Annotated in this window: 71 protein-coding genes (1 of these 71 cut by a window edge); 40 read left to right on the forward strand and 31 right to left on the reverse strand. The window is 72.4% G+C overall.

What is annotated here, in order from left to right; all coding sequences use genetic code 11:
* The 6 genes from AB0K18_RS00220 to AB0K18_RS00245 form a co-directional block, all read left to right on the forward strand.
* Positions 1 to 1171, forward strand: the 3' portion of a protein-coding gene (locus tag AB0K18_RS00220; protein ID WP_364907636.1) for a four-carbon acid sugar kinase family protein. Its footprint begins 191 nt before the window's first position; the window shows 1171 of its 1362 coding nt (coding positions 192-1362); the start codon falls outside the window, past its left edge; the stop codon is at positions 1169 to 1171.
* A gap of 8 nt (positions 1172 to 1179) precedes the next feature.
* Positions 1180 to 2160, forward strand: coding sequence for an aminoglycoside phosphotransferase family protein (locus AB0K18_RS00225; protein WP_364907639.1), 981 nt, complete (start codon positions 1180 to 1182; stop codon positions 2158 to 2160).
* Positions 2161 to 2514: 354 nt separating this feature from the next.
* Positions 2515 to 3492 carry an ABC transporter permease gene (locus AB0K18_RS00230; protein ID WP_355419047.1) on the forward strand — a complete coding sequence of 326 codons (978 nt, stop codon included), beginning with the start codon at positions 2515 to 2517 and terminating at the stop codon, positions 3490 to 3492.
* 3 nt (positions 3493 to 3495) lie between these two features.
* Complete coding sequence (locus AB0K18_RS00235) at positions 3496 to 4338, forward strand: ABC transporter permease (protein WP_364907643.1); 843 nt, start codon at positions 3496 to 3498, stop codon at positions 4336 to 4338.
* Positions 4335 to 6401: an ABC transporter ATP-binding protein gene (locus AB0K18_RS00240; RefSeq protein WP_364907646.1), complete on the forward strand. Its 2067-nt coding sequence runs from the start codon at positions 4335 to 4337 to the stop codon at positions 6399 to 6401. The genes AB0K18_RS00235 and AB0K18_RS00240 overlap by 4 nt, the downstream gene beginning before the upstream one ends.
* A complete protein-coding gene (locus AB0K18_RS00245) occupies positions 6398 to 8104 on the forward strand; it encodes an ABC transporter family substrate-binding protein (RefSeq protein WP_364907649.1) in 1707 nt (568 codons plus the stop codon). Before AB0K18_RS00240 ends, AB0K18_RS00245 begins: the two co-directional genes overlap by 4 nt.
* Before the next feature lie 68 nt (positions 8105 to 8172).
* Here the strand turns inward: AB0K18_RS00245 and AB0K18_RS00250 are convergent, their stop codons facing one another.
* From AB0K18_RS00250 to AB0K18_RS00260, 3 genes are all read right to left on the reverse strand, one after another.
* Entirely contained in the window at positions 8173 to 8568 is a 396-nt protein-coding gene (locus AB0K18_RS00250; protein ID WP_364907651.1) for a peptidase inhibitor family I36 protein, read from the reverse strand.
* Between the two features lie 73 nt (positions 8569 to 8641).
* Positions 8642 to 9976, reverse strand: coding sequence for a glycosyltransferase family 2 protein (locus tag AB0K18_RS00255; RefSeq protein ID WP_364907654.1), 1335 nt, complete (start codon positions 9974 to 9976; stop codon positions 8642 to 8644).
* Positions 9973 to 10134, reverse strand: coding sequence for a hypothetical protein (locus AB0K18_RS00260; protein ID WP_364907657.1), 162 nt, complete (start codon positions 10132 to 10134; stop codon positions 9973 to 9975). Before AB0K18_RS00260 ends, AB0K18_RS00255 begins: the two co-directional genes overlap by 4 nt.
* 235 nt (positions 10135 to 10369) lie before the next feature.
* Here AB0K18_RS00260 and AB0K18_RS00265 point away from each other — a divergent pair, with 235 nt between their 5' ends.
* Entirely contained in the window at positions 10370 to 12838 is a 2469-nt protein-coding gene (locus AB0K18_RS00265) for a glycoside hydrolase family 3 N-terminal domain-containing protein (RefSeq protein ID WP_364907660.1), read from the forward strand.
* A gap of 145 nt (positions 12839 to 12983) precedes the next feature.
* Here the strand turns inward: AB0K18_RS00265 and AB0K18_RS00270 are convergent, their stop codons facing one another.
* Both AB0K18_RS00270 and AB0K18_RS00275 read right to left on the reverse strand, forming a co-directional pair.
* The gene (locus tag AB0K18_RS00270; RefSeq protein WP_364907663.1) at positions 12984 to 13505 is read right to left on the reverse strand and encodes a snapalysin family zinc-dependent metalloprotease; all 522 of its coding nucleotides are present in this window, start codon (positions 13503 to 13505) and stop codon (positions 12984 to 12986) included.
* Between the two features lie 98 nt (positions 13506 to 13603).
* A complete protein-coding gene (locus tag AB0K18_RS00275; RefSeq protein ID WP_364907666.1) occupies positions 13604 to 14758 on the reverse strand; it encodes a hypothetical protein in 1155 nt (384 codons plus the stop codon).
* A gap of 233 nt (positions 14759 to 14991) precedes the next feature.
* Between AB0K18_RS00275 and AB0K18_RS00280 the strand changes: the two genes are divergently transcribed.
* On the forward strand, positions 14992 to 16854 hold the full coding sequence (locus AB0K18_RS00280; RefSeq protein ID WP_364907669.1) for an ABC transporter ATP-binding protein: 1863 nt from the start codon (positions 14992 to 14994) through the stop codon (positions 16852 to 16854).
* A 549-nt stretch (positions 16855 to 17403) separates the two neighbouring features.
* Here AB0K18_RS00280 and AB0K18_RS00285 read toward each other — a convergent pair.
* From AB0K18_RS00285 to AB0K18_RS00300, 4 genes are all read right to left on the reverse strand, one after another.
* On the reverse strand, positions 17404 to 17715 hold the full coding sequence (locus AB0K18_RS00285) for an EthD family reductase (protein WP_364907671.1): 312 nt from the start codon (positions 17713 to 17715) through the stop codon (positions 17404 to 17406).
* Positions 17716 to 17816: 101 nt separating this feature from the next.
* Positions 17817 to 19265: an SLC13 family permease gene (locus AB0K18_RS00290; protein WP_364907674.1), complete on the reverse strand. Its 1449-nt coding sequence runs from the start codon at positions 19263 to 19265 to the stop codon at positions 17817 to 17819.
* 25 nt (positions 19266 to 19290) lie between these two features.
* Positions 19291 to 22062 (reverse strand): FAD-linked oxidase C-terminal domain-containing protein, encoded by a 2772-nt coding sequence (locus AB0K18_RS00295; RefSeq protein WP_364907676.1) that lies wholly within the window; start codon positions 22060 to 22062, stop codon positions 19291 to 19293.
* Positions 22059 to 23216 carry an aminotransferase class V-fold PLP-dependent enzyme gene (locus AB0K18_RS00300; protein ID WP_364907679.1) on the reverse strand — a complete coding sequence of 386 codons (1158 nt, stop codon included), beginning with the start codon at positions 23214 to 23216 and terminating at the stop codon, positions 22059 to 22061. Before AB0K18_RS00300 ends, AB0K18_RS00295 begins: the two co-directional genes overlap by 4 nt.
* A gap of 88 nt (positions 23217 to 23304) precedes the next feature.
* Here AB0K18_RS00300 and AB0K18_RS00305 point away from each other — a divergent pair, with 88 nt between their 5' ends.
* Positions 23305 to 24021, forward strand: coding sequence for an IclR family transcriptional regulator (locus tag AB0K18_RS00305; protein ID WP_345400105.1), 717 nt, complete (start codon positions 23305 to 23307; stop codon positions 24019 to 24021).
* On the opposite strand, the gene AB0K18_RS00310 is transcribed toward AB0K18_RS00305, so the two are convergent.
* Positions 24007 to 24564 carry a hypothetical protein gene (locus tag AB0K18_RS00310; protein WP_364907682.1) on the reverse strand — a complete coding sequence of 186 codons (558 nt, stop codon included), beginning with the start codon at positions 24562 to 24564 and terminating at the stop codon, positions 24007 to 24009. The genes AB0K18_RS00305 and AB0K18_RS00310 overlap by 15 nt on opposite strands.
* A 177-nt stretch (positions 24565 to 24741) precedes the next feature.
* Here AB0K18_RS00310 and AB0K18_RS00315 point away from each other — a divergent pair, with 177 nt between their 5' ends.
* Positions 24742 to 26070, forward strand: a complete 1329-nt coding sequence (locus AB0K18_RS00315) for an MFS transporter (protein WP_364907684.1) — start codon at positions 24742 to 24744, stop codon at positions 26068 to 26070.
* On the opposite strand, the gene AB0K18_RS00320 is transcribed toward AB0K18_RS00315, so the two are convergent.
* Positions 26067 to 26984 (reverse strand): alpha/beta hydrolase, encoded by a 918-nt coding sequence (locus AB0K18_RS00320; protein ID WP_364907686.1) that lies wholly within the window; start codon positions 26982 to 26984, stop codon positions 26067 to 26069. The genes AB0K18_RS00315 and AB0K18_RS00320 overlap by 4 nt on opposite strands.
* Positions 26985 to 27481: 497 nt before the next feature.
* Between AB0K18_RS00320 and AB0K18_RS00325 the strand changes: the two genes are divergently transcribed.
* From AB0K18_RS00325 to AB0K18_RS00355, 7 genes are all read left to right on the forward strand, one after another.
* A complete protein-coding gene (locus AB0K18_RS00325) occupies positions 27482 to 29563 on the forward strand; it encodes a BTAD domain-containing putative transcriptional regulator (protein ID WP_364907689.1) in 2082 nt (693 codons plus the stop codon).
* A gap of 127 nt (positions 29564 to 29690) precedes the next feature.
* The gene (locus AB0K18_RS00330) at positions 29691 to 31163 is read left to right on the forward strand and encodes a hypothetical protein (protein WP_364907692.1); all 1473 of its coding nucleotides are present in this window, start codon (positions 29691 to 29693) and stop codon (positions 31161 to 31163) included.
* 484 nt (positions 31164 to 31647) lie between these two features.
* A complete protein-coding gene (locus AB0K18_RS00335) occupies positions 31648 to 34077 on the forward strand; it encodes a glycoside hydrolase family 3 N-terminal domain-containing protein (protein ID WP_364907694.1) in 2430 nt (809 codons plus the stop codon).
* Complete coding sequence (locus AB0K18_RS00340) at positions 34074 to 35060, forward strand: ABC transporter permease subunit (RefSeq protein ID WP_364907697.1); 987 nt, start codon at positions 34074 to 34076, stop codon at positions 35058 to 35060. Before AB0K18_RS00335 ends, AB0K18_RS00340 begins: the two co-directional genes overlap by 4 nt.
* The gene (locus AB0K18_RS00345; protein ID WP_364907700.1) at positions 35057 to 35935 is read left to right on the forward strand and encodes a carbohydrate ABC transporter permease; all 879 of its coding nucleotides are present in this window, start codon (positions 35057 to 35059) and stop codon (positions 35933 to 35935) included. Before AB0K18_RS00340 ends, AB0K18_RS00345 begins: the two co-directional genes overlap by 4 nt.
* Positions 35936 to 35984: 49 nt before the next feature.
* On the forward strand, positions 35985 to 37628 hold the full coding sequence (locus tag AB0K18_RS00350; protein ID WP_364907703.1) for an extracellular solute-binding protein: 1644 nt from the start codon (positions 35985 to 35987) through the stop codon (positions 37626 to 37628).
* Between the two features lie 262 nt (positions 37629 to 37890).
* Entirely contained in the window at positions 37891 to 38580 is a 690-nt protein-coding gene (locus tag AB0K18_RS00355) for a DUF624 domain-containing protein (RefSeq protein ID WP_364907706.1), read from the forward strand.
* Positions 38581 to 38646: 66 nt separating this feature from the next.
* On the opposite strand, the gene AB0K18_RS00360 is transcribed toward AB0K18_RS00355, so the two are convergent.
* Genes AB0K18_RS00360 through AB0K18_RS00370 form a run of 3 tightly spaced genes read right to left on the reverse strand, consistent with a single transcriptional unit; the run spans position 38647 to position 41802 of the window.
* Entirely contained in the window at positions 38647 to 40668 is a 2022-nt protein-coding gene (locus AB0K18_RS00360; protein ID WP_364907708.1) for an alpha-glucuronidase, read from the reverse strand.
* A gap of 59 nt (positions 40669 to 40727) precedes the next feature.
* Positions 40728 to 41162 (reverse strand): beta-1,3-glucanase family protein, encoded by a 435-nt coding sequence (locus tag AB0K18_RS00365; RefSeq protein ID WP_364909146.1) that lies wholly within the window; start codon positions 41160 to 41162, stop codon positions 40728 to 40730.
* A gap of 34 nt (positions 41163 to 41196) precedes the next feature.
* Positions 41197 to 41802: a hypothetical protein gene (locus AB0K18_RS00370; RefSeq protein ID WP_364907711.1), complete on the reverse strand. Its 606-nt coding sequence runs from the start codon at positions 41800 to 41802 to the stop codon at positions 41197 to 41199.
* Between the two features lie 236 nt (positions 41803 to 42038).
* Here AB0K18_RS00370 and AB0K18_RS00375 point away from each other — a divergent pair, with 236 nt between their 5' ends.
* Positions 42039 to 43049: a LacI family DNA-binding transcriptional regulator gene (locus AB0K18_RS00375; protein WP_364907714.1), complete on the forward strand. Its 1011-nt coding sequence runs from the start codon at positions 42039 to 42041 to the stop codon at positions 43047 to 43049.
* Here AB0K18_RS00375 and AB0K18_RS00380 read toward each other — a convergent pair.
* Genes AB0K18_RS00380 through AB0K18_RS00390 form a run of 3 tightly spaced genes read right to left on the reverse strand, consistent with a single transcriptional unit; the run spans position 43046 to position 45146 of the window.
* Complete coding sequence (locus tag AB0K18_RS00380; protein ID WP_364907716.1) at positions 43046 to 44320, reverse strand: cytochrome P450; 1275 nt, start codon at positions 44318 to 44320, stop codon at positions 43046 to 43048. The genes AB0K18_RS00375 and AB0K18_RS00380 overlap by 4 nt on opposite strands.
* Positions 44321 to 44322: 2 nt before the next feature.
* On the reverse strand, positions 44323 to 44523 hold the full coding sequence (locus AB0K18_RS00385; RefSeq protein WP_364558955.1) for a ferredoxin: 201 nt from the start codon (positions 44521 to 44523) through the stop codon (positions 44323 to 44325).
* Positions 44520 to 45146 carry a TetR/AcrR family transcriptional regulator gene (locus AB0K18_RS00390; protein ID WP_364558958.1) on the reverse strand — a complete coding sequence of 209 codons (627 nt, stop codon included), beginning with the start codon at positions 45144 to 45146 and terminating at the stop codon, positions 44520 to 44522. The genes AB0K18_RS00385 and AB0K18_RS00390 overlap by 4 nt, the downstream gene beginning before the upstream one ends.
* Before the next feature lie 211 nt (positions 45147 to 45357).
* On the opposite strand from AB0K18_RS00390, the gene AB0K18_RS00395 reads away from it, so the two are divergent.
* Positions 45358 to 46386, forward strand: coding sequence for a TerC/Alx family metal homeostasis membrane protein (locus tag AB0K18_RS00395; RefSeq protein WP_364907719.1), 1029 nt, complete (start codon positions 45358 to 45360; stop codon positions 46384 to 46386).
* A gap of 18 nt (positions 46387 to 46404) precedes the next feature.
* On the opposite strand, the gene AB0K18_RS00400 is transcribed toward AB0K18_RS00395, so the two are convergent.
* Entirely contained in the window at positions 46405 to 46950 is a 546-nt protein-coding gene (locus AB0K18_RS00400) for an NUDIX domain-containing protein (RefSeq protein ID WP_364907722.1), read from the reverse strand.
* A 183-nt stretch (positions 46951 to 47133) separates the two neighbouring features.
* Here AB0K18_RS00400 and AB0K18_RS00405 point away from each other — a divergent pair, with 183 nt between their 5' ends.
* Positions 47134 to 47772, forward strand: a complete 639-nt coding sequence (locus AB0K18_RS00405) for a sigma-70 family RNA polymerase sigma factor (protein WP_364907724.1) — start codon at positions 47134 to 47136, stop codon at positions 47770 to 47772.
* A gap of 80 nt (positions 47773 to 47852) precedes the next feature.
* On the forward strand, positions 47853 to 48092 hold the full coding sequence (locus AB0K18_RS00410) for a zf-HC2 domain-containing protein (RefSeq protein ID WP_345400157.1): 240 nt from the start codon (positions 47853 to 47855) through the stop codon (positions 48090 to 48092).
* On the opposite strand, the gene AB0K18_RS00415 is transcribed toward AB0K18_RS00410, so the two are convergent.
* Complete coding sequence (locus tag AB0K18_RS00415; RefSeq protein WP_364907727.1) at positions 48089 to 48355, reverse strand: zf-HC2 domain-containing protein; 267 nt, start codon at positions 48353 to 48355, stop codon at positions 48089 to 48091. The genes AB0K18_RS00410 and AB0K18_RS00415 overlap by 4 nt on opposite strands.
* 111 nt (positions 48356 to 48466) lie before the next feature.
* Here AB0K18_RS00415 and egtA point away from each other — a divergent pair, with 111 nt between their 5' ends.
* Genes egtA through egtE form a run of 5 tightly spaced genes read left to right on the forward strand, consistent with a single transcriptional unit; the run spans position 48467 to position 53845 of the window.
* Positions 48467 to 49654 (forward strand): ergothioneine biosynthesis glutamate--cysteine ligase EgtA, encoded by a 1188-nt coding sequence (gene egtA, locus AB0K18_RS00420; RefSeq protein ID WP_364907730.1) that lies wholly within the window; start codon positions 48467 to 48469, stop codon positions 49652 to 49654.
* On the forward strand, positions 49651 to 50940 hold the full coding sequence (egtB, locus tag AB0K18_RS00425) for an ergothioneine biosynthesis protein EgtB (RefSeq protein ID WP_364907733.1): 1290 nt from the start codon (positions 49651 to 49653) through the stop codon (positions 50938 to 50940). Before egtA ends, egtB begins: the two co-directional genes overlap by 4 nt.
* A 1-nt stretch (position 50941) precedes the next feature.
* On the forward strand, positions 50942 to 51649 hold the full coding sequence (gene egtC / locus AB0K18_RS00430; RefSeq protein WP_364907735.1) for an ergothioneine biosynthesis protein EgtC: 708 nt from the start codon (positions 50942 to 50944) through the stop codon (positions 51647 to 51649).
* A 19-nt stretch (positions 51650 to 51668) separates the two neighbouring features.
* A complete protein-coding gene (egtD, locus tag AB0K18_RS00435) occupies positions 51669 to 52649 on the forward strand; it encodes an L-histidine N(alpha)-methyltransferase (RefSeq protein WP_364907738.1) in 981 nt (326 codons plus the stop codon).
* Positions 52646 to 53845 carry an ergothioneine biosynthesis PLP-dependent enzyme EgtE gene (gene egtE, locus AB0K18_RS00440; protein ID WP_364907740.1) on the forward strand — a complete coding sequence of 400 codons (1200 nt, stop codon included), beginning with the start codon at positions 52646 to 52648 and terminating at the stop codon, positions 53843 to 53845. Before egtD ends, egtE begins: the two co-directional genes overlap by 4 nt.
* Here the strand turns inward: egtE and AB0K18_RS00445 are convergent.
* Positions 53826 to 55331, reverse strand: a complete 1506-nt coding sequence (locus tag AB0K18_RS00445) for a hypothetical protein (protein WP_364907743.1) — start codon at positions 55329 to 55331, stop codon at positions 53826 to 53828. The two genes, egtE and AB0K18_RS00445, sit on opposite strands and share 20 nt — an antisense overlap.
* A 121-nt stretch (positions 55332 to 55452) precedes the next feature.
* On the opposite strand from AB0K18_RS00445, the gene AB0K18_RS00450 reads away from it, so the two are divergent.
* Positions 55453 to 56865, forward strand: a complete 1413-nt coding sequence (locus tag AB0K18_RS00450) for a hypothetical protein (protein WP_364907746.1) — start codon at positions 55453 to 55455, stop codon at positions 56863 to 56865.
* On the opposite strand, the gene AB0K18_RS00455 is transcribed toward AB0K18_RS00450, so the two are convergent.
* The 3 genes from AB0K18_RS00455 to AB0K18_RS00465 all read right to left on the reverse strand — a co-directional run bounded on the left by AB0K18_RS00455 (position 56804) and on the right by AB0K18_RS00465 (position 61194).
* Positions 56804 to 57649, reverse strand: a complete 846-nt coding sequence (locus AB0K18_RS00455) for an LLM class flavin-dependent oxidoreductase (protein ID WP_364907749.1) — start codon at positions 57647 to 57649, stop codon at positions 56804 to 56806. The two genes, AB0K18_RS00450 and AB0K18_RS00455, sit on opposite strands and share 62 nt — an antisense overlap.
* 120 nt (positions 57650 to 57769) lie before the next feature.
* Positions 57770 to 59671, reverse strand: a complete 1902-nt coding sequence (locus AB0K18_RS00460; RefSeq protein WP_364907752.1) for a S41 family peptidase — start codon at positions 59669 to 59671, stop codon at positions 57770 to 57772.
* An 89-nt stretch (positions 59672 to 59760) separates the two neighbouring features.
* Positions 59761 to 61194 carry a carboxylesterase family protein gene (locus tag AB0K18_RS00465; protein ID WP_364907755.1) on the reverse strand — a complete coding sequence of 478 codons (1434 nt, stop codon included), beginning with the start codon at positions 61192 to 61194 and terminating at the stop codon, positions 59761 to 59763.
* A gap of 192 nt (positions 61195 to 61386) precedes the next feature.
* Here AB0K18_RS00465 and AB0K18_RS00470 point away from each other — a divergent pair, with 192 nt between their 5' ends.
* Complete coding sequence (locus tag AB0K18_RS00470) at positions 61387 to 62682, forward strand: OFA family MFS transporter (RefSeq protein WP_364907757.1); 1296 nt, start codon at positions 61387 to 61389, stop codon at positions 62680 to 62682.
* A 324-nt stretch (positions 62683 to 63006) separates the two neighbouring features.
* On the forward strand, positions 63007 to 63873 hold the full coding sequence (locus AB0K18_RS00475) for an FRG domain-containing protein (protein WP_364907760.1): 867 nt from the start codon (positions 63007 to 63009) through the stop codon (positions 63871 to 63873).
* An 11-nt stretch (positions 63874 to 63884) separates the two neighbouring features.
* On the opposite strand, the gene AB0K18_RS00480 is transcribed toward AB0K18_RS00475, so the two are convergent.
* Positions 63885 to 64232: an STAS domain-containing protein gene (locus tag AB0K18_RS00480; RefSeq protein WP_364907762.1), complete on the reverse strand. Its 348-nt coding sequence runs from the start codon at positions 64230 to 64232 to the stop codon at positions 63885 to 63887.
* 150 nt (positions 64233 to 64382) lie between these two features.
* On the opposite strand from AB0K18_RS00480, the gene AB0K18_RS00485 reads away from it, so the two are divergent.
* Positions 64383 to 65147: a phosphotransferase gene (locus AB0K18_RS00485; RefSeq protein ID WP_364907764.1), complete on the forward strand. Its 765-nt coding sequence runs from the start codon at positions 64383 to 64385 to the stop codon at positions 65145 to 65147.
* Positions 65148 to 65161: 14 nt separating this feature from the next.
* Here AB0K18_RS00485 and AB0K18_RS00490 read toward each other — a convergent pair whose 3' ends face one another.
* The 5 genes from AB0K18_RS00490 to AB0K18_RS00510 form a co-directional block, all read right to left on the reverse strand.
* The gene (locus AB0K18_RS00490) at positions 65162 to 67321 is read right to left on the reverse strand and encodes a xanthine dehydrogenase family protein molybdopterin-binding subunit (RefSeq protein ID WP_364907767.1); all 2160 of its coding nucleotides are present in this window, start codon (positions 67319 to 67321) and stop codon (positions 65162 to 65164) included.
* Positions 67322 to 67346: 25 nt separating this feature from the next.
* The gene (locus AB0K18_RS00495; protein ID WP_364907770.1) at positions 67347 to 68348 is read right to left on the reverse strand and encodes a xanthine dehydrogenase family protein subunit M; all 1002 of its coding nucleotides are present in this window, start codon (positions 68346 to 68348) and stop codon (positions 67347 to 67349) included.
* A gap of 3 nt (positions 68349 to 68351) precedes the next feature.
* Entirely contained in the window at positions 68352 to 68822 is a 471-nt protein-coding gene (locus AB0K18_RS00500; protein WP_364907773.1) for a (2Fe-2S)-binding protein, read from the reverse strand.
* Positions 68823 to 68952: 130 nt separating this feature from the next.
* Positions 68953 to 69933, reverse strand: a complete 981-nt coding sequence (locus tag AB0K18_RS00505; protein WP_364907776.1) for an NAD(P)-dependent alcohol dehydrogenase — start codon at positions 69931 to 69933, stop codon at positions 68953 to 68955.
* A gap of 19 nt (positions 69934 to 69952) precedes the next feature.
* Positions 69953 to 71476 (reverse strand): IclR family transcriptional regulator C-terminal domain-containing protein, encoded by a 1524-nt coding sequence (locus AB0K18_RS00510; RefSeq protein WP_364907778.1) that lies wholly within the window; start codon positions 71474 to 71476, stop codon positions 69953 to 69955.
* Positions 71477 to 71589: 113 nt separating this feature from the next.
* Here AB0K18_RS00510 and AB0K18_RS00515 point away from each other — a divergent pair, with 113 nt between their 5' ends.
* From AB0K18_RS00515 to pcaC, 7 genes are read left to right on the forward strand one after another with little or no spacing between them, the layout of a single operon-like run.
* Positions 71590 to 72342, forward strand: a complete 753-nt coding sequence (locus AB0K18_RS00515) for a CoA transferase subunit A (RefSeq protein WP_355431346.1) — start codon at positions 71590 to 71592, stop codon at positions 72340 to 72342.
* Positions 72339 to 72968 (forward strand): CoA transferase subunit B, encoded by a 630-nt coding sequence (locus AB0K18_RS00520; RefSeq protein WP_364907782.1) that lies wholly within the window; start codon positions 72339 to 72341, stop codon positions 72966 to 72968. The genes AB0K18_RS00515 and AB0K18_RS00520 overlap by 4 nt, the downstream gene beginning before the upstream one ends.
* Positions 72965 to 74113, forward strand: a complete 1149-nt coding sequence (locus tag AB0K18_RS00525) for a thiolase family protein (RefSeq protein WP_364907785.1) — start codon at positions 72965 to 72967, stop codon at positions 74111 to 74113. The genes AB0K18_RS00520 and AB0K18_RS00525 overlap by 4 nt, the downstream gene beginning before the upstream one ends.
* A gap of 16 nt (positions 74114 to 74129) precedes the next feature.
* Positions 74130 to 74879 (forward strand): protocatechuate 3,4-dioxygenase subunit beta, encoded by a 750-nt coding sequence (gene pcaH / locus AB0K18_RS00530; protein ID WP_364907788.1) that lies wholly within the window; start codon positions 74130 to 74132, stop codon positions 74877 to 74879.
* Positions 74876 to 75400: a protocatechuate 3,4-dioxygenase subunit alpha gene (pcaG, locus tag AB0K18_RS00535; RefSeq protein ID WP_364907791.1), complete on the forward strand. Its 525-nt coding sequence runs from the start codon at positions 74876 to 74878 to the stop codon at positions 75398 to 75400. Before pcaH ends, pcaG begins: the two co-directional genes overlap by 4 nt.
* Positions 75387 to 76658 (forward strand): lyase family protein, encoded by a 1272-nt coding sequence (locus AB0K18_RS00540; RefSeq protein WP_364907793.1) that lies wholly within the window; start codon positions 75387 to 75389, stop codon positions 76656 to 76658. Before pcaG ends, AB0K18_RS00540 begins: the two co-directional genes overlap by 14 nt.
* Positions 76658 to 77746 (forward strand): 4-carboxymuconolactone decarboxylase, encoded by a 1089-nt coding sequence (pcaC, locus tag AB0K18_RS00545; protein ID WP_364907795.1) that lies wholly within the window; start codon positions 76658 to 76660, stop codon positions 77744 to 77746. The genes AB0K18_RS00540 and pcaC overlap by 1 nt, the downstream gene beginning before the upstream one ends.
* Before the next feature lie 58 nt (positions 77747 to 77804).
* On the opposite strand, the gene AB0K18_RS00550 is transcribed toward pcaC, so the two are convergent.
* On the reverse strand, positions 77805 to 79187 hold the full coding sequence (locus AB0K18_RS00550) for an MFS transporter (protein ID WP_364907798.1): 1383 nt from the start codon (positions 79185 to 79187) through the stop codon (positions 77805 to 77807).
* A gap of 209 nt (positions 79188 to 79396) precedes the next feature.
* Here AB0K18_RS00550 and AB0K18_RS00555 point away from each other — a divergent pair, with 209 nt between their 5' ends.
* Genes AB0K18_RS00555 through AB0K18_RS00565 form a run of 3 tightly spaced genes read left to right on the forward strand, consistent with a single transcriptional unit; the run spans position 79397 to position 82829 of the window.
* Positions 79397 to 80284: a shikimate dehydrogenase gene (locus AB0K18_RS00555; RefSeq protein WP_364907801.1), complete on the forward strand. Its 888-nt coding sequence runs from the start codon at positions 79397 to 79399 to the stop codon at positions 80282 to 80284.
* Positions 80285 to 80307: 23 nt separating this feature from the next.
* A complete protein-coding gene (locus tag AB0K18_RS00560) occupies positions 80308 to 82176 on the forward strand; it encodes a TIM barrel protein (protein ID WP_364907803.1) in 1869 nt (622 codons plus the stop codon).
* The gene (locus AB0K18_RS00565; RefSeq protein WP_364907806.1) at positions 82173 to 82829 is read left to right on the forward strand and encodes a TetR/AcrR family transcriptional regulator; all 657 of its coding nucleotides are present in this window, start codon (positions 82173 to 82175) and stop codon (positions 82827 to 82829) included. The genes AB0K18_RS00560 and AB0K18_RS00565 overlap by 4 nt, the downstream gene beginning before the upstream one ends.
* On the opposite strand, the gene AB0K18_RS00570 is transcribed toward AB0K18_RS00565, so the two are convergent.
* Positions 82812 to 83837 carry a LacI family DNA-binding transcriptional regulator gene (locus AB0K18_RS00570; protein WP_364907809.1) on the reverse strand — a complete coding sequence of 342 codons (1026 nt, stop codon included), beginning with the start codon at positions 83835 to 83837 and terminating at the stop codon, positions 82812 to 82814. The two genes, AB0K18_RS00565 and AB0K18_RS00570, sit on opposite strands and share 18 nt — an antisense overlap.
* Positions 83838 to 83976 lie beyond the last annotated feature (139 nt).

An 83976-nucleotide genomic window follows, 5' to 3' on the forward strand; every position in this document is an offset into this window, starting at 1 on the left:
TGAGGCGGTGGCTGCTCTCGGGCCGGCGGTGGTGCAGTACAAGGTCTGCTCGACGTTCGACTCCGCGCCCGAGCGGGGCAGCATCGGGGCCGTCATCGCGGCCCTGCGCCGCACCGGGCTCGCTGAAGAGCCGGTGCCGGTGCTGGCCGCGCAGCCCGAGTTCGGGCGTTACACCTGGTACGCCAACCACTTCGTCCGCTATGGCGATGACGTGCTCAGACTCGACCGTTACCCTCCGGCCCGCGACCATCCGGTCACCCCTGCCACGGAGGCCGACCTGCGGGTCCGGCTCACCGAGCAGGGCGCTGGGCGGGTCGGCCGGCTGCCGGCGGACGCGACGCCCGAGCAGTACCTCGCCCGCCGGGACGACGACGCCTTCATCGCCGACGCCACCACCGACGCCCACCTCCACACCCTCGGCCACCTCCTCCTCTCCACCATGTGGCCCCCGCCTGCGGAGCCTCTCCCAGCCGGTCGGTCCTCCCCTTCGGGGCCTCTCCCCGCCGGTCGGTCTTCGGGCTCGGGGGCCGTCCCCGCCGGGCGGGTGCTGTGGTGTGTGGGGTCCGGTGGATTGAGCCAGGCGCTGGCGTGGGCGGCGGCAGAGCGGCGGGCGTCCATGGGACACGGGCCCGGACCGGTCGGACAGAGCCCGGGAGCGGCCGGGCGGTCGGTGCTGGGGGCGGTGGCGCCGGTGTTGGTGGTTTCCGGAAGCCGGTCTTCCGTTACCGCGCGGCAGATCGCGGCCGCCGCACGAGCCGGGTGGGAGGTGGTGGATGTGGCCAAGGGGCTCTCAGTGGCGGAGGAGAGTTTGCGGGCGGGGCGGCACACCATCGTGCAGTCCACCCTGGGGGCTCTTCGTGATCCGGAAGGCATCGGCGACATGCTGGGGCGGGTGGCTGTGGTCGCGGTGCGGGGTGGGTTGACGCGGCGGGTGGTGGTGGCCGGGGGCGACACCTCGGGGCAGGTGGTGGCGGCGTTGGGTGCCTACGCGCTGGACGTGGTCGGATCCCTGGCGGTGGGTGGGCCCGTTTGCGTGCTCTCCTCCGACGATCCGGCGGTTGATGGGCTGGAGGTGGCGCTCAAAGGCGGGCAAGTGGGGGCGGAGGACTTCTTTCTCCGGGCGGCCGAGGGGGTCGTTCCCACCCTGGACGGTGGCCGCTGGGCGGGATGATGGTCGGCATGCACTTCCAGCCGATCGAGCGCCCCACCCAGGCGTTCCAGCAGCCCGTGACCCCCGCCCACCTCCAGGAGATCAGCCGCCGGGTCTTCGGCCGCGACGCCGTGGAGGCGGTCGAGCTGGGACTCGGCATGTACAACACCACGTACAAGGTGACGATCGAGGGGCGGGACCGGCCGGTGGTGATGCGGTTCGCGCCGGAGCCCGCCCGTCAGGCCCGCTCCGAGCGGGAGCTGATGCGCAACGAGTACGCGACCGCCCCCTACCTCGCCCCGATCGCCCCGCTGATGCCCAGGATCATCGCCGCCGACTGGTCGCACGAGCTGATCGGCCGCGACTACCTCGTGCAGACGCTCCTGGACGGCGTGCCCGCCCCCGACGGCCTGCCCGGCTACCCTCGCCCCACCTGGACGAGCTTCTTCAGGACGATGGGGGAGATCACCAGGAAGATCCACGACGTGCGCGGCCCGGCGTTCGGCCCGGTGGCGGCGCCCGCGTACCGGACGTGGAGCGAGGCCGTGGCCGGCGCCCTGCGCCAGCTGGCCGCCGACGCCGAGGACGCCGGCCTGCACGCCGCCGACCTGCGCAAGGCCGCCGCGCTGGCGGAGGAGCGGCGTGACGTGCTCGACGAGGTCACCGAGCCGCGCCTGCTCACCGGTGACCTGTGGACGGTCAACACCATGATCGCGAAGGACGCGCCAGAGCCCACGCTGACCGGGGTGCTCGACTTCGACCGTACGTGGTGGGGCGACCCGGCCGCCGACTGGACGATCAGGATGGCGAACGCCAAGCAGGACGAGCGGCTGGCGTTCTGGGAGACGTACGGGAAGCAGGACCGCACCCCCGCCGCGGCCTGGCGCTCGCTGATCTACGAGATCCGCCATCTCGGCGCCGTCCGGCTGGAGCGCCACCGTCACGGGGAGTACGACGGCGTCGCGCGGTCCTACGACGACGTGGCCGCCGTGCTCGCGGAGATCGATTGAGGCTCACAGCGGCGCCTCTCCGAATATGATGTTGATCATCGATCCGGGCCGTCAATTGATGTCCGGATTCTGTGACACAAGCCCCTGCGAGAGGCGGCGGAACGGCCATCTGATCAGCCACATTTCCGCAGGTAGCCCCGTGTTTTCCGGGTCCCGGAGCGGGCTGTGACGATCTATTGCGAGTGACCTGACCGTTATATTTCACGATTCTGACTGTTATCGCTTTGCTTATATATTGCGCGGTGATCAGTCATCTTGACGTCACGTGAATTTCGCGATGTGAGATGGGATTTCCGTTGAGGAGGCGTCGCTCCGCGAGGGGTTCGCGCCCTCGGTCAACGCGAACGGAGAGTGATGGGCAAGTACCTGCTCCGCAGGTTGGCGATAAATGTGATCTTGGTCGCTATCGCGGCAAGCTTGGCGTACATGCTCGCGGCCACCACCATGAATCCGCGAGGGGCGTACGAGGGGCGGCAGCCCCCGGTTCCCGAGGCGACCATCGACGCCACACTTGACGCCTACAACCTGAACGACAAGACGCCCGTGCTCGAGCGCTACGCGACCTGGGCCTCGGGCGTCATCACCGGAGACTTCGGCAAGACCTGGAACGGCGGCTCGGTCAACGCCGAGATGGGCCGCCGGGTCATGGTCAGCCTCCGGCTCCTGCTCATCGGCACCCTGCTGGGGTTCGCGGTGGGCGTGGCGCTGGGTGCGATCTCCGCGGTCAAGCAGTACAAGCTCAGTGATCGGTTAATAGGGGTCAGTTCCTTCGTCATCATGGCGATTCCGGTGTTCGTGCTGGCCACGTTGCTGGCGATCGCGACGTACAACCTCAACAGAGGGCTCGGGTTCACGCTGATCGAGTACACCGGCGAGTACGACCCCCGGCTCTCCGGCTGGGACCAGTTCCTCAACCGGCTGAACCACCTCATCCTCCCGACGATCTCCCTCAGCCTCGGCTCCATCGCGTTCTACAGCCGGATCCAGCGCAACATGATGCTCGACGTGCTGAACCAGGACTTCGTCCGCACCGCGATGGCCAAGGGCCTGCGGCGCAGGACGGCGCTCATCAAGCACGCGCTGCGCACGGCGCTGATCCCGTCGGCGACGTACTTCGCGTTCGCGTTCGGGACGATGTTCACCGGCGCCACGTTCACGGAGAAGATCTTCGCCTGGCACGGCATGGGCGCCTGGCTGGTCGACTCGATCAACCAGAACGACGTGAACTCGGTGGCCGCGGTGACCTTCTTCGCCGCGGTGTGCGTGCTCGCGGCGTCGTTCCTGTCGGACCTGCTGGTGGCGGCCCTCGATCCACGGGTGCGGGTGAGCTAGAAGATGCGATCGAAAGTCGTCCTGAGGCGCCTGCTGCGCAACAAGCAGGCCCGCTACGGGGTCATCGCGCTGGTCCTGCTGGTGGCGCTGGCCTACGTCGGCCCCTTCATCGGCCCGTACGACTGGACCGACAAGGACTTCCTCGCCTTCCTGTCGCCGCCGGGCGCCGACCACTGGTGGGGCACCACCTCGATCGGCCAGGACATGTACGCGGTCACGCTGCGCGGCATGCAGAAGTCGATCGTCATCGGCCTGCTGGTGGCGCTGATCTCCACCGGCCTGGCCGCGCTGGTGGGCGCGTTCGCCGGCTACTTCGGCGGCTGGGTGGACAAGGCCCTCATGTGGGGCGTGGACCTGCTCCTCGTCCTGCCCAGCTTCCTCATCATCGCGATCGTCTCGCCGCAGCTGAAGGACGGCGCGTCCTGGCTGTGGTTCGTGGTGCTGCTGGCCGCGTTCTCCTGGATGATCACCTCACGGGTGGTGCGGAGCATGACGCTCTCGCTGCGCGAGCGCGAGTACGTCCTGGCCGCCGTCTACATGGGCATCCCGCGCTGGAAGATCATCATGCGGCACATCGTGCCCAACCTGTCGTCGCTGCTGATCATCGACGCGACGCTGAACGTCAGTGGCGCGATCATCGGCGAGGCGGCGCTGTCCTTCTTCGGCTTCGGCATCCAGCCGCCCGACGTCTCGCTCGGCACGCTGATCGCGCTCGGCGCCGGCAACGCCACCGGCTACCCGTGGCTGTTCGCCTTCCCCGCCGGCCTGCTGGTCGCGCTCGTGCTGAGCGTGAACCTGATCGGCGACGGGCTGCGTGACGCACTCGACCCGGGGAGCAACCTGTGAGCATCTTGGAGGTCAAGGACCTCACCGTCACCTTCCCCGGCGGCATCGAGGCCGTGCGCGGCGTCAGCTACGAGGTCGAGCGCGGCGAAGTGCTCGGCATCGTGGGCGAGTCCGGCTCGGGCAAGTCCGTGACGTCGCTGGCCGTGATGGGCCTGCTGCCCAAGAACGCGGTGGTGGACGGCTCGGTCAAGCTGCACGGCCAAGAGCTGCTCGGCATGCAGGAAGACGAGCTGATCAAGGTACGCGGCAAGGCGATCAGCATGATCTTCCAGGATCCGCTGTCGGCCTTCACGCCCGTCTACACCATCGGCGACCAGATCGCCGAGGCCGTCCGCGTGCACCAGAAGGTGGGCAAGGACAAGGCGGCCAAGCGCGCCGTGGACCTGCTCGACCTCGTGGGCATCCCCAACCCGCGGCTGCGGGCCAAGGCGTTCCCGCACGAGTTCTCCGGCGGCATGCGCCAGCGCGCGATGATCGCCATGGCCATCGCCAACGACCCCGACCTGCTGATCTGCGACGAGCCGACCACCGCGCTCGACGTCACCATCCAGGCGCAGGTCCTGGAGGTGCTCAAGACCGCGCAGCAGGAGACCGGCGCCGGCATCGTGATGATCACCCACGACCTCGGCGTCATCGCCGGCATGGCCGACCGGGTGCTCGTCATGTACGCGGGCCGCCCGGTCGAGCAGGGGCCGGTGGACGACATCTACTACCGGCCGCGGATGCCGTACACGATGGGCCTGCTCGCCTCGATCCCCAGGGTCGACGGCGAGGAGGGGCCGCTGGTGCCGATCGAGGGCAACCCGCCGTCGCCGGCCTCGCTGCCGCCCGGCTGCCCGTTCGCGCCGCGCTGCCCGATGAAGGTCGACATGTGCGACGAGGAAGAGCCGCCGCTGACCCCGTTCGGCGGGGGACGCCACGTGGCCTGCATCCGCGCGCACGAGATCGAGCACAAGGGCCTGACCGGGGCGGACGTGTTCCCCGTGCCGGTCATCCCGCCGAGCGACGTCGTCCGCGTGCCGCGCGCCGAGCGCGCGACCGTGCTGGAGCTCGACGGCATGAAGCGGCACTACCCGCTGATGAAGGGCGCGATCTTCAAGCGCCGCGTGGGCACCGTCTACGCGGTCGACGGCATCAGCTTCGACATCGCCGAGGGCGAGACGCTGGCCCTGGTCGGCGAGTCAGGCTGCGGCAAGACCACCACGCTGCAGCAGATCATGCAGCTGGAGCCGCCGCAGGACGGTCGCGTCGTCGTGCTCGGCAAGGACAGCGGCAAGCTGGACAAGGCGGCCCGCCGCGAGCTGCGGCGGGACCTGCAGATCGTCTTCCAGGACCCCATGGCGGCGCTCGACCCGCGCATGCCGATCGGCGACATCATCGCCGAGCCGCTGCGCGCGCACGGCAAGAAGGATGTCGCCGCCAAGGTCGCCGAGCTGCTGCAGCTCGTCGGTCTCGCGCCGGAGCACGCCGAGCGTTACCCGCAGCAGTTCTCCGGCGGCCAGCGGCAGCGCATCGGCATCGCCCGCGCGCTGGCCCTGGAGCCCAAGATGCTCGTCCTGGACGAGCCCGTCTCGGCCCTGGACGTGTCCATCCAGGCAGGCGTGATCAACCTGCTGGAGGAGCTGAAGAACAGGCTGGGCCTGTCCTACCTGTTCGTGGCGCACGACCTGGCCGTGGTACGGCACCTGGCGGATCGGGTGGCCGTCATGTACCTCGGCAGGATCGCCGAGATCGGCGCGGTGGAGAACGTCTACGACCGGCCCGCGCACCCGTACACGCAGGCCCTGCTGTCGGCGATCCCGCTGCCCGACCCCGAGATGGAACGCACCCGCAAGCGGATCCTGCTCGAAGGCGACCTGCCCAGCCCGGCCGACCCGCCGTCTGGATGCAGGTTCCGCACCCGTTGCCCCAAGTTCGCCCGGCTCAGTGAGGGTGAGCGGCAGCGGTGTGTGGACGAAGAGCCCTCGGTTGCCCGGCTGACGAGCGCCGATCACGGCGCCGCCTGCCACTACGCGGAGGAAGTCGAGGTCATCACGGCCTCGGACAATCAGGAGGAAGAGTGAAGGTTCATCACCGTGCGGCCGCTGGGCTGGCGGTCCTGGCCATGGCCGTGGCGGCCTGTGGTGGCGGCGGTTCCGAGACCAAGCAGCCGAGCGCCGAGCAGTCGCAGCAGGCTCAGCAGCAGATGTCGGAGACCCCGGCCATCAGCATCAACCCCGTTCCCTACGAGCAGGTGAAGGACGGCGGCACGCTCACCCTGACCGTCGGCCAGTGGCCGAGCCAGTGGAACCCGTACCACGTGGACGGCAACCAGGCCGACACGACGGAGATGCGTGACACCTTCCTGCCGAGCGTGATGCTGGCGGACGAGGAGGCCAACTTCACGCCGAACCCCGACTACCTCACCGACGTGAAGGTGGACACGGCGTCCGGCAAGCAGGTCATCACCTACACCATCAACGAGAAGGCCACCTGGTCGGACGGCGAGCCGATCACCTGGAAGGACTTCGAGGCGGCCTGGAAGGCCCAGAACGGCGAGAACAAGAAGTACAAGCCGGCCTCCACCGACGGCTGGGACCGGATCGAGTCGGTCGCCAAGGGCGACTCGGACCGGGTCGTGGTCGTCACCTTCTCCAAGACGTACCCGGAGTGGCAGGGCCTGTTCTCGCCCCTCATGCCGGCCAAGCACATCGACTCGCCCGACGTGTTCGACAAGGACTACCTGCAGAAGGTTCCGGTCACCGCGGGCCCCTTCAAGGTCGAGAGCATCGACGAGGGCACCAAGACGCTGACCGTCGTGCGTGACGACAAGTGGTGGGGCAAGAAGGCCAAGCTCGACAAGGTCATCTTCCGTACCATCGAGACGCCCGCCGCGCAGGTCAACGCCTTCGCCAACGGCGAGATCGACATGGTGGAGATCCCGCCGGGCAGCCCCGCCGACCTCAAGCGGGCCAAGGAAGTCCCGAACGTGGACATCCGCAAGGCGCTCAGCCCCAACTGGCGGCACATCACCGTCAACAACCAGAGCGAGTTCCTGAAGGACAAGTCGGTCCGCCAGGCCGTGGCCTACGCGATCAACCGGGACGTGATCACGCAGTCCGACCTGAAGGACATGGACTGGCCGCTGCAGACGCTCGGCAACCACGTCTTCATGAACAACCACAAGGGTTACGTCGACAACTCAGGCGACCTCGGCAAGTACAACGTCGAGAAGGCCAAGCAGCTGCTCGACGCGGCCGGCTGGAAGCAGGAGAGCGAGGGCGCGACCCGCAAGAAGGACGGCAAGGAGTTCGAGCTGTCCTTCGTGGTGCCCGCGGGCGTGCCGTACGCCAAGACCGAGGGTGAGCTGACCCAGGCGATGCTGGCCGAGGCCGGCATCAAGCTGTCGATCCGCGCCGTCCCCGATGACAAGTTCTTCACCGACTACATCATCAAGGGCGACTTCGACCTGGTGCCGTTCTCCTGGATCGGCACGCCGCTGCCGCTCGGCTCGCTGCCGCAGATCTACAAGACCGGCTCCGAGAGCAACTTCCCGAAGTCGGAGAACCCCGAGCTGGACGCCGCCATCGATGACGCCGTGGGCGAGATGGACCCGGCCAAGGCCATCGAGAAGGCCAACGCGGCCGACAAGATGATCTGGGACATGGTGCACACGATCCCGCTGTACCAGCGCCCCGACATCCAGGCCGCCAAGAAGACGCTCGCCAACCTGGGCGCCGAAGGCTACAAGACCTACGACTGGACGATGGTCGGCTTCACCGGCTGACCCTCTCTCACCGGGCGACCCCCGGCCGGAGCTGCTCCGGCCGGGGGTCTTCCCGTGTCGGGGGGCCGTCATCCGTGGGAGTCGGCCGCGCCGCTCTTGACCGTGATGCCGCAGGAGGGGCCGCCGGGCCCGTCGAAGCGCACGGAGTCGAAGAAGTCGCGGTAGGTGGAGAAGAAGTTGCCCTTGTCCCGGGCGAAGGTGACGGCGGCGCAGCCGTCGTAGTTCGCCTCGGAGAAGAGGTAGATGAGGCTGTCCGTACGGTTCCAGTCGGACTTGGCGCGGTCGGCCATGCCCAGCGCGGCCAGGTCGGGGGTGTCGGCGTTGATCTGGATGACGTCCCCGGTGCCGTCGAGGCCGGAGAACATGCAGTAGTGGCCCTCCTGGCACCGGTCGTAGCCCTCGGCGGCCTGAGCCGGCGTGCCGAGCGCCGCCACGACGGCGGCGGCGAGCGGTAATGCCAGCATCTGAAGCTTCTTGCCCATGATTCCTCCAAGGGTGAAACTTTCTTTCAGATCGAACATACACGCCGCGATCTTGTCAGGAAAGGGATTGTTCTCCCTCCGTCAGCCCGACCTCCACGCCGCCCCTGGTGCCCCAGCTGCCGACCCGGTGACACGTCAGCACCGCGTACGCCAGCAGCGGGCGCAGCACCACCAGCCGCCAGAGCGCGGCGAGCGGGGCGAGCGCGAACGCCAGCAGCCGCGCCCCCGTGCTCTCGTCGGCGCGCCGCACCGTGAACAGCCGCAGCGCCATCACGTAGTTCATGGCCAGCCCCGCCTGTGCTCCGGCCACCGCCACCGCGCCCCAATCGACTCCCTTGTCGGCCAGCAGCACGACCGGGAGCGCCGCCATGAGCAGCAGGTGCAGGTGCTGCGCCACCGTGGTCCAGAAGACGACGCTCGTCAGCGGCAGGTACCGCAGCCACCACAGGTGCCGTACGGCCGTGCCGCGCATCCACCGGACCTGCTGCCTGGCGTAATGACCGAGGCGGGCCGGGGCCAGCGTGAACACCATCGCCGACGGCTGATGCACGGTCCGCCCGGCCAGCAGAGCGTGGAAGGTGAGCAGCGAGTCGTCGTTCATCTGCATCGGCCGGCCGCGGAAGCGCTCGTTCTCGTACGCGCCCGCGCACCGGCGCACCACGCTCGCCCGGTAGAAGGCCAGCGCGCCCGAGTTGAGCGTCACCCTGCGCAGCACCGAGCCCGCGCTGCGCAGACCGAGCGTGAACGGCAGGTAGAGCAGGCCCGTCAGCCGGCCGATCGGGCCCGCCGTCCGGTTCAGCACCAGCACCTGACCGGCCACCGACTGCACGCGCGGGTCCGCGAACGGGGCCAGGCCCTCCCTGACGGCGTGCCGGTCGAGCACCGAGTCGCTGTCGAGGGTGACGAACACGTCGCCGTCGTCCTCGGCCAGGACGTGCATCTGGGCGTGGCGCTTGCCCCGGTTCGGGGTGCGATCCCAGGTCGTCTCGACGCCGCGGACCGCCGCCTCCGACTCGAACGCGTGGCGGACGTCGTCGTACGGGACGTGCGAGCCGTCGTCCACCACCCGCACCCGCGTGACCGGCCTGCTCTGCGCCAGGACCGAGCGCAGGCAGGCGCGCAGCGCCTCAGGGTCCTCGTTGTAGACCGGCACCTGGACGGTCACCCGCAGCGTGTCCAGACCGGCCCGCTCGCCCGGCGGCGCGACGATCCTGCGCTCGCACCACGACAGGGGCAGCCACCACAGGAGCACGGCGGCGAGCAGCCAGGTGGTGGGGCCGGCGTCGTCCCCGGGCAGGGCCTCCAGCAGCCTGGTCAGGCTCCAGGCGGTGACGCCGGCGACGAGGAGCGCGAGGAGCCTCGGGTGGCCGGCGTACCTGGCGTCCTTCATGGGCACAGGGGAGTGCGGTCGCGGCGGAAGCGGGCGCGTACCAGGAAGGCGGTGCCCAGCGCGATCGACGCGCAGAGCGCGACCAGCCAGGGGTGACCGCCGGCCAGCGCGGCCACCGCCACGCCGCCGCCGTAGCCGGCCAGGGATCCGTACGCCATCGAGGGCCTCCTGAGGTGGAAGTGACGGCGGACAGTGTCGCCTGAACCGGGGCCCGGCCGGCCTCGCCGCCGGTCAAGAGGAGCTGAAAGTTTCACCGGCGTACGGCCCGTTTCCGCTGGTGCCCGCCGTCGCCGGGGCGGCGCGTCGAACGCGGCGCGGAAACTCGGGCATCGTGACCTACAGTGCTGTTGGGAGCGCTCCCATATCCCTTCTAGCCAGCCGGAGCAGCGTGCGATGAGCAGCAACCCGAGCAGAAAGAGGCGGGCGGGTGTGGCCGTCGTGCTCGCCCTCCTCGCCACGACCCTGACGGCGCCCTCGCCGGCGACGGCCGCTGTGATGGGTGCGGCGGCTCTGCCTTATCAGGACCCGAGCCTGCCTGTCGCCACCCGGGTCGACGACCTCATGGGCAGGATGTCGCTGGATGAGAAGCTGGGCCAGATGACGCAGGCCGAGCGCGGCTCGGTCAGCACGTCCGACGTCACCACGTACCGGCTCGGCTCGGTGCTGTCGGGCGGCGGCTCGGCCCCGTCGCCGAACACGGCCACCGGCTGGGCCGACATGTACGACAGGTTCCAGAACGCGGCCCTGGCCACCCCGCTCGGCATCCCCCTCGTCTACGGCGTGGACGCCGTGCACGGCCACAACAACGTCGTCGGCGCCACGATCTTCCCCCACAACATCGGGCTCGGCGCCACCCGCGACCCCGGCCTCGTCCAGCGCATCGGCCGCGCCACCGCCGAGGAGGTGGCCGGCACCGGCATCGACTGGAACTTCGCCCCCTGCCTGTGCGTGGCCCGCGACGACCGGTGGGGCCGCACGTACGAGTCGTACGGTGAGACCCCCGACCTGCCCTCGGAGATGGCCTCGATCATCACCGGCCTCCAGGGCGACACGCTGAACGGCCCCGCGTCCGTGCTCGCCACCGCCAAGCACTACCTCGGCGACGGCGGCACGGCGGGCGGCACCGACCAGGGCGACGCGCGCGTGTCCGAGTCCGAGCTGCGCGCTGTGCACCTGCCGCCGTTCGAGGCCGCCGTCGAGCGCGGCGTCGGCTCCGTGATGATCTCCTTCAGCAGCTGGAACGGGACCAAGCTGCACGGCCACCGCTATCTCATCACCGACGTGCTCAAGGGCGAGCTGGGCTTCGACGGCTTCGTGGTCTCCGACTGGAACGGCATCGACCAGATCGACGGCGCCCCCGGCACCTCGGCGCAGGACGTGCGCACCGCCGTGAACGCCGGCGTGGACATGGCGATGGTGCCCACCGAGTGGCGCCGCTTCATCGAGCTGCTGCGCGCCGAGGTGCAGGCAGGACGCGTCACCACCGCCCGGGTGGACGACGCCGTACGCCGGATCCTGACCAAGAAGTTCGAGCTCGGGCTGTTCGAGGAGCCGCTCACCGACCGGTCGTACACCTCGACCGTGGGCAGCGCCGCGCACCGGGCGCTGGCCCGCGAGGCGGTCGCCAAGTCGCAGGTCGTGCTGAAGAACGCGAACGACCTGCTGCCCCTCGCCAGGACCGGCGGCAAGATCTTCGTGGCCGGCAAGAGCGCCGACGACATCGGCAACCAGAGCGGCGGCTGGACGATCTCCTGGCAGGGCTCGTCCGGCGACATCACCCCCGGCACCACGATTCTGGAGGGCATCAGGGACACCGTCGGCTCCGGCGCCACCGTCACCTACAGCAGGGACGGCGGCGGCATCGACGGCTCCTACCGGGTGGCCGTCGCGGTCGTGGGCGAGACCCCGTACGCCGAGGGGCAGGGCGACCGGCCCGGCGGCCTCGGCCTCGACTCCACCGACCTCAACACGCTCGCCACCCTGCGGGCCTCCGGCGTGCCGCTCGTCGTGGTGCTCGTCTCGGGCCGGCCGCTCGACATCGCCGCGCAGCTGCCCGGCTGGGACGCCCTGGTCGCCGCCTGGCTGCCGGGCACCGAGGGACAGGGAGTGGCGGACGTGCTGTTCGGCGCCGTCGAGCCTTCCGGGAAGCTGCCCATGACCTGGATGAGCAGCGCGTCCCAGCAGCCGATCAACGCCGGTGACGGCAAGACGCCGCTGTTCCCGCAGGGGTTCGGGCTGACGTACGAGCCGGGCGGCGAGGAGGACGACACCAGCCCGCCCACCGCGCCAGGCACGCCCGCCGCCTCCGGCGTCACCTCCACCTCGGCCACCCTCACCTGGGCCGCCGCCACCGACGACGTCGGCGTGACGGGGTACGACGTGGTCCGCTTACAGGGCTCCGCCGAGTCACCGGCGGCCTCCGTCAGCACCACCGCCACCACGATCACCGGCCTGTCGCCGGACACCTCCTACACCTTCGCCGTCTACGCCAGGGACGCCGCGGGCAACCGCTCACCCCGCTCGGGCACGGTGACGCTGACGACGTCCGGCGGCGGCACGGGCGGCGGTTGCTCGGTCACGCCTTCCACGCAGAGCCAGTGGGGCAACGGGTACGTCATCCAGGCCACCGTCACCAACGGCGGCGCCGCCAGGACGTCCTGGACCGCCACCTTCACCCTGCCCGCCGGGCACACGATCACCGGGTCGTGGAACGCCTCCGTGAGCGTGAGCGGCGGGACCGTCACGGCGCGCAACGCGCCGCACAACGGGACGCTGGGGGCGGGCGCGAGCACGTCCTTCGGCTTCCAGGCGAGCCGCCCCAACGGCGACACCGCCCTCCCCTCCGGCTACACCTGCGACTGAACGGAAAGCCGCTCCCGTCTGACGGCGGAAGCGGCGAGGGAGGGGCGGCCCCGGTGGGCGGGGCCGCCCCTCCTGTCACTGTCTCCGCCGCGGCACGGTCCCCGGCGCCGGGCCGGGGGACCCTGCCTGGGACGCGCCGCCCGGGTCAGCGGTCCACGTGCAGCGTGCCGAACTCGACCTGCGGGGTGGCGCCCGCGAAGTTGCGGTCCACCTCGGCCCGCTCGGCCGCGCTCGGGTTGGCGTTGCGGCAGCTCACCGGCGCGCTCGAGCCGGACATCAGGTCGGTGCAGCGGCCCGTGCGGCGGTCGGGCAGGCCGAGGATGTGGCCGATCTCGTGGGTGGCGATGCGCAGCGGGTAGTAGCCCTGGTTCACGGCCTGCCGTCCCATCCAGACCGTGCCGCGCCCGAGCCCGGTGGGCAGCGCGCGGGGCCAGCCGTTGTCGGCCAGGACGACGAAGTGCGCGGGGGTGCCGCGGACCAGCCGGACGTTCGACACGCTGGCGTTCCAGACCTGGGCCGCCTGGTCCACGGTGGCGCTGAACTCGGCGGCGCGGCTCGCGTCGTACCGGATGACCGTGACCAGGGCGGTGGCCTGCGCCGGCGCGGTGACGAGCAGGAACGCCAGGCTCAGGACGGCGGACAGGGCGATGCGAAGGCGTTTCGACACGGAGCCTCCTCCGGGGGAGTGGGGGTGTTTGCGACGGTATGCGCCCCACCAGCCCCGGAAGAGGTATCAGATTGCCCCTATCGCCGTGATATGGCCCTTCAGCAGATCGTCTGGCGGCTGTTGACCAGCGTGTTGTTCCTGAAGGTCGTGTTGACGCCGCACGGGTTCTCGTTGATCGCGGAGTTCGTCACGGTGAGGTTCTGGATGACGATGTCGGAGGTGTTGGGGAACTCCGAGCGGGCCGCGAGCCTGATGTCGCCCGGCCCCTGCACGCTGCCGCCCTGGGCGGCGATGTTCACGTTGTAGCAGTTCTCGATCAGGATGGCGTTGTTGCCGGTCTGGGCGATGTCGACCCGGTTGATCACCGCGCCGCCGCTCTCCGAGACGCAGAACACGCCCCGGCCGCCGCCCCGCGCGATGACCCGGTCGACGCGGATGTTGGTGGGATAGCCCGATCCGATCCTGCCGTTCCTGTTGGCCATGCGGAAGGCCGCGTAACCGGTGCCCGTGCCCGCGTTCTGCGCGTCCACGGTGCCGACCGTGGCGTTGACGGTGTCGTTCAGGAGCAGGCCTGAGTGGCCGGTGTTCCTGGCCGTGACGGTGCCGACGGTGAGGCCGTCCACGCCGTACGTCTCCACGCCGTGCGTGCTGGTGCCCGAGACGTACACGTTGTCGATGCGCACGTTCCTCGTCCGTACGCTGCGGTCGCCGTGGTTGTCGATGCGGATGCCGAGACCCCTGGACAGGCGCAGGTCGATCTGGCCGAGGGTGACGTTGACGCCGTTGCGGACGAAGATGCCGTACAGCGGGGCGCCGGTGACGTTGAGGTGCTGGACCTCGACGTCCGTGACGCCTCTGGCGTACACGACGGCCTGGTCCCCCGAGCCGGAGCCGGTCACGTTCACGGTGCCGCAGACGTCCAGCACCGTGTAGCTCGGGAGCGACAGGCGCGAGCCGGCGCTCATCGAGCCCGAGCCGCGCACGACGACGCGCTGCTTGGAGGTGCGGCCGGCGGTGAGGCTGTTCACGGCGGCCTGCATGGCCGACAGCATGCTGCCGCCGGTGTAGACGGTCCTGGAGCCGTTGCGCGCGGTCCAGGTGCCGCCGCTGAGCACGGCCTCGGCGTTGTACGAGCCGTCGCCGCAGGCCAGCGCCTTGCTGGAGCGCGTCGCGGCGGCGGCGGCCGGGCCGGACAGTGTGCCCGCCGCGAGCACGAGCGCGGCGAGACCGGTGAGGAGTTTTCGGCTGGACATACTCCGCTCCCATGAATCGATTCATTTGCGACAAAACTGCTGACCTGCGCATTTATGCGGTGGAAAGCAGATGGAACGGGGGATGAATCGCACGGAGTATTACAACGTTCAAATCGGCCGTCAACCGGCGGTGAAACTTACATGACAAGTCCCCTGACCACCGTCGAACTCCTCACAAAAGCCGACCCTCGCCGCCACCGGAAACCGTCGGTGCCCGCGTGCACACTCAAAGCATGCAGAACGAGCCGCTCGACATCGGCGAACTCACCGTTCCCAATTGGAGCGCCCACACCGACAAGATGGCGGAGGTCGGCTTCCTGACCATCGCCAGACGGCTGCCCTCGCTCGTCGGCCAGGCGTTGCGCATGGCCTGGCAGGCGAGCCCCCGCGACACCCTGGCCACGGTCTCGCTCAGCCTGCTCGGCGGGCTGTTCACCGCGTTCGGCCTGCTGGCCACCACCGGCGTGCTGACCGCGCTGTTCAGCGAAGGCCCGACCCCCGACCGGGTCATGGCGGCGCTGCCCAGCCTCGCCCTCGTCGGCGCCGCCGCCGTGCTGCGCACCACCGTCCAAGCCGGGGCGGGCTGGGCGCAGTCCCGGCTCACCCCGCAGATCTCCCGGCTCACGGAAGAGCGCCTCTACGGCCTGACCAGCCAGGTCGAGCTCGTCGCCTACGACGACCCCGACTTCCACGACTCGCTCGAACGCGCCACCACGCGCGGCGTGACCGTGCCCGACTCCGTGGTCAGCTCGGCCGTCGACGTCGTCACCGCCGCCGTCGGCATCGCCGCCGCCGCGGGCGTGCTCGGCGTGCTGCACCCCGTTCTGCTCCCGCTGCTGCTGCTCGCCGTCCTGCCCGACGCCTGGGCGGCGGTCCGCACCGCCCGCATGCGCTACGCCGCCATGTACGCCCTGATCCCCGTACGCCGCCGCAAGTGGATCATGGCCGACCTGCTGGCCGAGCGCTCGTCGGCCGCCGAGGTGCGCTCTTTCACCATGCGCGGCTTCCTGCTGCGCCTGTACGACATCGTGGCCCGCTCCGAACAGGACGTCATGCTCGGCCTCGCCCGCCGGCAGACCGTGGCCAGGCTGGTGGGCGAGGCGCTCGGCGGCATCGGCACCGCGCTCGTCTACGTCGCGCTCGGCGTCCTGCTGGCCATCGCCGCCATCCCGCTCGCCGTCGCCGGCACCGCCGTCCTCGCCATCCGCTCCGGCCAGAACTCCCTCGCCAACCTCATGTACGCCACCAACCGCCTCTACGAGCAGGGCCTCTACTTCACCGACTTCCTCGAGTTCTGCGCCGAGGCCGAGCGCCGCGTCACCCGCCCGCGCCCCCTTCCCGCACCCGGCCGCTTCTCCTGCATCACCGCCGAGCACGTCACCTTCACCTACCCCGGCGCCGACCGCCCGGCCCTGCGCGGGGTGTCGGTGGAGATCAAGCAGGGCGAGGTGATCGCCTTCGTCGGCGAGAACGGCTCGGGCAAGACCACCCTCGCCAAAATCCTGTCCGGCCTCTACGAGCCCGACACGGGCACCGTCCGCTGGGACGACGTCGACCTGCGCCAGGTCAGCCCCGACGACCTGCGGCTGCGCACCGCCGTCATCGCCCAGGACCACACCCGCTGGCCGCTCGCCGCCCACTACAACATCACGATGGGCACCGACAAGGGCGAGGCCGCCCTCCACGCCGCCGCCTCGGTCGCCGGCGCCGACGAGGTCATCGCCGAGCTGCCCCAGGGCTACCGCACCCTGCTCGACCGCCGCTTCAAGGACGGCCACGAGCTGTCCGGCGGCCAGTGGCAGCGCATCGCCGTCGCGCGGGGCTTCCACCGGGACGCCGTCCTGCTCATCTGCGACGAACCCACGGCCGCCCTCGACGCCCGTGCCGAGCACGCCTTGTTCGAACGCGTCCGCTCCCACTCCGACGGCCGCACGGTCCTGCTCATCACCCACCGGCTGGCCAGCGTGCGTTACGCCGACCGCATCTACGTCCTCGACCACGGCGAGATCACGGAGCAGGGCGACCACGAAACCCTGATGACCCTGGGCGGCCTGTACGCCGACCTCTACACCTTGCAGGCCGCCGCCTACCGCTGACCTCAGGCCACGGTGACGTCAGGCCACGGTGACGTCAGGCCACGGTGACGTCAGGCCACGGTGACGTCAAGGAAGATGGGGCGCTTGTCGGCCATGAGCGGGGTGCCGTCGGTCCCCGTGGTCGCGGTCGCGTCCTCGGTGGGGCCGGACCCTGTCATCGCGTTAGCGGGTGGGGCGGCGCGCGTTGTGGTGGACGGGGAGGGTGGGGTCGGTGGTCGGGCCGGGTCCGGGGGTGGTGGCTTGTTCCCAGAGGGTGCGCCATTTGTGGCGGGTTTCCTCCTGGTTGTGGCCGAGGCGAAAGCTCGCAAAAGCACAAGCCGGTCCGGAAGCGGCCCCCCGGACGCTTCCGGACCGGCGACGGGCGCTCGTCGGCCGCAGTGCCTCGTCACCCACAGTGCGCTCGTCACATGACGATGTCCCCGGTTGTCATGTTCCTTCCGCCATTCACCATGCCGGCTAATCGGAAATGCGCCATGAGATGACCATCCAGCAATTGTCCGGGCATTGTCCACATGGCCATCTGGACCATTGCTGAGGCAGGGAGGAAGGTCAGACCACCGCGTCCGCCGGTCCCGTCACCATCGTGACCCCGGCACCGGCGAAGCTGGCCAGATCCGCGACCGCCGCCTTGCCTTCCTCGCCGGCCATTCCCGCATTGAAGGCGTCCTCGTCGTCAAAAGTCAGGACGGCGATCAGGTGGTACGCCGGGCGTTCGCCGCGTACGGCGGCGGGCCGCATGACCGTGTACGAGCGCAGCCCCGGCAGGCGGGCGGCGATCGGGGCGTGGACCGAGTCGTAGTGCTCGTCGAACGCCGAGACGTCCTCGGGGTGGTGGTACATGACGATGAGCTGGAAAGCCATGGGTGGTCGTCCTCCCTGATCGCGGATGTTCTCCGATCAAACCGGGATCCGCCGCCGCGCGATAGGGGGCACGCGGCGGCGGCACCGGAAGATCGCGTGGGTCAGCCGAGCCAGCCGGGCGCCACCAGCACCGCCCACGCCGCGAGCGGCCCGGCCAGCACGATCGCGCCCCCGTACGCCAGCAGCCTGCGGTAGAAGTCGTCCCTCGGCATGCCCCGCACGTTGGCGACCAGCAGCGCGCCGGTCGTGGAGAACGGGCTGACGTCCACGATCGCCGACGACACCGACAGCGCGGCGATCATCGCGATGGGGCCGAGCGTGCCCTGCGACAGCAGCGGCACGGCCAGCGGCACCAGCGCGCCCAGGATGCCGACCGTCGAGGCGAACGCCGACACCACGCCGCCGACGTAGCAGATGAGCAGCGCCACCAGCAGCGGGACGCCGATCGCGGCCACCGTGGCCCCCACGTAGTCGACGGTGCCGATCTCCTGCAGCACGCCGACGTACGTGACGACGCCGCAGATCAGCAGCACGGTCGGCCAGGCCACCCGCTCCACCGCGCCCTTGTTGGACTTGGGCGAGGTGAGGGAGAGGACGACGGCCACGGTGACGGCGGTCAGGCCGACGTCCAGCTTGAAGGCGAGGACGGCCACGCAGAGCGCGACGATGCCGGTCAGCGTGAGCGCCTGGTGCGCGGTCAGCCGCAGCCCGCCCCCGGTGGCCGCGGGGGTGGCCACGTCAGTCGTCGTGGAGGCCGCTGTGGAGGCCGCTGTAGAGGCCGCCTTGGAGGTGGTCGCGATCGTGGTCGCGGTGCCGCCCCCGCCGTCGCCCGTCCCGCCGTCGCCCGTCCCGCCGTCGCCCGTCCCGCCGTCGCCCGTCCCTCCGGTGGCCCGCGCCGGCGGGCTCTCGTCGCCGGCGGGCGCCTCCGGCACGTACGTCCCGCGCCGGATCAGCTCCCGCCCGCCGAAGAGGAAGAACACGATCACGGCGGCGGCCGCGTTGAAGGCGAAGCTGGCGAGGAACAGCACCAGGTAGTCCATGGGCAACCCGGCATCCCGGGCGACCCCGTTCACGATCCCGCCGAGCACGCTGATCGGCGAGAACGCGCCCGCCTGCGTCCCGTGCGCCACCATCAGCCCGATCAGCAGCGCGTGGATGCGGTACTCCGCGGCGAAGCCGAACGCGATCGGCGCGAGGATGGCCGCCACGGCGGGCGCCGGCGCGCCGACCGCCGTCAGCAGCGCCGAGATGACGAAGACGACGGGCGGGATGGCGGCCAGCCGCCCCCGTACGAGGTGCACGGCGGCCCGCACCAGCCAGTCCACGGTCCCGTTGTTGGTGGCGATGGCGAACAGCAGCGTCACCCCGACGAGGATCACGAACAGGCTGCCGGGGAACGCGCCGAGGATGTCGTCGGTGCTCATGCCCGCGGCCAGTGTCCCGACCAGGAAGGCGCCGACGAGTGCCAGCGCCCCGAGGTTCACGGGGAAGATCGTGGCCACGACGAACATGAGGATGAGGGCGAGAATGGACAGGAGCTCTGCGGACACTGCTAACTCCGATCTCCCCCGAGCGTCAGGTCGGACCGGCCGCCTCGTGGACGAGCTCGACCGGGTGGCGCGCCGTGCGTCCCGCGCCGTGAGCGATCTGCTGGCGGCACGAGACCCCCGTGGCCGCGAGCAGGGTGTCGGGCGACGATGCGGCGATCGCCGGGAAGAGCCGGAGAGCGCCGATCTTCATGGACAGGTCGTAGTGCTCGGCCTCGAAGCCGAACGATCCGGCCATTCCGCAGCAGCCGGCGTCGATCTCGGTCACCTCCGCTCCTGGGATCCTGGACAGCAGCGCGCGGGTGGCGGCCGTGCCGGTGACGGCCTTCTCGTGGCAGTGGCCGTGCAGCAGGATCTCGCGCCCGCGCAGCGCGTCGCCGAGCACCAGCCGGCCGTCGTCGATGGCCTCCGTGAGCAGTTCGGGGACGAGCCGGGCGCGCGCCGCGACGTCCGCCACCCGGGGGTCGCCGGGGAGCAGGGCGGCGTACTCGTCCTTGAGCGTGAGCAGGCAGGATGGCTCGAGCCCGACGATCGGCGCGTCCGAGCCGGCCAGGCGGCCCACCATGTCGGCGGCCATCGTGCGGGCCCGGTCGAGCAGCCCCTTGGAGATGCTGGACCGGCCGCAGCACCCGGACGCTTCCAGCCGTACCCGGTGACCGGCCCGCTCCAGCAGCTCGACGGCGGCGCGGCCGATGCCGGGCTCGGTGAAGCTGGTGAACGAGTCGGCCAGCAGGATCACGTCCCTGCCGGCAGCGGGCTTGCGGCGGGCGAACCAGCGCGGCAGCGTGTCGCGGCGGAACCGGGGGAGCGGGCGGCGCCGGCTCAGGCCGAGCGGGCCGCGTACGGCGCCGGCCAGCCAGTTCGACAGCGGCGCTGTCGCGGAGCCGAGCCGGTTGAGCGTCCTGATCGCGCCGAACGCGCGGGCGCGCAACGGCACGCCGTGCTCGCGCTGGTACTGGTGCAGGAACTCGCTCTTCAGCGCCGCCATGTCCACGCCGAGCGGGCACTCCGACTGGCACGCCTTGCACTCCAGGCACAGGTCGAGGATGCCGTGCAGCCGCTCGTCGCCGAGCGCCCGCCGGGGGTCGGGCGACGACAGCGCCTTGACCAGCGCGTTGGCGCGGCCCCTGGTGGAGTGCTCCTCCTCCCGGGTCGCCATGTACGACGGGCACATGACCCCGGTGTCGTCCTTGCGGCACACGCCGACGTTCATGCACCGGTCGGCCGCGGCGTGCATGCCGCCATCGAACGCCAGCGTGGTGGCCAGCGGGCGCGGCTCCGGCAGGTTCGGGTCGCGCAGGTGCTCGGTCATCGGCGGCGCGTCCACGATCTTGCCGGGGTTCAGCCGCCCTTCTGGGTCGAAGATCCGCTTGACCTGCCGCATCGCCTCGTAGACGCGGTCGCCGAACAGGTGCCGGTTGAACTCGGAGCGGGCCAGGCCGTCGCCGTGCTCGCTGGAGTTGACGCCGCCGTAGCGGGCGGCGAGGTCGGCGACCTCCTCGGCGACCGCCCGCATCGTGGCGATCTCGCCGGGCACCCGCAGGTCGACGAACGGGCGGATGTGCAGGCAGCCGACCGAGCAGTGGCCGTAGAAGCCGGCCTTCAGCCCGTGCCGGTCGAGGAGGCGGGCGAACTCCTCGACGTACGGCAGCAGCCGCTCCGGCGGCACGGCGGTGTCCTCGACGAACGCCAGCGGCCTGCGGCTGCCCACGCTGGACGCCATGAGCAGGCCGAGCCCCGCCTTGCGGACCTTCAGCACGGCCTCCTGCCCGGCCTTGGTGACCGCCTTGAGCGTGTGGTAGCCGTGCCCGCCGGCCTGCCACGTCATGGCCAGCTCGTCCACCCGCCCGGCCACCTCGGCCGGGCTGTCGCCGAAGAACTCGACGAACAGCAGCGCCTCGGGGTCGCCCTCCAGGATGCCGGCCAGCGCCGCGTAGTCGACCCGCCGCCTGGACAGGTCGAGGATGGCCTTGTCCAGCAGCTCGACCGAGGCGGCACCGGACGACAGCGCGTCGGCGGTGGCCGCGACGGCCGCCGCGGTCGAGGCGAAGTGACCCACCGCGATGGCCTTGGCGCGCGGCAGCGGCACCAGCCCGACCGTGGCCTCGGTGACCACCGCCAGCGTGCCCTCCGAGCCGACGATCAGCTTCGCCAGGTCGAGCCCGCCGCCCGCCGTGGCCGCGTCCAGCCGGTAGCCGCCGGCGTGCCGCCAGAAGCGCGGGAAACCCGACAGATCGACGCCGTCCAGCACCTCGCCGACCGCCGTCCGCAGCCGGGCGTCGGTGGCGAGGTCGGGCGTGGTGGCGTCGGCGAGCACCACCTTCAGCGCCTGGACGTGGTCGATGGTGGAGCCGTACAGGACGGAGTGGCTGCCGGCCGAGTTGTTGCCGATCATGCCGCCGATCGTGGCCCTGTTGCTGGTGGAGGTGTCGGGGCCGAACATCAGGCCGTGCCTGCGCGCGGCCCTGTTGAGCTGGTCCTGCACCACGCCGGGCTGCACCCGGGCGGTGTCGCCGTCGATCTCCAGGATCCGGTTCATGTGCCGGGAGAAGTCCACGATCACCGCGGCGCCGACCGTCTGCCCGGCCAGGCTGGTGCCGGCGCCGCGCGGCAGCACCGGCACGCCCAGCTCGCCGCAGGCCGCCACCAGCGCCTGCACGTCGTCGGCGTGCCGGGGGAAGGCGACGGCCAGCGGCTCGATGGCGTACATGCTGGCGTCGGAGGAGTAGAGGTGCCGGGTGTACGGGTCGTCCCTGACGTCGCCGGCCAGCAGCGGGGCCAGCGTGCGTGCCAGGCTCACTCCCTGCCCTCCATGTCCTCTATGCCCTCCAGGTAGGTCAGCGCCGCCCGCGCCCCGCCCTCCTTGATCGGCACCCCGGCCGCCGCCAGGCCCATCTCGACGCCGCTCAGCGTGCCGGCGAGCATCAGGTCGTTGAAGTGGCCGAGATGGCCGATGCGGAACACGCGGCCCGCCAGCCGGCCTAGCCCGGTGCCGAGCGACATGTCGTACCGGTCGAGGATCAGTTCCCTGACCACGTCGGCGTTCTGGCCGCGCGGCATCACCACGGCGGTGAGCGAGCTGGAGTACGCGCGCTCGTCCGCGCACAGCACCTCCAGTCCCCACCCGCGCACGGCCCGCCTGGTCGCCTCCGCGTGCCGATCGTGGCGGGCGAACACCGCGTCCAGGCCCTCCTCCTCCAGCATGATCAGCGCTTCGCGCAGGCCGTACAGGAGGTTGGTGGGCGGCGTGTACGGGAAGAAGCCGCGCAGGTTGGCGGCGATGACCGGCTCCCAGTCCCAGTAGGAGCGCGGCAGCCGCCCCCGGTGCGCCAGCGCCTTCTCGCTGACCGCGTTGAACCCGAGGCCGGGCGGCAGCATCAGCCCCTTCTGGGAGCAGCCGACGGTGACGTCCACGCCCCAGTCGTCGTGGCGGTACTCCATCGAGCCGAGCGACGAGATCGTGTCCACCAGCAGCAGCGCGGGGTGCCCCGCCCGGTCGATGGCGTCGCGGATCTCCGGGACGGGGCTGCGCACGCCGGTCGAGGTCTCGTTGTGCACCACCATGACCGCGGCCACGTCGGGGGTGAGCCGGTCGGCCAGCGCGGCGGGGTCGGCGGCGTGCCGCCAGTCGCCGGGCACCACGTCCACGACGAGGCCCAGCTTCGTGGCCATCTCGCACCACAGCGAGGAGAAGTGCCCGGTCTCGAACGCCACCACCTTGTCACCCGGCGACAGCGTGTTGACCAGCGCCGCCTCCCACGCGCCCGTACCGGAGGAGGGGTAGCAGACCACCGGGCCCGACGTCCTGAACAGGCTCCGTAGCCGCTCCAGCACCTCGCCCGCGAGGTGGGCGAACGCGCGCCCCCGGTGGTCGATCGTGGGCTGCGCGATCGCGCGCAGCACCCGGTCGGGGACGTTGGTCGGCCCTGGGATCTGCAGGAAGTGCCGGCCCACTGATGGATCACCTCCGTGCCGCGAGACGGCACGGTGTGCCGTTTGACGGTTCATTAACATTAAGATCGGCCCGCAGAGGAGTCAATGCATGCAGAACGTGGTCAACGCCCTCCGAGCCCTCGAAGCGGTCGCCGCGCGCCAGCCCATCGGCGTCGGCGAGCTCTCCCGCGCGCTGGGGCTGCCCAAGAGCACCGTGCAGCGGTCGTTGCGGACACTGCACGACGCCGGGTGGATCAGGCGGGCGGGAGGCGAGGTCACGCGCTGGCAGGTGACGAGCAAGGTCTTACAGATCGCGCGTACGACCGAGCTGGGCCTGCGGGACGCGGCCATGCCCGTCATGGAGGAGCTGCGCCAGCGCACCGGCGAGACCATCCACCTGATGGTGCCCGAGGGCGACGCCGTCGTCCTGATCGAACGCCTGGAGACCGACAAGCCGCTGCGCATCGTGCTGCCGCTCGGCATCAGGCTCCCCCTCCACGCCTCCGCGAACGGCAAGGCCGTGCTCGCCCACCTCGACCGGCCGCTCGGCGAGCTGCCCGGCTACACCGCCACCACCATCACCGACCCGGCCGCGCTGCGGGCCGAGCTGGAGCAGGTCCGCGCCCGCGGCTACGCCGACAACCGGGGTGAGTGGCGCTCCGACATCGCCGCCGTCGCCGCGGCCGTGCTCGGCCCCGCCGGGCCCGTCGCCAGCCTCAGCATCTCCACGCCGGCCAGCCGCATGCCGGACGACCTGCGCGCCGAATACGGCGAGCTGGTCACGCGGGCGGCCGCCGCGCTCTCCGAACACTCAGCCCGTCGGTGACGGGCTGCCGCTGATCGTGTCAGGGCTCGTCGGAGCCGTGGGCGGCGCGGTGGCGGGCGGCGAGGCCGACGGCGGCGCCGTCGGGGTGGTCGGCAGGTTCGCGTACTGGCCGGTCCGCGCCATGACCGGCACCATCACCCGCACCTTCGAACGGTCCTGGAACGTGAACGTCATCGGCACCGACGTGCCGCGCGTGCCCGAGACCGTGCCGATCGGCTGGTTGCCGGTGCCGATCGCGTGGTCGGGCGGGATCTCGACGGGTCCGGCCAGCCGCACCTGGCCGCCGCCCTCGATCGTGACGTTCTCCAGCCGGTTCGCGCGGCTCGAGCTGTTGACCAGCACCACGAAGAGCGCCTGCTCGGGCGCCGGCGACGCCGGGTCGGCGCTGCCCAGCAGGAAGGCGTTGCGCAACTGCAGGCTCTGACCCACGTTGGCGTTGGCCCCGTCGTTCTGCGGGGCCTGGTTCGCCCAGTCCTTCTCCGTCTTCGTGCAGCCCGTGACCACCAGGCCCACGACCACGGCGGCGATGATCGAACGACGCATCGCGCCGCCCTCCTTCCGGCATGTCCCCCTCGTGGCCCTCCCGCTACCCCCAGTGACCAACCCCGAACCCGCCCGTCTCAGGTGAAAGCCGGGACCCCCGGCGAATTCGGCTGATGACCATCGATCATCGTTCATGTACCGTCGCGGGTGACGCCAGACCTCCCCCAGGAGCGGCAGATGGTTGAGCAGCGAGAACTCGACGCATCAGGTCAGCAGAGAAGACGGCAACTGGTCCGCGCGGTGGTCGCCTCCGCCGTCGGCACCTCGATCGAGTGGTACGACTTCTTCCTCTACGGCTTCGCCGCCAGCACACTGTTCGCGGAGCTCTTCTTCCCCACCAGCGACCCCACCACAGGACTCCTGCTCGCCCTCGGCACCTACTTCGGCGGGTTCGCCGCCCGGCCCATCGGCGCCGCCGTCTTCGGCCACTACGGCGACCGCATCGGCCGCAAGGCCGCCCTCATCACCACCCTCGTCACCATGGGCGTGGCCACCGCCCTCGTCGGGCTCGTGCCCACGTACGAGCAGATCGGCATCTGGGGCGGCATCCTGCTCACGCTGCTGCGCCTGCTTCAGGGCATCAGCGTCGGCGGCGAATGGGGCGGATCCGTGCTCCTCGCCACCGAATGGGGCAAGTCGCGTGGCGGCAAGCGCGGGTTCCTGGGCAGCTGGCCGCAGTTCGGTGTGCCGGTCGGGCTCGTGCTCGGCTACCTGGCGCTGCAGATCTTCGAGCCGCTCCACCCGTACTGGGGGTGGCGCATCCCGTTCCTGCTCAGCCTCGTGATGGCCGCCGTCGGCCTCTACATCAGGCTCGGCATCCTCGAGACGCCCGTCTTCGCCAAGGTCATGAAGGAGAACAAGGTCGAGCGGGTGCCCGTCAAGGAGGTGCTGGTCAAGAACTGGCGGGAGATCGTGCTCAGCGCGCTGCTGCGCACCGGGCAGCAGGCGCCGTTCTACATCTTCACCGTCTTCATCCTCACCTACGCCACCACGGCGCTGGGGTTCGAGGCGAGCGACGTCTACACGTACGTGATCGTCGCCGGCCTCGTCTCCCTGGTCACCGTGCCGTTCTGGGGGTACATCTCTGACCTGGTCGGGCGGCGGCGCCTCTACATCGTCGGCGCCGCGCTCATGGTCGTCTGGTCGTTCATCTACTGGCCGCTGCTCGACACCCGCGTGCCCGCCCTGGTCTTCCTCGCCATCGTGCTGGCCGCGCCCATCCACGACATCCAGTACGGGCCGCAGGCCACGTTCATCGCGGAGAGTTTCACCGGGCGGCTGCGCTACAGCGGCGCTTCCCTCGGCTACCAGCTCGCCTCTCTGACGGCCGGCGGGCCCGCGCCGCTGATCGCGGTGTGGCTGTACGCGACGTACAAGAGCTCGTTCGCCATCGCCGTCTACATGGCGATCTGCGCCGCGATCAGCGTGGTGGCGGCGTGGGCGTTGAAGGACCGCTCCCGACAGGACTACGCCGTCGAGTACGACGACCCGAAGGCGACGTCCTAGCCTTCCGTGGGGCTTTCCGCGCGGCTTTTCGCGGGGCGCCTGGCGAGGAGGTCGCGGATCGCCTCGACCACCTCCGCCGGCGCCTCCTCGGCCATGAAGTGGCCGCTTGAGACCGTACGGTGGTCCAGATCGTCCGCCCACGCCCGCCACCGCCCCGCCGCGTCGAACCCCAGCGCCGAGCCCCAGTCCTGCTGCAGGACCGTGACCGGCATCCGCAACCGGCGGCCCGCCCGCCGGTCGGCCTCGTCGTGCTCGACGTCGATCGTGGCGGTGGCGCGGTAGTCGGCCACGATCGACGGCACGGCCGCCCGCGACGCCTCCAGATAGGCGTCCCGGACGTCCTGCGGGATCGCGTCCGGGCTGGAGGCCCACAGGTCGAGGAAGTACCCGAAGAACGCGTCCGCCGTCGCCTCGATCATCGCCTCGGGCAGTCCCTTCGGCTGCGCCATCAGGAACAGGTGGAACCCCACGGCGGCGGAGCGCCCCTGCATGACCTCCCACGAGTCCAGCGTCGGCAGGACGTCGAGGGCCGCCAGATGCGTGATCCGGTCCGGGTGATCGAGCCCCGCCCTGACCGCGACCAGCGCCCCCCTGTCGTGCCCCACGAGCGCGAACCGCTCGAACCCGAGCGCCTCCGCCAGCGCGACGACATCGTTGCCCATGGTCCGCTTGGAGTAGGTCTCACCATCCACGTCCTCCGGCTTGTCACTGGCGCCGTAGCCGCGCAGGTCGGGGCAGATGACGGTGTGATCGGCCGCCAGGTCGGCGGCGACATGCCGCCACATGAGATGGGTCTGCGGGAACCCGTGCAGCAACACGACGGGATCCCCACTCCCACCGACGGCCACATTGAGCGCCACCCCATCGGCGACGGGGACGCGCCGCTCAGCGAATCCAGGAATCTCGAGAGCCATAAGGGCTCACCTCCTTGAAAGTCAGGTGTCATGAGGCTCCGGGCTTCGGGCTCCGGGCTCCGGGCTCCGGGCTTCGGGGTCCGGGGTTCGGGGTCCGGGGTTCGGGGTCCGGGGTTCGGGGTCCGGGGTTCGGGGTCCGGGGTTCGGGGTCCCGGCTCCGAGCTCCGGGGCTCCGAGCTCCGGGGTTCGGGGTTCGGGGCCCGGAGTCCGGGCCCCCGGAGCCGCCAACGCTTTTGCGGTCCGGGGTTCCGGAACGGCCCCACCATGCCGCCCGCCGATCAGCAGCCACTCAGCGCTCACTCAGCAGTCCGATCAGCAGTCCGATCAGCGGCCGGATCAGCGGTCTCCCTCAAGGGCCCCCACCCCGTCGTGCCCCGTCGCGCTTCATCGCGCCCCGTCGTACGTGGGGCGGGGTAGGCGGTTTTGCCTGGTCAGATGCCGGTCGAGGGGGAAGCGGTCCCGGTCGGGTTCTAAGGGCGCATAGGTTGGGTGGCGCCATGGTGAGTTTCGGTGTGCTCGGCCCATTGACGGCCGCCGGCGAGCGCGGCCCGATCCCGCTCAAGGGGCCGCGTCACCGGGCGGTCCTGGCCCGGCTGCTGGTCGCCAGGGGACGGATCGTACCGGTGTCGTGGCTGGTCGGCGACCTGTGGGAGGAGCCGGGGCAGGGCGCGGTGGGGGCCGTGCAGACGTTCGTCGGGGCACTCAGGAAGGCACTCGAACCGGATCGCCCGCCCCGCACGCCGTCCCGCCTCCTGGTCACCTCACCTCCGGGTTACGCCCTGCGCGCCGAGCCGGACGCGGTGGACGCCTGGCGCTTCGAGTCCGCGCTCACCGACGCCGCAAGCCGCCCGGCCGACGAGGCGTACCGGCTGCTCGACGCGGCCCTGAAGTTGTGGCGCGGGCCCGCGTACGCGGAGTTCGCCGACCAGGACTGGGCGCGGGGCGAGGCCGCCCGCCTGGACGAGCTCCGCCTGCTCGCCGTGGAACGCCGCGCCGAGGCCGGCCTGGCCGCCGGGCAGGCCGCCGAATGTGTCGCCGACCTGGAAGCCCACGTCGCCGCCCACCCCCTCCGCGAGGACGGCTGGCACCTGCTGGCCCGCAGCCTGTACGCGACAGGCCGCCAGGGCGACGCCCTGGGAACGCTGCGCCGCGCGAGAAACACTTTGCTGACGGACCTGGGCGTGGACCCGGGGGAGCCCCTCCGCACCCTCGAATCCGACATCCTCTCCCAAGCCCCCCACCTCACCCCGCCCCCGGCGAAGAGACCCACCGGCCCTCCTGAACGAGCGGAGCACACGTCCCGAAAGACACCGACGACGGAGACACCGGCGCCAGAGGCCGAAGTGACGGCTCTGCCACCGGCGCACCTCGCGGCGGGGAAGACGGCGGCACCGGAAGCTCAAGCGACGGGCCTGGCCGCGGCGCACTTCGCGGTGGCGCAGCACCCCTTCGTGGGCCGGCACGCGGAACTGGCCGAGCTGGAACGCGCGGCCGCATCCGTCACCGCATCCGGCCGCTCGCGACTCGTCCTGATCTCGGGTGCGGCAGGCGCGGGCAAGACCGCCCTGGTGGACACCTTGGCCCGCCGCCTCCAAGTAACCGGCTGGCACACGGCCCGGCCCACCAGCGAGACCCTCCAGACGGTGGTGGTCGCTGCGCATGAGGCGCCGGTGTTGCTGGTGTTCGACGATCTGCACGAGGCGGACGAGGAGACGCTGGCCGTGTTCGCCAGGCTGGCGACCGGACTCGGGCGCGCACCCGTTCTGATCGTCGGCACGTACCGCTCCACCGATCTCACCGTCCCCCTCACCGAGGCCCTGGGCAGGGCGGCGCGGGCCGAGCCGGTGCGACTGTACCTGGGCGGGCTGACCGAGTCCGAGGTACGCGAGCTGGTGAGCGCCCTGGCCACCCGCGACCCGGCCGACGCCCACGTCAGGACGATCCACGGGCGCAGCGCCGGAAACCCGTTCTTCGTCCGCGAGCTGACTCGCCTGTGGGAGAGCGACGGCGACGCCGCCCTGCACACCGTGCCCGCCGGGGTACGGGACGTCATCCGGCACCGGCTGGCCGGGCTGCCCGGTGCGGCGCGTACGCACCTGCGCCAGGCCGCCGTCATCGGCCAGGAGGTCGATCTGGACGTGCTGACGGAGCTGGCCGGGAACGAGGACGCCGTCCTGGACGCGGTCGAGTCGGCCCTGCTCGCGGGTTTCCTCGTCGAGCGCGACGCCGACCGGCTCAGGTTCGCGCACGCGCTCGTCCAGGAGACCCTGTACGACGACGTCGCCCGTGCCCGCCGCGCCCGCTGGCACGCCGCCGTGGCCGGCATCGTGGAGCGGACGCGTCCCGGCGACGTGGAGACCATCGCCCACCACTGCGTGCGCTCCGAGGGCCGGGCCGGCGACCTCCGTACCGCCCGCTACGCCCGCGCGGCGGCCGAACGCGCCGAACGCCGCTCCGCCCCCCACGAGGCCGCCCGCCTCTGGCACGCCACCCTCACCGCCCTCGACCGCGCCATCACGAAGACACCCACCCCTTCCCACCCCTTCCCACGCCACCCCAGCCGTCCCCGGCCGGCCTGATGCGGGCCACACGCCCTCGGCTCCAGCCGTCACCGACCGGGATGCTGCCGACCGCACGCGCCCGGATCGTGCGGCCCTCGACGTGGCCGGCGGTTCGGGGCTCGCTCGTCCGTCCGGGTGCGAGGAGGTGGCATCCTCTGGTGGCCCGGTCTCGGACGGCGGGACGGTGGTCGCGCCTCACCCTGATGGGGCGGAGGGGACGCTGCTTGAGGAGCGGCTGGCTGCCGTGATGGGGCTCGGGCGGGCGCTGGCGGTGACCGGGCGGTTGCAGGAGTCGCGCCGGTTGCGGGCCGAGGCGGTGGACGCGGCGGAAGCGCTCGGCGACCCGCTGCTGACGGCCACCGTCATCGGCTCGTTCGACGTGCCGGCCAACTGGACCACCAACGACGACCCGGCCCTGTCGGAACGCCTGGTCGCCGCCGCCGAACGCACCCTCGCCGCCCTCCCCGACGACACCACGCCCGCGTCCCTGGGGCGGTATGCGGCCGAGCGCGCCCGCCTGCTCATCACCATCGCCATGGAACGCCGCGCCGACCCCGCCCGCCGCGCCGACCAGGCAGCCCGGGAGGCGGAGAGCATCGCGCGGCGGCTCGGTGACCGCACACTGCTGGCCTACGCCCTCAACGGCCGCGCTCTCCAGACCTTCCACCGAGCCGGCCTGGCACCGGAACGAGCCGCGATCGGCGAGGAACTCCTGACCCTCGCCGCCGCAGCCCCAGCAAACGCCACAGCCCCAGCAAACGCCACGGCCCCGGCCACGCGCGGGGGCGCCGGTGTGGCGGAGTGCGCGGGTGCCGGGGTGGGGGAGGGCATGGTGACGTTTGCGGTGCTGGGGCATCTCATTTTGCTCCAGGCCAGGGCGGGGATGGCGGATCTTGCCGCCGCCGACCGGCACGCCGCTGCCGCTGATCGGCTGGCGGAACAGTACGACCTGCCGCTCGTCGGCGTTTTCACCACCTGGTACGCCGCGCTTCGCCTGGCCATCACGTCCGGCGACAGGGACGCGGCCCGCGCTGCCTACCGGGCGGCCGCCGGCCGTCTCGATGGCACGAGCATGCCCGGCGTCGAGCAAGGTCTGCTGCCTCTGGCCCTGTTGACGCTGGACGTCATCGATGCCGGGTCAGTCAAGCCCGGTCAAGCCCCGCCCATCCCCGCTCGACCGGGTCCCGCCCAGGGCGGTCTGGAGTGGGGGCCGTACGAGGAGTGGGTGCGGCCGTTGGTGCTGCTGGCGGAGGGTCGTTCCGAGCAGGCTCGCGAGGCCGTGCGGGCGGTGCCCGAGTCGCCGCGCGACCTGCTGTACGAGCTCAGGACCTGCCTGCACGCCACGGCGGCGCTCGCGACCGGCGTGACCGACCACCTCCAAGACCTGTACGACCGCCTGCTCCCAGCCCGGGATGAACTGGCCGGAGCAGGCAGCGGGCTGGTCACCCTGGGGCCGGTGGCGCTCTACCTCGGTCACCTGGCCGCCGCGCTGGACCGGCCGGATCTGGCCGAGGAGCACGTCCGCCAAGCTGCCGCCGTCGCGGCCCGCGCAAAATCCCCGCACTGGGCCGCCACTGCGAAGAGCGCCTCCATCGGGAAGGACGCTCCCACCGCTTAGGACGCCCCATCGCGTAGAACGCCACCACCGCGAAGGACGTCGCCGCCAAGAACACGGAGGGCGGGTTTTCCCGGAGCCTGAAAGGCCGGCGTCAGGGAGGGAGCGGCTGGGCGGTGAGGGGCGCTGACGGATAAGAGGGGTGGTTGTAACCTTTCTGTCAAAACGGGCGGTCAGGAGTGGGGCCGTGGTCGCGCGGGATCGCCCCTAGCGAGGTGCCCTTCGCTCCCTTTGCCTTTCCGAAAGTTTCGGGCAACTTGTTGCCGGATGAAGCCGTCGCGACGCCCGGAGCTCGTCAGGCGCGATAACCGGCTGGACCGGCAACGCAGCAGTTGGCGGCACTCTTGACACGATTCAACTAGCCCCCTTATGTTGCCGCAATATTAACCGGAACTGCTTGAAACTTTCGGCGTCACTCTCGCGTAACACCCCCCCCGCTAGCGCTCGCGGGACGGCGCCGGCACAAGGGCATGGGCGAAGGGACGGCATGAGGGGCCACGAACCAGATGACACGCGCTCGGCGGAGCCCGGCGAGCGCGAGCGGTGGCGGGACACGCGGTTGACCCCCGCCCAGCGGGCCGAGGCCCTCATCCCTCTGATGACGCTGGAAGAGAAGGTGGCCCAGCTCGTCGGGGTGTGGGTCGGCGCCGACGCCTCGGGGGGCGGCGTCGCCCCGCACCAGACCGACATGGGCGGCGGCCCCGAGTGGCCCGACGCCATCAGGCAGGGCCTGGGCCAGCTGACCAGGCCGTTCGGCACCGCGCCGGTGGACCCGGTGGCGGGCGCGCGCTCGCTGGCGGCCTCGCAGCAGGAGATCGTGCGGGCCAGCAGGTTCGGCATCCCGGCGCAGGTCCACGAGGAGTGCCTGACGGGCTTCGCGGCGTGGCGGGCGACGGTCTACCCGGCGCCGCTGAGCTGGGGCGCCTCGTTCGACCCCGAGCTGGTCGAGCAGGTGGCGGCCAGGATCGGCCGCTCGATGCGCGCGGCGGGCATCCACCAGGGCCTCGCGCCGGTGGTGGACGTGACCAGGGACTACCGCTGGGGACGCACCGAGGAGACGATCGGCGAGGACCCGTACCTGGTGGGTACGGTCGGCGCCGCCTACGTCCGCGGCCTGGAGGGCGCCGGCCTGGTGGCCACGCTCAAGCACTTCGCCGGCTACTCCGCCTCCAGGGGAGGCAGGAACCTCGCGCCGGTCCCGATGGGCGCCAGGGAGCTGGGGGACGTGGTGCTGCCGCCGTTCGAGATGGCGCTGCGGCTCGGCGGGGCGCGTTCGGTGATGAACTCGTACGCCGAGATCGACGGCGTCCCGGTCGCGGCCGACGAGAGCCTGCTCACCGGGCTGCTGCGGGACGAGTGGGGCTTCGACGGCACGGTGGTCGCCGACTACTTCGCCGTCCGGTTCCTTGAGCGGCTGCACGGCGTGGCCGCCGACGGCGGGCAGGCGGCGGGGCTCGCGCTGCGGGCGGGCATCGACGTGGAGCTGCCGACGGTGGACACGTTCGGCGCCCCGCTGGTGGACGCGGTCAAGGCGGGCGCCGTGGACGAGGCGCTGATCGACCGGGCGCTGCGCCGCGTGCTGACGCAGAAGGCGGAGCTCGGCCTGCTCGACCCTGACTGGCAGCCGCTGCCCGGCCCGGCCGACGAGGTGCGGCTGGACGACGAGGAGAGCCAGGAGCTGGCGCTGCGGCTGGCGCGCGAGGCGATCGTGCTGCTGCGCAATGACGACGCCGTCCTGCCCCTGCGAGCAGGGCAAACCGAGCAAGCGGCGGGCCAGGCCGGACAGGCGGCGGGGCAGGCCGGACAGGCCGCGGGGCAGCGGGTGGCGCTGGTCGGGCCGGTGGCCGACGATCCGATGGCGATGCTCGGCTGCTACGCCTTCCCCGCGCACGTCGGCCCGCACCCCGAGCACGGGCTGGGCCTGGAGATCCCGTCCCTGCGCGAGGCGCTCGCCGGGCTGGTGCCCGATCTCGCCTACGCCCCCGGCTGCGACATCAGCGGCGCCGACACCTCCGGCATCGCCGAGGCGGTGGCGCTGGCCGAGGACAGCGACGTGTGCGTGGTGGCGGTCGGCGACCGGGCCGGGCTGTTCGGGCGCGGCACGTCGGGCGAGGGCTGCGACGCCACCGACCTGCGGCTGCCCGGCGTGCAGGCGGAGCTGGTCCAGGCGGTGCTGGCCACCGGTACGCCGGTCGTGCTGGTGCTGCTCGCGGGCCGCCCGTACGCGCTGGGTGAGGAGACGGACGCGGCCAAGGCCGTGCTGTTCGGCTTCTTCCCCGGCCAGCGCGGCGGCCAGGCGCTGGCCGAGGTGCTGACCGGCGCGGTGAACCCGACCGGCCGCCTGCCGGTCAGTGTGCCGCGCGACGCGGGCGGGCTGCCCGCCACCTACCTCGCGCCGCCGCTCGGCCGCCGCACCCAGGTGTCGTCGGTGGACCCGACGCCCGCCTACCCGTTCGGCCACGGCCTGGGCTACACCACGTACGAGTGGAGCGAGGCCCGCGTCGCCGGCGGCGTCACGGACTGGCCGGTGGACGGCGAGGTGCAGGTCGAGGTCACCGTGCGCAACAGCGGCGACCGGGCCGGCGCCGAGGTCGTCCAGCTCTACCTGCACGACCCCGTGGCGCAGACCACCAGGCCCGTGGTCCGCCTGATCGGTTACGCGCGCGTCCCGCTGGAGGCGGGGGAGAGCGCGCGGGTGAGCTTCACCGTGCCGGCCGACGTGACGTCCTTCACCGGGACGCACGGCCGGCGCATCGTCGAGCCGGGCGACGTCGAGCTGCGGCTCGGCCGCTCGTGCGCCGAGACCGTGGCGACCCTGCCGCTGCGCCTCACCGGCGACGTACGCGACATCGGCCACGGCCGCCGGCTCCAGGCGCCGGCGCAGATCGATCGCAACCCCCCGGAGGGCCGAGGATGAGCACACCCGACACGCTGAGTCCGGCCAGGCCGCAGCCGGCCAAGGCGAAACCCGCATCGGGCCGCCGCCGCCGCGAGAAGAACGGCTCGTGGCGGCGGGCGCTGCGGCGCGACTGGCAGCTCTACACGCTGGCGATCCTGCCCCTGCTGTTCTTCCTGATCTTCCGGTACGCGCCGATGATCGGCAATGTCATCGCGTTCAGGAAGTTCGAGCCGGGCGGCAGCATCTTCGGCGAGGAGTGGGTGGGCCTGCGCTACGTGAAGCTGTTCCTGAACGACCCCACGTTCTGGAACGTCTTCACCAACACCCTCGTCCTCGGCGCGCTGACGCTGATCTTCTGCTTCCCGCTGCCGATCGTGCTGGCGCTGCTGCTCAACGAGGTCAGGCGGCGCACGCTGAAGCGGTTCCTGCAGTCGGTGACATACCTGCCGCACTTCCTGTCGATGGTGATCGTGGCCGGTCTGGTCATGCAGATCACCGCGCTGGACGGGCCGATCAACGCCTTCCTCGACTTCGTGGGCAGCGAGAAGGTCTCCTTCATGCAGGACCCCGACTGGTTCAGGACGATCTACGTCGGCTCGGAGGTCTGGCAGACGGTCGGGTGGGGCACGATCCTCTACCTCGCCGCGCTGACCACCATCGACGACCAGCTCTACGAGGCGGCCAGGATCGACGGCGCCGGCCGCATGCGGCAGATCTGGCACGTGACGCTGCCCGGCATCCGGCCCACGGCGGTCACGCTGCTGATCCTCAACATCGGCACGTTCATGGCGGTGGGCTTCGAGAAGGTCTTCCTGCTCTACAACCCGCTGACCTATCCGACGGCCGACGTCATCTCGACGTACCTGTACCGGATGGGCCTCGAGGCCAGCAACTTCAGTTACGCGGCGGCGATCGGCCTGTTCGAGGCGCTGGTCGGCCTGGTGCTGATCCTCTCGGCCAATGTGATCTCCCGTCGCACAGTTGGGACGAGCCTGTGGTGACTACGCACGACCTGACCCGGGGCTACCGCGTCTTCCAGTGGTTCAACGCTCTCATCCTGACCGTCGTCGTGATCGTGACGCTCTATCCGTTCGTCAACATCCTGGCGCGCTCGTTCAGCAGCCAGAGCGCGATCAGCGCGGGCGAGGTGAACCTGCTGCCCAAGGGGTTCAACCTGACGACGTACAAGATCGTCGCCTCTGACCCGATGTTCTGGACGAACTACCGCAACACGATCGTCTACACGGTCGTCGCGACGTTCATCGCGATCGTGATGACCACCTGTTACGCGTACGTGCTGTCCAAGAAACACCTCAAGGGCCGGACGTTCCTCATCGGCGTCGCGGTCTTCACCATGTTCTTCACCGGCGGCCTGATCCCCAACTACGTGCTGATCACCAGCCTCGGCATGAAGAACTCGATCTGGGCCATCGTGCTGCCCAACGCGATCAGCGTGTTCAACCTCCTGGTCATGAAGGCGTTCTTCGAGAACCTGCCCCAGGACCTGGAGGAGGCCGCCGCGATCGACGGCCTGAACACGTACGGCATCCTGTGGAAGATCGTGCTGCCGCTGTCGAAGGCGGTGCTCGCCACGATGATCCTGTTCTACGCGGTCTCGTTCTGGAACTCCTGGTTCCCCGCGTTCCTCTACATGAACGAGTCCGAGCTGTTCCCGGTCACCGTCTACCTGCGCAACCTCATCGCCGGCGCGACCGGCGCCGACTCCTACGGCGCCGCCGCGACCGAGGTGACCCAGGCGGCGGCCAACATCCAGGCGGTGACGATCGTGCTCACCGTCCTGCCCATCCTCCTGATCTACCCGTTCGTCCAGCGGTACTTCGTCTCCGGCGTCATGCTCGGCGCGGTCAAGGGCTGACGTGCCCGCCCCCTCTACCCAGCAGAATCACGGGAAAGGATTCCCCCCCATGCGCGACATCTCGCGGCGTCAGGCGATCATCGGTCTCGGTGCCTTCGCCTCCCTCGCCCTGACGGCCTGCGGCAGCGACAGCGAGACCCCGGCGAAGGGCGCGGAAACGGCGGCCAACAAGGCGGGCTCGATGGCGGGCTTCGCCGTCGGCCAGCAGTTCAAGGCCACCGAACCGGTGTCGTTCAGCATGCTCTACAACAACCATCCGTTCTACCCGCTCAAGAACGACTGGCTGTTCTGGCAGGAGCTCACCAAGCGCACGAACGTCACCGTCCAGCCGACGACCGTGCCGCTCAGCGACTACGAGAAGAAGCGCAGCCTGATCATCGGCGCCGGCGACGCCCCGCTGATCATCCCGAAGACGTACCACCCGCAGGAGGAGGCGTTCGTCTCCTCCGGCGCGATCCTGCCGGTCAGCGAGTACTTCGACCTCATGCCGAACTTCCAGGACAAGGTCGCCAAGTGGCAGCTCCAGCCGGAGCTCAACTCGATCATGCAGTCGGACGGCCGCATCTACCTGCTGCCCGGCCTGCACGAGGCGGCCTGGGCCGACTACTCCTTCGCGGTGCGCACCGACATCCTGGAGAAGCTCAAGCTCGAGGTCCCGAAGACGCTCGACGACTTCTACAACATGCTCAAAGCCATGAAGGCGGAGTACCCCGACCTCTACCCGATGACGGACCGGTGGGGCGTGCCGACGCCGGGCGGCAACCTGATCAAGCTGATCGCCCAGGCGTACGGCAGCAAGGGCGGCTGGGAGTACCAGCACGCCACGTTCGACCAGGCGCAGGGCAAGTTCGTCTACACCGGCGTCATGCCGGGCTACAAGCAGACGATCGAGTACCTGAACAAGCTGGTCAAGGAGAAGCTGCTCGACCCCGAGAGCTTCACCCAGCAGGACGACGCGGCCAAGCAGAAGTTCGTCTCCGGCAAGTCGTTCGTGATCAGCACCAACGCGCAGTCGCTCATCAACGACTACCGTGGCCCGCTGATCGAGAACATCCCCGACGCGAAGATCGTCAAGATCCCGGTCCCGGTCGGCCCCATCGGCGAGTACAAGATCGCCACCCGGCTGGAGAACGGCATCATGATCTCCAAGAAGGCCGTGGAGAACAAGAACTTCGTCGCCATGATGCAGTTCATCGACTGGCTCTGGTACTCCGACGCCGGCCAGGAGTTCGCCAAGTGGGGCGTCGAGGGCGTCACCTTCACCAAGGAGTCCGGCAAGTACAAGCTCGCCGAGGACGTCGACTATGTCGGGCTCAACGCCGGCGCGCCCAAGCACCTGCAGAAGGACTTCGGCTTCGGCAACGGCGTCTTCGCCTACGGCGGCGCCACCCAGCTCCTGCAGTCCACGTTCTCGGATGAGGAGATCGAGTTCCAGAACGTGATGAACGCCAGGAAGCCCTGGCCGGTCGAGCCCCCCGCGCCGCTCACCGAGGAGGAGCGCGAGCAGGCCTCCCTGTGGGAGACGCCGCTGAAGGACCACGTCACCCAGAACACGCTCAAGTTCATCCTCGGCCAGCGCGACCTCAGCGAGTGGGACGCCTACGTCAAGGAGGTCGAGGGCAAGGGCGCCACCCAGTACGTCACCCTGGTCAACGGCGCGTACGAGCGGTTCAAGAAGGAGCACGGCAGCTGACCTCCCCGCGTGGCCGGGCCGTCCCCACCGCACCAGGACGGCCCGGCCACCCCCGCGCCCGCCCCCGGACGGCCCGGCCACCCCCGCGCCCGCCCCCGGACGGGCCGGCCACCCCCGCGCCCGCCCCCGGACGGGCCGGCCACCCCCGCGCCCGCCCCCGGACGGGCCGGTGACCCGCGCGCTCATACCCGGCCGCCCACGCGCCCATAACCGGACGGATCGGTATCCTCCGGGAAAGTCACACCTCGGAGGAGCACACGCGATGAGCGACCTGACGACCTCGCGGAAGTTCGGCACCGGCCCGCTGTCGCGCGGCTCCGCGCTGATCTACACGCTGCTGATCGTCGAGCTGCTCGTCCTGCTCACCGCCGTCCCAGGACTGGTGGCGCTGGTGCTGCTCGACCGCGACGCCAGTAACGTCCCGCTGATGGCGGCCTGCCTGCTGCCCGCGGGCCCCGCGCTCTCGGCCGCCCTCTACGCCCTGCGCCACCGCAGCGGCGACCTCACCGAGCTGAGCCCGGCCACCGCGTTCTGGCGCGGCTACAGGCTCAACTTCGGCGCCGCGCTCAAGATCTGGGTGCCGTGGCTGCTCGTGCTGGCCCTGGCCGGCACCAACCTGGCCAACTTCGCCGCCGCGGGGGTGCCCGGCTGGTGGGGCGCCCTGCTGATCGTGCTCGCCGCCGGCGGCACGCTGTGGGTGGCCAACGCGCTGGTCATCACCTCGCTGTTCGCCTTCAGGGCGGTGGACGTCGCCAAGCTCGCGGCGTACGCGCTTGGCCGCTTCCCCGCCGCCACCCTCGCCAACGCCTGCCTGCTCATCGTGGCGGGCGGCGTCGTGCTGGTCGCGTCGGAGGCGGTGCTGGCGCTGCTGGCCTCGGTGCTCACCGCGACGCTCCTGTGGAACAGCCGCGCCATGATCACCGAGGTGCGGCAGCGCTTCACCCGGACCTAGTGGCCCGGACCTAGTGGCCCGGACCTAGTGGCCCGGACCTAGTGGCCCGGACCTAGTGGCCCGGACCTAGTGGATCGTCCTGCCGTGCGCGTCGGGCACGCCCGACTTGCGGAAGAAGTAGGTGTTGATCTGGTCGCGCCACTCCTCCGCCGAGCGCACCTGCTCGTCGAGCCGCTCGCGTACGCGGGCGTACAGCGCGGGATCCACCACGTCGTCGCCCTCCAGCTTCGCCCACAGCGCCCTGATCTCGGCGGCCTCCTCGGCGCCGGCGAAGTGGGTGTCGTAGATGTGCTGGATGACCGTGGTGCCGCTCTGCAGCACGTGCTCGTACGGCACGTGGTGGAAGAAGAGCAGCAGTTCGTCGGGGCACTCCGCGAGTGACTCGTACACCTGCGACCACGGCGCCGGGTACTGGCCGGTGTAGCCGGTGCCGGTCGCCTTGGTGCGGTCGACGCCGACGCCGTCGCGGTCGGCGAAGTGGTAGGTGCCCCACGGCGTGTACTCGTAGCCGTCCACGTCGGGGCCGTAGTGGTGGCCGGGCCTGACCATGAAGCCGACGCCCAGCGGCGCGGTGTAGCGCTCGTACGTCTGCCACGAGCCGTCCATCATGCCGTGCAGCGTCTCCCGCAGCCCCTCGCCGCCCTCGGGGAACGTGAGCCCGATCCACTCGTCCAGGATCGCCGCGGGGCCGAGGCCGGGACTCCAGGCCAGGCGGCCGAAGGCGTACAGGTTGGCCTGGGCCAGCGGGTGTCCCGTCCAGTAGGGGTCGTCGCCCACGTTCGACACCGCGACGAGCCCGCCGCTCGTCGCCACGTCCGCCACCGCCCGCTCGCCGGGACCCCAGAAGCGGAACCCGAGCACCTCGCTCCACATCGGCGCGAGATAGCAGACGTGCCGCTGCTGGCCGGTGTACTCCTGCGTCACCTGCAGCTCCACCGCGAGCTTCGTGGCCGGCATGGCGGCGATCACCGGGGAGATCGGCTCGCGCGTCTGGAAGTCGATCGGGCCGTACTTCACCTGGAGGATCGCGTTGTCCCTGAACCGGCCGTCGAGCGGCGAGAAGTGGTCGTGGGCGGCGCGGGCGCGGTCGGTCCTGCGGTCGCGCCAGTCCTGGCGGTGGTCGTAGACGAACGCCCGCCAGTGCACCACGCCGCCGTGCGGGGCGAGGGCGTCGGCCAGCACGTTCGCGCCGTCGGCGTGGTCACGCCCGTACGCGAACGGCCCCGGCTGGCCCTCCGAGTCGGCCTTGACCACGTAGCCGCCGAAGTCGGGGATCGTCTCGTAGACCCGCTCGGTCGTCCGCGCCCACCACGCGCGCACGTCCTCCTCCACCGGGTTGGCCGTCTCCAGGCCGCCGAGCACGATGGGGGAGGCGAAGCTGACCGACAGGTGCACGCGGATGCCGTACGCGCGGAACTCCGCCGCCAGCGCGGCCACCTCGCCGAGCCGGTCGGTCAGCAGGCGGGCCTCGGTGGCGTGCACGTTGACGTTGTTGACCGCGACCGCGTTGACGCCGGTGGCCGCCAGCAGCCGGGCGTAGGCGCGGACCCGGGTCAGGTCCTCGCGCAGGACGCCGTCCCGCCAGAAGATCGAGCCGCCGGAGTAGCCGCGCTCCACCTGGCCCATCACGGGGTGCACGTCGATGTTGTCCCAGTGGTCGAGCATGCGCCTGGCCAGGGCGGGCCGGTGCGTCTCGGCCGGGCGGTCGCCCTCGAACGCCGCCTCGCCCAGCCTGACCACCGCGAAGAACCCGTACAGCAGGCCCGCCGGCTGATCCGCCAGCACCACCGTCACGCCGCCGGAGCGGGCCAGCAGGAAGCCCTCAGAGCCCAGCTCGGGGCCCTTGACCGCCTGCGCGGCCGCGGGCAGCGAGCCGTCGGAGGTCAGCGCGAGCACGAGGTCGTACGGCTCGCCCGGCGTGGCCACGGCACCGCCGTGCCGCTCGCAGGCGTCCGCCACCTCGGCCCGGACGGTCCGCGCGACCTCCGAGGCGTCGGCGAGCACGAGCACGCGGCGCGCGCCGAGCGCACGGAACGCCTCGGGGGGCAGCCAGGCCGGATGGACGGCATCGACATGGGGAACGGTCACGGGGGGCTCCTTAGGTCAAACTCCAAGGAGCGAATCTATCGCCGCCCCGCGAACCGCCCTCAGGCAGCGTCGTTGAAGGGCGTCAGCCGGAGCCTGATCGCTGTGGGCGCGGTGTCCTCGATGTAGGTGGAGCCGTCGGCCACGTCGTCGTAGGGGTAGCCGTACGCCTTGCCGCTGCGGGTGTTGGCGTGCAGGACGCGGGCGTAGTGGTTGGTGAGCGAGTTGCGGTAGTACTGCGACCGGTCGGTGACCGGCTGGTCGGGGTTGCTGAGCAGGGTCGTGCGGTTGAACGCGGCCCCGGGGATCGCCGCGATCGGCCCCGAGTTCCCCTCGGAGTGCAGGGCGCCGTTGCAGTAGGACACGTCGCGGGTGCTCGGCCTGGCGAACGAGCGGATGCCCTTGTCGAAGACGAACTGCCCGGGCGAAGACCTGGGTGCCGATGGCCTGGTCGGTGCCGACGACGTACAGCCAGATCTGGTTGTCGGCGTAGTGATGGCGCACTGTCAAGGCCGCGTGCGGAGTCCCGGTCTACCTGCCGGCGGCCGGTGCCGGCTGGTGGCCCTGGACCAGGCCGGACGGGGCTTGGGTGCGCCACGGGCGCGGAGTCCTGGGCGGGCGGCGGCCGGCGACCAGGGGCGGCGTCTCTGGGGCCAGCACCGAGACCTCGCGGGGCGACGTACGGGCCGCACGCGGCGGCACCGCCTCGCCCTCGCGCGACCGCGGCCGGGCGGAGCCGCCGTCCCGCGTGGACGGCTTCGGTGCGGTGGTGGCGGGGGAGGAGGGCCCCGACGTGATCGCGCCGATACGCGGGCCGCTTGTCGGGCTGCCGGTCGGGCTGCCGGTCGGGGCGCTCGTCGGGGCGCCGCTCTGGCCGTCGCTCGGGGCGCCGCTGGGGGCGCCGCTGGGGGCGCTGGTCGGGGTGGCGATCGGGCGGGGGCTGAGGGCGGACAGCGGGCGCCCGCCGCGCGCGTCCTCCTCGTACGGGAACGTCAGCGGATCGAGCGTCGGCGAGCTGCCCGGGACGCCGATCAGCACCCCGGCCACCGCCAGCTGCAGCACGCCTGCCAGCAACGCCGAGACGCCCAGCACCCGCCGCCGCCGCGCACCGGCCGGACCGGGCCGCTCGCTCAGCACGGCGTACGCGTTCGTGCCATCAGTGTCCTCCGGGGGGTGGGGGGACGAACGGGTTTCTCGATCTAGGCACGAAAGATGATCGCGGTCAAGCGGGACGAACGACCCAGGGGGCGTTCCGAGGTGCTGCGCTATGATCGCACCGACGACGGGCTCGCGACCTGGAACGATCCGCACCGGCCCGGACACGTCGTTCAGGTCGCGGTTCAGGTCGCGCCGCTCACGGGACACGAGGAACGATGTCGAGCATCAAAGAGGTCGCCCGGCTCGCCGGGGTGTCCGTAGGCACCGTGAGCAACGTGCTCAACCGGCCCGACCTGGTCGCCCCCGACACCAGGCGCCGGGTGCAGGCGGCCATCGAGCGGCTCGGCTACGTCCGCAACGGCTCGGCCCGCCAGCTCCGCGCCGGCCGCAGCCGCACCATCGGGGTGGTCGCGCTCGACCTCGGCAACCCGTTCTTCATCGACGTCCTGCGCGGCGTCGAGACCGCGGCCCAGCAGTCCGACCTCACGGTCATGGTGTTCAACAGCAACAAGGACGCCTCCAGGGAGGCGGGGCTGCTCGACACGTTCGAGGAGCAGCGGCCGCTCGGCGTGCTGATCACGCCGGTCAACGACAGCCGCGAGGAGGAGCGGCTGGGCAGGCTCGTCGCGCGCGGCATCCCCGTGGTGCGCTTCGACAGCTCGGCCGGCCACGGCAACGGCTGCTCCGTCGCCGTGGATGACGTGCTCGGCGGGCGCCTGGCGGGCAACCACTTACGCGCGGCAGGCCATCGCCACATCGCCTTCGCCGGCGGCCCGTTCACCGTCCGCCAGGTGCGGGAGCGGCGCGACGGGCTGGCCGCCGCGCTCGGCCCCGGCGACACGCTCACCGAGATCCCGCTGCCCGACCTGACGGTCGCCACCGGCCGCACGGTCGGCCAGGAGATCGCCGCCCGGCCGCCCGCCGACCGGCCCACGGCGGTGTTCTGCGCCAACGACCTGGTCGCGATCGGCGTCCTGCAGGAGATGACGCTGCGCGGGCTGAAGGTCCCCGACGACCTGGCGATCATCGGCTACGACGACATCGACTTCGCCGCGGCGGCCGCAGTGCCGCTGTCGTCCGTCCGCCAGCCGCGCGAGCAGATCGGCCGCACGGCCGCCATGCTGCTGCTGGAGGAGGCCAACCGGCCGGGCGAGCACGAGCACCGCCAGGTCATCTTCCAGCCCGACCTGATGGCCCGCGCCTCCACGGCCGCGACCGCGCGCTAGCCACCGCCCAGGCGGAGTGGGAGTGTGCGGGGGCCGCGTACCTGGCCGGTGGACCACGTCACCGCTGCCGGGTCGGCCAGTTCGAACGACGGGATGCGGGCCAGCCACACCTCCAGCGCGACCCGCAGCTCCATGCGGGCCAGGTGGGAGCCGACGCAGCGGTGGATGCCGAGGCCGAAGGCGGCGTGCCGGTTCGCCTCGCGGTCGATGACCACCTCGCCGGCCCGCTCGAACTGGGCCGGGTCGCGGTTGCCCGAGGGGAACGACAGCAGCACCCAGTCGTCGGCCCGCATGCGCACGCCGTTCCAGGTCATGTCCTCCTTGACCAGCCTGGCCATGGTGACCGGCGCGTACGCCCGCAGGAGCTCCTCCATCGCGGTCGGCAGCAGCGCGGGCTCGGCGACCAGCCGCTCGCGGTCGGCCGGCGTCCTCGCGAGGTGCCACAGCGAGGCGCCGATCGCGCTCCACGTCGTGTCGATGCCCGCGATGAGCAGCAGCGCCATCGTGCCGGCGACGTGCGCGGCCTCCAGCTTCTGCCCGCCCAGCTCGGCGTTCACCAGGTAGGTGGTCAGGTCGTCGCGCGGGTGGTCGACGTGGTCGCGGATCTGGTCGAGCAGGTAGTCGTAGAGTTCGTCCAGGGCCGCCGTACGCTCCTCGGCCGGCTTGTTGACGCCTTCGAGCACGTTCTCGATGAAGCGCCGGAACCGGGGCCCGTCCTCGGGCGGGAAACCCAGCATGTCGGCGATCACCCGGACCGGGATGTGCTGGGCGTAGTCGCGGGCGGCGTCCACGACCGGCAGGCCCTCCAGGGTGTCCACGAGCGCGTGGCAGTAGGCGCGCGTCGCGGCCTCCCGCCGGGCCACCGCCGACTTGGTGAACGCCGGCAGCAGCAGCTTCCTCGCGTGGTGGTGGAACGGCGGGTCGGACGAGATCGGCGGCGAGTCGCCCATCGGGGCCAGCTCGCGCGGCGGCCGGATGTTGCCCATGATGATCGCGCGCGAGGAGAACCGCTCGGTGTCGTAGGCGACGGCGGCCACGTCCGCGTAACGGGTCGGCAGCCAGCCGCCGCCGAACCGCTCCGTGCGGGCGATCGGGCAGCGCTCGCGCAGGTCGTCCAGGATCGGGTACGGGTCGGCCGCCCACTCGGGCTCCAGGTGGGAGAAGTCGGTCGCCCAGTCGGCGACCGGGCCGGTGACGATCTCGCTCCGCGTGCCCTCCGGCACCTCGGACGCCTCCTGCGGGCCCGCCGTGAAGCGGTCGTCCACGGTCATCGTCAGGATCCCTCACCGGTGTCGATGGCGTGCTCGGGGCAGTTGGAGACGGCCAGGCGGGCCGCCCGCTCCTGCCCCGGCGCCACCAGGCCGTCGCCGAGCACCGTGCCGTAGCCCTCGCCGTCCTCGCCGAACAGCTCGGGCGCGAGGTCGTAGCAGCGGCCGTGGCCCTGGCAGCGCTCCGGGTCGATGTGCAGTTTCACGGGGTGGCCTCCGTCTGTGGTGTCGGGTCGGTGGAGCCGGTCGGTGCGAGGGCGGCGATGATGCGGACGAGCAGCGCCGTCCACTCCTCGTCGTCCACGGGATGCAGGTCGGAGGTGACGAGCGCGCTGCCCATCGCGAGCAGGGTGCAGAAGTGGGCGAACGCGTCGGCGGAGACGCCGGGGTCGATCTCGCCGTCGGCCTGCGCCACGCGTACGAGGTCGGCGATCCAGCCCGCCCGCTCGCCGAGGTAGTCGCGCATCGAGGCGGCCACGTCGTCGTCCCTGCGGGCGGCGACCAGCGCCTCCACGATGAGGTTGCCCTGCGCGTCGCGGCGGCGCGGCAGTCCGCGTCCCAGGGCGAGCAGCAGGTCGGTGGCCGACCTGTCGGGGTCGGCGGCGAACAGCCCGGCCAGCATGCGCCGCCCGTGCGCGCGCAGCGCGGCCACCATCAGGTCGGCCTTCGAGCCGAAGTGGGCGTACAGGGCGCCGTTGCTCACGCCGGCCGCGGCGGAGATGTCGGCCACGCGGGTGCCGTCGTAGCCGCGCTCGGCGAAGGCGTCGGCGGCGGCGCGCAGCAGGCGCTCACGGGTCTCGGCGGCGGTCACTCCGGGGATGCGTCCCATGAACGAATTTAAAAAGTCGTTCATTTGCCGCGTCAAGTGCACCGGGGCCGGGGGTGGCCCGGGGTCCTGATCTCATCTACGCTGAACGCGGCGAGGGGAGTACTTCGCAAGAGCCGGCCCGGTCAGTACGGACGTCCGCGCGTCCCCGGGCGGCCACCCCCAGGGTGAAGGAGACCTCGAACGGGAGAAGTACGTTCGAGGGAGGTTTCCCATGTCCGCGGGGTTGTTCTCGCATGCCGTCGAGCTGCGCACCATCGCCTCACCGGCCCTATGGTCGATCACGGTGGCGGCCCTGGTGCTGCTGCTGGCGCTCGATCTCCTGCTGACCCGAAGGCCGCGCGAGGAGAGCGTGCGCGCGGCGGCCGGCTGGTCGGTGTTCTACCTGCTGCTGCCCGTGCTCTTCGGCTTCTACCTGTGGGCCGATCACGGGGGCGGCGTGGCGGTGGAGTTCTTCACCGGGTTCGTGGTGGAGAAGTCGCTGTCGGTCGACAACCTGTTCGTGTTCATGCTGCTGCTGGCCGCCTTCGCGGTGCCGTCCGGGCTGGCCAGGCAGGTGCTGCTGTACGGCATCGTCGGCGCCCTCGTCCTGCGCGCGATCTTCATCGGGCTCGGCGCCGCCGCGCTGCAGAGCGGCACGTGGGCGTTCCTGCTGTTCGGCGGGATCCTCATCCTGACCGCCGGCAAGATCGTCAAGGACGTGATGGCGGGGGAGCAGCAGGAGGTGGACATCTCCTCCATGCGCACGGTCCGGCTGGTACGCCGGTTCGTCCCCGTCACCGCCGACTACCGGGGCTCGCGCCTGGTCGTCCGGGAGAAGGGGCGCATGGCGCTGACCCCGCTCGCGCTGGCCGCGGTCGCCATCCTGGCCACCGACATCGTCTTCGCCGTGGACTCGGTGCCCGCGGTGTACGGCGTCACCGAGGACCCTTTCCTGGTGTTCGCCACCAACGCGTTCGCCCTGCTCGGCCTGCGCGCGCTGTACTTCGTGCTGCAGGGCGTGCTGGCCAAGCTGCGCCACCTCAACCACGGGCTGGCCGTCATCCTGGCCTTCATCGGGGTCAAGCTGATCCTGCACTGGGCGCACGGCGTCTGGCCCGGCGTGCCGGACATCCCGACGCCGCTCTCGCTCGGCGTCATCGTCTGCGTCCTGGCCACGGTCACCGCGACCAGCCTGCTCGCCAACCGCCGAGAACGGCGGCGCGCGCCGGAACCGCTCGAAGAGGCCGAGCGGCACGCATAGTGGGCGGTTGATCGCCGCTCAGTGGGCGGCGCGGGCCTGGAGGAGGCCGGCGAGGAAGTGCAGCAGGGCCGCCGAGGTGGTGGCGGAGGTGATGGCCTGCTCCTCGATGAGCCCCTGCACGCGCAGCATCGGCACCCACTCGGCCCGCTCGCGCTCCTCGTCGTCGCCCTTCTCCGGGCCGCCGGGCAGCTCGGTGGCCTGGTGGGCGGCGAATACGACGTGCTCACAGTCGGCGACGTCGCCGGCCGGCCTGGTGCGGATCAGCGGCACCAGGGGGCCGGGCCGCCAGCCCGTCTGCTCCTCGACGTGGCGGGCCGCCGCCTCCTCCGGCTCCTCGCCCGGGCCGACGTCGCCGAGCGGGATCTCCCAGCCGCGGGTGTCGGTGATGGGGCTGCGCCGCCACAGCAGCAGCACCCGCCCGTCGTGGAAGACGACCGCGCCGGCCGCCTGCGGCGTCCTGATGAAGGGCCGCTCGACGCGCTCACCACCGCTCAGCTCGACGTCGGCGACCCCGAGGCCGACCCCGTTCGCCGCGTAGAGCAATCGCTCCGACCGCCGTCGCATGGGATTCTCCTCACCGCTCACCGCTCCTGTCCCCACTCTCCTCGACGATACGCACCGGCAGGGCTAGAGCCGGGCGCTCGGGGGAAACGTCAGTGGGGGAGGCTACCCTGGGCTGCGCCGTTTCGCGGAGGGGCGGCACGGGGGTCCGGGGCGTCCCGGCGTCCGACCGGAGGGGAAGCGATCGTGGGGTCATGCGCAGGCGGAGGGCTGCCACCTGACGAGGTCGTCGTCACGGCCCTGCGCGCCGGCGACGAGGCGATGTTCGCGGTGCTGCTCGACACCTGGTCACGGGGCATGCTCCGGGTCGCCAGGTCCTATGTGTCCACCGACCACTCGGCGGAGGAGGTCGTCCAGGACACGTGGCTGGCCGTCATCGACGGCATCGACAAGTTCGAGCAGCGGTCGTCGATCAAGACGTGGGTCTACCGCATCCTCGTCAACACCGCGAAGAAGCGCGGGGTGCGGGAGAGCCGCACGCTGCCGTGGAGCACGTTCGGGGCCGACGGCGAGCCCTACGAGCCTGGGGCGTTCGGGCCCGGGCCGCTGCCCGGCGGCTGGGGCGAGCCGGGCTGGTGGCCGACGCCCGAGGGCGAGGCGCTGGCCGCCGAGGTGCGCACGCTGATCGCGGAGGCCCTGGCGCGGCTGCCGCCGCGGCAGCGGGTGGTCATCACGTTGCGCGACGTCGAGGGGTGCACCTCCGACGAGGTCTGCGAGATTCTGGAGATCTCCGCGGCCAACCAGCGGGTGCTGCTGCATCGCGCCCGCACGGCCGTACGCGGCTGGCTGGCCGACTACTACGACTCGGTCAAGCAACCGGAATGACGTCGCCTGTCCCATCTGGCGCGAAGAGCGGCGACAATGAAGTGAAGCGGTTCATCTCAATGACAAGGGCGGTCCACGTCGTGAAGCGGTTCACCTGCGACGAGCTGGCGGAACTCCTCACCGCCTACCTTGACGGGGCCCTCGATCGGCTCGCCCGTGACGGCATCAAGGCCCATCTGGCCGGGTGCGAGTGGTGCGAGCGCTACTTCGAGCAGTTCCGCGCCACCATCAGAGCGCTCGGCGACCAGCCGCCGGAGAAGCTGTCGGCCGGGGTCCGCGACCGCCTCATGGTCGCCTTCCGCGAGCGCCGCGGCGTCTAGCGGGGGTTCGTTCGCGCTCGCGGAGCGAATCCGGCGTGCAGGGCGGCGAGCACGGCCGGGGTGAGCGCGCCGGCGCGCAGGCAGCCGAGCGCGGCGATCGTGGCGCGCAGCTGGTCGAGCCGGCGCGCGCAGCCGGGGCAGGCGTTCAGGTGCCGCATCACGGCGCGGTGCCGGGCCGGTGGGAGCGCCCCTTCCAAGTAGTCGGTCAGCGAGGCGAGCACGTGCTCGCACGTCCGCGTTCCTCCTCCTCGCCGTCGCTTCATGCCCATGTGACCTAGTTCTCGGCCCGCTTTATCCGTTACACCCCGATTTGTGCGTAACGTTCTCGCGCCTCGCGGATCTGTAGCTCCGTACTGACCGGCGAGGGGAGGACGATGATCGGTGTCACGGCCGAGAGCGCACCGTTGCGGGACGCCTCAGAGGTGGCCGACTTCGCGCGCAACAGCTTCCGTCCATCGGCGGGTGACCGCGTGGGCGTGGAGCTCGAGTTCCTGGTCTTCGACCGTACGGACGTCACGGGGCAGGTGCCGGTGTCCAGGGTCGAGCGGGCCCTGCCGGCGCGGCTGCCGGGCGGGAGCAAGGTGACGTTCGAACCCGGCGGCCAGCTCGAGCTGTCCGGGCCCGCGGGGTCGCTCCCGCTGATGCTGACCGCGCTGGCCGCCGACGTGGCGGCGGTCCGCGACGCCCTCGACGCCGAAGGGCTGGCGCTGGCCGGGGTCGGGCTCGACCCGGTGCGCCCCGCTCGCCGCCAGCTCACGCTCCCCAGGTACGACGCCATGGCGGAGTTCCTCGGCCGCCCGTACGGGGCGCTGATGATGTGCTCGACTGCCTCCATCCAGGTCAACCTGGACCTGGGGGACCGCCCCGCCGCTCGCTGGGAGCGTGCCCACGCGCTCGGCCCGATGCTGCTCGCCGCCTTCGCCAACTCGCCGCTGAGCGACGGACGGCCCAGCGGCTGGATGTCCGGCCGCCAGGCGGTCTGGGACAACCTCGACCCCACCAGGACCGCACCCGTCCCCAGGACCGGCGACCCCGCGGCCGACTGGGCGGAATACCTGCTCGACGCCCGACTCATGCTGGTACGCGAGGACGACGACCACTACCGCACGATCCGCGACGGCTCCACGTTCCGCGACTGGCTGGCCGGCGCCGGCCCCCGCCGCCCCACGGCCGAGGACCTCGCCTACCACGCCACCACCGTCTTCCCCCCGGTACGCCCCCGGGGCTGGCTGGAGATCCGCTACCTCGACGCGCAGCACCCGTCGGCCTGGCCGGTGTGCGCGTCGGTGACGTACGCGCTCGTCACCGACGACAGGGCGGCCGACACCGCGATGGCCGCCGTGGAGCCGCACCGGCAGGCGTGGCAGGCGGCGGCGCGGTGCGGGCTGGCGGACCCGCGCATCGGCCGGGCCGCCGAGACCTGCTTCAGGGCCGCGCTGGAGGCCCTGCCCCGGCTCGGCGCGGACGCCGCCCTGGCCGGCGCCGTGGCCGCGTTCGCCGACCGGCACGTGACGACCGGCCGCTCGCCGGCGGCCGACCTGACCCTCGAAGGACTGCTATGACCGACGCCAAGGAACGCATCGCCGCGCAACTCCTCGCGGTCCGCGACCGCTCGCTCGCCTACACCGAGGCCGACGACGACCTGCTCGTCCGCCAGCACTCCCCGCTGATGTCGCCGCTCGTCTGGGACCTCGCGCACGTGGGCAACTACGAGGAGCTGTGGGTGCTGCGGGCCGCCGGCGGCATCACGCCGCTGCGCCCCGAGATCGACGACATCTACGACGCGTTCAAGACCCCGCGCAAGGACCGCCCGAGCCTGCCCTTCCTGGGCCCCGCCGAGGCCCGCCGCTACATCGAGGGCGTGCGCGGGCGCGTGCTCGACGTGCTGGACGCCATCGACCTGGACGACCCCAGCCCGCTCAACCGCGACGGCTTCGTCTTCGGCCTGGTCATCCAGCACGAGCACCAGCACGACGAGACCATGCTGGCCACCCTGCAGCTGTCCGGGCAGCCCGGCCTCGTCCAGGACGGCGAGCTGCCCAAGGGACGCGCGGGCGGGCCCGACGAGGTGCACGTCCCGGCCGGGCCGTTCCTCATGGGCACCGACACGCTCCCCTGGGCCTACGACAACGAGCGCCCCGCCACCTGGGTGGACCTGCCCGGCTACTGGATCGACCGGCTGCCCGTCGGAAACCGCGCGTACGCCGACTTCATCGAGGACGGCGGCTACGACGACCCCCGCTGGTGGACCCCGGAGGGCTGGCACTGGCGGCAGACCAGCGGCGCCACCGGGCCGCTCTTCTGGACCAGGGACGGCGGCACCTGGTACCGCAACCGCTTCGGCCGCACCGAGCCGCTCCCCATGGACGAGCCCGTCCAGCACGTCTGCTGGTACGAGGCCGACGCCTACGCCCGCTGGGCGGGCAAGCGGCTGCCCACCGAGGCGGAGTGGGAGAAGGCGTGCGGGTGGGACCCGGAGCGGCGGCGCTCACGCCGCTACCCGTGGGGCGAGACCGAGCCCACGCCCGCCCTCGCGAACCTCGGCCACCGCGCCTCCCACCCCGCGCCGCTCGGCGCCTACCCGGGCGGGGCCTCGGCGTACGGGGTGGAGCAGATGGTGGGCGATGTGTGGGAGTGGACCGGGTCCTGGTTCAACGGCTACCCGGGGTTCCGCAGTTTTCCGTACAAGGAGTACAGCGAGGTGTTCTTCGGCGAGGAGTACCGGGTGCTGCGCGGCGGCTCGTGGGCGGCCGACCCGGCGGCGGTGCGGACCACGTTCAGGAACTGGGACTACCCGATCCGCCGGCAGATCTTCACCGGCTTCCGCTGCGCCAGGCCGGAGACCTGAGGTGTGCAGGCACGCCGCCTGGCTGGGCGCCGCACGGCCGCTCACCTCGCTCATCCACCAGCCGCCGCACGGGCTGCTCACCCAGTCGTACGCGCCGCGCCGGCAGCGGCACGGCACCATCAACGCGGACGGCTACGGCATGGGCTGGTACGACCCCGCCCGCGCCGAACCCGTCCGCTACCGGCGGTCCGTCCCCATGTGGACCGACGCCAACCTGACCGCGCTCGCCGAGATCGCCCGCTCGACCTGCCTGCTCGCGGCCGTCCGCTCGGCCACCGTGGGCATGCCGATCGAGGAGAGCGCCACCGCGCCGTTCGCCGACCGCAGGTGGCTGCTCAGCCACAACGGCCGGGTCGGCCGCGACGCGGTCAAGGACCTCGCCGACGGCGCCGAGTCCACCTGCGACGCCGCCTGGCTCGCCGCCGCCGTGTTCCAGTGCGGCAGGGCGGGGGCCGGGCTGGGCGAGGCGCTGGCCGACGTCGTCGTACGGGCGGGGGAGAAGGACCCCGCCGCCCGGCTCAACCTGCTCGCCTGCGACGGCGCGTCCATCGCCGCGACCGTCTGGGGCGACACCCTGTTCCATCACCGACTCCACGACGGCGTGCTGGTCGCCAGCGAGCCGCTCGACGACTCGCCCGGCTGGCAGGCCCTGCCCGACCGCGTCCTGCTGACCGTGTCAGGCGACGACGTCCAGGTCCAGCCGTTGTGAACCCACCTCAGGAGGCCTCGTGCCCGCCACCCAGTCAACCGTCCGCCTGATCAACCACCTCGACCGCGACTATCTGCGCCAGGCGCTCGAGACTGACGTCAGGAACGGCCTGACGGCCACGCCGAAGCAACTGCCGCCCAAGTGGTTCTACGACGCCAGGGGCAGCGAGCTGTTCTCGGAGATCACCCGGTTGCCCGAGTACTACCCGACCCGCCGCGAGCTGACGATCCTGCGGGCGCGGGCCAAGGACCTCGCCGCCGCCGGCCGCGCCGACACGCTGGTCGAGCTGGGCTCCGGCACCAGCGAGAAGACCGTGCTGCTGCTCGACGCGCTCGCCGCGGCCGGCACGCTGCGCGGCTACACGCCGGTGGACGTGGACGCCGTCACCCTGGAGAGCGCCGCCAGGCGGCTGGCCGCGCGCTATCCCGGGCTGGCCGTGCAGGCGGTGTGCGCCGACTTCGAGCGGCACCTGGCGCTGCTGCCCCGCGACGGGCGGCGGATGGTCGCCTTCCTCGGCGGCACCATCGGCAACCTCGAACCGGGGGCGCGGGCCGCGTTCCTCGCCGGGCTGCGCGAGACGCTGCGGCCGGGGGAGACGTTCCTGCTCGGGGCCGACCTGGTCAAGGACACCGGGCGGCTGGTGGCGGCGTACGACGACGCGGCCGGGGTGACGGCGGAGTTCAACAGGAACGTGCTGCGGGTCATCAACAGGGAGCTGGACGCCGACTTCGAGCCCGGGTCGTTCGCGCACGTCGCCCGCTACGACGAGGAGCACGACTGGATCGAGATGCGGCTGCGGGCCACGCGCGCCATGCGGGTGCGGGTCGGCGGGCTCGGCCTGAGCGTGGACTTCGCCGAAGGGGAGGAGATGCGCACGGAGATCAGCGCCAAGTTCCGCCTCGAAGGGCTGCGCGCCGAACTGGAGACGGCCGGCTTCACCCCGCTCCGCGACCACACCGACCCGGCCGGCGACTTCGCCCTGCTCCTGGCAGGGGCATGACGACAGGCCAGGCAGGGGAGGCGCGGGCCGGGCCGGTCGGGGAGCGCCGGTCGTCCGTCGGGGAGGTCTGGCGGGCGGGGCGGTCCGTGATGCCGGGCGGGCATCTTGACGCGGCGGGGTGCAACGTGCCCGGCGATCGGGTGCTCGACGCGATGGCCGCCCACCTGGCGCTGGAGCGCGAGCGCGGCGGGTACGGCGCCGTCCCCGACCTCACCGAGCCGCGGCGGGCGCTGGCCGCGCTGGTGGGGGCGGGGCCGCGGGACGTGGCGTTCATGGAGAGCGGCACGGCGGCGATGGCGGCCCTGCTCGGCGGCTGGCGGCTCGGCCCGGGCGCCCGGGTGGGGCGGGCCCGCACCGAGTACGGGAGCACGCTCATGCTCCTGCACCGCCTCGCGGAGCGGAACGGCTGGCGGCTGGTCGACCTGCCGGTCGGCGGCGACACCAGGATCGACCCCGGCGGGCTCAGGGCGGCGCTGGCGGCCGGGCTCGACCTGGTCGTCGTCTCCCACATCGCCTCCCACCGGGGCGTCGTGCAGCCGGTGGCCGAGCTGGGCGCGCTGTGCCGGGCCTTCGGGGTGCCGCTGGTGCTGGACGTCTGCCAGTCGCTCGGCCACGTGGACGTCCTGGGCGCCGGGGCCGCCGCGTACGTGGGGACGTCCAGGAAGTGGCTGGCGGGCCCGCGCGGCGTCGGCTTCCTCATCGCCCCCGGCCTGACCCCCGCCATGGACGCCCCGGCCCCCACCCTCAGCGGCCACACCTGGGACGACCCCGCCGAGGGCCCGGAGCCCGTGCCGGGCGCGGCCCGCTACGAGAGCTCGGAGGGCGTCATCGCGGCCCGCGCCGGGCTCGGCGCCGCCGTCATCGAACACCACGAGCTCGGCCCCGCCGCCGTCCACGAGCACCTGGCGGGACTGGGCCGCACGGCCCGCGAGCTCCTGGACGGCGCCGGCGGCTGGCGCGTCGCAGAACCCCTGGACGAGCCGTCCGCCCTGATCACCCTCCGCCCGCCACCCCACGACACGGTGGAAGGGGCCGCCGCCCGCGCCGCCGCCGCGTCCCTCCTGGTCGGCACGGTCCCCGTCGCCCGCGCCCCGCTGGACCTCCAGGAGCCGCTCCTCCGCGTCTCCCCGCCGCCGGGCACCTCGCTGGAGACCCTGGAGGCTCTCGCCGAGGTCCTCACGGAGCGTCGGGGGTGAGGAGCCGGTGCACGGCGGCGGTGACGCGGCGGGTGAAGGGAGAGGCGCTCGCCGGGCCGTGGAAGGGCTCCGTCGCGCCCTCCGTGACCGCCTCGATCGTCGCCAGGTCGGCGCCGGGATGGCAGAGCACGTCCGGGCCTGGGAGGCCCGCGAGCAGGAACTCGCCCTGGTCGGCCGGCGCCTCGGCCGGGTGGGCGGCGCGGCGGACGAAGCGGGGCCGGTCGGCCTCGTCCAGCCGGTAGACGCCGGGACCGCGGCCCGCCGTCACCCGTACCGGGGTCTCGCCGGACACCCGCAGCCGGATCGTGAACGGCCCGCCCTGCCGGGTCGCGCGCAGCAGGCTGAGCTGGTTGAACTCCTGCGGATCGGGCAGCCAGGTGACCCGCCCGCCGAGCAGCACGGTCAGGTGCGCGGCGGTGAACGGGGGCACGCCCATCGCCTGCTGGTTCGCCGCTGACACCTCGGTGGCCGCGTCGTACCGCCACCTGATCGCCGACAGGCGGACCCGCTCGGCCGGGGTCAGCAGCGCGCGCACGGTGAACAGGCCGGCCACGCCATAGCGGCGCCAGCCCCACACCGCGAGGCGTTCCGCGCACTCGATGAGCAGCGCCGCCGCCGGCAGCGGCCAGGGGCGCGACCAGTCGTGGCCGGCGCCGTCCAGCGGGCCCGCGCCCGACTCGGGGACGCCGGTGGCGGCGTGCGCGGGGCGGTCCACGTACACGGAGACGCCGCCCGCGCCGTCCGGCACGCTGAGCGCCGTGACCGCGCAGGGCAGGCCGTCCACGTACGCCGCCACCCGGTACGGCCCCAGCAGCCGCGCCGCGCGCCCCATGTCGTCCTCGCCCGACACCACGACCGTGCCGCGCCCGCCGCCCGCGCCGCCCGCCTGCACCACGACCCGCTCGGTGCCGACCGCTCGCCGCAGCTCGGCCAGGCCGGGCAGCCGCTCGACCGGCACGCTCCTGATCCGCGCCGCCGGCGGCACCCCGGCCGCGCGCAGCAGGTCGTCGAAGAGGTGCCTGGCCTCGATGGTGGCCCTGACGCCCGGGTCGACGGCCGCGATCGTGCCGCCGTGCGCCAGCTCCTGCAGCTGGGCGCCGGCGATGCAGGTGGCGACGACCGGCGGCCGGTCCAGCTTGACGAGCTGCCTGGCCGCGTCGTGGCGGACCCGGCGCAGCCAGCCGTGCCGCTCGGCCACCGACCGCACCCCGGTACGCTCCTCGGCCGACACCGTCACGCCGGGCAGCGCCGGGTCCCACGCCGCGTAGCAGCCGACGGCCAGCGCCGGCCGCAACGCCTCCACGGGCGCGGGGCCGGTGTAGCCGGTGCGGAGCACGGTGCCGTACCGGTCGATCGCGACCAGCGGCCGGCCGTCGAGCGCCGCCAGCAGTTCGGCATGCGCCACCTCGAACGCCGCATCCTTGGACGTCGCGCCCTCGTATGCCGCGCCCTCGTTCGTCGTGCCCTCGTATGCCGTCCCCTCCATGTGCCGCCTCCTCCCGCTCGCCGACCGGCCGTGGCAGAACGTCACCGTCCGCACTATTGACGGTGCTTTGCGGGGAGCGGAGAGTCGAGGGCACGGCGATGTGAAGCGATGTGAAGATGCGATGCCGCCACGACGCACCCGCCCCGTCGCGAACCGGGCGCTCGCCGCGCTCATCGAGCAGGCCGGCTGGACGCACGCCGCCACCGCGCGGCAGGTCAACGCGGTCGCCGCGGAGAGCGGGGAGCGGATCCACTACGACCGCTCCGCGGTGGGGCACTGGCTGACCGGTACGGTGCCGCGGCCCGAGGCCGTGCACGCGGCGGTCGAGGCGTTCCGGCGCCGCCTCAACCGGCCCCACCTGCGCCCCGCGCACCTCGGCTGGCCGGACCCCGGGGTGCCGCCGCCGCCCGACGACCCGTGGCGCGGCGACCCGGTCGCCCGGCTGGCGGGGTTGGGGGAGGACGACCTGCTCAACCGCCGTACGGTGCTGACGGCCGGCACGTTCACGCTGGCCGCGCTGTCGGGCCTGGCCGACGGGGGGACCCGGGGACCGGCCCGGCGCCCCGTGGGCCGTCCTGGCGCGGGCGACGTGGTCCGCATCCGCGCCGTCACCGCGAGCTTCGCCGACCTCGACGACCGGTACGGCGGCGGCCACGCCAGGCAGGCGGTGGCGGCGTACCTGTCGCGCGAGGTCACACCGCTGCTCGCGAACGCGACCGGGCGCGGCAGGCCCGACCTGTTCACGGCGGCGGCCGAGCTGAGCTACCTGGCGGCGTACATGGCGATGGACGCCGGCGCTAACGCCCTGGCCCAGCGCTACTACATCAGCACCGTGCGGCTCGCCGACGAGGCGGGCGACCTGGTGTTGCGCGCGACGGCGCTGCGCAGCATGGCGGTGCAGGCCGCCGAGCTCGGCCACGACGGCGAGGCGCTGGCGCTGGCCGACGCCGCCGCGTCCGTGCTCGGCGGGCGCGGACCCGACAGGACCCTCGCCTGGATCACCGGCATGCGCGCCGAGACGCACGCGGCGGCCGGCACCCGCTGGGACGCGCTCAACCTGCTGCGCAGCACCGAGACGCAGCTCGAACGCGCCGACTCGGCGCCTGAGTCGGAGTGGACGGGCAACTACCGGCGCGAGTCGCTGGAGCACCAGATCGGGCTGACCCTCACCAGGCTCGGCGACCACGCCACCGCCGCCCGCCACTTCGCCGCCTCCATGCGCGCCCGCCGCCCGGTCGAGACCCGCACCCGCGTCCTCATCGGCCTGCGCACCGCCCACGCCTACCTGCGCGCCGGCGACCCTGAGCAGGCCGCCGTGACCGCGCTCCTCCTGCGCGACGACGTCCCGCTGATCTCCTCGGCCCGCGTGGGCGACGAGCTCCGCCGCCTGCGAGCCGGCTGGCAGCGCCACCGCTCCAGCCCGCTGGTCGCCGAGGCCGACGCGGTGCTCGCGCCGGCCCCGCAGCCACCGCTCAGAGCAGGTCGGCGAGGCGGCCGGCCTGGCCGGGGTCACGGCCCCAGCAGTAGAGCATGACCTCGTCGGCTCCCAGGTCCGCGAACTGCGCGATCGCCTCGCGGATGCCGGCGGGCGTGGTGCGCATGCCTTCTACCATGTACGCGGCCCGCCCCGTGCTCGCGTAGTAGGCGCCCATCGCCGACCGGGCGTCCTCGATCACGGAGTCGTCGCCCACGGCCACGCTGACCTGCGCGACGAGCCGGGGCGCGCCCTCGCGCCCGTGCTCCTTCCATGAGGTGCGGACCAGGTCGAACAGCCGACCGGCCCATGAGGGCGGCGCGGCGTTGATGAAGCCGTCGCCCCAGCGGGCGACCCGCGCGAGCGCCCGCGGCTGGAACCCGCCGATCAGCAGCTCGGGGCCGCCGGCGCGGGCGGGAGCCGGTCCGATGGGCCCGGCCCCTTCGCCGTACGGCTCGCCGGACCACAACCGCCGCAGGACGGCGAGCTGCTCGTCCATGCGGCGGCCGCGGGTGCGCAGGTCGGTGCCCGCGGCGGCGTGGTCGTCCGCGCGGCCGCCGACGCCGGCGCCGAGCACGAAGCGGCCGCCGCTGAGCAGGTCGAGCGTCGCGGCCTGCTTGGCCAGCAGCGCCGTCTCGCGCAGCGGCGGCAGCAGCACCTCGGTCTGCAGGCGGATCCTGCGGGTGGCGCCGGCGAGCACGGCGAGGGTGACCAGCGGCTCGGGGTTGTCGTAGACGAGGCGGTCGAGCAGGCCCAGCGTGGTGAACGGGCCCGCTTCGGCGCGCTCGGCCCACTCGGGGAGGGTGACGGGATCGGTGACGGGCAGGCCGAGACCGACGTGCATGGAGAGCCTCCGAAGGAAGAGACGGCAAAGGACCGTGCCGCCCCTTCTCACCCTCAGGGGGTGGCGCGCTTCCGCTCTGCGGCGTACTTCTGGGAAGCGCTGGCTCGAAGTGCGTCCATATTAGGGCAAGATCGTACGAGCCGCGACGAGCGCCCCGCCCTCGAAGCCCTCGACCCTGATGACGTGCGCGGAGGCGGCGCCCGGGACCTGCAGCGTCGTCGTCTCCCCTGTCAGGTCCGCCGACACGCTCGGCCGGCCGTCGAGGTAGACGTCGGCGCGGTCCACCAGGCGGGTGCGCAGGGCCAGGCCGTCCGCCGTCCGCTGGACGTCGAGGCGGCGTACCGGGCGTGCGGCCAGCAGCTCGCCGGCCCGGGCGAGCAGGTCGGGGTTGTCCTCCATGACGTCCCTGCGGGTCATCATGTGCCGGTGGTCGGGCACCACGCCGAGGTCCTCGACCGGCGTCCCGGCCAGGTCGTGGGTGCGCAGGCTGCGCCGGATCGCCACCCGCATGCCCGCCTCCCCCGGCAGCGTCCTGTACGGGCTGTCCCGCACCGGCGACGGCAGTTCGAGCAGCAGCTTGAGCAGGCTGTGCGTCCAGACGTTGGCGCCGCCCGCGCCCGTGTTGTCGTCGGTGCCGAGGATCTCGCCGATCCGGTGGTCCTGGAAGCCGCCGGCGAAGATGTCGGTCGCCGAGTAGCACAGGGCGTTCGTGACGAGCACGATCGGGCCGTGGTACTGCTGGCCGAGCGCGTTCGCGCCGCCAGGAGGCGTGATGGGGAAGCTGCCCGAGTAGACCGCGCCCGTCTCCAGCGCCTGCTCCATCGACGGGAACCAGGGGCCGAGGTCGATCTGGCCGGTCGGGTCCTCGCGGTGCTGGGCGCAGATGCGCATGTTGAGCGCCGTCGTGACGAACTGCGTGGGCTCGGGCACGATCGGGCGCGGCGTGAGCGTCTGCAGCAGGAACTCCGAGGCGTGGATGTGGCCGCCGCCGTTGCCGCGCACGTCCACGATCAGCCCGCTCTGCGGCAGCAGGCCGATGAGGCGGACGAACTCCCGTACGAACGCGTCGGGGTCGTTGACGTTGAAGCTGAAGACCCTGATGTGGCCGAACGTGCCCGACCGCGTGGTGACGCTCCTGGCCTTGAAGAAGCCGGGCATCGACGTCGGGACCACGCCGTCCTGCTCCGCCGGCAGATCGGCGAGTTCGGCCCCGCCGAGCGTCTCGTGCAAGGTGACGGCCTCGGGGACGTACAGCGTCTTGAGCGCCCGGCCGATCTCGTCGGCGCCGAGGTCGAGGCCCTGCGCGACGGCGGCCACGCTGAGCCGGTCGGCGTCCACGAACGACGGCTGGTTGTCGGTGACCCGCCAGCTCTCCCGCAGTTCCCTGCTGATCCCGTCGTCCCCGACGTACGTCAGCACCACCCACGCCTCGTCCGGCGGGACGTGCAGGCGCAGCGGCCTGATCGTCATGGACTGCAGGCCGCGCGCGTGCCTGGCCGCCGGGTTGCCGCCGGCGAACCTGGCCGCGTTGACGTCCACGGCCCGGTCGAAGGGGACGCCGTTCCAGTGGGTCACCTCCACGCCGGGGCCGAAGGCGGGCGCGGAGTAGCCCTCGACGGTTTTGGTGACGACGTAGTGCCGCTCGCCGCCCTCGTGGTACTCCTCGATCAGGTACGGCAGGTACGCGATCTTGCCCGCGTACGGCTGGGGGAGCACGTAGTTGGTGTGCAGGTCGCGTACCGAGTGGAAGATCTCCGACAGCTCCGCGTGGAAGCGCCACTCCGGCCCCATGGTCGCGGGCGTCTGCCGGCTCAGCCGCAGGGCGAGCAGGCGCAGCCGCTGCACCGGGTTCACGGCGTGCATCGCGGCCTTGAGCGGCAGGTGCACGTAGTTCTGCTCGATGAGCAGCAGCGCCTGCTGGACCAGGAGCCTGCGGTCGTCGAGGGTCAGCCCGCCCCGGTCCGCCGCCCGCAGGAAGTCCTGCAACTGCTGCTTGCCCACTCCGCCCGATGGCTCGCTCATCGTCACACCCGCCCCTGGTCGTCGCCGGATACGGGCACGGTGCCACCGGCGCCCCGGGGCCCGCCACGGGGACCGGCCCAGGGATGTCCCTAGTGGGCCCCGAGGAGGGGGAGCGCGGCGAAGGTGTGCGCGGCCCACAGGCGGCGCGAGGTCTCCTCCGGGTAGGGCACGACCGCGGGCTCGGCGTCGAAGAGCCGCGTCAGGCGGTTCCCCGGCTCGTACGGGGCCCAGCCAGGCCCCTCGCCGCGCGCGAACGCCGTCCACGCCCGCCGGAAGTCCCGCGAGACGGCCACGGCCTCGTCAGGCGGGGCATCGCCGAGGAGGAAGCGGGCCATGCCGCCGTCCAGGTTCCCGAACACCAGCGGCACGTCGAGCGCGTGACAGGCGCCCAGCCCGGGGACGCCCCAGGTCAGCTCGTACGTGTACGCCCGCCCGCCCCCTGCCGCGTGCGCGTCGGCCAGCCGCAGGCTCGGCATCCGGAACAACCAGTCGGACCGCACCAGCTCCGCCAGGTCCGCATCGGGGAAGGCGTCCCGGTACGGCAGCCCCGGCGCGAACGCCGCCAGCACCGCGTCCGCCGGCTCGGCGGGAGTGTCGTACGTGAACAGCCGGTATTCGTCGCGGTTGTGGCCCACGATCAGCTCGACGTCGCGGGCGGCCCCGTCGGACAGCGCGGACCAGGGGTCGCGGGGCAGCACGTCGCCGTCCACGACGGGGGAGAACGGGGTGGGGGTGTGGGCGACGACGCCCCAGCGGTCCTCGTACGCGAGCATCTTGGCCGCCAGCGCGTCCGCGGCGCCCACGAGCCGCTCGGGGGTGACGGGCGCGAGGGCTTCGGCATGGGGCGGCAGGCCCAGCTCGCCGGCGAGCGCGGCGGCGACGTCGGCGGCCAGCGGCGCCGAGAAGTACGTGCCCGGCACGCTCTGCGCGATCGCCCGCCCGAACAGCCCGGCCGCCCGCGGCATGGCCATGAGCGCGGCGATCGACCCCGCGCCCGCCGACTCGCCGAACACCGTCACCCGGGCCGGGTCGCCACCGAAGCGGGCCACGTCGTCACGCACCCACTCCAGGGCGGCCACCTGGTCGAGCAGCCCCCGGTCGGCCGGCGCGCCCACCAGCTGGGCGAACCCCTCGGCGCCCACCCGGTAGTTGAAGGTCACCACGACGACGCCCTCGCCGGCCAGCGTCGCGCCGTCATAGACGGACTCGGCCGCGTCGCCGCTCCGGTACGCGCCCCCGTAGACGTACACCATCACCGGCAGCCGTCCCCCGAGGTCGGGGGACCACACGTTCACCGTCAGGCAGCTCCCGGTCAGCGGCTCCGTCGCGCCGTGCTGCGGCGGTGGCGGGCCGAACGCCGCGCAGTCGCGGACGCCGTCCCACGGATCGGGGCGCACGGGGGCGGTGAAGCGCAGGTCTCCGAGGGGCGGCCGGGCGTAAGGGATGCCACGGAAGACGGCCATCCCGTTCTCGCGGCGGCCCCGCACGCGGCCGGTCGTGATCGTGGCCTTCGGCTCCGTCAATGTCGCCTCCAAGATTCCCCGCCGTTCGCCGACAGGATCTGACCGCTCGCCGTAAAGGTCGTACAATTTTTAAATACTGCATACCGTATGTGGTAGCCGTGGTGCGTGGCAGACAGTACGAGGTCCGCGCGTCCCCCGGCCTTCCTCAGTCGTTCCCGTATTGTGGCGGCGCCCACCTGGAGCCGTTGGCTCGTGCCGCCCGCTGCGCTCTCCGTGCACCTCGCCATCGGCCAGGCGTACGCGTGGAGCGTCTTCAAACCCCCGCTGGAGTCCGCGCTCGGCCTGTCGGGCACCCAGAGCGCGCTGCCCTTCCAGCTCGGCATCGTCATGCTCGGCCTGTCGGCCGCCTTCGGCGGCACGCTCGTCGAGCGCAACGGCCCCCGCTGGGCCATGTTCGTCTCGATGACCTGCTTCTCCTCCGGGTTCCTGCTGTCGGCACTGGGCGTGATCACCCGGCAGTACTGGCTGGTCGTGCTCGGCTACGGCTTCGTCGGCGGCGTCGGGCTCGGCATCGGCTACATCTCCCCGGTCTCCACCCTCATCAAGTGGTTTCCCGACCGGCCCGGCATGGCGACCGGCATCGCGATCATGGGTTTCGGCGGCGGCGCGCTCATCGCCTCGCCCTGGTCGGCGCAGATGCTCTCCTCCTTCGGCACCGGCACGACCGGCATCGCCACGACGTTCCTCGTGCACGGCGTCGTCTACGCCGTGTTCATGTCGATGGGCGTGCTGCTCGTCCGCGTCCCGCCGGACGGCTGGACCCCCAAGGGCTGGAAACCGCCCACCACCCGGCTCAGGCCGCTCATCACCACCGCCGACGTCTCCGCCCGCAACGCCATCCGCACCCCGCAGTTCTACTTCCTGTGGGTCGTGCTGTGCTGCAACGTCACGGCCGGCATCGGCATCCTGGAGAAGGCCGCCCCGATGATCACGGACTTCTTCGCCGGCACCACGGCCGCCGTCGCGGCGGGCGCCGCCGCCGGGTTCGTCGCGCTGCTGTCGCTGGCGAACATGGCCGGCCGCTTCGTCTGGTCCTCCACCTCCGACCTCATCGGGCGAAAGAACATGTACCGCGTCTACCTGGGCGTCGGCGCGCTGCTCTACCTCGCCATCGCCCTGGCGGGCGACGCGTCCAAGCCGCTGTTCATCCTCTGCGCGCTCGGCATCCTGTCCTTCTACGGCGGCGGCTTCGCCACCGTGCCCGCGTACCTGAAGGACCTGTTCGGCACGTACGAGGTCGGCGCCATCCACGGCCGGCTGCTCACCGCCTGGTCCACCGCGGGCGTGCTCGGCCCGCTCATCGTCAACGCCATCGCCGACGCCCAGGAGAACGCCGGGCGCTCCGGCTCCGATCTCTACACGACCTCGCTGTTCATCATGATCGGCCTGCTCGCGATCGGTTTCCTCGCCAACGAGCTGATCAGGCCGGTCCACGAGAGGTTCCACGAACGACCCGCGCAGCCGGTGCAGAAGGGGCAGACCGTATGAGCGAGCGGCGTACCTGGCTGATGGCGCTGGCCTGGGTGTGGGTGGGCGTGCCCTTCGCGTACGGGGTGTACGAGCTGCTCCTGAAGCTCACCCAGCTCTTCTCCGGCTGACCGCTCGTCACAGGGCGCGCCGCGGCGCACGTGGTCGGGCGCGTAGTGGCCCCAGAACCAGATCATGGAGTCGCGGTCGAGCAGGAGCCGGTTGGCGGGGTCGAGGTAGGAGCCGGTGTCGAGCAGGCAGCCGGTGACCGGGTAGACGAGCACCTGGACGGGCGGCCGGGCGGAGGGCAGGTGTGGAGGGCGTGAGCTGGGGCAACGCAACGTGATGGAAGTGGTCACGGTGTCGTCGTGGCGCGAGCTGGACGACGCTATCGGGGAGGCGGGCCGGAGCGAGGGGTGCGGTCCTGCGCACACGTCGCTGGTCTTCCGCGGGCTCGCGCGCAGCACGTACTCGCACATGTCGGGGCTCGCGCGGCTGCGCGGCCATTACGGGCAAGTCGAGTCCCATCTCGTACGAAATTTCCGGAAATATGCGCATCGACAGGCCCCCGGGCCGACCGTCTGGGACTGGCTGGCGCTCGGCCAGCACCACGGCCTGCCCACCCGCCTGCTCGACTGGACGTTCTCCCCGCTCGTCGCCCTGCACTTCGCCACCGCGACCTGGCCGGAGGACGACGGCGTGCTGCTGTCCGTCGACTGCGCCGCCGCCCACCGGCTGCTGCCCGACCCGCTGCGGGCCCCGCTCGCCGCCGAGGGCGCGCTGGTGTTCACCACCGAGATGCTCGCCGGGGTCGCTCCCTCGCTCGACCGCTTCGACCGGCTCGGCGACGGCGGGACGTTCCTGGCCTTCTTCGAGCCGCCGTCGCTGGACGAGCGGGTGATCAACCAGTCGTCGGTGCTGTCGGTGCTGTCGGACGTGACGTACCAGCTGGAGGACTGGCTGGCCGACCACCCCGGGCTGGGGCGGCAGTGGGTGATCCCGGCCCCGGTCAAGGCCGAGATCAGGCAGCGGCTCGACCAGGCCAACATCACCGAGCGCGTGCTGCTGCCCGGCCTCGACGGGCTGGCCGACTGGCTGCGGCGCTACTACTCGCCCGGCTCCATCGAGAACGGGCGCGGCCTCCAGGACGACGGCTCCTCGATGGCCGGCCTGGAGAACCGCCACAGCCAGGACGGCCGCATGGGCGGCTGACCAGGCGGCCGTCACTGCCCGGCCGGTGCGTCCTGGAGGGTGAAGCGCCGGTCGAGGCCGGTCATCCGCATCAGCCGGCTCACCCTCGGCTGCAGGCCGCTCAGGCGCAGCCGCCCGCCCGCGGCCTCCACCGTGTTCGCCGCCCAGATCAGCGCGTTCAGCCCCGAGGAGTCGCAGAAGTCCACCTCGTGCAGGTCCACGACGACGAACGGCGGGCGCAGGCACGACATCGCCTCCGCCAGGCCGCTGCGGAACTCCTCCATGGACGACAGGTCCAGGTCCCCGCAGGGACTCAGGACGGCGGCGTCATCACGTTGCGTGACCACCCAGGAGAAGCCGGCACGGTCGATGCTGCCCATTCCACCCCTCCGCATCCCTACGGTTCGCCCCTCTTATCTTTGCATGGTGCAATAGCCCGCTACGGGTTTCGCGGCGATCGTGTACAAGACGTTGTCCGGCCACGTCGCGGGCTGTTGACGGGACCCGCGTGGGCTGGCAGTGTCCTCGGCGTGGGGCGGGATCGGCTCGACGGCGGCAACGACGGCGGCGCCGTGCGGATCGGCCACACCGTACGCCGTCAAGTACGCCCCTGGACCCCGTCCGTCCACGAGTTGCTGCGGCACCTCGAGTGCAAGGGGTTCGCGGGCTCCCCCCGCGTGCTCGGCATCGACGACGAGGGCCGCGAGATCCTCACCTACCTCGAGGGCGAGACCATGGGCGGCGAGGTCGTGTGGCCCTGGTGGACCCGTACGGAGGAGTCGCTCGTCCAGGTCGCCGAGTGGACGCGCGCCTACCACGAGGCGGTCGCCGACTTCGTGCCGTCCGCGGGCGCGCGCTGGCGGATGGGCGGCAGGTGGGCGCCCGGCCTGATCATCGCGCACAACGACGCCAGCCCGTTCAACGCCGCCTGGCACGACGGCCGCATCACCGGCTTCTTCGACTGGGACTTCGCCGGCCCCGTCACCGCCGACTCCGACGTGAGCTGGATGGCGCACGGCTGGGTGCCGCTGCACGCCCGCCGCACCGCCGAGCTGGAGGGCTTCACCGACTTCGACGCGCGCCCCCGCAGGCTGCGGCTGTTCCTCGACACCTACGGCTGGGACGGCAGCACCGACACGCTCATCAGGGAGCTGCAGTCGCGCATGACCGCCCGCGCGGCCCGCATCCGCCGCTACGGCGCGGCCGGGGAGGGCCTGTACGGGCGGCTGCTGCGCGACGGCGTCGCAGACGACCTCGACCAGGCCGTCCGCGAGCTCGCCGACTTCCCCCGCTGAGCACGCGGGACGGCTCACAGCACGTCCTCGATGAGGATCGGCAGGCGGCGGACGCGGCGGCCGGTGGCGTGGAAGACGGCGTTCGCGATGGCGGGGGCGACGCCGACCAGCGCCACCTCGCCGAGACTCTTGACGCCCATCGGGTTGAGCGCGAAGTCGGGCTCGCCGACGAAGTCCACCTCGATCGTGCCGACGTCGGCGTTGACCGGGATCACGTAGTCCGCGAGGTCGCTGTTGACGAAGCCGCCGTAGCGGGGATCGACCTCGCTGTGCTCGTGCAGCGCCGCGCCGATGCCCCACACCACCCCGCCGCGCACCTGGGCGTCGGCGGTGACCGGGCTGGCCACCCTGCCGCAGTCGGCCACGCTGACCACCCGGGGCACGCGGATGCGCCGCGTCACCGGCTCCACCCTGACCTCGGCGAAGTGGGCGACGAAGCTGAAGGAGACGAAGCCGGGGTATTCGGGGCCGGTCGGCGCGGCGAGGCCCGTGCGCATGCGGTCGGCCATCTCCGGCGGCTGGCCGGGCGCCTGGGTGACGGCCTCGGTCACCACGTCGTCCCCGCCCGCCTGCTTGACCGCCGCCGCCACGTCCACCGGCCCGTCTGGGGCGGCGCCGAGCCGTTCGCGCAGCCGCAGCAGCGCCGCGTGCACGGCCAGCAGCGTGCTGTTGGTGCCCCAGGCGCCGGCGGTGAGGTGGTGCGGCACGCGGGCGGTGTCGCCGACCGCGACGGCGACGGAGTCGGGCGCGATGCCGAGGTCGCCGGCCACGGCGGAGACGAGGGCGGTCGTGATGCCCTGCCCCATCTCGTGGCCGCCCACCTCCAGCAGCACCCGGCCGTCGGCGTCGGCGGTGAGCCTGGCCTGGATCGGGACGGTCTTCGACGGGTACGCGCCCACCGCGACGCCCCAGCCCACCAGCGTCCCGTCGGCCTCCTGCATCGAGCACGGGTCCGGGCGGCGTCCGGCCCAGCCGAACAGCTCCGCGCCGCGCCGCAGGCAGTCGGCCAGGTGCCGGGACGAGAACGGCTTGCCGGTCACCGGGTCCGTGCGCGCGTCGTTGGCCAGGCGCAGCTCGACCGGGTCGCGGCCGGTGGCGACGGCCAGCTCGTCGATGGCCGACTCCAGCGCGAACGCCGCCGGGTGCTCGAACGGGGCCCGCATGAAGCCGGGCGACTGCGTGTCGGTCCTGACGTGGCGCTGGCGGCCGCGGAAGTTCCTGATGTCGTACAGGCGGGAGGTCAGCTCCGTGTACGTGGCCGGCAGCAGGTCGTGCCGGGAGTCCTGCTGGTCCACCTCGTGGATCGCGGCCAGCAGCCGGCCCGAGCGGTCGGCCCCCAGCCGTACGCGATGCCTGCTCAGCGGGCGGAAGCTCGCCGCGTGGAAGGTGTGGGCGCGCGGCAGCACCAGCTTGACCGGCCTGCCCAGCCGCCGCGCGGCCACGGCCAGCGGCGCGAGGTGCGGCTGCAGCGCGTTCTTCTGGCCGAACGCGCCCCCCACGTACGGCGAGATCACCCGCACCCGCGCGGGGTCGATGCCGAGCTGCCTGGCCAGGCCGCCGCGCAGCGCGCCGACGGTCTGCGTGCCCTCGTGCACCACCACCGTGTCGCCGTGCCACTCGACCACGCCGCCGATCAGCTCCATCGGCACCTGGTGCTGCGGCCCCGCCTCGTACGTCTCGTCGATGCGCAGCGGGCTGCGCTCGTACTCGCCGTCGGCGTCGCCCGCCACCACGTCGGCCAGCGCCGCCTCCTGGGTCTCGGTGCCGGCCGCGCCCAGCTCCACCGCGATCGGCTCCTCGTCGTACTCGGCCCGCACGAGCGCGGCCGCCTCCGTCGCGGCGACCAGGGTGTCGGCCACGACCAGCGCGATCGGCTGGCCCCGGTAGGCGATCCGGTCGTCCAGCAGCGGCTGCAGGCTCTGGAAGGCGTAGCCGCCGCGCATGAGCGAGCCGGCCGGGACGATGCCGAGGTCGTCGAGGTGCGACAGGACGAGCAGCACGCCGGGCACGGCGGTGGCCCCGGTGGTGTCGAGGCGCGTGATGCGGCCCTTGCCGGCGGTCGCCACCACGGGCATCGCGTACGCGCAGCCCCCGGGTGTGCGGTCGGCGCCGAAACGGGCGGTCCCGGTGACCTTCTCCCGCGCGCCGACGCGGGGGATCGCGAAGTCCGTCATCGTCCGGCCCGCCCTCCGGAGTCCGTCATCGTCCGGCCCGCTCTCCGGCGATCCGCAGCGCCTCGGCAACGGTGCGGATGCCCAGCTCGACCCGGAAACCGTTGTGCGCGCCAGGCCGGGCCCCGGCGAACGCGGCCTCGCCCGCCCGGCGCGCGGACCGCTCGTCCAGCACCGCCCCGGTCAGCTCCCGCTCGGCGTCCGGGCAGCGCCACGGCCGGGTGGCGACCCCGCCCACCGCGATGCGGCACTCCGCCACGGTCCCGTCGTCCAGGCGCACCGCGGCGGCGGCCGAGGCCAGCGCGAACGCGTACGACTCCCGGTCCCTGACCTTGTGGTACGTCGATCCGCGCCCGACCGGCGTGACCGGCACGCGGATGCGGGTGATGATCTCACCGGCGGCCAGCGTGTGCTCCCTGGCGGGCGTGTCGCCGGGCTCGACGTGCAGCTCGGCCAGCGGGATCGTCCGCGTGCCGCCCGGGCCCGCCACGTCCACCACCGCGTCGAACGCGATCAGCGCGACCGCCCAGTCACCCGGGTACGTCGCGACGCACGCCTCGCTGCCGCCGAGCAGCGCGTGCCCCCTGTCCAGCCCGCCGATCGCGGCGCAGCCGCTGCCCGGCTCCCGCTTGTTGCAGGCGAACGGCGGGCCGCCCCTGAAGTAGCCGCAGCGGGTGCGCTGCAGCAGGTTGCCGCCCACCGTCGCCATGTTGCGCAGCTGCTGGGAGGCGGCCTTGGCCAGCGACTCGGCCAGCGCCGGGTAGTCGCGCAGCAGCACCGGGTCCTCGGCCACGTCGGCCATCAGCGCGCCCGCGCCGAACGACAGCTCGCCCGGGCCCGCCGTGTCGATGCCGGCCAGCTCGCGCAGCGCGCGCACGTCCACGACGCTGTGCGGGGTCTCGATGTCCAGCTTCATCAGGTCGTACAGGGTGGTGCCGCCGGCCAGCACCCGCGCGCCGGGCCCGGCCGCCGCCAGGGCGCTGACGGCCTCGTCGAGGGTGGCGGGGGCGGTGTAGGCGAAGGGGCGCACGGCTCACTCCTCCCGGAGCGCCGCGGCCTGGCGTACGGCGGCGAGTATCCCGGTGTACGCGCCGCACCTGCACAGGTTGCCGCTCATGTACTCGCGGATCTGGTCGTCGTCGCCCGCGTGCCCCTCGGCGATGCAGGCCAGGCCGGACATCACCTGGCCCGGAGTGCAGTAGCCGCACTGCAGCGCGTCGTTGTCCACGAACGCCTCCTGCAGCGGATGCAGGCCGCCCACGCCCGACACGCCCTCGATCGTGGTCACCGACCTGCCGTGCACCTGGACGGCCGGGGTCAGGCAGGATACGACCCGCCGGCCGTCCAGGTGGACCGTGCACGCGCCGCACTGGCCGTGGTCGCAGCCCTTCTTGGAGCCGGTGAGACCCAGCCGCTCGCGCAGCACGTCGAGCAGGGACTCGCGCGGGTCGAGGTCAAGCCGCACGGGCTGGCCGTTCACCGTGAACGCGGTCGGTCCGGTCATAAGCGAAACGCTAACGGGACCCGCCGTATACATCCCTCTATGTCGTTATAAGAGCGGGTCAAGATTCCGTCGGGAGGGCTGGTGGTCGCCGTCACCGCCCTGAGCTCATGACCGGCCTTCCGCCGACTGGTCACGCCTCCTCGGCATGGGGAACGACGATCACTACGTTCCCGACCTTCTGCCCGGTTTCAACATAGCGGTGGGCGTCCGTGATCTCGTCCAGCGGATAATGGCGGTCGATGACCGGCCGAAATGCGCCCGACTCGAGCAGCTCCTTCAATTGCCGGGCCAACTCCGCGTCATGCCGGGGCAGCGGGAATTTCACCCTCCGGCCCCCGAGCAAGGGACCGGCGGCGGCGAACAAGAGGTTCTGCCAGAAAGGCCCCACGTCGGCGGCGACATAAACGCCACGGGGTTTGAGCAGTTTCCTGCACCGGCCGAACGTGCTCTTGCCGACGGCGTCCAGCACGGCGTCATATCGGCGCTCGTCGGCGGTGAAATCGGTGGCGGTGTAGTCGACCACCTTGTCGGCCCCGAGCCCGCGGACGAGATCGAGATGACGCGGCCCGCAGACGGCGGTGACCCAGGCGCCGTGGTGCTTCAGAAGCTGCACGGCGGCCGACCCGATCGCCCCGGTGGTGCCGTGGACCAGCACGTCGTGACCGGCCCGCACCCCGGCCCCCCTGATCATGGAGAGCGCGTAGTGGGCGCCCTCGGTGCCGGGCGCCGCCTCCTCGTACGTCAGCCCCTCGGGCAACGCCGCCAGCGTGCCGCTCTCGCGAACGGTCAGGAACTGCGCGTGCGCCCCCGACCTGCCGTCGTTGTAGCCGAACACGTCGTCCCCGGCCTCGTACGACCCGACCCCCGCTCCCACGGCCACCACCTCGCCGGCGAATTCGGTGCCGAGAACGGGCATCTTCGCAGGCCGGACGAGCCCCGTGAAGAATCGCCACAGGAACGGCTTGGCCGCCCGCATCGCGCAATCAGTGCGGTTGACCGTGGTCGCGCGCACCTTGACGAGCAGCTCACCAGGACCGGGGACCGGTTTTTCCACCTCTGAAACGCGAACCACTTCCGGCGGGCCATATCTGGCGCGCACTGCGGCCTTCATGCCTCGGATACTAATGCGTTCACTCGGCCGCGACGGCGCCCGTGTACGCGAGATCCGCCGCCATTTTCGCGGCCGTCTCGCGCAGCGCCGGCAGCACGTCGCGGACCAGCGCGTCGTTGCCGGCCCGCCCGGCGTGGGTGGCCACGTTCACGGCGGCGACGGTGCGCCCTGCGCCGTCCTTGATGGGGACGGCGATGGACCGTACGCCCTCCTCCAGCTCCTGGTCCACCAGCGCGTAGCCGTCGGTGGCGGCCCGCCGGACGAGAACGCGCAGCTCGTCGCGGGAGGTGACGGTCCTGGCGGCCAGCCGGCGCGGCTCGATCGCGGCCAGCCGCTCGTCGGGCTGCCCGGCCAGCAGCACCCGGCCCATGGAGGTCGCGTACGCGGGGAAGCGGGTGCCGACGGTGATGTTCACGCTCATCAGGCTCACGGTCTGGACCCGCGCCACGTACAGGACGTCGTCGCCCGACAGCACCGCGACGGACGCCGACTCGTCGACGCGGGCGGCGAGGTCGGCCAGGTGCGGCTGGACGATCTCGCGGAACGTCAGCCCCGACAGGTGCGCGTAGCCCAGCTCCAGCACCCTGGGCAGCAGCGTGAACCGGGTGCCGCGCGCGGCGGCGTAGCCGAGCCGCTCCAGCGCCTGCACCGCCCGCCGCACGGTCGCCCGCGGCAGGCCGGTCACCTTCGCGCAGTCGGCGAGCGTCACCCCGCCCCGCGCCGACCCGAGCGCGACCATCACCGCCAGCCCCCGCGCCAGCGACTGCAGGAACCCCATCCCCAGCTCCCGCTTCGCCTCCTTGGCCGCGTCCAAGGACGAGGAGGCCGCGGGGGTGGCGGGGGTGGCGGCTCCGGCGTTGCCCGCCGGAAGAGCCGACGGGCCGGGGGCCGGGGGCGCGGCTTGCGGGGCGGGGGCGGCGAGGGCGGTTTCCAGCTCGGTGACCGTCTTGCGGAGGGCGGGCAGGCAGAGGTCGCGCAGCTCGCCGACCGTGTGCCGGCTGGTGTGGCTCACCACGCTCACCGCACAGGCCGGCTCGCCGCGGACCGGGACCGCCACGGCGATCAGGCCGGGCTCGATGAGCTGGTCGTCCTCGGCCCAGGGCTTGGCGGGGTCGAGGAGGGCGAGGCCGGCGGCGCAGCGGGAGGCGGGCAGGACGTCACCGACGCGGAAGGTCACCGACATGCGCCGCCGCCGGGTGAACTGCGCGACGAACCGCACCCCGTCCCCGTCCCGTACGGCCACCGACACCGACTCGTCCAGCTCGTCGGCGAGCCGTGCGGCGGGACCGGCGACGGCGTCCCGCAGCCCCGAGCCGGACAGATAGGCCTCGCCCAGCTCCATCAGCCGCGGCGCGAGCACCACCTCACGCCCGTCGGTCCGCACGTGACCGAGGTGCGCGAGCGTGCCGAGCACCCGGTCGACGGTGGACCTGGCCAGCCCGGTCGCCCGCACGAGGTCGGTGGCGCGGGCGGGCCGCCGCGGGTCGGCCGCGAGTGCGCGCAGCACGCTCAGCCCGCGTTCGAGGGTTCCGGCCGGTTCCATCGGCTCCTCCTAGACAGGGACCTTTGACAGGCCAGCCAACCCACACACATACTGAAATCCTCATAATAGTGAACAAAAGTTCGCAGAGCGAACACACCCACGATCGGAGCGTCGTGCCGAGAGACAAGGTGGTCGCCACGGCCGCGGAGGCGCTGGCAGGCGTGCGTGACGGCGCGTCGTTCGCCGTCGGCGGCTTCGGCCTCAGCGGCATCCCCAACGTCCTGATCAAGGCCCTGTACGACACCGGCGTCACCCGCCTGTCCGTGGTCTCCAACAACTGCGGCGTGGACGGCGGCGGCCTGGGCGTGCTGCTGGCGGCCGGGCGCATCGCCCACGTGACGGCCTCGTACATCGGCGACAACAAGGAGTTCGCCCGCCAATACCTGTCCGGCGAGCTGACGGTCGAGCTGACCCCGCAGGGCAGCCTGGCCGAACGGCTGCGCGCGGGCGGCAGCGGCATCCCCGCCTTCTACACCCCGGCCGGCGTCGGCACCCCCATCGCCGACGGCGGCCTGCCGCTGCGCCACAATCCGGACGGCTCGATCGCGGTCGCCTCGCCGCCCAAGGAGGTACGCGAGTTCGACGGCCGCGAATACGTGCTCGAACGCGGCATCCGTACCGACTTCGCCCTCGTCCGCGCCGCCAAGGGCGACCGCCACGGCAACCTGGTCTTCCGCAAGGCCGCCCGCAACTTCAACCCGCTCGCCGCGATGGCCGGCCGCGTCACGGTCGCCGAGGTCGAGGAGCTGACCGAGCTGGACCCCGACGAGGTGCACCTGCCCGGCGTGTTCGTGCAGCGCGTGCTCGTGCTCACCCCCGAGCAGGCCGCGGACAAGTCCATCGAGAAGCGGACGGTGACCGGATGAGCTGGACCAGGGACGAGATGGTCGCGCGGGCCGCCGCCGAGCTGCGCGACGGCGACTACGTCAACCTGGGCATCGGCCTGCCCACCCGCATCCCGTCGTTCCTGCCGCCCGGCGTGGACGTCGTGCTGCACTCCGAGAACGGCATCCTCGGCGTCGGCCCCTACCCGGCCGAGGACGAGGTCGATCCCGACCTGATCAACGCCGGCAAGGAGACCGTGACCGTGCGGGAGGGCGCCGCGTTCTTCGACTCGTCGGCGTCGTTCGGCATGATCCGCGGCGGGCACATCGACGTGGCGGTGCTGGGCGCGATGCAGGTCTCGGCCCGCGGCGACCTGGCCAACTGGATGGTGCCCGGCAAGCTGGTCAAGGGCATGGGCGGCGCCATGGACCTCGTGCACGGCGCGCGCAAGGTCATCGTGATCATGGATCACACCGCCAAGGACGGCTCACCCAAGATCGTCAAGGAGTGCTCGCTGCCGCTCACGGGGAAGGAGTGCGTCCACCGGATCGTCACCGACCTGGGCGTCCTCGACGTCACCGAGCAGGGGCTCACGCTGGTCGAACGCGCGCCGGGAGTGAGCGTGGACGACGTGCGCGAGCGCACCGACGCGGAGGTTCTGGCATGAAAGACGTCTACATCCTCGACGCCGTACGCACCCCCTTCGGCCGGTACGGCGGCGCCCTGTCCGGCGTCCGCCCCGACGACCTGGCCGCGCACGTCATCAAGGCGCTGGTCGAGCGCAACGACCTGGACGGCGCCGACGAGGTCGTGCTGGGCAACGCCAACGGCGCGGGCGAGGAGAACCGCAACGTCGCCAGGATGGCCGCCATCCTCGCCGGCCTGCCGATCACCACGCCGGGCGCGACCGTGAACCGGCTGTGCGGGTCGGGCATGGAGGCCGTCGTCCAGGCGTACCGGATGATCGCGATGGGCGACGCCGGCACCGTGATCGCGGGCGGCGTCGAGTCGATGACCCGCGCGCCGTGGGTGTTGCCCAAGCCGGAGAAGGCGTTTCCCGCCGGTGGCCAGGAGCTGGTCTCCACCACGCTCGGCTGGCGGCTGGTCAACCCCGCCATGCCCGCCGAGCACACCGTCGCGCTCGGCGAGGGCGCGGAGCTGATCGCCGACAAGCACCGCATCACCCGCGCGGAGCAGGACGCGTTCGCCCTGGCCAGCCACCAGAAGGCGGCCAAGGCGTCGTTCGAGCGGGAGATCGTGCCCATCGGCGACGTCGCCCGCGACGAGGGCATCCGCCACGACACGTCCCTGGAGGCGCTGGCCCGGCTCAAGCCCGTCTTCCGCAAGGACGGCGGCACCGTCACCGCGGGCAACGCCTCGCCGCTCAACGACGGCGCCGCCGCGCTGCTGCTCACCGACGAGGAAGGGCTGCGCGGGCGCGAACCCCTCGCCAGGATCGCCGCCACCGGCGTCAGCGCGCTGGAGCCGCGCTACTTCGGGCTCGGCCCCGTCGAGGCGTCCACCAGGGCGCTCGCCAAGGCGGGCCGGCGCTTCGGCGACCTCGCGACCGCCGAGCTGAACGAGGCGTTCGCGGCGCAGGTGCTCGGCTGCCTGGCCGAGCTGCCCGACCTCGACCCCGCCATCGTCAACCCCGACGGCGGCGCCATCGCCATCGGCCACCCCCTCGGCGCCTCGGGCGCCCGCGTCACCGGCGCGGTCGCCCACCGGCTGGCCGCCGCCGGCTCCGGCACCGGTCTGGCCGCGCTCTGCATCGGCGTCGGCCAGGGACTGGCCGTCGTCCTCGACAGATAGCTCGAAAGGCAGCTGTATGTCCGAACCCCTCCAGCAGGCCGACATCGACCGGGAGATCGCCGAGTACGGCGAGCAGGCCTCCACCCCGACCGGTCATCCCGCCCGCGACTACGCCCCCTACCGCAGCACCCTCCTGCGCCACCCCGAGCAGCCGCTCGTCGCCGTCAAGGACCCCGAGGCGGTGGAGCTGTCGGGGCCGGTGTTCGGGGCCACCGACGTGACACCGCTGGACAACGACCTCACCAGGCAGCACCTCGGCGAGCCGCTGGGCGAGCGGATCACCGTGCGGGGCCGGGTGCTCGACCGGTCGGGACGGCCCGTACGCGGCCAGCTCGTCGAGATCTGGCAGGCCAACGCGTCGGGACGCTACCTGCACCAGCGCGACGACCACCCGGCGCCGCTCGACCCCAACTTCACCGGCGTGGGCCGCTGCCTGACCGGCGACGACGGCGGCTACGTGTTCACCACGATCAAGCCGGGCGCGTACCCGTGGCGCAACCACCGCAACGCCTGGCGGCCGGCGCACATCCACTTCTCGCTGTTCGGCAGCGCCTTCACGCAGCGGCTGATCACCCAGATGTACTTCCCCGGCGACCCGCTGTTCCCGTACGACCCGATCCTGCAGTCCGTCACCGACGCGAGCGCCCGGCAGCGGCTCGTCGCCGAGTACGTGCACGACCTGTCCGAGCCGGAGTTCTCGCTCGGCTACCGATGGGACATCGTGCTCGACGGCCCCGCCGCGACCTGGATGGAGGAAGGCCGGTGAACCCCACCCCCTCACAGACCGTCGGCCCGTTCTACGGGTACGCGCTGCCCTTCCCCGGCGGCGGTGACATCGCGACCGGCGGCATCGCCGTCCACGGGTACGTCTACGACGGCGCCGGTGACCCGGTGCCCGACGCGCTGCTGGAGTTCTGGCAGGCCGACGAGGACGGGCAGGTGCGCGGCGCGCCCGGCACGCTGCGCCGCGACCCCACCACCGGGGCCGTGCTCGGCAGGGACGGCGTCGTCTTCACCGGCTTCGGCCGCGTCGCCACCGACCTCGACGGCCACTGGGCGCTGCGTACCGTACGGCCGGGAAACGGGTACATCAGCGTGTGCGTGTTCGCCCGCGGCCTGCTGCACCACCTCTACACCCGCATCTACCTCGGGCAGGACCCCTTCCTCGACTCCGTGCCCGCGGAGCGGCGGCACACGCTGCTGGCCGAGCAGGAGCGGGACGGGGTCTTCCGGTTCGACGTCCATCTGCAGGGTGAGAAGGAGACGGTCTTCCTTGACTTCGGCTGATCCCGCTGACCTCGGACTGCTGTCCCCGATGCGGGGCGCGGCCGAGACCACCGGGGACGCCGCCGTGCTCCAGGCGATGCTGGACGCCGAGGCCGCGCTGACCCGCGCGCAGGCGGCGCTCGGCCTCGCGCCCGCCGCGGCTGCCGAGGCGGTCACGGCCGCCTGCCGCGCCGACGCCTTCGACCTGCCGGGCCTGGTCGTACGGGCCAGGTCCGGGGGCAACCCGGTCATCCCGCTCGTCGCCGACCTGCGGCGGGCGGCCGGGCCGCACGGCCCGTATGTGCACCGGGGCGCCACCAGCCAGGACATCCTCGACACCGCCCTGATGCTGGTCGCCCACCGCACCCTGGGCCCCGTGCTCGCCGAGCTGGACACGGTGATCGACCGGCTGGCCACGCTGGCCGCCGACCACCGCGCCACCCCGATGGCCGCGCGCACGCTCACCCAGCAGGCGGTCCCGACGACGTTCGGCCTCAAGGCGGCGGGCTGGCTGACCCTGGTCACGGACGCCTCCGTCCGCCTCGCGGCGGCCCGCCACGCCCTCCCCGCCCAGCTGGGCGCCGCCGCCGGCACCCTCACCGCCTTCCACACCGACGCCCAGAAGCCAGGTGGGGGACCGGAGCCCCGGTCGCCGGAGTCCGGCGCGCGGCCGGTGGCGCCGGAGTCCGCTGCGCGGCCGGTGGCGTTGGATCTGCCGGAGTCCGCTGCGCGGCCGGTGGCGTTGGAACTGCCGGAGCGGTTCGCGGCCGAGCTGGGGCTGGCGGCGCCGGTGTTGCCGTGGCACGTGCTGCGGACGCCGGTGGCCGACCTGGCGGGGGCGCTGGCGTTCACGGCGGGGGCGCTCGGGAAGGTGGCGGCCGACGTGCTGGTGCTGTCACGTACCGAGATCGGCGAGGTGACCGAGGGCGTCGGCGGCGGGTCGTCGTCCATGCCGCACAAGCACAACCCGGTGCGGGCCACGATGATCGCCGCCGCCGCCCGCCAGGTGCCCCCGCTGGCCGCCACCCTGTACGCCGCACTCGCCGCCGAGGACGAACGCCCCTCAGGCGCCTGGCACGCCGAGTGGCAGCCGCTGCGCGAGGCACTCCGCCTGGTCGCCGGCGCCACCAGGGACGCCGCGGAACTCGTCGCCGACCTGCGCGTCCACCCGGACCGCATGGCCGCCAACCTCTCCGTCGAAGGCACCCCGGCCCCGGCCCCCGCCCTCGTCGACCAGGCCCTCACCCACCACGAACACCGAGACAAGGCACGCCATTGATGTTGCAGCACCGTCTGGACGGCCCCGAGCGGGGAGAGCCGCTCGTTCTCGCCCCCTCGCTCGGCACCTCCACCCGCCTGTGGGAGCCGCAGGTGCGGACGCTGGCCCGCACGTACCGGGTGCTCAGGTTCGACCTGCCGGGCCACGGCGGCTCCAAGCCGCTCCCGGCGAGCACGGTCGAGGAACTGGCCGCGCTGGTGCTGGAGGTGACGACAGCGGCGGGCATGGGGAGCTTCCACTACGCGGGCGTCTCGATCGGCGGCGCGATCGGCGCCACGCTGGCCGTCCGCCACCCCGGCCGGGTCAGGTCGCTGGCGATGGTGTGCTCGAGCGCCAGGTTCGGCGACCCGGAGGGCTGGCACGAGCGGGCCGCGCTGGTGCGCGCGGAGGGCACGGGCCCGCTGATGGAGGGCGCGGCGGGCCGCTGGTTCGCGGGCCCGCCCGACCAGGCGCTGCTGGACGACCTCGCCGCCGCCGACCCCGCCGCGTACGCCGCCTGCTGCGAGGCCCTGGCCGGCTACGACCTGCGCGCCGAGCTGGCCCGGATCACCGTGCCGACGCTGGTGGTGGCCGGCCGCGACGACCCGGCGACACCGCCCGCGCACGCCAGGGAGCTGGCCGACGGCATCCCCGGCGCCACCCTGGTCGAGCTGCCGGGCGCCGCCCACCTGGCCCCGGCCGACCAGCCGGAGCGCGTCACCAGGGCACTGCTCGACCACCTGCCGTCGGTCCCCGGCATGCGGGTGCGCCGCGAGGTGCTCGGCGACGCGCACGTGGACCGCGCCGTCGCCCGCACCACCGACTTCACCAGGGACTTCCAGGACTTCATCACCCGCTACGCCTGGGGCGAGATCTGGTCCCGCCCCGGCCTCGACCGGCGGACGCGTAGCTGCATCACGCTCACCGCGCTCGTCGCCAGGGGCCACCTGGACGAGCTGGCCATGCACGTACGCGCCGCGCTGCGCAACGGCCTGACTCCCGACGAGATCGGCGAGGTGCTGTTGCAGAGCGCCGTCTACTGCGGCGTCCCGGCCGCCAACGCCGCCTTCGCCGTCGCCCAACGCGTCCTGGACGAGGAAAAGGGCTGAGCCGGGGGCGCGGGGCCGGCGGGCTGAGCCGGCGGTCCCGCGCCGTCCGGGCAGATGGTCAGCCGGCCGGGGCCGGGGCGGGTGTCCGGCCGAGTTCCTCCGTCGGCACCCGGTACGTCTCCCGCGCCGTGGCCACCGCGACCGCGCTGATCGCGCACAGGATCGCGGTGAACACCCCGACCCCGGTCCAGCCCTGCAGCCCGAGCCAGCCGTCGGGGGAGACGATCCCGGCGGCGGAGGCCACGGCGAACCCGGCGATGGCGAAGCCGATCTGGGTGCCGATGGCCATGCCGGACAGACGTACGCGGGTGCTGAACATCTCGCCGTAAAGAGCAGGCCAGATGCCGTTCGAGGCGCTGTAGACGACGCCGAGGGTCAGGATGCCGACGAGGAACACCAGCGGATAGCTCCCCGAGTTGATGGCCGCCAGATAGGCGAAGATCATGATCGGGCTGCCGATCGCGCCGATGAGGAACACCGGCTTGCGCCCTATCCGGTCCGACAGCCGCGCCCACAGCGGGATCGCGACGAGCGCGACGGCGTTGGCGGCCACGCCGACCCAGAGCATGGTGGCGTTGTCGAGCCCGATCTCGTCGCTGGTGGCGTAGTTGAGCGCCCAGACCGTGAAGATCGTGCTGACGGTGGCGATGAGCGCCGCGCACACCACCCGCAGCACGCTGCTCCAGTGGTCGCGGAAGAGCACGGCGAGCGGCATGCGCGGCACGGTGCCCGCGGCCACCTCCTCCTCGAACGCCGGCGTCTCCTCAAGCCGCCGCCTGATGATCCACCCGGCCACCGCCACCGCCACGCTCAGCCAGAACGGCACCCGCCAGCCCCAGGTGAGCAACTGCTCCTCGGGCAGGGCGGCGACCGGGATGAACGCGAACGTGGCCAGGATCTGCCCGAACTGGGTGCCGTTCAGGGTGAAGCTGGTGAAGTAGCCGCGCCGGTCGGCGGGGGAGTGTTCGAGGGTCATGGAGTTGGCGCTGGCCTGCTCGCCCGCCGCCGACAGCCCCTGCATGATGCGCAGCAGCACCAGCAGGACGGGCGCGGCCCCGCCGATCTGGTCGCGGGTGGGCAGGCAGCCGATGAGGAACGTCGACAGCCCCATGAGGACGAGCGTGAACACCATGATCTTCTTGCGGCCGAACCGGTCGCCGACGTGCCCCAGGAAGAACGCGCCCACCGGCCGGGCCGCGTAGGCGACGCCGAAGCTGGCCAGCGACTGGAGGGTGGCGGTCGCCGGGTCGGAGTCGTCGAAGAACACCCGGCCGAAGATCAGCGCGGCGGCGCTGCCGTAGATGAAGAAGTCGTAGTACTCGAGCGCGCTGCCGATCCAGGCGGCGATGGCGGCCTTGCGCGGCGTTCCCCTGCCGAGGGGGCCGCCTGGCGAGTTGCCTGGGGAGTGGCCTGGGGAGTGGCCTGGTGCGTTGTCGGTCACGTGAGCTCCTCGGGCTCTGGCTCCTCGGTGAGCGTGATGGTGGCGGCCCCCGGCGCCGGTTACCCGTGTTTTACGAACTAGATAGTTAATTAATGTGGGAGCAATGCTGACGTGGCGCGCGTCACATGTCAAGGACGGCTTCCCGCGGGCGCGGGTGGTGGGTTATAACGAACTCACTAGTCCGTACGTTGCTGATCGAGGAGCGCCGCATGACCTCGTACCTGACCGGGCTGATCGGCTCGGGCATCGGTCCCTCGCTCAGCCCGCCGCTGCACGAACGCGAGGCCGCCCACCACGGCCTGCGCTACGTCTACCGGCTGCTCGACACGGACCGGCTCGGCGACGACGTCGGCGGACTGCTGCGCACGGCCCGCCGGTTCGGCTACGACGGGCTCAACATCACCCACCCCTGCAAGCAGGCCGTCATCCCGCACCTGGACGAGCTGTCACCCGACGCCGCCATGCTGGGCGCGGTCAACACGGTCGTCTTCGACGGCGAGCGCGCCGTCGGGCACAACACCGACTGGACGGGCTTCGCCGAGTCGTTCACCCGGGGCCTGCCGGGCGCGGCCACCCGCCACGTCGTCCAGCTCGGGGCGGGCGGCGCGGGCGCGGCGGTCGCGTACGCGCTGCTCACCCTCGGCGTGGACGTGCTGACGATCGTGGACGCCGACCCCGCGAGAGCCGCCGCGCTGGCCGACCGGCTCGCCGCCCGCCACGCCGCCCAACACACCGTCCACCATGCCGACCACCAAGCCGTCCGCCACAGCGCCGGCCGCGCCCGCTCAGGCGGCACCGGCGACCTGCCCGCGCTGCTCGCCGAAGCGGACGGCCTGGTGCACGCCACGCCCACCGGCATGGCGCACCACCCGGGGCTGCCGCTGCCGGCCGAGCTGCTGCGTCCCGGCCTGTGGGTGGCCGACATCGTCTACCGGCCGCTGCAGACCGAGCTGCTCAAGCGGGCCAGGGCACTCGGCTGCCGGACCCTCGACGGCGGCGGCATGGTCGTCTTCCAGGCCGCCCACGCCTTCCGCCTGTTCACCGGGCGTACCCCCGACGCCGAACGCATGCTCGCCCACCTGACCGAACTCACCTGACCGCCCCGGCACGAGGAGAAGCCATGCGCAAGTCGATCGCCACCGTCTCGGTGAGCGGCACGCTGACGGAGAAGCTGGCGGCGGTGGCGGCGGCCGGGTTCGACGGGGTGGAGATCTTCGAGAACGACCTGCTCGCCTGCCCGCTCCCGCCCGAGGAGATCCGCGCCAGAGCGGCGGACCTGGGACTCACCATCGACCTCTACCAGCCGTTCCGCGACTTCGAAGGCGCGCCGCGCGCCCGCCTGCGGGCCAACCTGGAGCGGGCCGAGCACAAGTTCCGGCTGATGCGGCGGCTCGGCGCCGACCTGCTGCTGGTCTGCTCGAACGTCTCGCCCGAGACGATCGGCGACGACGCACTGGCCGCCGAGCACCTGCGGCTGCTCGCCGAGCGGGCCGCCGGGCACGGCATCCGCGTCGCCTACGAGGCGCTGGCCTGGGGCCGGCACGTCAACGAGTACCTGCACGCCTGGAACATCGTCCGCCAGGCCGACCACCCCAACCTGGGCACCTGCCTGGACAGCTTCCACATCCTGTCGCGCGGCTCCGACCCGCTCGGCATCGAGGCCATCCCCGGCGAGAAGATCTTCTTCCTGCAGCTCGCCGACGCGCCGCTGCTCGCCATGGACGTGCTGCAGTGGAGCCGCCACCACCGCTGCTTCCCAGGACAGGGCGGCTTCGACGTCACGGGGCTGGTCAGGCACGTGCTCAACGCCGGGTACGCGGGGCCGCTGTCGCTGGAGGTGTTCAACGACCACTTCCGGCAGGCCGGCACCGGGCGGACCGCGCGCGACGGCATGCGTTCGCTCATCGCGCTCGAAAGGCAACTTCAAGGCGTGGCGCATCCGTCGGTGCCGTCGGGGTTCGCCTTCGCCGAGCTGTCCGGCACCGGCTCGCTGAACGGCGTGCTCCCCGCCCTCGGCTTCGCCCGTACGGGCAGGCACAGCGGCAAGCCGGTCGACCTGTGGTCCCAGGGCGAGGCCCGCCTGCTGGTCAACGCCACCGGCACAGGGCCGCAGCCGGCCGGCGCGGTGAGTCCGGGGCCGGTCGATGGGGCGGGTGCGAGTGCTGGGCCGGCTCGCGTGACCGGCGCGGGTCCCGGGCTGGTGGCGATCGGGCTGGACAGCCCCGACCCCGGACGGGCCGTCGCGCACGCCGAGTCGCTGCTGTCGCCCGTACTGCCGCGCGAGCGCGCCCCGCGGGACGCGCCGCTGCACGCGGTCGCCGCGCCCGACGGCACGGAGATCTTCTTCTGCGACGATGCCTGGCTCGCCGACTTCGCCCCCTCGGGGAACGGCGGCACGGGGATCACCCACATCGACCACGTGGCGCTGGCCCAGCCGCCGCACTACTTCGACGAGGCCGCGCTGTTCTACCGGGGCGTGCTCGGGCTGCAGCCGCAGGAGAGCCTGGAGGTGCCCGACCCGTACGGGCTGGTGCGCAGCCGCGCCATGTCCAGCGCGCAGGGGTCCAGCGCGCAGGGGTCCAGCGCGCAGGGGTCCGGCGTGCGCATGGTGCTCAACCTGGCCCAGGTCGGCGCCGGCCAGCCCCCGCCCCAGCACGTGGCGCTGGCCAGCCCCGACGTGCTCGCCGTGGCCCGCAGACTGCGCGCCGAGCACCCCGAGCTGCTGCTGCCGATTCCCGCCAACTACTACGACGATCTGGAGGCCCGCCACGACGTGCCGCCGGAGCTGCGGGAGCTGGGCGTCCTGTACGACCGCGACGCGCACGGCGGCGCGTTCCTGCACCTCTACACGGTCACCGTGGGCCGGGTGTTCTTCGAGATCGTCCAGCGGATCGACGGCTACGCCGGCTACGGCGCGGTCAACGCCCCCATCCGCCTCGCCGCCCAGCACCACGGAAGCCGGACGGAGCCGCCTATGATGAGCGAATGACCTCGACCCCCGCCACCGCCGAGCGCCGGCGGGACGCCGACCGCACGCGGGCGGAGATCCTCGACGTCGCCCAGCGCGAGTTCGCCCGCTACGGCTACGCCGGGGCCAGGGTCGACGAGATCGCGGCCCGCATGCGCACCACCAAGCGCATGATCTACTACTACTTCGGCAGCAAGGAACGGCTCTACATCGCCGTCCTGGAGAAGGCGTACGCCGAGGTGCGGGCGGTCGAGCGCACGGTCGACGTCGAGCACCTGGCGCCCGTCGAGGCCATCCGCACGCTGGCGGAGCTGACGTTCGACCACCACGACGCCCACCGCGACTTCATCAAGCTCGTCGCGATCGAGAACATCCACCAGGCCGAGCACATCCGCAAGTCGGAGGCGCTGGCCGGCCTGGGTGCGCCGGTGCTCGACCTCATCACCCGCATCCTGGAGGCGGGGCGGGCCTCCGGCGACTTCGTCACCGAGGCCGACGCCATCGACGTGCACATGATGATCAGCGCGTTCTGCTTCTTCAGGGTGGCCAACCAGCACACGTTCGGTGCGCTGTTCGGGCGCGACATGACCGCGCCCGAGCACCGCGACCGGCTGCGGCGGATGGTCGGCGAGATGACGGTCGGCTACCTGTGCGGCTCAGGCGCCCGCCCCTGACCCGGGCGCGGGGCCGGTGGACAGCCGGGGCACCAGGGCCGGCGTGACGGAGAAGCGCATCGCGGCCGTACGCCCCTCGACGCGTTCGAGCAGCAGCCGGGCCGCCGTCCTGCCCATGAGCGTGCCGTCCTGGTCGACGCTGGTCAGCGAGATGTTGGCCATCGCCGCCAGCCGGGTGTTGTCGTAACCGGCCACCGACACCTCACCGGGCACCGACAGCCCCGCCTCGTGCAGCGCCGACAGAGCGCCGAACGCCGCCTGGTCGGCGCCCGCGAAGATCGCGGTCGGCCGGGGCGAGCGGGCCAGCAGCTCGCGCGTGCCGTCGTAGCCGCCCTCCTCGGTCCAGCTCGTGGTGGCGATCGCGATCTCGCCGGCCAGCCCGTGCTCGGTCATCACCCTGCGGTACGTCTCCGCCCTCGTCAGGTGCGGCAGCGCGACCGGCTTGCCGCGGCCCGCGTTGCGCTGCGAGATGTGGCCGATGCGGCGGTGGCCCAGCTCGATGAGGTGGCGCACGACCAGCTCGGTGCCGGCGTCGTCGTCGTCGAAGACCGCGTCGTACGCCGACGAGCGCTCGTGGCGGCCGAGCACGATGAGCGGCATCTCCCCGGCCACCTCCTCCAGCCGCGACTTCGGGCTGATCGGCGCGATCATCAGGATGCCGTCCACCTGCCGGTCGATGAGCGCCTCGATGGCCCGGCCCTCGGCGGCCGGGTCGGTGCTGCCGCCCTGCACGAGGATCGCCTGGTAGCCGCTGCCGCCGAGCTGCTCGCCGACGCCGTCGAGCACGTCGGCGAAGAACGGGTTGCGCACGTGGGGGATCAGCACGCCGATCGTGAACGTGCGCCCGCGCATGGCCCGCGCCGCCGCGTGGGGCCGGTAGCCCAGTTCCTCGATGGCGGCCTTGACCCGGTCGCGCATGGCGGGGCTGGCGCCGTAGGCGTTGCGCAGGACCTTGGAGACGGCGGTGGTGGACACCTGGGCGTGGCGGGCGACGTCCGCGATCGTCACCCGGCGCCTGGGCTCGCGTTCCGCACTGGGTCCCGCACTGGGTCCCGCACTGTGGCCCGCACTGTGGCCCGCACTGTGGCCCGCACTGTGGCCCGCACTGTGGCCCGCACTGTGGCCCGCACTGTGGCCCGCACTGTGG

This window comes from Nonomuraea sp. NPDC049421, assembly GCF_040677005.1.
Lineage (GTDB): Bacteria > Actinomycetota > Actinomycetes > Streptosporangiales > Streptosporangiaceae > Nonomuraea > Nonomuraea salmonea.

What these genes read in the sequence shown, in the direction of transcription:
- AB0K18_RS00225 (WP_364907639.1), top strand. Translation starts at nt 1,180, where the DNA reads ATGCACTTCCAGCCGATCGAGCGCCCCACCCAGGCGTTCCAGCAGCCC.
- AB0K18_RS00230 (WP_355419047.1), top strand. Translation starts at nt 2,515, where the DNA reads ATGGGCAAGTACCTGCTCCGCAGGTTGGCGATAAATGTGATCTTGGTC.
- AB0K18_RS00235 (WP_364907643.1), top strand. Translation starts at nt 3,496, where the DNA reads ATGCGATCGAAAGTCGTCCTGAGGCGCCTGCTGCGCAACAAGCAGGCC.
- AB0K18_RS00250 (WP_364907651.1), bottom strand. Translation starts at nt 8,568, where the DNA reads ATGCTGGCATTACCGCTCGCCGCCGCCGTCGTGGCGGCGCTCGGCACG.
- AB0K18_RS00255 (WP_364907654.1), bottom strand. Translation starts at nt 9,976, where the DNA reads ATGAAGGACGCCAGGTACGCCGGCCACCCGAGGCTCCTCGCGCTCCTC.
- AB0K18_RS00260 (WP_364907657.1), bottom strand. Translation starts at nt 10,134, where the DNA reads ATGGCGTACGGATCCCTGGCCGGCTACGGCGGCGGCGTGGCGGTGGCC.
- AB0K18_RS00265 (WP_364907660.1), top strand. Translation starts at nt 10,370, where the DNA reads ATGAGCAGCAACCCGAGCAGAAAGAGGCGGGCGGGTGTGGCCGTCGTG.
- AB0K18_RS00275 (WP_364907666.1), bottom strand. Translation starts at nt 14,758, where the DNA reads ATGTCCAGCCGAAAACTCCTCACCGGTCTCGCCGCGCTCGTGCTCGCG.
- AB0K18_RS00280 (WP_364907669.1), top strand. Translation starts at nt 14,992, where the DNA reads ATGCAGAACGAGCCGCTCGACATCGGCGAACTCACCGTTCCCAATTGG.
- AB0K18_RS00285 (WP_364907671.1), bottom strand. Translation starts at nt 17,715, where the DNA reads ATGGCTTTCCAGCTCATCGTCATGTACCACCACCCCGAGGACGTCTCG.
- AB0K18_RS00305 (WP_345400105.1), top strand. Translation starts at nt 23,305, where the DNA reads ATGCAGAACGTGGTCAACGCCCTCCGAGCCCTCGAAGCGGTCGCCGCG.
- AB0K18_RS00310 (WP_364907682.1), bottom strand. Translation starts at nt 24,564, where the DNA reads ATGCGTCGTTCGATCATCGCCGCCGTGGTCGTGGGCCTGGTGGTCACG.
- AB0K18_RS00315 (WP_364907684.1), top strand. Translation starts at nt 24,742, where the DNA reads ATGGTTGAGCAGCGAGAACTCGACGCATCAGGTCAGCAGAGAAGACGG.
- AB0K18_RS00320 (WP_364907686.1), bottom strand. Translation starts at nt 26,984, where the DNA reads ATGGCTCTCGAGATTCCTGGATTCGCTGAGCGGCGCGTCCCCGTCGCC.
- AB0K18_RS00325 (WP_364907689.1), top strand. Translation starts at nt 27,482, where the DNA reads ATGGTGAGTTTCGGTGTGCTCGGCCCATTGACGGCCGCCGGCGAGCGC.
- AB0K18_RS00335 (WP_364907694.1), top strand. Translation starts at nt 31,648, where the DNA reads ATGAGGGGCCACGAACCAGATGACACGCGCTCGGCGGAGCCCGGCGAG.
- AB0K18_RS00340 (WP_364907697.1), top strand. Translation starts at nt 34,074, where the DNA reads ATGAGCACACCCGACACGCTGAGTCCGGCCAGGCCGCAGCCGGCCAAG.
- AB0K18_RS00350 (WP_364907703.1), top strand. Translation starts at nt 35,985, where the DNA reads ATGCGCGACATCTCGCGGCGTCAGGCGATCATCGGTCTCGGTGCCTTC.
- AB0K18_RS00355 (WP_364907706.1), top strand. Translation starts at nt 37,891, where the DNA reads ATGAGCGACCTGACGACCTCGCGGAAGTTCGGCACCGGCCCGCTGTCG.
- AB0K18_RS00375 (WP_364907714.1), top strand. Translation starts at nt 42,039, where the DNA reads ATGTCGAGCATCAAAGAGGTCGCCCGGCTCGCCGGGGTGTCCGTAGGC.
- AB0K18_RS00380 (WP_364907716.1), bottom strand. Translation starts at nt 44,320, where the DNA reads ATGACCGTGGACGACCGCTTCACGGCGGGCCCGCAGGAGGCGTCCGAG.
- AB0K18_RS00390 (WP_364558958.1), bottom strand. Translation starts at nt 45,146, where the DNA reads ATGGGACGCATCCCCGGAGTGACCGCCGCCGAGACCCGTGAGCGCCTG.
- AB0K18_RS00395 (WP_364907719.1), top strand. Translation starts at nt 45,358, where the DNA reads ATGTCCGCGGGGTTGTTCTCGCATGCCGTCGAGCTGCGCACCATCGCC.
- AB0K18_RS00400 (WP_364907722.1), bottom strand. Translation starts at nt 46,950, where the DNA reads ATGCGACGGCGGTCGGAGCGATTGCTCTACGCGGCGAACGGGGTCGGC.
- AB0K18_RS00415 (WP_364907727.1), bottom strand. Translation starts at nt 48,355, where the DNA reads ATGAAGCGACGGCGAGGAGGAGGAACGCGGACGTGCGAGCACGTGCTC.
- egtA (WP_364907730.1), top strand. Translation starts at nt 48,467, where the DNA reads ATGATCGGTGTCACGGCCGAGAGCGCACCGTTGCGGGACGCCTCAGAG.
- egtB (WP_364907733.1), top strand. Translation starts at nt 49,651, where the DNA reads ATGACCGACGCCAAGGAACGCATCGCCGCGCAACTCCTCGCGGTCCGC.
- egtE (WP_364907740.1), top strand. Translation starts at nt 52,646, where the DNA reads ATGACGACAGGCCAGGCAGGGGAGGCGCGGGCCGGGCCGGTCGGGGAG.
- AB0K18_RS00445 (WP_364907743.1), bottom strand. Translation starts at nt 55,331, where the DNA reads ATGGAGGGGACGGCATACGAGGGCACGACGAACGAGGGCGCGGCATAC.
- AB0K18_RS00450 (WP_364907746.1), top strand. Translation starts at nt 55,453, where the DNA reads ATGCCGCCACGACGCACCCGCCCCGTCGCGAACCGGGCGCTCGCCGCG.
- AB0K18_RS00455 (WP_364907749.1), bottom strand. Translation starts at nt 57,649, where the DNA reads ATGCACGTCGGTCTCGGCCTGCCCGTCACCGATCCCGTCACCCTCCCC.
- AB0K18_RS00460 (WP_364907752.1), bottom strand. Translation starts at nt 59,671, where the DNA reads ATGAGCGAGCCATCGGGCGGAGTGGGCAAGCAGCAGTTGCAGGACTTC.
- AB0K18_RS00475 (WP_364907760.1), top strand. Translation starts at nt 63,007, where the DNA reads ATGGAAGTGGTCACGGTGTCGTCGTGGCGCGAGCTGGACGACGCTATC.
- AB0K18_RS00480 (WP_364907762.1), bottom strand. Translation starts at nt 64,232, where the DNA reads ATGGGCAGCATCGACCGTGCCGGCTTCTCCTGGGTGGTCACGCAACGT.
- AB0K18_RS00490 (WP_364907767.1), bottom strand. Translation starts at nt 67,321, where the DNA reads ATGACGGACTTCGCGATCCCCCGCGTCGGCGCGCGGGAGAAGGTCACC.
- AB0K18_RS00500 (WP_364907773.1), bottom strand. Translation starts at nt 68,822, where the DNA reads ATGACCGGACCGACCGCGTTCACGGTGAACGGCCAGCCCGTGCGGCTT.
- AB0K18_RS00505 (WP_364907776.1), bottom strand. Translation starts at nt 69,933, where the DNA reads ATGAAGGCCGCAGTGCGCGCCAGATATGGCCCGCCGGAAGTGGTTCGC.
- AB0K18_RS00510 (WP_364907778.1), bottom strand. Translation starts at nt 71,476, where the DNA reads ATGGAACCGGCCGGAACCCTCGAACGCGGGCTGAGCGTGCTGCGCGCA.
- AB0K18_RS00520 (WP_364907782.1), top strand. Translation starts at nt 72,339, where the DNA reads ATGAGCTGGACCAGGGACGAGATGGTCGCGCGGGCCGCCGCCGAGCTG.
- AB0K18_RS00525 (WP_364907785.1), top strand. Translation starts at nt 72,965, where the DNA reads ATGAAAGACGTCTACATCCTCGACGCCGTACGCACCCCCTTCGGCCGG.
- pcaH (WP_364907788.1), top strand. Translation starts at nt 74,130, where the DNA reads ATGTCCGAACCCCTCCAGCAGGCCGACATCGACCGGGAGATCGCCGAG.
- pcaC (WP_364907795.1), top strand. Translation starts at nt 76,658, where the DNA reads ATGTTGCAGCACCGTCTGGACGGCCCCGAGCGGGGAGAGCCGCTCGTT.
- AB0K18_RS00555 (WP_364907801.1), top strand. Translation starts at nt 79,397, where the DNA reads ATGACCTCGTACCTGACCGGGCTGATCGGCTCGGGCATCGGTCCCTCG.
- AB0K18_RS00560 (WP_364907803.1), top strand. Translation starts at nt 80,308, where the DNA reads ATGCGCAAGTCGATCGCCACCGTCTCGGTGAGCGGCACGCTGACGGAG.
- AB0K18_RS00565 (WP_364907806.1), top strand. Translation starts at nt 82,173, where the DNA reads ATGACCTCGACCCCCGCCACCGCCGAGCGCCGGCGGGACGCCGACCGC.